This is a genomic window from Vibrio sp. HENC-03 (assembly GCF_000305755.2).
Taxonomy (GTDB): domain Bacteria; phylum Pseudomonadota; class Gammaproteobacteria; order Enterobacterales; family Vibrionaceae; genus Vibrio; species Vibrio owensii.
In genome coordinates, this window is sequence record NZ_JH976124.1 from 684,630 (window position 1) to 799,972 (window position 115,343).

A 115,343-nucleotide genomic window follows, 5' to 3' on the forward strand; every position below is an offset into this window, starting at 1 on the left:
TCGATCCACAAATTTCAATTGCCGTGCAATGCGACGAAACCAACTGCGATATTTTAGTTTCCGACAATGGACCAGGTATGTCAGAACAAGCGTTAGCAAGAATATTTGACCCATTTTTCACTACAAAACCGGAAGGACTCGGATTAGGTTTGACCATTTCTAAACGGATTTTGGAGAGCTACCAGGGCTCACTCAGTGCTTACAATCATAGCGCTAACCATTCCATGGATACGCACTCTCAACCATCTGGCGGCATGACTTTTGTCGTCAGCGTGCCTTTAGTGTCATCTCATAACGCAGAGGAAAACTCACATGCATAGTCCTGTTTTCTTTGTTGATGACGAACCACACATCCGTGATGCCGTGACTCAAGCCTTGTTGATTGAAGGCATCGACGTGACTTGCTTTCCCAATGCAGTCGAAGCCTTGCGTGTGATTAACCCAAACTCGCCAGCACTGATCATTACTGATATTCACATGCCAGTGATGAACGGTTTGGAGTTCATGCGCACCCTGCTTGGCAAAAATAAGCACTTCCAATTTATCGTCTTAACCGGCCATGGCGATGTGAAGACGGCAGTTGAGGCGATGAAGAGTGGTGCGTATGACTTTCTTGAAAAGCCATTTTCGACAGAGCAACTACTCAAATCCCTCAATAACGCAGGTGACAAGCTGACCTTGCTGCAAGAAAACGTCTGGCTGAAGAAAGAACTCGACATGCAAACCCATGTTGGACCGAAAATGATTGGTCACAGCCAAGCCATGGTCGATATTCGCCGAGCTTTAATCAGCGCCCCGCTCCACCAGCCGCTGATTTTTGTTGGTGAAGATGGCACAGGGCGAAGGCTAGCTGCTCAGTTCGCTCACGACATTCATGCCACACCAGAAAGTGAGCTGATTGTCGCGTCCGGTGAAGACTTATATGAACTCTCTCTCGATGCCTTGGACAAAGCCATACATCATCTTACAGACGGCAAAAGCCAATGTAGTTTGTACTTACACAGCGCAGAGCACATCTCGACGAAGCAATGGCAATGCTTGTTTCAGCATGCCAAATTACAACGTGTGTTTGGCGCGGCCAATCGCGTCGATAAAGGGATAGAAGAACGGGTGATGCTGATTCGCATGCCAAGTTTGAATGAACGCAGAGAAGATATCGGTCCTTTATACAAACACTTTGTGCGCCACTCCGCCAGCCGTTACCAACTGCAACCACCACAGATAAGCCTTGATGAGGTGAGAATGGTCACAGAACTCGATTGGCCAGAGAATATAAAACAGCTACGACAGTTTGCGGAATTGAGAGCATTAAAACCCGATGCGTTTCGTATGGAAGATTGGAACAATGAGAAAAGTATTGAAATCCAAAGTATGACTCAACGCACAGAACACTTTGAATATTGCTTGTTGTTTGACGCCTTGCAACGACATAGAGGCAGACTCAAAGAGGTTCAACTAGAATTACAAGTGTCGCGCAAAACCTTGTACGACAAACTAAAAAAACATCAGTTGGACAAAACAAAGTTCAAGGCACAGTAAATAAGGGGCACTTACCCCTTTCACACATTTTTATTCGCCGAGCATGCTGACATGGTTGGCTAATAATAATAAGATCAAAAAGATAAACCGTCTTTATAAACAAGGAATGTGATGAGCCGAGACAACTACAACAAACTTAGCAACGATGAGTTGGACTTTGTCGATGACAAGACCGCCGCATTGCTCCTAAACACGCCAAGTAGCGCCCGCTTAATGCTATGGGTCATGGTGCTGTTTTTTGTTGCAGCCATTGGTTGGGCGTCTTGGGCGCAAATCGACAAAGTCACCGTCGGCCAAGGCAAAGTCATTCCATCTTCTCAAATCCAAGTGGTACAAAACCTTGAAGGTGGCTTGGTCAAAGAGATCTTAGTTAAAGAAGGTCAACAAGTTGAAAAAGGTCAGCAACTATTGCTGATTGATGACACCCGCTTTCGTTCTGACTTCCGTGAACGTGAACAACAAGTAGCGAACTTAACCGCTTCTGTATTGCAACTATCCGCCTCGATCAGCAGTGTGGAAGTTAACCGCGAGTTTGATAACAGCAACTGGGAACAAAACGTGGTGCTGGATTACGGCAAACTGACTTTCCCACCAACTCTAGAAGAAAACCAACCTCGCCTAACCCAACGTCAAAAAGCGGAATACCGTGAAGACTTGGACAATTTGCGTAGCCAAATTTCGGTTATCGACCAACAGGTAAAACAGAAACAACAAGATTTGGTGGAAATCCAAGCGCGTGTGAGCAACCTGCGCCAGAGCTACCGTTATGCGAAAAAAGAGCTGGATATCACCAAACCGCTCGCAGATGAAGGTGTGGTACCTCGTATCGAACTGCTGAAACTTCAACGCCAAGTTAACGATACCCGCCGTGAAATGACTTCTAGCGAACTGAAGATTCCTGTGCTCAAATCCGCCATTCGCGAATCCATGCTTAACCGCATTGATGTTGCGTTGAAATTCCGCTCTGAGCAGCAAGAGAAACTGAATAGTACTCAAGACCAACTGTCTTCTTTAGTCGAGTCGGCGGTTGGCCTAGAAGACCGTGTAAATCGTACTGTTGTCGTATCTCCGGTAACAGGCACCATCAAAACATTGAACGTCAACACGGTAGGTGGCGTTATCCAACCCGGTATGGACATTGTCGAAATCGTTCCGACCGAAGACACCTTATTAGTTGAAGCGAAGATCGCACCGAAGGACATCGCCTTCTTGCGCCCAGATCTTCACGCTATCGTGAAATTTACCGCGTACGACTTTACTAAGTACGGCGGACTTGAAGGGGAATTGGAACACATCAGTGCCGATACTACGCAAGATGAAGAAGGCAACAGCTTCTACATTGTTCGCGTGCGCACCGATAAAACCAATTTTGGACAAGATGCAGACTTGCCAATCATCCCGGGTATGACGGCATCAGTCGATATCATCACAGGGAAGCGAACCGTTTTGGAATACTTACTCAAGCCAATTTTGAGTGCCAAAACCAACGCACTGAAGGAGTAAGTGTCAGCAAGGTATGCCCGATGTGTCGTTTAGCGTTGATAAGTGGTTAAATAGAAAGCACTTATTTCTCACTGACGAGCCCGTTGGAAGAGTACACTTGTGATGTGAGTCGAATATGCCACCCAGATTGAAGCGTAAAGTTACATTATTAATCAGCATCGGTTGTCTTTCGTTCCAAATCGGCGCGTTAAACAGCAAAGAACAACGATGGGTCGATACGGTCACTTCAGTCTATGGTGAGCGCGCTGGGATGCGCGTGAAAACTTGGCGAGACAACATCGATTTTTTCAAAACATTGGAGACTCATGAGAAGCTTGCAGGCGTTAACGACTTTTTCAACCAACTTTACTTCGTTGACGATATAGACCTGTGGGGTAAAAAAGACTACTGGGCGACACCACTCGAGTTCTTGGGCAGTAATGCCGGCGACTGTGAAGACTTTACCATCGCCAAATACTTTTCCTTACTTGAGCTCGGTATACCGGATTCAAAGATGCGTTTGATCTACGTTAAAGCCATCGAACTGAATCAGTTTCACATGGTACTCGCCTACTACCCAACCCCAAGTTCGGAGCCTCTCATCCTCGACAACCTCAACCCAGAGATTGTTCGAGCCTCCAGACGTAGCGACTTGCTACCGATATACAGTTTTAACGGTTCAAACCTATGGCTTATGAAGTCTTCTGCTGGCGTTGGAGAGCTAGCAGGAAAAGCCTCACGTTTGAGCCTTTGGAATGACTTACGCTCGCGCGAACGTAAGTTGCAGTTAAAAAAACCTAAAATTAACTATGACGAGTGAAAAACATGACCCTATATAAGAAGCTTGTAGTGGGAATGGTTACGGTCTTTATACTCTTGATGGCATCAGTATTCGTAATCCAGTTCAACACTACTCGAGACAGCTTAGAGCAGCAGCAACGTTCAGAGGTCAACAACACCATTAATACCGTTGGTTTGGCGCTAGCACCTTACCTGAAAGACAAAGATAAGGTGGCGGTCGAATCTGTGATTAATGCGTTGTTCGATGGCAGTACTTATTCTGTCGTACGTCTCACCGCGTTAGATTCGGATTACCAAATCGTACGCTCGTACCCAGTCAAGCCAAGTAGCGTTCCGCAATGGTTTATCGACTTGAACTTGTTCAAGGCAATTCACGACAAACGTGTAGTAACCAGTGGTTGGATGCAGCTTGCAGAGGTGGAAATCATCAGCCACCCAGGCGCAGCCTACGAGCAACTGTGGCAAGGCTTTATTCGCCTGCTATCGGCATTTGGCGTTATCTTCCTAGCGGGTCTAGTGGCGATTTCTTACATCCTACGTCGCTCACTCAAACCTTTAGCGGCCATCGTGAAGAAAATGCACGAGATTGCTAACAACCAGTTTGGTGACCCACTGGCCCGTCCTAAAACGAAAGACTTGATTGCGGTTGTTGACGGCATTAACTCGATGTCGGCACAAATCGAACTGTCATTTAAAGAACAGGCAAAAGAGGCGCAGCGTCTGCGTGCTCAAGCTTACCTAGATCCAATCTCCAAACTGGGTAACCGCTCGTTCTACATCAACCAAGTTGACCAATGGCTAGCAGAACAAACGCAAGGGGGTATCGCGCTACTCCATGCTGAATACATTGGTGACATCTACGAGACAAAAGACTACCAACGCGCTGATGCCCACGTGAAAGAGTTGTCTCAACGTTTGAAAAACACCATCGACGTTCCGGGAGCAACCATTGCTCGTCTATCAAGCGACGAATTTGGTCTTCTATTCCCGCACATGGATGAAAGCGAACTGCGCATTCTGGCTGACAGCATCGTCAACTGTGTGAATGGCCTTAACACCGACCCAACCGGCCTTGCTAAGCCAAAAGCATCACTGGGTGTGGCACACAGTAAAGATCAGAAAACGCGTACTGAAGTCCTATCAATGGTGGATAACGCGCTATCGAAAGCGAAAGCGCAACCAGATAAAGCGTACGGCTTCGTGGGTGGTGAAAACACTTCTAACCTTATGGGTAAACAGCAATGGAAAGCGCTGGTTGAAGAAGCGATTCACAGCGATTGGATTAAATTCCGCTTCCAGTCTGCGAAAAACACCTGGGGTAAAGTGTTCCACAACGAGGTGTTCTCAAGCATCGAAAAAGATGGCGAGACCTACCGTGCGAACCAATACCTGTTTGCTCTTGAGCAGCTAGACGCAACTAATATCTTCGACCAATACGTTATTGAATCGATGATCAAGATGCTAGAAAGCGGCGAGCTAAAAGAGCCAGTGGCAATCAACATTGCGCAAAGCAGCTTGTCTCAACCATCGTTCATTCGCTGGACCACCAGCATGCTAGAGAAGCACTCGAAAGTTGCCCCTATGCTGCACTTCGAGCTTCCTGAAGCGTGTTTCATTGACCATCCGCACCACACAGCGCTGTTGTGTAACGCGATTCGTCAAGCAGGTGCGGAATTCGGTGTTGATAACTACGGTCGTAACTTCCAGTCACTTGAGTACATTCAGGAATTCCGCCCGAATTACGTGAAGTTGGATTACCTATTTACGCACAACTTGCACGATGAGAAACAGAAATTCACTCTGACCTCAATCTCTCGTACCGCTCACAACTTGGGTATTACGACGATTGCATCGCGTGTTGAAACACAGATTCAGTTGGATTTCCTCACCGAGCACTTTGTTGAAGTCTTCCAAGGCTTCATCGTCGACAAGGAATAAGAAAAGGTATACCAAGGATGAAAGACCCTTTACTGAACTCGCTCATTTACGTTAGCCGATACTACGGGCTAGCCAACTCACCGGAAGCGCTGATCAACGGCCTTCCGCTCTCTGATGGCAAGCTTACCCCGTTTCTGCTACCAAGAGCGGCGGAAAGGGCCGGATTGGTTGCCAAGGAAAACCGTGCAGAGTTAGACCAGATCTCGAGTCTGATTCTGCCGGCTATCTTACTTCTAAAAGGTGGCGATTCTTGCGTTCTCAACAGCATTAACGTTGAGAAAAAAGAAGCAGAAATCACCACCCTAGAAAGCGGAATGGTGCCTATCTCCATTCCTTTAGAAGACCTACTTGAGCAGTACACTGGTCGCTATTTTTTAGTTAAAAAGCAATTCCGTTATGACGAGCGCTCTCCCGAAGTGCTCAAAACCAAAGAAGGTCACTGGTTTTGGTCAACCTTGTGGCAATCGAAACGCATCTATCGCGATGTGCTTATCGCTTCTATCCTCATCAATATCTTCGCTATTGCTGCACCAATGTTCACTCGCTTGGTGTACGACAAAGTAGTCCCTAACCTCGCGTTTGAAACCCTGTGGGTGCTAGCAAGCGGTATCTTTGTAGTGTTCTTGTTTGATTTCTTGCTCAAATCACTGCGTAACTACTTTATCGATGTTGCGGGTAAGAAATCCGACATCCTGATTTCTTCAAAGCTGTTCAGCAAAGTCATGGGCATCCGAATGGAGTCCAAACCACCTTCAGTGGGTGCGTTTGCTCGCCACTTGCAAGAGTTCGAATCGATTCGTGAGTTCTTCACTTCTGCAACCGTGAGTGCGCTGATCGACTTACCTTTCGCGATTTTGTTCCTAGTTATTATCTGGCTGATGGCGGGCGATCTGGTTTACGTGCCAATGATTGGTGTGGTGATTCTGATGATTCACTCGGCGCTGATTCAAGGTCCACTACGCCGCTCGATTGAAGAAGGTTCTCGCCTTGCTTCACAAAAGTACGCCAACTTGATTGAAAGCCTTTCCGGCCTAGAAACCGTGAAAATGCTAAGTGCACAAAGCCAATTCCAATACCGTTGGGAAGAGGCAGTGGCACACATGGCAAACTGGAACATCAAGAGCCGTCGTATCACCGACAGCATTCAAAATGCAGCGGGCTTTGTTCAGCAAAGTAGCAACGTCGGCATGATCATTCTGGGTGTGTATCTCATCTCAAATGGTGATTTGACGATGGGTGGCTTGATTGCAGCAACTATGTTGAGTGGCCGCGCGATCGGCCCTATGGTTCAGCTTTCATTGTTGTCGACACGCTATAACCAAGCTAAGTCTTCAATGACCATCATTAACCAAGTGATGGAAATGCCAGACGAGCAAGAAGAAGGAAAACGCTACATTCACCGTCCTATCGTACAAGGTAAGATTGAGATTGACCGTGTGACCTTCCATTACCCAGATGCGCCAGTGGCATCGATTCGTGATTTAAGCCTAACCATTAATCCAGGTGAAAAAGTCGCAATCATCGGTCGTATTGGTTCGGGTAAAACCACGTTAGAACGCCTGATAATGGGCCTGTACAAGCCGACAGAGGGTCACGTGCGTATTGATGACACTGACATCGAACAGCTTCACCACGTGGATGTACGACGCAATATCGGCTGTGTACCGCAAGATTCGAATCTGTTCTTCGGTTCTATTCGCGACAATATTACCCTAGGTCGTCCACTCACCGATGATCGCGATGTCTTAGACGCCGCCAACCGTGCAGGTGTCACCGCCTTTACTCAATCGGATCCTGCGGGTCTAGAGCGCCAAGTGGGCGAAGGTGGCGGCATGTTGTCTGGTGGTCAACGTCAAGCTGTGACGATTGCACGAGCGTTCTTGGGTCGCCCTCCAGTGCTCTTAATGGATGAGCCAACCAGCGCAATGGATAACCGTTCAGAGATGCACATCAAGCATCAATTAGCGCAGTTAAAGCCAAGTGAAACGCTGATTTTGATTACGCACAAAACCTCAATGCTCGACATCGTTGATCGTGTGATTGTGATGGAAAAAGGCAGCGTGATTGCTGATGGTCCGAAATCGCAAGTGCTGAATGACTTGAAACAAGGTAAAGTTCGCGCCGTGAGCTAAAACCGCACAAACAGAAAATCAAAGCCCCGTTGAACCCAGTGTTTCGCGGGGCTTATTTATTGATGGTCAGTAATCCAAAGTAGCCAAACTCTTCGAGGAATATCCAAAGCAACACAAAGCCAACAATAACCACTAATCCCATGATTGCCCTTTCATCTTCTTCCATCGCATCCCTACCATTTTCCATAACGCTCGTAAGTTACGTTTCTAGATTAGCAGCAGCCAACGCACCAGATATCAGAGTTCATCCCTTCTCAATTCGGAACTGAGATATCGGTCAAAATTTGTTCAACACGAATATTACTCTGTATCTAAAATAGTTAATTACTTGCGAGCCAAAATCGGCTATAACACGCGCCTTCTTAATATTCTCGAGTTGAAGAAATGAATCATTGGATGCATTTAGAGCAAATCAGTCAGTATTTCACGGCTGGCTCTATCGGTTATAAAGTGTTGATGGGCATCATCATTCTGATCGCTTATCGCTTGCTAAAGAAAATCGCCAACCGTGCGATCCTAAATTTGGCAGAAGCTAAAGGCGTAAACAAAGCGCGCTTGAGCTTTATTCAGCGCTGCTTCAACGTCGCGTTCTTGTTTTTGTTTGCTTCGCTTTTCGCCATCGTAACCGGCATTGGTTATGGCGATGTGTCACTCTTCCTATCGTCTATCTTTGCGGTACTGGGTGTGGCTTTCATCGCACAGTGGTCGATTCTAAGTAACATCACGGCAAGCTTTCTGATCTTTTTTGTCTTCCCGTACCGCGTCGGTGACCGAATTAAAGTCGTGGATAAAGACGAAGACATCAGCGGTGAGATTCAGGAAATCCGAATGTTCCATGTGCTGATCAAGCACGACAACGGCAACCTAATCACTTACCCAAACAACTTGATGCTACAAAAAGCAGTCTTAAAACTGGCAAAAGAAAAAGCCAAGCTTGAGGAGCCCAAAACCACCTCACGCATTTATACCCGCAGAAAGAAATAACCCACGAAAAAGCCGATGTATCTACATCGGCTTTTTGTTTAGATAAATTAGCCAGTTTAATCGGATACACATAGCCGGAATGGAAAGTAGTTACAGAGATCTCTATCACTTTCTATCTTCGTTTCCAGCTTGATTTTACGTTTACCGAGATAGAGGTAAAAAATAGGTCTTCTTTCGATTAGATGGCCTTCTAAGATAGAATCATCATCAAGTATTCTCGTCTCGACTTCAATTTGCTGGTATGCCTTGAGCGTTGTTTTTAGATCGTTGCATTTATCAACTGACATGCCAGCATTATATCGTTGAGGTCTGTCCTTTCTTGCATCGAGGATTTCGATATATGAGCCAGAGCGGGTGTTGTATTCACAAGTGACGCGACCAATTTCAAATGATTCTGTCAAATACTCAACGCGCTCAGGCGGCACATAGCCATACCACAATGTAAACAGAACAAAGATGACAAAAGATACGTGCCAACGATCAAATTTTATTATTTGTTTTCCCAAATCTCTTTCCTTACCCCCTCTGCTGCAGACCTGACCACAATCACATCCGTCATGTATTCCGCATACTGAAAACTTTATGTTCAAATCGGGTGAGCCAAACAAACCACTACCGAACTCACCAACATGAGTCACATCAAGATCTAAGCTATTGATGTGGATGAACATAAAAATCATCTCCCGCATTTATACCTGCAGAAGGAAATAATCCACTCAAAAGCCGATGTATCTACACCGGCTTTTTGTTATCACTTGGTGGTAACAAATAGCCCAAAGTTAATAGCGAAAAACAGTGAAGAGACAAAACGTATAAACTGAAGGTCACCACTGTATTCTTTCATGATAAAAAAATGACACATCGCCGAAACCAAAAGCGCTACTTTAACCAAAGGAAACGTCTTCTTTACAAACCTTAAATACATGCAGAAAATAGAGATGGCGCAAGCAAAGAAAAAATCGTCATAAGTTATTTATCCTTCAGCGATAAGTGATGTCGAATCTAAGACACCTTCATAATCACGGGTATACATCAGCTATTTTTATTCCGCTTTCACCCTCTGATAAAGGGTCAAAAATATTGGTATGTTAATTACGAAAAAGTAACCGACGACAGCTCCCCTTGCTGCAGGGAACGTTAACCAAACACCGAAACACAGCACCACAGAGACCACGAAAGCCATTATGATTATTACTTTAATTTTGACCAGAATCGAATTAGGGAACAAAGGTAATAAGTAAACTAGTGCAAAAGGAATGAAAGCATAAAGATTGGTATTACCGTCGCTAATTGAAAGCTCGGTGTGCAGCATAACTACCAACATCAATAGTAGAAACAGTGATACGACCCTCGATAAAACGATCATCTACTCATCCTTTTTAAGATATTCCTTTAACGCTTTTATACACGACATACCAACGCTACATCGTTGAACTCTATCCTTTATGCTACGAGAGCTAGCACCAATACTTCAGCAATAAAAACATCACTTACATGTGTTCTTCTTTTTCAAGGAGATATACTCATCTATATACCCAACCCCACCATTCTCTATAGACTTTTCCAAATATTTCATAGCTTTACATTCATTACTTTCTTCTAAGTACACCTGGCTCATTATATATAGAGGAAAAGCTGGGGCAGCATTTTTGTACTCCAGTATTTTTTCCAATAACCTAATAACTTCACCGTGATCATAATTTTCATCATTATAATATAGAAAGTAGGCATAATTTGCTGAAGTTATTGGGTCGTTATATTCATCTCCTTTTTTATACCAATGCGTTAAACTATCTTCAGAAAAAAACTTCTCCTCTGAGAAATGTGCCACAAGCTGTCTTATGGCGTATTTATTACCGCAATCCCCAGCAACCTTCAAGTTTAACAAGGCCTTATCGAGTTTTTGTTCAAAAACGACACCTCGATAATAAAACATTCCTTTAATATAGTGATAACTACACTCGTCTTTATACTTTATTTTTTCAAGGTTATCGTATACATCATAGCTTGTAGTATTGAGGACTTCACTAAAAATATCCAGATAAAGATCATTACTATATGAAAGTCTACTAAATAGAATAATAAAAATCCAAAAAAACTTTCTATTTATGCTCAAAATTAAACTCCCTGTTATTACATTCTGATTTACAGTAATTAATTACATCATCTAGCTTAGATATGTTGTTTATAGCCTCATAGATTCCGTTACTTTCAACTACGAATTTTGTGATCACTCTAATTCTACTATTATTCGTAACTTCAGATGTGAAGATTAACACTTCAGCCGATTCACTTAAACCAGGAATATCAATAACTGCTTCAGAACCAATTTTGCCAGGGTTATGGTAACCAACCAAAGTACAAACAACCATGTAGCCCGAATTACATTGCCTCACTCCACTATATTGCGTAAGTTGTGGTGCCTCATACGTTGCACCAACTCTTTCTTGCAATTACTTGTGAACTTGCTGTTCTTGGCAAACCACGAATATCCTTTTAATTCCCTAAACCATCACAACTAAATCCTTTAATAGGATCATTCAATATCCTAAAAACTGCAGCGCTTGCCGCACCATTTTAGAATTCTCCTCTAATCAAAACGGACTTGAATGTTCTCCCGGTTACCGCCCCGACAGCAAACCGTTTAATAACAAGGTGCCCTGCGATTAAGTTAGCGATCGCGGTTACTTCAAAAACAACTACATTGCTCTTAAATCAATCAGCAAACATTTAGTTCACTCATTTCAAGCCACCTTCTTGACCTCAACCAAGCTTGAGGTTTTAGCCTTATTCGCACGATTCAAAATCAACAATGAAAAAGGAACCATTGTGTCCAAAATTGCGATTATTTATTTCTCTAAAACCGACGTTACTGGTCAGCTTGCTCGCGCGATTGCCGCTGGCGTTGAACAACAAGGCATTGAGCAACAAGGTGGATTTGAAATTCTCTTTCACCGTATTGAAGGCAGTGAGATTATTGAGGGACGTTTTGTGAACCCTAGCCTAATAGATGAACTTGCTGAGTGCGATGCGATTATCCTTGGCTCACCGACCTATATGGGTGGCGTAGCAGCGCAGTTTAAAGCATTTGCAGATGCAAGCAGTGAATCTTGGTATTACCAAAAATGGGCAGGAAAAATCGCGGCTGGCTTTACCAGTGGTGGGGCAATGAATGGCGATCAGTCAATAACGTTGCAGTACCTACAAACGCTAGCTAGTCAGCATGGTATGATGTGGGTCGGATTGGATAAGATCAGCAATTTTGGCGAGCAGAATCTGAATCGTTATGGCGTGCAAGGTGGCATTGTTGCTCAAGGCGGTGAAGACGGCCAGTTGCATGCCTCAGATGTTGCAACAGCGGAGTATCTTGGCAAACGAATCGCCATTCTCGTGAATAAGCTCTCCACTCGCTAGCAATAAAAAGAAGCCCCGTAAGATACATCTTCGGGGCTTCATATTTATCGCTTGTTTTGAGCGCTACTTCTTGATGTAGAGGTCTTTCGAGTAGATACGACCTTCTACGTTGTTCTTGGCAAAACCGCCAACCGTAGGACGAACCAAACGCGCTTGCATGTAGTAGTAAATCGGTGCGATTGGCATATCTGCCGCCAACAATTGCTCGGCTTGGTCATAGAAACCTTGGCGCGCTTTCTCATCCGTTGCGGCCAATGCACTGTTCATCGCCTTGTCGTAGGCTTCACTGCTGTAACGCGCAAAGTTACCTGATGAACCAGAGCGCAGTAGACTCAAGAAGGTGGATGCTTCGTTGTAATCTCCGCACCACGAGGCGCGCATCACATCGAAATCACCTTGCTTACGAGCTACGAGATAAGACTTCCACTCTTGGTTTTCTAATTCGACTTTCGCGCCCAAGTTGTTCTTCAACATAGAAGCAATCGCCACCGCAATCGCTTTGTTCGATTCACTGGTGTTGTACAGCAATTTGAAATCAAGCGGTTTACCATCACCGTATCCCGCTTCTTTCAGCAGCTCACGCGCCTTTTCATCACGCTGTTTCTGCGTCCATGTGCTGTATTCAGGCTGAGTCGCATCAAAACCGGCGGTATATTGGTGTGCGAACGTATAAGCAGGCAGATTACCTACTTGCGTGACACCATTCGTGATCACATCACGCATCATCGAATAAGACACGGCTTTTCGAACTCGTTCATCATCGAACGGAGGACGCGTGGTGTTAAACGCGTAGTAGTAAGTACAAAGTAGCGGAACCGCGGTATACGCTTGCTCGTAGTCCTTCTTCAACTTTTGCGCCATGTGGGTTGGTACATCTGAGGTGATGTCCACTTCGCCCACCGCATAGCGATTGATCGATGCGTTTTGGTTCTCAAACGGAATGTATGTCACTTCAGTGAGATGAGTATCCGCGCTATCCCAATAGTTTGGGCTCTTTTTCAGTTCAATGCGCTCATTCACCACCCATTTATCCAGAACAAATGCACCGTTACCAACAAACTGCTGTGGGTCACTCCACGGCTTTTCGCTGTTCTCAACCGTTGCTTTGTGTACAGGCATCATCGAGGTGTGGCCTGTCATTGCGACAAAGTACGGCACTTTGCTATCAAGTTCGAAGCGCAGAGTATGTTTATCGACGGCGGTGATACCAAGAGCATCCAGTGGCTTTTTACCTTCTGCTACGTCAGCGATGTTTTTGATCTTAGTAAGTTTGAGATACCAAACATTGGGAGAAGCAGTTTTCGGATCCACTGCACGACGCAGTGAATAAACAAAATCATCCGCTGTCACAGGATCGCCGTTCGACCATTTTGCGTCTTTACGCAACTGGAACACAAAGGTTTGGTTGTCTTCGGTTTGCCAAGATTCCGCAACACCAGGAACGATATTGCCATCGCGGTCTTGAATGACTAATCCCTCAAACAAATCACGAATCACGTGCATCTCTGGCAAACCTTCGGCTTTTGCAGGGTCTAGCGTCGCCGCTTCTGCATCGTTTGCTCGTACTAAATGTTGTTCCGGTGCGAGTTGCACACCATCAGGTAAAGAATCAGCTAGAGCTGAAGCGGATAAAAATGGGGTCAATAAAGAGGAAACCAGCAACGCTGTTGAATGCTTTTTAAAATCCATATCGTTTTTCGTTCTCCTAACACGTCTTTTGAAGCAAGTACCACAATTCATCATACAAGCATTGACGAACTTTAAGTGTTCAGTTTATATCCGAGTAATCTCAAGATGCTAAGTTCAACGGCTGTAACATGAGTTATATATAGCTTGAGTGATGAATAGATACTACTCGAACAACCAGGAGAATACGGTGAGTCTAATTCCAAGAACGGAAAGAGCGGCATTTTTAATTGCGCCAACATCATATGGAAAATCGGTACTGGGCGCGCCGTTGTTGTACTTCCCGGCACAAGTAGAAAGTAACTCGCGAGGCCTTATTCTCGCGGGGACACACGGCGACGAGACAGCCTCAATCGCCGGATTGTCGTGCGCGTTAAGAAGCTTGCCAGTGGAGTGTCTGAAACACGATGTGATTTTATCGATGAACCCAGATGCAAACCAACTGGGTACGCGAGCCAACGCCAATCAAGTCGATCTAAACCGTGCGTTTCCTACGCAGAATTGGACAGAGCACGGCACAGTCTATCGTTGGAGCTCGCATACACCAGTTCGAGACGTGAAAGTAAAAACAGGCGACAAAGAACAGCTAGAGCCAGAAGTTGACGCACTAATTAGTTTGATTGAACTGCGCAGGCCAAAATTTGTGGTCTCGTTTCATGAGCCATTAGCGTTTGTCGACGACCCTGCTCATTCTGATTTGGCCAAATGGCTCGGCAAGCAATTCAATCTACCTATCGTTGAAGATGTTGATTACGAAACGCCGGGGTCTTTCGGTACTTGGTGCAATGAACGCCAACTACCTTGTATTACGGTAGAATTGCCACCGATCTCGGCGGATCTCACGATCGAAAAGCATCTCGATGCGTTTATTGCTTTGTTGCAGCACGATCCAGATCTTTAATTTCTAGCTATACGAAGCGATCAAGTAAGGATCTGCTTGATATCGGTACTGATATCACTGATCAACTGACGCGCGCTTTCGTCTCTTTGTTGCACCAAAATAATAAACAGCAGATCCGTAATCACGTTTTGTGCCGTACGCGAAGCAATGGAAGAACTACGATGCTCTGTTTCATTGGCGATGGTATCAAACGTGATATCGGCAATGTCTCTCAAGCGGCTTCTCCCCGGAGCAGACAAAGCAATCACCTTTGCTCCCTGCTCTTTCGCCGCTTCCGCAGCCACCAGAATCTCTTTGCGTTCTCCTGAAAAAGAAATCGCGATCTGCACATCTTGTGAAGAGAGCGTACGCGCAACCGCAATTTGTACGTGACTGTCTTGCTCTGATAGCGCGGTAATCCCAAGCTTAAGCAGTTTAAAGCTCAAATCTTTTGCCGTAAGTGCAGAGCCGCCAATGCCCACCACTTGCACACGGCGCGCTTCACTCAACCACTTCACCGCTTGATGACACGCCTCATAAGAGAGCGCATTGGTCGTTTGGAACATAGCGTCGGTTTTCGCTTTAACCAGTTTTTGCGAAATCACCGCAATCGGGTCATCCGCCAGAATGTCACTGTGTAGCGGGGTGGATTGCATCGCTTGCTTACGGCCAATCTCTTCGTTCAACGCCAACTTGAACTCGCTATAGCCTTTATAGCCAATTCTCTGAGTGAATTTGACGATGCTCGATTGGCTCACTTGCACTTGCGCAGCAAGTTCTTGACTGGTCAATTGGGCGGCTTTTTCTGCATTTTCGACAATCCAATCGCCAACCAAACGACCACTTTGAGAGAGTTGAGTACGTCTTGCGACGATTTTATTGATAACGGACACGACAAAATTCCAAAAACTTTAAATAAATTATTCCAAAACAGAAATAATCACACTTTTGTTTAACTGCCTGATTAACTTAACAACCCTTGTTTCTACGTAGGTTATCTCATCAGTATTCTCGGTCATTATTCCAAATTTTTACTGAACAAAGAATAACCTCAAGTGTGATTTTTATCACCAAACCTGAATATTTTATTCCATAGAATCGCCCTCAGATTGAACATTTACGAAGAGTACAAAACATGAAAATTGATTTAAGCCGATTGGTGACAGAAAGCCGCAATCCAGCGAGCGCAGAGATCGATACGCTTTCTACCATCGAGATGCTGCAAGTCATTAACCAAGAGGATCAGAAAGTCGCTTTAGCGGTGCAAGCCGTATTGCCACAAATCGCGCAAACCGTCGATGCCATTACTGCAGCGTTCGCCAATGGTGGCCGTTTGATTTACATGGGCGCAGGTACATCTGGCCGCCTTGGTATTCTTGATGCGAGTGAATGTCCTCCAACTTATGGCACACACCCAGATATGGTTATCGGTTTAATTGCTGGTGGTCATCAAGCGATTTTGAAAGCGGTAGAAAACGCAGAAGACAACGCTCAAATGGGCCAAGACGATTTAAAAGCTCTGAATCTGACTCAGCATGATGTTGTGGTTGGCATCGCTGCCAGTGGCCGTACGCCTTATGTTTTAGGTGGTTTGGAGTACGCAAAATCTGTCGGAGCAACAACGGCATCAATCGCATGTAACCCAGAATGCGCAATGGCAGAAGCGGCGGACATCGCCATTCTTCCGGTAGTGGGCGCAGAAGTCGTCACCGGCTCTTCACGCATGAAAGCGGGCACAGCACAAAAACTGGTGCTGAACATGCTGACTTCTGGCGCAATGATTCGCAGCGGCAAAGTGTTTGGCAATTTAATGGTGGATGTAGAAGCCACCAACGCCAAACTGATTCAGCGTCAAACTAACATTGTGATTGAAGCAACAGGCGCAACAAAAGAACAAGCAGAAAAAGCCCTTGAAGCGTGTGAGCGTCACTGTAAGACCGCAATTTTAATGATTCTGGCTGATTTGGATGCTGAGCAAGCCAAATCTCGCCTCGCCGAGCACAACGGTTTTATTCGTGCAGCACTAAATAATAACTAAATAGCCCTAGTCCTGAAGGATAGTCCCTATGGCCAAAATTACCTCTAACACAGTATCGCAATTGCTCGCCGCAGTGGGTGGCAGTAACAACGTAAGTAAGTGCGGTAACTGTATGACGCGTTTGCGTTTATCTCTCGCGAATAACAGCTTGGCGGACCAATCCGTCATTAAACAAATTCCCGGCGTAATGGGGGTGGTAGAAAGCGACGAGCAATTCCAGATCATTCTTGGTCCCGGTAAAGCTCAGCAAGCTGCCGATATGATGAATAAGTTGATCGACAGCTTAATCTCTGGTGACAACGAAGAGCCTGACGCACCACAACAGGATCTTTCTGCTGTCGCTGCAGAGCAGAAAAAACAGATGAAGAGCAAGCAAACCAGTGCGGTTCAGCGTTTTCTGAGTAAGTTTGCCACCATTTTTACACCGCTGATTCCCGGCTTTATCGCTGCGGGTTTGCTGCTTGGTTTTGCCACATTATTGGAACAAATCTTCGTGCTCGACCAAACGCCAAGCCAGTTTATGTTGGATTTGATTGCCTACATGAAGGTCTTTGGCAAAGGCCTGTTCGCTTTCTTAAGCATTCTAATTGGCTACAACGCTCAACAAGCTTTTGGTGGCTCAGGTGTCAATGGCGCCATACTCGCTTCGCTATTTGTGTTGGGTTACAACCCCGATGCAACGTCAGGCATTTATTCAGGAATGAATGAGTTCTTCGGTTTTGCGATTGATCCGCGCGGTAACATTATTGGCGTGTTGATGGCCGCGATCATTGGTGCTCAGGTCGAGAAAAAAGTGCGTCAGTATATGCCTGACGATCTGGATATGATCTTAACCTCAGTTGTCACGCTTTTGATCATGGGTGCAGTAACGTTTTTGATCATCATGCCAATCGGTGGTGAGCTATTCAAAGGCATGTCTTGGTTGTTTCTAAACTTGAATGACAACCCATTAGGCGCAGCGATTTTGGCAGGTTTGTTCTTAATTTCCGTGGTATTTGGTATCCACCAAGGGTTTGTGCCGGTGTACTTTGCCCTAATGGAAGCACAAGGTTTTAACTCGCTGTTTCCTATCTTAGCCATGGCTGGTGGCGGTCAAGTGGGTGCTTCGATGGCGCTGTACTTCAAAGCTAAGAAAGACGCCCTGCTACGCACACAAGTAAAAGGTGCCATCATTCCAGGTCTACTTGGCATCGGTGAGCCACTGATTTACGGCGTGACGCTACCACGCGTTAAACCGTTCGTAACCGCTTGTATTGGTGGCGCAGCAGGTGGCTTCTTTATCGGTTTGGTCTCTTACCTTGGCCTGCCTGTCGGTCTAAACACCGTCTTCGGCCCATCTGGTATCGTTGCAATTCCGCTGATGACCTCAGCTAGCGGCATCTTTGCCGGCATGATGGTGTTCATTGGTGGCCTACTTATCTCTTACATTGTTGGCTTCCTAGCTACCTACTTCTTTGGCTGCAAAGACGTTGATTTAAGCTAAATCATTCTAACCCCTATAGGAATGGACTAGCTCGCGTCCTTGAGCTTTCAAGGGCGCACCCTCTCTCTACTTCTCACGACATTGATTTTATTCCGTTATTCGGAAGGGGCTTTGTCGTGCTTAAAAACAATAGAAACGAAAAGGTCGTTCACATGAAAAAGCACATTTTAACTCTACTTCTCCCTACTCTAATGGCATCGAACGCAGCGATGGCCGCTCAACTTTACCAAGCAGAAGACGGGTCGGTTTTGAACATTTACTCTCGTCTTGGCTTTAACGTCACTAATAAAAATGATGAACACGGTGATGCCAATGGTGAGTTTGATGGCCGTATTGGTTTAAATGGCTCACAAACCATCAACGAACACGCCTCTGTCATTGGCCAAGCGCAATACCAAGTAGGTGCAGCCGAATACGCCAACCAAGTGAACGACAAGCCTTCTCTCACAGCACGTTACGTTTGGGCTGGTATTGATGCACAAGATTACGGTCGAATCACAGGTGGTCGTGTTGCGTCAGGATTAATCATGTTCACCGACATTGGTGATGTGTTCGCGTCATCAGACGTATCTATGGCACGCCAAGCAAATAAAGTGGATAAAACCGCGACACAAGTTTTCCGTCAAGACGGTACGCTGCAATACCAAAACCGCATTGGTAACTTCGACGCATCGGTGGCTTACATTATTGGTAACAGCACCTCTGAACTCGACTACGGCTACAACGCAGCATTACGTTACACCCTAGAAATGGGCGATTTAGGCACACTAGCTCCTGTAGTTGCAATGCAAAAGAGCAAGGGCGATGCGCGTGAAAATAACGATACCGATTACACCTTCTGGGGTGCAGGTACGCGTTACTACTTGGGTGATTTGATGTTAGGTGCGCTTTACTCAGAAGATGAGCTAGAAGGTTACTTCTCTGAAACCAGTACCGATAAAGTCATGGAGCTGACCGCAGTTTACAGTGTAAATGACAAATGGGCGCTACGTGCAGGTTACCGCTCTCTAGAAAACAGTGACGGCGACGAGCTTGAGCTTAAAGACACAACAGTTGAAGTGCAGTACAAACTGACCCCTCGCTCTTCTATCTACACCAGTTATGTTGACCGTAATGGCTCACGCGGTTACGACAACGCACAAGAAGTCTCGTTTGGTGGTGCACATGCAGATGAAAGCTACTACCACTTCGGGCTACGTTACGAGCTGTAAATGTCCATACACTCGTTTTAGTTAGCTAAGATTTCCTCCTCGATATTTTTCCTGCCTTTAAAATATCGAGGAGTGAAATCTTCCTTCTTTTCAGTTACTAGCCACTCTATGAGTTTCCTAATAGGCATTGCTGTCAATTATCATTACATGCATGTTTACTTTTTCATCATGAAGCAAAGTACTCTCTCATCAATTAATTATCACTGAATCAATATGAGAGCCTTATGCCTGTAAAATTTTGCTCACACTGCAACAAACCTACTGAACACAAACGCGTGATGAAACGCATCAACACTCAACCTGAAAACACCAACGGCAAAACAGCCCGTTTAATGGTGTTGGTATCACGCTGTTTTACCGGTAACCACTATCACGAGTTAACACCTCAATTCTACTGCCGTACTTGTAATCAACACTTTCAAGGCACTGCAGAGATTAAAGACCTGCACGCTCAAGACAACCTGTCAGTTTAAAATGATTACAGCTTAAAATGATTGCTGTTTGAAATGCTCAATAAACGCCTGCGTTCGCTTTGGTAAATGCTCTCGTTTTGGGTACAGAATATAGAGCGGTAGGATCGCATCCGTTTGCCATCCAGGGAGTAACGGCACGAGTTGCGATCGCTCTTCACCGTTGAGTTTCTCCAATGCGAATTCATCCAACATTGCAACGCCGCATCCCGCAAGAGTGGCTTCAAGCATGGATTGAACCAAATTAAAGCTGAGTACACTTTGCAAAACCACTGAAACTTTTTGTTTGGTTTCCATATGATGAAAGTGCCACGTATCGAGGTTTAACTCTTCATTGCGATACACAATATGGTCAAGCTGATAAAGCTCTTCCGGCGTTGTTATGCTTGGTTTGTTAGACAAGTACGCTTTGTGCGCGAACGGTTTACAGTGTAAAGAGCGCAGATGGTGGCCAATATAGCCCTCGGGTGGATTGTTTGTGAAGAAAAACGCCACATCAAAGCCAGACTCAATAAGATCCAAAGGCGTTTCTGAGAAGATCACTTCGAACGTCACTTCAGGATATAGCTGGCGAAACTCGATCAATGCTCGGTTCAATAACGCCGCACCAAATGATGCCGACGCCGCGATGCGCAAATGCCCAGCGACTCGGTTACTTTCCATCACTTGTTCATTAATCTGTTCTGCCCCTTCCATCAAGCCCTTTACTTGCTGATAAAAGCGCAGCCCATCGTAAGTTAGATTAAATTGCCTTGTTGTACGTTGAATCAACTGTGCTGACAGAATCTCTTCTAACTGCCTCAATTGACGGCTCGCGTGCGCGTTTGAGCAACTCAGTTTTTTCGCCGCACCGGCAATACTCTTCTCTTCACATAGAGCGATGTACATCGGCACGTAGCTTAGCCACTTTATTTCCATATGGTAATTATGAATCTCTAAAAACAATCTACTGGAAATAATAGAAAGGCTCTACACTGCTTACAACTTAAAATTGGAACGGAGAATCACGAATGAACGCATTCGATACTTGGTTAAAAGGGCAAGTGATCAAAGACCATGTCACTAACCCGAATATTGAGGTAGGAGATTACAGTTATTACTCGGGGTTTTATCACGGTAAAACATTTGAAGATCAATCAGTTCGTTATTTGATAGGCGACAGCGTTACCCAACAAGAGTGGCAAGATGGCGCTTATGGCGAAGTGGACAAGCTGATCATTGGCAAATTCTGTTCCATCGCTTCTGGCGCGACCTTTATGATGGCTGGCAATCAAGGCCATCGGGTAGATTGGATTTCTACCTTTCCATTTTCTCCTGAAGAGTTTGGAGCAGATGTACAAAGCGGCTTTGAACGCGCAGGTGATACTGTTGTGGGTAATGATGTGTGGATTGGCAGCGAAGCGATGATCATGCCGGGCATGAAAATTGGAGATGGTGCCGTGATTGGTGCACGCTCAGTCATCACAAAAGATGTTCCGCCCTACTCGATTGTTGTTGGTCACAATCATATTGTTCGCCAGCGCTTTGACGACGAATGTGTCGCTATGTTGTCAGAAATCAAATGGTGGGATTGGCCCATTAACCATATTAAACAAGCAATGAAGATCATGTGCAGCGGTGATGTACGTGCGCTTGGTGCTTACTACCAAGAACACATTGCCTGATGTTTAAAAACAAAAGCCCGTGTACCTCTCAATACACGGGCTTTTTCATTCTTCCAATTAAAGAGTTAAATCGCGACGACGTCTTCTTCCTCTAAATTTGCCGCCACTTTGATTTCGTATTGGTTAAAGCTAAACATACAACCGCCATGGGTGCGTTTGGTTGTCACCTGTTCGTCTCCAAATTGCACTGTAACGCGCGTAAATACGCGATCTTTGGCTTCAACGATATTCTCTTCTAACGAGACTTCAAACTCTTGCTCAGTGTGTTCTAGCTTCTGTTTAACTTCTTCAAGGCGAGTATTGTTTTGCGCTTTCATTACTTCGATTTGAGCTTGTTCTTCATCAGTACGCTCTGCTTTAGGACGCTTCTTAAATTCAAGTTCCTTACGAATCACATCCATCGTGCCTTCTTGGGCCGATCTGTATTCTTCTTTTAAGCTGGCAATGCGCTCTTTGTACAAGGCGTAATTAGCAAAAGCCTCGACTTTCGTGGCGGTATCGCCTTCTACACCAAGTTGCGAACAAAGCACCTTACTTCCGACTTTGGCATCACCACCGCTTAAAGTGCCGTTTTTACCGCTGGCATCAAGTACCGTCAGGTTGCGTCCACACTCAATGTCGTTATTCATGCTGTGTACAGCGAGCTCTATATCCTCGCCAGACTGTAATTCACAATACTGGGCGTAACTAGCACGAATCGATGTTTTGGTTCGAACATGGCAACTTTTCGGCTGACCATCACTGACTGTGTGGCCAATTATGCCCTTCGCCACTTGGATATCACCCTCAGCTTGTACGTCCGCAGATTCAATAAAGCCACCAACGGTAATAGAGCCTGTCGCTTTGACAATCATGCCAGATTCAATGTTGCCGCCAATGATGACATTGCCTTTAAACTTAACGTGTCCGGTATTTACGCCCACACTATTCAGACACAGCGCATTATCAACTTCGATGGTTTTGTCTTTGATGAGAGGTGTCCCAGATACAGAAGCGAGCAGAAGGTTAGGATCGGCTTTGCTAATTTCCGTTCCTTTACCCGGTTTAATCGGACTGTCTTTGCCTGCTTGAGGAGGAATTACGCGACCTTGCACAGTAAAACCTGGAATACCCTTAGTAGCGGGCGTTCGACGCATGACCTCGTCGCCAATATCAACGGCAATGGTTTCACCCAAGTTGCGTAAATCAATCTTGTCGCTGGTCGATTGGCCTTCTTTTGGTTTTAGGATACGCTTGGTGATGTCTTTGACGAGGGGCGTAAAGATGGCGTCTTTACCTTTGACGGGTTGTTTGCCAATGGCGACAGGTTGAGTGAAGGTTTCTCCGGGTTTGAGTTGATTGCTGACGACCATAACTTTTTTAAGCGCCAACTTATTGATGCCTTTCGACACTCTCGCATGAGCCAGTGCTTGAACGATTTCAGGGCCACGCAAACCTCGGCCCCCATAAGCACCTACTATGTTCATGCTAGCGAGCATGTCGTTGTTCGACAGTTCAACTTCTACCTGAGCATTCTTAATCTGTGCGACGACGATGCCTTCGTATGCTTCAGCTTTACGCTCACGAGCACAGTTAATGAATCGAACCACTTCAGCGTCATCAACAAACGCCTGACTGGCATTCATTGCTTGAAGCTGTTCAGGCAACTCCTTTTGATTTAGCTCACCTCCGAGTTCAATATCTCCCGGTAGGCGGGCAAAAATCCTCGTTTTGTCTTCCGACCATTCAAGGCATATCTTCCACATAACCAATCCATCTGCTACCCATCACCCAATTCAGTCTAACCAAAATCATTTTCTGAACAAACCTCTCAATTCTCAGAATCAGGCTCACATCACTAAAGGAAGCCCCGCGACTTATGAGCTAGAGATAAGCTCACTCAGAATTTCTAAATCCGATTTAGATTCATTTTTTGCGTTGCGCTCTCCCTACTTCACCAAAGCATCACGACCTGTATTTGAATAGATGGTGAAGCCTCCCTAATGGGTAATCTGACTTTAAGGGAAGTTTATTATTTAGCTCATTTTATATATGACTAATAAGACAAGACTTCCGTTTACAGTGTAAATTGAGATTGCCCTTACATCTCAACCATTAGCCTTAGCAAAAGACCAAATAAAAAAGGGGAGGATTTACAGTGTAAACCCTCCCCTCCAGTTAACCACTTTTACAGTGTAAATTGCTTGCTCTGTTTACACTGTAAATTTAGCTATCAAAACTTGTAGCTCTTTTCTTATCTGCGCTTCAACTTGTTTACGTCCCGGCAAGCCATATTGCTTAGCGCACTCACTCCAGTCTTTGTTTAAGAATAATTTACTGATCATCAAGTCAGACACGTCAGCCAAACCAGATTGCAGTAACCATTGCTGAATCCAAACAGAGACAGATTCAAAGTTGTTCCCACCTTGAGCGTAACACTCGATTAACGTGCGCTTCGTTAAATGGGACTGGCAAGTAGATACCGAGGCTTGCAATAGCGCGCGAAGCAAACTTGGCTCTAACTTAGGATAAGTAGACGCCGCACTTAATGGCAACAGCTCTTCGAATAGCGAGTTGGCTTCGTTTATCCAAGCTTGTTGTGAGCCACACTGACGAACCATCAACAACGAGTAACACCCACTTGCCGCATCTCGCATACTTCCAAGACGAATGGATTCAAAACCAGATTGCTTCCAAAACGTAATCAGTTCTTCTGTTGCACCAAAGCTAGTGGACAAATAAGAGATATGAGGCGGCGTAGTTTGTTCCAACTGCTTCAACATTTGTTGGCCAATACCCTGCCCTTGCAAATCTGGATGCACCGCAATTCGCATGACTCGTAAAGTAGAAAGCGTCCCCACATCAGCGTAACCAAGTTGATTGATAATAGTCACTGGCGTCAGGTGCCCTTTCGGACGACGTTTCCCAAGCTGAATATCTTTAACGAGATTCGAATCGAGATTACCCTCCTCTACCGTTAACATCACCCCGACGATTTCATTGTTATTCTGAGCTATGTAGATCTGGCAATGTTCATCTTGCAAAAGATGCAGCAAATCATTCGGTGAGGTTTGATAGTGCGCATTCACGAGCAACGCAAAGCACGTTTTCAATACGGAAGGATTAGAAATCAACGCTGACTTACGGAGGTTGATTAATGAAATATCGCCAAGCTCAGTAGGCTGACTCGGAGTGAGTTCTGCATCCAGTAAAAATGCTTGGTAGAGCCACGCTTCTAAATTATCGTTTGTCGCCCATCGAATAGGTTGTTGAAGATGACAAAGTTTCATTCCTGGTCTTTGCTTTTGTAGCCAATCGACAAACTTAAGCGTAAAGCCACGGCCACAACCTTCATAACCATGAATGGTGGTTGAAAACACGAGACGATGATATTGCTCAGTAATCTGCTTAAGCATAGGAACCGGAATCGCGGCGGCTTCATCAACCAATAACAAGTCACACTCAGGTAAAGTAGAGAGTAATTCATCCGGTGCGATGAACTGAATGTAGCCCCACCCCGCTTCTAATCGGTCTTTCCTAACGCGCTCTGCGGTCGATAGCATTCTCTGCGCGTGCTGATAAACAGGTTCAACCGCTTTGATGCTTGGCGCTGTGACGAGAATTCGTAATGGCTTTTGCTCTAGAAGTTGCGCACATGCAATACCTAACGCACTGGTTTTTCCTCGACCACGATCGGCGGTTAATACTAAAGGACGTTTGCGATGCCCAGTCACCACTTTTTCGATAAAAGACACAGCTTCAGCTTGCTCACTATACTGTTGCGCTTTTTCCGCTTGGATGAAATCTGGTAATTGAGGTAATTGTGAATTCTCCTCAATAACACTGAGTTGTTGCCACTGCGTTTGCAGCCACAGTCCCGCTTCATCCGCGTGTTGCGTTTTGTCGGCAACCACAATCAATAGCCCACCGCCGACGAGCGCACCAAGAGCCGAGGTAAAACTGTTGGCATCAAACTCTTTTCTCGCGTCAAACAGCAGAACGTCACACTCACGGCCGAGCAACATATTGCCTTGTTTTGCATTTACGCAGTGGGTATTTTCTAGTAGCCAATCCCCTACGCAGAACCACGTCTGATTTTGCTGCTTTTGATGGAAGTCGGCAATCAAGGCGTTTTGCCAATCGGCATCACCGTAAATCACCACGCCATTGCGTTGAAAGGCTTTGAAAGATTGGAGTTGAAGCTGAGAAAGGAATTCAGATTGTGCGAGCATTACGTGTATCCAAGCATTGAACTAACGCCATGTTATCACATCTGGATTCATGGATACTTCGTCAAATTGCAGACATAAAAAAACCGCCCGGAGGCGGTTTCAAACAAGAAGAGGTTTACTTCATTTTGCTCTCAACGAAAGCCAGAATTTCTTCCATCAAGCTGTCGTCTACTTTCTTCAAGTTAAGAGCAAGGTTGTTACCTTTACGGCTGTAGCTTGCGCGACCTTTAACTAAATAAACTTTTTCTGCTTTCTTAGCCGGCTTAGCAGGCGCTAATTCTGCAATCCAGCTTTCGATGCTCTCTGTCACTTCTTTAGTAAGACGAGCCACACCTTGAGCTGTACTGCGCTGCCACAAATAACCTTCCGACGTACGACACTTATCCAACAAGTTTTGTTGTTGTTCGCCGTTCAATGTCGAGAACTGCTTATGCAGCTTAACAATTGTTGGACGACCTAAATCACCAACATTCGGGTAAGCTTGCAAAAGTTCAAGCGGAAGTGCCGCAGCTTTTAACGCGCCGCTCACCAATGCTTCACTGCACTGGAACATTTTTGCTAGTGCTTTTTGGTCTTCAGCTTCGCCACTTTCAAGTTTCGCCTGCATCTCTTTACCTTTTTCGTATAGAGACAGTGGCTTGTGCGCGTTTGCAACATCAGAAAGGAATTTCGCGTGGTCTGTGTTGATGCCGTCACCAACGTAAACCAAGAAATCCTGTCCTGCTAAGATACAAGACATACGACGGCGGCTACCGTCTAATACTTCAATCTTGCCATCTTCAGTGCGACGACCAACCGCTGGATACTGTTGACCACGCTCTTTCAACGTCACCAACACATCCGATAAAGCGTGTTCGTTTAGGAAAGATTGCTCACGAGCGTTCTCTGCAAATACGCTAGTGTCTGTCGCCACTTTATCCGCAGGAATGCGCACCAATTCAAACTGAACGGTGTTCTCGCCAGCTACAGCAAGTTCGATAGTTTGTGCTTTGTCTTTTGCCGCCGTTTGCGCTTCTTGAGGTGTCGCAACACGACGCTTATTGGTTTTACCAAATAATTTCGCGTTTAATTCAGACGTTTTCAATGCCATTTATTCATTACCCCTGATTCAATGACGGCCAGTTAGAGTGCAGTACGCGCTCTAGTTCTAGTGCACTCTTATGTACCGCATCTTGTGCAGTAGCGAGTGTTTTCTTACCACCTTCGAAGTCGCCTACGGTCAAATCAAACACTGTGCTGTAGGTGTCAGCACACGTTTCGAATGCACGACTACGAGGAATAGTGGCCATCATAACTTGGTCACCTAGAAGATAGTTCATTTCAGTTAGAACAGAAACTTGCTTCTTGTTGTCGTCTTCAAACATGGTTGGCATCAAACGAACAAACTCAAGACCGTTCCAATCTTCTGGGAACATCTCGTAAACCGTTGGAAGGTGTTGGAAGAAGTTTACTGTTGAAGCCCAGTCAAGACGCTTCGCTGCACAAGGAATCAATAGCGCGTTTGATGCGTACATCGCGTTCCATACTAGCGGATCAACGTGTGGGCCGGTATCAATCATAATCACGTCGAAGTCATTCGCAATCTTGTCAATCAACTGCTCTTTCAACAGACGAACGATATCTAGCGATGGGTCTTCAGAGAGTGTTTGCCACGCTTCTGCGTTGAACATTGCGTCTTCTGGGAAAGCAGAAATCGATTTCAAGTTCGGGTATTGCGTTGGCAACAGCACGTTCTTGTGTAGAAACTCACGATCGATTTCAACGCCATCTGGCACGTTACCAAGCATGATATCAACTGCTGAATAGATGTTGTCATGCTCTGCCACACTGATTTGTGGGTTCAAGAACAGACGCAGAGAGCCTTGAGGGTCAAGGTCAATCAAACAAATGCGGTAGCGTTTATCTAGGTTTAGCGCCAGACATGCCGCTAAGTGAACCGCTGTCATCGATTTACCCGTACCACCCTTTTGGTTTTGTACGTTGATGATCCACGGTTTGTTTTCAGAATTCTTTTTACGTTCATGGAATTTAGGCACTTCTGCCGCATCCATTAGCATGTGCGCTTCTTCAAGCGTGATTGAATAATGGTTGGCATTATTCTTTGTAAATTGATGACCTTCCGCTTCCATCTTACCGATAGCATCGTCCAGCTTACGGCGAGTCAAACCTGAGCGGGTTTCCATCATTGCCTTAGACATTGGTGGGAAGTAGTTGTCACTACGCTCTTCCAAAACAATCTCAATACGGTCAGCTTGAACTTGTTGCGTCAGTTCTGCTAATTCCTGGAGATTTTCAATCGTTGTTTCTCTTTTCATGCCAAATTCCGTTGGAAGGATATCTGCATTTAATTGTACAGCACTGCAATCCAAAAACAACAAAAAGGTGAACGTGCATTTTGAATAACCATCACATAAAAAACACTCACAAACGCCTGTTTTATGATTTCACCTTAAAAACATCACAAAATTTAATCAAATCTATGCCAATAAAGCGCTTCAAACTTTGAAAGAATGAAAATGTCACAGTGTCACGTATTTACAATGTAAATCTATAGTTTTTCCGGAACGATTATAGAAAGACGCTAAATTACGGATAGTGTGAGATGAATCTAGTGTTTGACGATGAATGAGCGTTTTTAATTAAAAACACGAGAAGCGACTACCTTGATCATGCATCCAGTATGTTTATTCATGTAAAACAGCGATGTTGAACGGAAGAATGATCAAGGAAGCATCATGATCATTCTTCCGTCGAGAGCAGCAAATACGAAAGCATGATCAAGGAAATTATGTGTCCCAGTACATTGCACATCGATTTTTCAATGCGATCAATTTATCGGAAAAATGATCAAGTGAATTTCAGCCTCGGAAGCATGCTTTTTCACGGCCAATTTACGGATGAATGCAGATAGACTGGGGGATAGAGGCCAAATCAAAGATAACAACGTGGAACGATGAAAATAAACCGAAAACAAAATGTAGAACGCGATATCATGATCATGCTTCCGTTTGTTTCGGGAGAATGCAGAGAAACAAGGCGTGCGATGTAAAATTGGACAAGGTTTCAGCATTTGCGCAAATAGTATTCACAAGCAGCGACAGAACGATGAAAAACGACGCTCTTGATCATTGTTCCAAAGGTAAAACCCCACTGCTTTACCGCAAACGAAGACAAAGTTTTCCAAGGCGTACCTTTATTTCTGTGGATAAGTTGTACAAACATCATGATCATCGTTTCACGACCTTTTTGATCATCTTTTCAGAAACTTAATGATCATGCTTACGGCGCTTTGTGATCATGCTTTCTGACTTTTGTTGATCATCGTTTCGGAATGTTCATGATCATAGTTCCGAATTGCCGCTTTAAAATATCCATTTAAAACATAAACTTACGCCGTCAAAAATCTCCAGATCATTAGATCATATAATCAATTAAGATCAGATTAATCAAAAAGATCAGTTATTTAAAAAACAAAGATTTTTTCTTTATTTATGATCTGTTTTTCTTTATTCTTCGGAACCATAGCAAAACTACGGCTAGTGTGATCTGGATCTAAAATGACGGCTGATGAAAAAATTCTGATTAAAGCGCCAAGAAGCCATAAGGATGGGCACCTTTTTGAGGTACACGAATCTTCTGCAGATTGGGTAGAGCAATACCAACATTTCAAAGGGGTTACCAAGAGCATCTTAGAGTTGCTTAATCTGATCTCCTTACGAGGATTCAGCAGCAAAGACGGTTTGGTCTCCACAACAGAAATTGTGGCAGCAACCGACGGTCAACTAACCAGAGCCGCATTACAACAACGCTTACGTGCAGCCGTTAACATTGGTTTGTTTACTCAAACACCAGTGCGCTTTGAAGAAGGCCTTGCTGGTAAAACCATGTTGCACAAGTTCGTTAACCCTAACCAGCTAATCTCAGCCTTAGGAGCCACCAGCTTAGTCACAGAAAAAGTTCGTCAAAGCGAAAAGCAGAAGCGTTCTAAGGCCTTGGCACAAACCCAAGTGAACAAGCGCCTGTTGAATGAACATGGTCTGAATACCCCACCGATGATGAAGGATGAAGCGGATCAATTTGTCGTTTCACCAACTAACTGGGCAGGGATCATCGACCAAGCTTTAGCGCCACCACGCACTCGTAAGAGCTACCAGAAATCCATGGTGTCGATCTCTGGCACCAAAGCTGTGATTGAAACACGATCGTCGAAAAACATCATGACAGTGGACGATCTGATGACGCTGTTTGCTCTGTTTACACTGACCGTGCAATACCATGATCATCACAAAGATCAGTACCACATGGATGCGGCGCATGTGCCGAATAAAACCCCGTTGTACATCACGGATATCCTGTCATTGCGTGGCAAGAAGGACAGCGGCCCGGCACGCGATTCAATCCGTGACAGTATTGATCGAATCGAATTTACCGATTTCCAATTGCACGAGCTAACAGGTCGTTGGCTAAGTGAAAACATGCCAGAAGGCTTCAAGAGTGATCGTTTCCGTTTCATTGCGAGAACCATTACCGCATCGGAAGAAGCGCCAACAGAAGGCGCTGACGGCGAGATTCGCATTAAGCCGAACTTGTACATCCTAGTCTGGGAACCTTCGTTCTACGAAGAACTGCTGACGCGTGATTATTTCTTCTTGTTCCCGCCAGAGATTCTGAAACAACACACCTTGGTGTTCCAGCTGTATTCGTTCTTCCGTAGCCGCATGGTGCGCAAACACACCGATTGCATGTTGCTGAGTGAGTTGAACCAAAAACTGGCACGCAACATCGAATGGCGTCGTTTCTCAATGGATCTGATCCGTGAGTTGAAGCGCTTGTCTGACGGCAAAGGGACGGAAGATCTTTTTGTTGTGAACTTATGGGGCTATCACTTAACGATCGAGACTATGATCGAAAATGGCAAAGTGATGGACTACCAAGTCGACATCAAGTGCGATGTGGAAGAGGTATTGCGCTACTCTCGCGCTCGTACGACCAACGCAGGAAAGCGCAACATGGCGCCTACGCTGCCAAACCCACTTCGTAATGAGATGGTTACGAGGCAGCAGCTAGACGAGCTCTCAGGCATCATAGACGGCGAATTTGAGCCGATTCAACGCAAAGCACCGTCTCCACGTGGCAATTTGGGCCGTCGAGTGAAACAGAAAAAGCACCTAGTCGAGATCAACGCGGACGAGATAACCATTACTCTATCCAAATATACCTCTCCAGAGGCCCTAGAACGCAGTATAACGGCTTTATCGGCAATGACAGGGCATTCCTATGCCTCAATCAAAGAAGAGTGTTCTGAGTTCATTGACAAGCTTGATTACCTGCGAGTAGGGGACGCCCCTCTGCCATACGAGACATTGAGCAAGACTGTGGAGCTGTTTAACGGCCAAAATGACGTGAAACATTTGACCATCGAGCGCTTGATCGCTGGGTTGGCTGTTCGTCGAAAAGTGTGTCGTCAGATTTTTGAAGGTCACATGGATGAGATGGTATTCAGAGCACTTGATGAAATGGCGATTTAATATGAATCACGTGGATGCTTTTCGAGTGATAAGCATGACGAATTGATTCAGAATGTAACAATGAATTGCACTGATGGAAATCAGACCTAACTCTTACAAATCACTGACATTGCGGTTCCGAGGGCAGACTAAGATTTATCCCGAATAGACAACCTTTTGTCCTTTCTGATGATTAATAGATTGGCTCATATTGTTACATTCATTCTGAATAGACTTCGCGAGTTTCTCCTCAAGAAACTCGCTTTTTTTTATCTAAAATTCCTGTCCTGTGCATCTGCTTAAACTGACAAGTCCTAGTTTGTTACCTTGATCATCTTTCCGAATCAATGACGTAACCCTTGATCATGCTTCCTAGTTTCATTCCAATTCAATGATCGCATCAACGCAACGTGTGACTCGATCAAGCTGCTCGCTTGCTGTTGCCATTCAGTTTGATCGTGTTGCTGATTACAAAACTCTAACGCCAGAACGGTCAAATGTTGTAAGCGTTTGAGACACCAATCCTTGATAAGAATATCGGTCATTGGTTGGCAAGCCGATTGTTCGAGCTTTGCACCGGTGTATTGCAGGATTTGAAAGGCTTTTTGATGGTCTTGATGCCTAGCGTGTTGAAAGACTCTTAAACAGCCATCTAGCCAACAAGCGATCGCTTTACTCTGTTCGTCCGTCAGTTCTGGACCAAACACAGCAACAGGCGCTTGGTATAAGATCGCTTCTAAGCTTTCTACTTGATCATGCTTCCGATTGTCGTACCAATCTGATAGTTGATCTTGCCAGGTCATCAAATCCATTAGGCTGCCTCAGTCCATTGTTTTACAAAGTGATTTGGTCCGATTTGATCATAGTCTTCGACCACAACGCTGCTGCGACTGCGGATCTCATCGGCATCTATTGAATAGTTTGGTTCACTTTCCACCAAGTTACCAAATGGCAGATCAGGATCCGGCACCGCAGAGATCAATAACTTAGTGTATGGGTGTTGTGGATTCTTTAAGATCGCTTGGGTATCTCCCCATTCGACGATCTGCCCTTTGTACATCACAGCCGTTTCTTCGGCGATGTAATGCGCGGTTGCAAGGTCGTGAGTGATGTATAGGAACCCGATCCCCAGTTCTTGCTTCATACGTTGCATCAGATTGAGTACGCCTAAACGAATCGATACATCCAGCATCGACGTTGGTTCATCAGCAAGGATAAGTTGTGAGCCTACCGCTAGAGCGCGCGCTAGATTAACGCGTTGACGCTGGCCACCACTGAGTTCGTGAGGGAACTTGTTCAGCGTTTCCTCTGGCAACTCTACCAAATCCAACAGCTCTAGCAGTTTGGCTGGGATTTCTTTGTCACTTTTCACTTGCTTATGAATCTTCAGGGGGCGAGTTAAGTGATGGCGAATAGTATGGGTTGGGTTTAAAGAGCCAAACGGGTCTTGGAACACCATTTGAACCTTACTGCGGTAATCCTGAATCTCACCACGAGCAGTGATGTCGTTGATGTTTTTGCCATTGAAAAGGATCTCACCATCGCTGGCTGGATAGACCTTGGTAATTAATCGCGCGCAGGTGCTCTTGCCGCAACCTGATTCGCCCACCAGCGCGAGGGTTTTGCCTGCATAAAGATCAAAGCTCACGCCCTGAAGCGCACGGAAGGTTTCTTCTTTGGCGAAGCCACCACCGACTTTGAATTCCTTGATCACGTTTTTCATTTGGATGATCGGTTCAGTCATGCTGGTGCTCCTTCCGTTTGTGGCTGTTTATGTACATCGTGAATATTCGGGAACGAAGCCCAAAGCTTTTGGGTGTATTCGTGTTGAGGATGATTGCGGATTTCGTATGAGCTATTCACTTCAACAATCTTGCCGTGGCGCATGATGGCAATGCGGTCGCACAATTGGCTCATGAGCGCTAAATCGTGGGTAATAAAGAGCACTGAGAAACCAAACTCGTCACGTAACTGATAGATTTGCTGCAAGATTTCACGTTGAACCACCACATCGAGCGCCGTGGTTGGCTCGTCCATGATGATCAATTTGGGATTGAGGGATAGGGCAATCGCAATCACCAAACGCTGACGCATGCCTCCGGAGAACTGGTGTGGGTATTCTCCCAGACGATTTCTCGGTATGTTGACCAAGTCGAGAAGCTTCTCTGCACGGTCTTTGGCTTGCTCGTTGGTTAATCCTTTGTGGTGGCGTAATACGTCGGCAAATTGCTCCTGAACGGTGAGAACAGGATTCAGCGAGTTCATGGCACTTTGGAATACCATTGCGATCTCGCTCCAGCGTAGCGTGTTTAGCTCATTATCAGGCAGACGAAGGATGTCTTTGCCTTCAAACAGAATTTGCCCTCCAGAGATAAAAGCAGGTGGCTTGTGCAGACGGTTGATAGAGAAAGCAATGGTACTTTTACCACAGCCTGATTCACCTGCCAGACCAAATATTTCGCCTTTACCAATATCAAAACTCACCGATTTCACAGCATTGAAGTCGCCGTTGTCGGTGATGTAATCCACACATAACTCTCTGATCTGAATGACAGGATCAGAGTGATATGCCTGATTCAGGTTTAGTTCACTCATCATTACACCTTACCAATACAAAAGATAATTATTATCATTATCAGGTGTGTAAGGTTTGCGAAAGGCAAAACCGTCTAATCAGTGAAGTGACTCGAAAGTTGAGTGTAATAAAAAGAATTTTTTCCGTTATGGAAGTGTGAATTTACGAGGGAAAAATGAGAGCTGGATCAGCTCACTTTTCGTAGGGGGAATTCTTCAAATTTAATCGCTAAAAACGCGCTTTGCAAAAACTAAATGATGAATCTATTAACGAGTTAGTGAAAGGTCGAAAGGGGTCACATTTCCCCACAGTTTTTCTTACCTCTGCATTGGGGGTTTGCTATAGATTACCCATCGAAAACATGGTGTGTTCGGAGGAAATATGTCCATTAATTCTATCGACCATGAAGAGATGAGCAACATCGCTCACAAATGGGAACTCCCTGAAGAAGAAACCGTTGTGAGACCTGAGAAAACCGTGAAATCTGCCGAAGCAAGACGTCGTATTGAAGCTCTTCGTGAAATCCGTGAAAGCGGCTTGAGCATCGAAGAAGCAAGGGAACTTGGCTTAATTCACTAATTCTCGCACTGCGGAATTAAACCATGGGGTGGTCATAAGACTGCCCTTTTCATTTTTATGATTTACAACCAGTTATTTGACTTTCTCTCCCTGCGTTACTAAAGCTTATATCAATAGCAATATGCTTTTTGTTGACTATTGAACAGCAACGTCAGGAGTACGATTATGGTTGATCAGATCCTTTTCTATGAACCCGATGAATCCCACGGTTTCCTCTCCAACTTTTGCCAAGCGCAGATAAAAGTCTCCACCCAATCTTGGCCCACCAGCGAACACTATTACCAAGCGCAAAAATTCAGCGACCGCGAACTACAAGATAAAATCCTCACCGCCAAAAGCCCCGACGAAGCCTTTGCTTTAAGCCGCAAATATCAACATCTCGTCCGTGAAGATTGGGACGACGACAAACTCTCCGTAATGGCGTTTATCGTCCGTGAGAAGTTTCTGCAAAACCCTCAGCTTGCCCAACAGCTGATGGAAACGGGGAATGCCTGCTTGACCGAACATTCGCATAAAGATGCCTTTTGGGGCGATGGTGGTGACGGCTCGGGTGAAAACCATTTAGGGGAGATTTTGATGAATGTACGTGCTGAGCTGAAACACGTCGAGCCTTATAACTTGGTGCGCTTTGTCGATAAAGCCAAGCTGCCAACCCAATGGGGCACGTTTATCATGCATGGTTTTATCGAGAACGCGACGGGAAAAGAGCATCTGGCTTTGGTGTATGGTGACCCTGCAAACAGTAAAGCGCCGCTGATTCGTCTGCATTCAGAATGTTTAACCGGTGATGCCTTGTTTAGTACTCGCTGTGATTGTGGTTTCCAGCTTAACCGTGCATTGCAAAATATTGTCGAAGAAGGTTGTGGCGTGCTGCTCTATTTGCGCCAAGAGGGGAGGGGAATTGGCTTAATCAATAAGATTCGTGCCTATCACTTACAAGATGAAGGCGCAGACACGGTCGAAGCCAATGAGCGCCTAGGCTTTGCTGCTGATATGCGTGATTACGCATTTTGTAAGGGGATGCTCGACCACTTGAATATTGATCAAGTACGTTTGATGACCAACAACCCACGCAAGCTTGCAGCGCTGAAGAAGGTGAACATCAACGTGATTGAGCGGGTGCCACTCCAAGAGGGCAATAACCCAAATAACCAACACTACTTACAGACCAAAGCCAATAAGCTTGGCCACATGTTCGACCCTAAATTTGTCGAACAAGACTAATCGCTCGAACAAGATTATTCACAGAGAAGAGATAAAAATGAAACCGCCAGCTTATCCAAGCTGGCGGTTTTTTTCATGATTGGTTAGGTATGAACGGTTAGATGTATTTTTTGATGATGTTGTCGATTTGCCCCGAACTTTTGAGCTCTGCTAGGCGCTTATTGATGAAGCTTTGCACTTTCGGATTCATCTCCGGAGAGAAAGCCAGATAGATGGAGTAATCTGGAATGACAGAGCTGAAAGATTGGATCTGGAAGTCTCCCATTGGCAGCTCTAAACGTTTGATGTTGTACACCACACGCGATTCCATCTCGACAAAGGCGGTATCACCAGGAGTGCGTTGCAGAACGCGGTAAGCGGCGTCGTAGTCTTTCACGCGCATTTCATTGACGGTGCCGTTTTCAAAGAAGGGACTTAAGTTCGGATAATCAAAGCCAAGCAACAGCACGATAGAGCGACCTTGCATGTGCTGCATATCGCTAAATTTGAATGGCGCTTTACTGCTCGATACCAGTACGTGCTTTACAGTGTAAATAGGTTGTTCAGAGAGGTTTTCTGATTGTACCTTGCCCCAATTCGGGCTGCCATAAGTGACCCAATTCTCCTCACCGCCCGCTTCCAGTACTGAAATCATGCGCTTAAATGGGTAAGTGTGGTATTTCACCTCATAATCGGATTCGGCAAAGATAGCACTGACGATGTCAGTTACAATTCCGGAATGTTGTTCACCTTGTTGTTCTATTTGGAATGGTCGAGCTTGCTCAGAGATAACGTAGTAGTTCACTTCGCTCGCCATGGTGTGTGCGCTTAAGGCCATAAAACTAAAGCCTAATGTACGTAAGAGTCCTTTCATCCTAACCTCGATTATTGTCGTGACGTGACTATATTTATAGTAGCGCATGTTTAAGGGAGCGATTTCATATGGAGACAAAAGAGCGAACTCAACGTCGGTTTAGTATCGGCAACCAGCTGATGCTGGCGATTTTTGCGTTGAGTTTAATCTTTACCGTGATCATTTCTTCCGTCAGTTTGTACCGTGACTTCAACGATGATCTCGCTCGCTTGGATAAAGAACTGGAACAGGTGAAAACCAGCTACCTTTCTAGTTTTTCTGCCAGTCTGTGGGTTGAAGATAGAGAATTGCTGCACACCCAAGCAGAAGGGGCGATGCGCCTGCCCTCAGTGGACTACCTAAGAATCGCGACACCGGATGAAGTGATCTTCGAATTAGGCTCGGCCTTGACGGAAGATCGGATCGAGCGTCAATGGCCTTTGCAGTACGACATGGGCACAAAAACTTTTGATCTTGCCGAAGTAACGGTGCAATCGGATCTCAGCCCGATCTATCAAGGATTATGGCAAACCTTCTTTTTTCTTGTGATCGCTGAAGCGATCAAGATCTTCTTACTCATCATCGGCGTTCTCTGGGTGACGTTTCGTTTGATGGTCAAGCCACTTCAATTGCTCTCAGGTGCGGTGAGTGATTTTAGCGGCGGTCATGTACCGAGCAAAGTGCAGCTTCCCAAGCGTTGGTTTTTCGATGAAGTGGGTTTATTAGAACGCAAATACAACCGAAGTGTTGAGCGTGTCAGTGAGCACCAATTAGAAATCGAAGAAGCACGTGATAAAGCCGAAGTGGCAAACCGTAAGAAGAGCGAATTTCTTGCCACGATGAGTCATGAGATTCGTACGCCGATGAATGGGATTATCGGCATTGCTTCCTTACTCGGTGATACCAAGCTAGATGAACAGCAAAAAGACTTTGTTTCCATTATCAACAGCTCTTCCAACTCACTGATGGTCATCATCGATGACATTCTCGATTTTTCTAAAATTGAAGCGGGCAAGATTGAGCTTGAGACGGCCACTTATAATCTGCTCGATCTGCTGCATGAAGTTGGTAGACTGCACACCGTTAAAGCTCAGCAAAAAGGCTTACAGTTGGTTTGCGATATCGACGCTCAACTCCCTTCAGAAGTGGAAGGTGATGTGGGTAGGCTCAAACAAGTGCTGAGTAATCTACTCAGCAATGCAGTCAAGTTCACCGAGCGTGGCCATGTTAAGTTGATGGTGTCACAAGTGAGCCGAGAAGGTGACGTCGCCAGCGTACATTTCCGTGTGGTCGATTCGGGTATTGGTATCGCGAAAGAAAACCAGCAAGCGGTGTTTGAGAAGTTTCAGCAAGCCGATGGCAGCACCACGCGTAAATACGGCGGCACTGGTTTGGGCTTAGCGATTTGCAGCAGCTTGATCGAAGTGATGGGCGGCGAGATCCGCCTGACCAGTGAGCCGGGGCTGGGTAGTTGTTTTGAGTTTACTATTCCACTCAATATCGTCAGTGATACACCAATTGCGCCAAGTACACCGAATGTGCTTGATTTTCGTAACGGTGAAGACAGCGCGCCAAAAAGCCTTAAACCAACCAAAGACGAGGGCAAACCTTGGATTCTGGTGGTAGAAGACACCGCGGTAAACCAAAAAGTCGTGCGCATTATGCTGGAAAAACTCGGCATGCAGGTGAATGTGGCAGAACACGGTGAAGAAGCGCTCCAACAGTGCCAAGAGCATCAATTCGATTTGATATTGATGGACTGTCAAATGCCAGTGATGGATGGATTCATTGCCACTGAAAACATTCGCAAGATGGGCGAGTGGGGCCTGCAAGTGCCGATCATTGCTTTGAGCGCCAATGTGATTAAAGAAGATCAACAGCGTTGTTTTGATGTTGGCATGAATGAGTTTGTTGCCAAACCGGTTACCAAGGAGCGTTTGCAGCAAATTTTTGAGCAATATCTTCCTGATTCATTGCAAACCCGATCGAATCCCAAGGAAGCAACTTGAAATTGATCAAGGAAAGTGCGTTTCACTTCTTAAAAGTCAAATCTGTGTGCTATAGTGCGCGGCTAGTATTTATTAAAGTACCTTGAGGCTGTGAATGTCGTTCAATCTATCCCTGTTGCCGCCTGACGAGAAAAACAAAATCGAACTTGATAAGCAAGCATCGTTTTTGGTTTGGAAGCTTAAAGAAGCGAAATCTGGTCCTGAAGCGATAGAAGAAGAGTTGTCTAAGATTAACGACGCTGATGAGAAAGTGTTTTTTCAACAGGCAATCGATAAGTACAAACGAGTAATGGGTGTCGCATAAAGCGAGCGTGGCTCTGGTGTAAACCGTAGCGGCGAATGAGGTTTCCTCCCCATTCCTTTGCAAGGTGAAAGGTAAAATCTTCACTCTTTGCTAAAATCCTTCGCATTAAATTTGAATTTAGAGAGACATCCCGATGGGAAGAAGTTTTGAAGTGCGCAAAGCCTCAATGGCGAAAACTGCAGGCGCAAAAATTAAAGTTTATTCCAAATACGGTAAAGAAATTTACATGTGCGCGAAAAACGGTGGTGGTGATCCAGACATGAACTTGTCTCTGAAGCACCTGATCGCAAAAGCGAAAAAAGACCAAGTTCCTGCACACGTTATCGATAAAGCGATCGACAAAGCGAACGGCGGCGGTGGTGAAGACTACACTCCAGCACGTTACGAAGGCTTTGGCCCTGGTGGCACAAGCGTGATCGTAGACTGTCTAACAGACAACGGTAACCGTACATTCCAAGACGTTCGCCAATGCTTTGTTAAAGTAGGTGCGAAAATTGGTGTTGAAGGTTCTGTTTCTCACATGTTCGATCACCAAGCGGTATTCCAGTTCAAAGGCGAAGATGATGAAATCATCCTAGAAACGCTAATGATGGAAGACGTAGACGTTACTGACGTTGAGCTAGAAGACGGTGTTATCACTGTATTCGCACCTCACACTGAGTTCTTCAAAACAAAAACTGCGCTTAACGCTGCATTCCCAGATCTAACGATCGATGTTGAAGAAATCACATTCGTACCGCAAACGAACACGCCAGTAACAGGCGAAGACGCAGAGAAATTCCAGAAGTTCCTAGACCTTCTAGATGACTGTGACGACGTTCAACAGGTATACCACAACGGCGAACTATAATTCGGTTCTCCAGTTGTAAAAAAGGCTTCCCGAGGGAAGCCTTTTTTGATCGTGTTGTTTGTCTTTTTTATTGTGACTAGCGTTTAGGTGTTTCGGTACTTGGAATAACACAGCGACATGATCACACCAAAACAGATGCCTTGAGTCAGCATCGCCGTACCACCGTAGCTAAAAAACGGCAGTGGGCTACCCATTACTGGCAACAAGCCACTTACCATGCCGGTGTTGATGAAGGCGTAAAGGAAGAAGCTCATCGCCAATGCACCACTCACCAGACGACTGAAGAAGTGCTCAGATTGGCACGCTAGTAGCATCACACGCGCCGTAATAAACAAGTACAGCGCCAACAACACCACACAACCAATAAAGCCCCATTCTTCTGCGTAGGTCGAGAAGATAAAGTCAGTATGGCTTTCAGGGATAAAGCCTAGTGTACCTTGAGTGGCATTCATCCAACCTTTGCCTTTCATGCCGCCAGAACCAATCGCAATCAACGATTGGATGATTTGGTAGCCCGAACCCAGTGGATCCGATTCAGGGTGCAAGAACTGCGTTACACGACTCTTTTGATACGCTTCCATCACAAAGAACCAGAGTATTGGTGCCAGCGTTAGAATGCTCACCAAAAAGCCGCCAATTATCTTCCAGCTCATGCCTGCAAAGAACAGCACAAACAACGCGTAAATCACAGTGAAGATAGCGCCGTCTAGGTCAGGTTGTAAGGCAATTAGGCCCGCAGGAATAAAGGTGATCAGCAAACAGAAAGCAATCTTGCGTATGTCTGGTCGCCCACCTTCTAGATGAAGCATCCACGCAATCATAATGGGAATGGAGAGCTTGATCAGCTCAGAAGGTTGAAAGCGGAAGAAGCCGATATCGAGCCAACGCTGCGAGCCATTGGTACTATCGCCAAATAAGGCCACGGCTGCCAAGAGAGAAACCGCAACCAGATACAAATAAGGCGCTGAACGTTGATAACTGGACGCAGGAATCGACGACATGACCAAAATACACACCAGCGTCAAACCGCATCGAGCGAGGTGTTTAAAGAGCATAGCTTCATTGAATCCACTGGCACTCCAGAGAGTGAGCGAACTCAATAGCATGATCGGAATGATCGCCATCAAAAGTGGCAAATCAATCCTAGGGAAGAAACGCTTGTTCATCTTCTACAACCTAAAAACGCCCCAACGCGGGGCGAAAACAACCAGAACTCTGCGAGCTCAAACTATTCCGATGCTAAGAATCCAATTTGGAAATAACAGACACCACGCAAAGGTGTGCAAGAGAGGAGTGTGCGACGCCGCCTGTTATGGGTAAGCTGACTTGGAAAGTCGTGGGATGGATAAATACACCAGGCTGAGGTTTTGCGCCACATTTTTTATAAGATTGAAATGGAAATTGGTACAGACTGCGCAATGAAATGAGCAAAATAGGAAAGGGAATCGCCTTAAGTATTGGGTACTTAAGGCGATGGCACGATTAGGCTCGGGCTTTTTCTGGTTTGTGCGTGAAATGGTACAACGCCCACAGCACAAACAAAGTCACGGTAAGCTCCCAAGCTCGGAGGAAGGTGCTTTCCAAGCCCAGTTCATTGCTGGTCATGTACAGCTGAATCGGCAGCATGGTCGCCAATAACGCGTCGGCATGGACGTCTTTGGCTGGGCCTTTCGCTTTTGCCATTGATGCGGTGATCATAAAGGCAAGCAGACCTAATACGATGGTGTAGTAACCGAATGTGGATTGATGTCCTGCCATCAACAGGGTGAACACTACGGCTAATGCACAGCCGCCCACTTGAGTTTGAAAACGGCGGTCAACCACGTCGATAAAGCTTTTGTGTGTGGTTTGCGTTGCTGCGGCAATCACAGGCACCAAACAAAACGTTGCTGAAATGATGTCGACAATCATCAAGAACGCCACACCAAGACCAATCAATGCGAGTGAAATCGCTCGGTTCTCGAACGTAACAGGCTCTTCTTCAAATGCTGTTGGTTTGCCGCCACGTTCAACAGGGAACAGAGTCACCATGGTTTTTGCAACGACCATGGTAATCAGCATTGATAGCAGGATTTCATGAATGCGCATTGGCATGTCCATGGTGGTGTGCTGAGCAAACACCACAATCAGAATCCAGTTGAAGGTTGGCATTAGCATCTGACCTTTCTTCGGCGGTGTGGTAGCTCTACGGCGCATAAAGTCGAAGAAGAACAAGCTAATGGTCCACACCACAAACGGATGTTGTGAAAACACTTCAGTTACCACCAATGCTGTACTTGCTGCTAATAACGTAGGTAGCAAGGTGCGAAGCAGACCAAGCCAAGAGTAGTCTTTGTTCTTGGTCATGATGATGGTTGGGTACAGCGCTAGATAAACCGGAGAATCAAGATTCAGCAGTTTGCCCAGCACCATACAAATTGTCACAGTAAGGGCGACACGCAGTGCTTCATTGCGCTCAGAGCGATTTTGAAACAGGCTTTCGAAGGTCCACATGGTTCACCCCCTAGTAGATGTAGCGGAACATCGCCACCAAGTGAATCCAAGCCGAGCCAATGAAGTCCATAACAGGATTGCCGCTTTCAACGATCACACTCGCTCGTGAACCAGAAATCATCGAAGGATCCAACTCGTTAACCGTAATGCGAGTACGCACTTTCTGTTGCTCACGGATCCAACGAGTATCATTGGTCACACTAGAAAGCTGCCCATTAGCATTGTTGGTATCGTAAATCGCACGCTCTTGGCTGCTGACTTCACCAGTAAATACTTTGCCCGGTAGCGCATCGAAGGACACCAACACTTTGCGACCATTGGTTAGCTTATCAATGCCTTTTTCGTTGAAGTCTGCACTGATCCACGCATGGGCTTCGTCCACCAGCATCAAAGACGCTGTGCCTTGAGTAATGTAGCTGCCTGATTGCAGTTGCAAGTTAGTCACTACGCCTTCGGTTTGCGCCACGATTTGGGTATGGCTTAAATCCAGCTCCGCACTGGCAAGTTTTGCTTCTGCCAATTCAATAGCCGCCGTACGGTCTTGAGTTGAAAGCTCTGCCTCAATGCGTTTCACTTCCGCGTTCGCCGCTTCAACCGCGCTGCTGGCGACTTGTGTATTGGTGATCGCGTCATCAAGCTCTTGCTCGGTTGCCAACCCTTTATTGCGTAGTTTCTGGTTACGCGTCAGTTTTTGCTTCGCGTTGTGGTATTCGAACTCGCGTTGGCTTTGGGTTTGTTTCGCTGCTGCCAATTGTTGCCATTTCGCGGAATCTGATTCACGTGCTTGGCGCAGTTCGGCTTTGGCTTGTGCCACTTTCAATTGGTAGCTGCTGGCATCGATAGCAAACAGTGGCTGACCTTTTTCAACCAATTCACCGTTATTCACCATCACATCCGTAATCACACCAGATACCTCCGGCGCAATGGTTGCGACATTACGATGCAGTGTCGCTTGGGTGGTGAAAGGGGAAACATTGTCTGAGGTGACTAAAAAAGCGGAGAACAAAGCAGCCGCTGAAAAAACAGTGTATATCGCGTATTTATAAAAATTTTCTTTCACGTCTGTACCTAGTATTCATTCGTTATTAAGCGCCGCGTTCACGGCATATTCGGGTCTCTTTTCTACGTGGGCTAGGTTATACTCATCTAAAATTGGAAAAAATAACCAATGGAAGAAGTATGAATTCCATATTTGGAAACGTTGATGATCTGTACCTGTTTTGCTCAGTGGTTGAGCAAGGCTCTTTGCTCGCGGCAGCGAAAAAGCTCGAACTGCCGGTCTCTACCATGTCTCGTCGTTTATCGGCGCTGGAAGCGCGTCTAGGGCTGAGATTACTGGAGAAGAAAGGCCGTGAGTTGGTGGCAACCGAGACAGGCTTACAGGCGTTTGACCAGCTCAGCAGTGCGATGGCGCAGATTGAATCCGGCATCTTGCAGCTCAACCAGCAAAGCCAACAAGTCGAAGGACGAATTCGATTGGTGATGCCAAGCCGCTTCTACAATGACTTGGTCGATAAGGTGGTTGAGGACTACATCAAAACCTACCCAAAAGTGACCATTGACCTGCTGCTTAGCCAAGTGAATTCGATTCCAGAGACCGATCGCGATCTGGTGGTGACATTCGAATTGGATGGGTTAGATGACATGATCGCTCGCCCGTTGTTTAAAGCGGAGCATGCTTTTTTTGTTAGCCCAGAATACTTAGAACAAGCGGGTGGCAGCATTGAAAGCTTAGAGGACTTAGCCAAGCAAGATTGGGTCGCCAGTACGCACACCACACAAGTGCCTATTTACCAACAAGACAAGCTGGTGGACATGCTCAACTGCAAGCCGCGCTTGGTGGTCAATGACATAACTGCAGTGATCAAAGCGGTGGAAAACGGCTTGGGGATCGCCTCGATTCCCATTCGTCATGTGAAGCCTGAGCTGAATCTGGTGCAAGTCGCGCAATCCTACAGCCGTGGGGATCGTCAAGCCTATTTGGTTTATCGTCAGCGCAACTACCAGCCTAAGGCTCTCAGCTTAATGATTGAGGCGATATTGCAGGCTGCCGAAACGCAAAACCATTCATCCTCTCTCAATACCATTCACTCCGCGTAACTGCCATTGGTCGCATGCAAGAGCAGCGTGCGATCTTCTCCCTTAATCTGAAACCATCAAATCACGTTCAACTAAGGACAGTACATGATGGTTTCTCAATCTCGCTCAATCAAAGCTCTTAAACTGGCAAGTACTTTTATCGCCGCATTTACACTCAGCAGCAATCTGGCGCTGGCTAATCCAAGCGAGCGCACACTCAGTCAATTCAACCAAGCAGCGCAGGGCGACTCTGGCTTAGTTGATACCGTTTACGGCGAATTATCCAAACAACTCGAAGAGCAAGGCGCAACGCCAGTGACCTTGGTTTACTTAGGCAGTGCTGAGACGTTGCAAGGTCGTGAGGCGTTTATGCCTTGGAACAAGATGAAGTTCACCGAGCGCGGTCTTGCCACTATCCAAAAAGGTTTGGATTTAATGGCGAATCAGCCAGTTCCACTGCAAGAGCAACAACGCTTGCAAGGCTTGCCGGAATACCAATTAGCCACCGCCATGGCAGCTACTACGTTTACCTCTCTGCCAGACATGTTCAATCACTTTGAGCGCGGCTACGAGCTGTACCTTTCATTGCTCGATGAACCGAGTTTTAGTCAGCAACCTTTTGCCGCAACGTCTTGGATTTACCGTTATGCCATTGAAGCAGCGCTGCGCGCTGAAGACGTTCAACAAGCCAAAACATGGTTAGCGCAAATGGAGCAGTTGGGTGACAGCAATTTAGAAACGCAAACCGCGAAAGCGCTGCTAGCGAAATATTAGGGAGGCGTCATGATCGTTTTTAATCAACTTAGCCGCAATTACGCCCTTGGCAGCCAAACCGTGCGTGCATTGCGAGACGTGTCTGGTGAAGTATTTGCCGGCGAAATGGTGGCATTGTGTGGACCGTCTGGTTCAGGCAAAAGCACCCTACTTAACGTGCTTGGCATGCTGGATACTCAATACCAAGGTCAGGTGACATTTGCAGGCAGCCCATACCCAACCGGACAAATGCAGGCTGCGAAAATGCGCCGTGAAAAGCTTGGTTTTGTGTTCCAAAAATTCAATCTTGTGCCTGTGATGACAGCGTTAGAGAACGTGGCGTATCCGCTGCATCTCAACGGGTTTTCAAAAGCAGAGCAAACCGAGCTCGCCACACAAATGCTAGAACACGTTGGTTTGGGCGAGTTTATTCATCACATGCCCGATAACCTATCAGGCGGTCAGCAACAGCGCGTGGCAATTGCGCGCGCCTTAGTGCACAAACCGGCGCTGGTGATTGCTGATGAGCCAACCGCAAGCCTTGATAGCCAAACTGCCAACAAGGTCATCGACATTATGAAAGGGCTCGGACACGAGCTAGGCACCACTTTTATCGTCGCCACTCACGATCCTCGCATGGCATCCCGTTGTGATCGAACCATTGAGTTGGTGGATGGCAAAATTACCCAAACGCACGCAAGTGTGGAGGAGGTTTCATGGGCAAGCTAATTCCTATTTCGGTTCGCCTTGCTTGGTTGAACCTGCAACGCAATCGCCGTCGCAGTTTGTTGTCGATGTTGATCATTGCCATTGCCGTGTTTGCGTTAACCAGTGCGGGCGGTTTTGGTCTGTATACCTACGACAGTTTGAAAGAATCGACAGCACGTGACACGGGGCATCTGACGTTAACCACACCGGGTTACTTCGCCAAAGAAGAAGAGATGCCGCTGAGTAATGGGTTAACTCATGCGGACGACATCACCAAGCAATTGATTGGCTTGAATGAAGTGCGAGGCGTGCAGCCACGAGTTGAGTTCAGCGGTTTGATTTCCAACGGCAACAAGTCATCGATCTTTATCGGCATTGGTGTTAACGAGCGCGAATTCGATATGAAAGGACCGTTTTTGGATGTGCGCGAAGGGCAAACGCTATCCAACATTCACGCATCGCGTTATGACCCAGCAGAGCCAGAAGTGATGCTTGGCGTTGATTTGGCGAACAACTTAAGCGTGCACGTTGGCGATTGGATTACCTTGCTGGCGACAACTACCGATGGCGCATTGAATGCGTATGACTTCAAAGTACGTGGCATCTACTCAACCGGCGTGCCTGAGCTTGATAAACGCCAGCTTTACGTACACATCAACAGCGCGCAATCGCTGCTCGGTTCAGACAAAGTCAGCGCGTTATCTGTCTTCCTGTTCGATACCAGTTTAACGAGCCAAGTCGAGCAACAAGTGGTTTCGGTTCTGATTAAGCAAAAGCAGAACTTTGGCGATCAAGATATTGAGATTACGCCTTGGCAAGAACGCGCGTTCTTCTATCTCAAAGTGAAAGATTTGTACGACCGCATCTTCGGCATCATGGGCGCAGTAATGGCGTTGGTGGTCTTTGTCGCCCTGTTCAACACCATGACCATGTCGGTCACCGAGCGTACACGTGAAATCGGCACCTTGTCAGCACTTGGTAGCTACCCTCGCGAAATCATTGCTGGGTTCTTGCGCGAAGCAGGCTTACTTGCGGTGATTGGCAGCTTAATCGGCGCTTTGTTCACTGCACTAGTCACCATTTTACTGATGGTCGTGGATGTGCAAATGCCGCCACCGCCAGGACGCACAGAAGGTTACCCATTGACGATTTACTTCTCTTGGGAGCTGGTGGCTGTCGCAGGATTCGCAGTATTGATGATTTGTTTGATTGCGGCGTTTTTCTCGGCGCGCAAAGGGGTGAACAAGCCAATTACGGAGGCACTGATTTATGTTTAATTTCAAATCACTATTACCAATTGCATTGCTGACGGCAAGCGGCGTTGCAAGCATGAATGCCAGTGCGAATGAAACAGCGCTAGATGCACAGCAAGTCGCGCAATTGATTGAAAAAGCTGACAGCTACCGCTTGCAAGATGATTCCTCCAAAGTGGTGTCATTGGTGCGCTTATATCAAGACCAAGAACTAGATAAAACCCGCCTTTACCACGTGTACACGCGCCCAAATCGTGAATCGCTGGTGGTGTTCAAATCGGCAGTCGAAGCCGGGCAAAAGATGTTGATGATGGGCGACAACTATTGGCTACAAATGCCAAAGAGCCGCCGTCCGATTCGCATTACGCCAATGCAGAAGCTGCTTGGTGAAGCGTCTATCGGCGACATCTCAACCCTGACGTGGAGTCAAGATTATCAAGGTGAATGGAAAGCGACAGAAACCGTTTCGGTGAACGGAGAAAGTGTTGCGGCTTATCACCTTGCCTTAACCGCGAAAACCAAAGGGGCAAGCTATCAGAAGATCGATTTGTGGTTGTCTGAGCAAGATGCGTTTCCAATTAAAGCTGATCTCTACTTGCGCTCTGGCAAACTCGCCAAGCAAGCGCAATACGGACGTGCAACTGACAACGGTGAAGACTACGTCAGTGAGATGACCTTGCTTGATAGCATTCAGCCGAGCAAAAAGACCGTTATCGAGTACCAAGAAATCGTGCCTTGGCAGCTGGATAACAAGTTCTACAACCCAAGTTATTTGCCAAAAGCCAACACGACTCAGCTTTAGTCTGAGCTTCGTAAATAGAACCATAAAAACGAGCAAGGAAGTCACATGAAACCGCACCAGCCTAACCTTAACAAAAGCACCAGTTTGTTGATTGCTGTGTCGTTGTGTGTGGGCGCAGCAGCCCCAGTTTTTGCCAATGATGAGCTGAGTTTTGAGTGGGATTGGGCTGTAAGCTACGAAACTGCCAAGCAGCGTGATAGCGCATTTATGCAGGCGCAGGGCAGTTCTCGTGATTCACTTAATGCACTGTTGGATGTACAGGTGAATTATCACAACTTCAGTGGCTTGTTTGCTCTGTACAGCCAAGGGTTGTACCTCAATCAACAAGGAAAGAGTGATTGGTGGAGTGAAGCTGATAACCAATTGCTGATTCGAGAGCTGGCTTGGCTAGAGGAGTGGCAAGTCGGTGATACCACTCTTGATGTGAGCTTAGGTAAGTTGCGCGTGGATTGGGGCGTGGGTTATGGCTACCGACCTTTGGATCTGTTTAAGCCTTATCGACAAAATCCTGTTGGCATAGTCGCAGAAGAGGGTGCGGGTGTGTTTTCACTCTCACGCTACGATATGGCAGGCGAGTGGACGGTGATTGCAACGGATTCAAGCTGGGGGCAACAAGACCAGAGTGCTCTTGATCAAGCCGCAGAGCAGCAAGGTGTTGGTATTCGTCGTTATGCGCTGGTGGGTGACACCGAGTATCAACTTATTGGTTATTACGATGATGTGCGCCGAGGTTTACTCGGAGCCAGTGCCATTGCCGTGTGGGATGAATCCATCGCTATGCACGGTTCCATGCTGTGGCAAAAGCAAAGTGTCGGCTATCAGTTTCAGCAGGATGATCTTTACCAACCCGTTTCGGTTGAGGAGCAGGGCAGCGCATTCCAAGCCTTAATTGGGTTGAATTGGGCAAACCAAGCCGGACACAACGTGATTGCTGAATATTGGTATGACAGCCGAGCATGGTCGAAAAGCGAATGGCAACAAGCAATAGAACGTGGCGAACTACTCTCTCAAACCCTTAATCCCCAAACGTCTCTACTTGCAACAAGCTACGCTCAAGGGTTTCAGCATGCCAATATCGTTCAGCATAACGTAATGTTGCACTGGAGTTGGGATGTAGAAGCATGGGCTGCATGGAACGGCAAAGCGGATATGGGCTGGCTAAGTGATGTAACTCCTACGTTGGATGTGATGTTGTCGCCGCAAGATGGCGGTGTGATTGTCACGCAGTGGCTTAACTACCAATGGATTGATACTGGCGACCAAAGTGTAGAAGTGGAAGTTGCCGCACGCTTTTTAACCGGAGACGACCAATCTGCTTACGCACAAATCAATGATAAGCATATGATTGTATTTAACATCAAAGGGAAATTCTAAATGTGTTCAGCAAAATCAGTGGTGAAAAGTGGATGGCCGCGTAGCTTATTAGTGACCACGGCATTTTGTCTCTTTATCGCAGCAATGACGCTCTCGGTTTGGGGCGGTCCATTTTACATTCATGTGGCGGTTAGCTTTGGATTTGGCTATTCAGCTATTTTTTTCTCATGGCTTGTCGACCGCCTGTTTCCTACCATTCCTCGTTTGGTGGAAGTGGCTATCTCGCTGACAGCATGCCTATTGTTTGGTGTGGTGAACGCCCAGCTTTGGCTTGGGGAATACTTCGGTATCTCAAGTATGCTGTCGGTTGGTCTAATGGGATTGTTATTCAGTGCCATGTGCTTTTTCTATTTCTACTCACGCGAACAACATGCGATCGCTCAGCGAGAGTTGGAAGCCATCAAACGCGAGAAAGCAGAGCAAGATCGTGCGCTGTTGCTGAGTCAGCTTAAGCAGATGCAAAGCCAGATTGAACCGCATTTCCTATTCAATACCTTGGCGAATATCAGTGCACTCATGTCGCAAGATGTCGATAAAGCCAAGCTGATGCTAGAACAGTTAACCGCGCTGCTGCGTGCAACGCTCAAAAGCTCACGTGAAGAGCACACCACCATAGACAATGAAACGGCGTTACTTGAGGCTTACTTAGGCATCCAACAAACTCGTTTAGGTGAGCGACTCAGTTACAAGATTGAGGTGGAAGAGGGATTAGGCAGAACCGAGCTACCGCCGATGATGCTTCAACCCTTAATCGAAAACGCCATCATCCATGGTATTGAGCCGAAGCGAGAAGGCGGTGAAGTCCGTTTGCTGGTTAAGCGCAAACAACAGAACTTGCTGATTGAAGTCAGAGACACAGGTGTTGGCTTAAATCACGTTAGTGGGCACATGGGCTCTGGCGTCGGTTTAAGTAATCTCAAGCAGCGAGTTGAAGCTTTATTCGCAGGGCAAGGAGAGGTTTCTATCAGTGAGTCTGCTCAGGGTGGCGTATGTGTTCGCCTGAGCTGGCCAATGGAATCGTAATCAAGGAAGAAAGGAATGAATACAGGGTTTACTGCCATTATTGCTGATGATGAACCGCTATTGAGGCGTCATCTTGATAAAAGCCTAGCTGAAGTGTGGCCAGAACTAGAGGTGATAGCCAAAGTCGCCGATGGTGAACAAGCGTTGCAAGCCATTGAGCAAAACCAACCTGACATTGCGTTTCTTGATATTCGTATGCCAGTTTTGGATGGCATGACATTGGCGCAAAAACTCAATCAACTCGCCAATCCACCTTTGATTGTGTTTGTCACAGCGTACGATGATTACGCCATCAAAGCTTTTGAGCAAAATGCCGCCGATTATTTGCTCAAGCCTATCTCGGATGAGCGCCTCCTGACGACGTGTGAAAGAGTGAAAGCACGCCTTGCTAAGCGAGAGCAAGAAAGCAGTAATGTGCAGATGAGCAGCTTGTTAGAACAGTTGCAGCAATTATCTGCGCCACAAACGCCGCAATATCTTCAGTGGATCAAAGCGACGCAAGGGGAAGACATTCATCTGATCGCCACGTCTGATGTGTTGTATTTCAAAGCGGAAGAAAAATACGTTTCTGTGTATGCTCAACAAGGACAAGGCAAAGTGCAGGAGTATTTGATTCGTACATCGTTGAAAGAGTTGATAGGGCAGCTTAACCCAGAACAGTTCTGGCAAGTGCACCGTTCAAGCGTGGTACAAGTGTGCAAAATTAACAAAGTAAACAAAGACTTTGCAGGCAGAATGTTTGTTCACGTTGGAGAAAACAAGCTCGCTGTGAGTCGTGCATCTCAAAGTTTGTTCAAAGGAATGTAATCGCTAGAACTGCTCACTCTTTACACTGTAAACTCGCTGCTTTTTTTCAGCAATAAAAACAAAAAGCGCCTAAGTCATCAGACGTTAGGCGCTTTTGTCGTTTTATAGCGATGACCTCTCCGAAGAGGCGAATGGGCTTATTCGCTGACTGTCACTTTCTCAATAATGATTGGATCGCATGGCACATCATCGTGACCAAGCTTAGAGGTCGTTTTCACTTGCGCGATGCGGTTTACGACATCCATACCCGCAGTCACTTTACCAAACACGGCGTAGCCCCAGCCTAGGTTGGTAGTTGCGGTGTGCTCTAGGAAATCATTGTCTTCCAAGTTAATGAAGAACTGTGCCGTTGCAGAGTGCGGAGCATCGGTACGCGCCATTGCGATAGTGCCAACAAGATTCTTTAGACCACGGTTTGCTTCGTTCGCAATCGGGGCGCGTGTTGGCTTTTCTGCCATGTCTTCGGTATGACCGCCACCTTGGATCATAAAGCCGTCGATAACGCGGTGGAAAATGGTGCCGTTGTAGAAGCCATCTTCACAGTATTTTTTGAAGTTCTTTGAGCTAACTGGCGCTCGTTCTAGGTTCAGTTCAATCTCGATGTCACCGAAATTGGTGGTCATGATAATCATCTGGTTTTGCCCTTGTAGGTGCTAAGTTGGCGGCATTATAGCTAAGTCGTATGAGGATAGCAGAAATAAAAACAGCGACGTTTTGGCGTCGCTGTTTGCATAGTAAATGGGCGAGGAAAGCGTTAAACCGTAAAGCGACCGACCAAGTCGTACAGCTCGTTAGCTTTGTGGTTTAGGTTGCCACTACCTGCGCGGTTCTGATTCGCAAGGTGCGCCGATTGGCTGCTTTGTTGAGAGATCACCTCAATACGTTGTGAAATCTCTTGCCCAACTTGGCTTTGCTCTTCGGTTGCCGTTGCGATCAAGGTGTTCATGTCCATGATGTTAGCAATTGCGGCTTGGATTTCTTGCAGTGCGGCAGAGGCAGCTCGTGCTTCCTCAACCGTTGCTTCACCACGCGCTTGGCTTGAACCCATGGCTTTCACTGCCGCATCCGAGCCAGACTTCAACTGCTCAATCATTTGGTGAATTTCGCCTGTGCTGTCTTGAGTGCGACTCGCCAGTTTACGGACCTCATCGGCAACGACTGCGAAGCCTCGACCTTGTTCGCCTGCACGGGCTGCTTCAATGGCTGCGTTCAGTGCCAATAGGTTGGTTTGTTCGGCGATGTCTTGAATCACTTCTAGCGAAGAAGAGATGTTTTGTACATCGCTCTCTAAACGAGAAATCACTGTGCTGGCTTCCGATACTTCTAGAGCGAGCGCTTCGACAGAGTTTGCTGCCGAATCAACAATGTGTTTCGCTTGCTGTGAATTTTCATCAGCGTCTTTGGCGGATTGCGCCGCTTGGTTAGCGTTGCTGGAAATCTCGTGCGCCGTTGCTGTCATCTCGGTCATTGCCGCAGCGACCTGTTCGGTCTCTTCACGTTGACCTGAAGCCAATTCGTCCACTTGCGACGCTCGCTGTGACATGTCGTTGGTCTCTGAAACCACTTCTTGCCCAACATGGCTAACACTCTTGATGATGCCTTGCAGGCTTTCAACGAAGATATTGAAGTTACGGCTCAGCTGGGTGAATTCAGGTACGCTTGATTCTTCCATCCGCGCGGTTAAGTCTGCATCGCCTTGCGCGAAAGAGTGGATTGAGGCATCAAACTGCTCAATAGGCTTCATGATGCTGCGGTTAACAAACACAGCGAAGACCGCGACGATAGCAGCAATCGAAACACAGAACAGAGCAATTGCCGTCAGTGTGGTGTTGAGAGCCTGATGCGCGGCTTCTTCCATGTTTGCCACAATCGCGTCGATATCGTCAGTGTAGAAGCCCGTACCCAACATCAAATCCCATTCAGGAATAAAGACTGAGTAGCTCAGTTTCGGTAGTGCTTCGCTCTGACCGAGTTTCGGGAAGTAATAAGTCGTGAACTCACCAGTTTTGGAATTTTTGATCAAATCCTGAATCAGGTAATTGCCTTTCTTGTCCTGCAAGTTATAGAAGTTCTCTCCGATGCCTTTGGTGTTTTTACCCACCACGACACGTACGCCTTTTGAATCGTAGCCAAAGATGTAGCCGGATTGACCGAACTCCAGCTGTTTCAAGATAGGCAGGGCTTCTTCAAGCGAGGCATTTTGAGCGAGCAGTGGCTCGACGGCGGAGCGCGCCATTTGGACGTAGTTTTTGAGCTCGGCTTTTTTCATCTCCATCATTTGACTTCGAGTCTGCTCAATCTCGTGTTCGTTGTAGGCTGTGGTTTGTAGATAGGTGAACCACATCATGCCTATTGCCATGGTTAGAATTGGAATTATTGAAAGGATATATAGTCGTTTTCTGATCGTCAGATTCATAGAGACGTCCTTCTCTCGGCGCAGCGTTACAAGTGACAAGCCGAATAAGCTTGCCTGATAAAATTATTAATACTTATTGTTGTAATGCTTAGAGATTAACCGAGTTAATCAATCAGAAGTACTGGAAGTTTATAAATTTAGACTAAGGTCGTAGCATTTTTAAGCAGGATCACAATTAACGTGAACACGAACCGTTATTGCAGCGAGAAGTGCCCGTTAACCAGTAGGAGACGCGGTAACGGTTTTTGGCAAATTTGAGGTAAAGCCAGTCCGCAACAGGTTTGATAATGCGCCAACGCAATGGTGCATACAACCAACCGCGACCGACCAGTTGCCATGCACGATGAGTCACGTCCAACCCAAGTAGAAGTTCTCCCTTTTCGTTGAGGGCGTGCAAAATGGTGTTGGCTTGCTCCGGATCGATCTGCGGATAAGCGGCAAACGCCTCGCTGTAGATATCGACGGTTTTAATCTGCTGCTTGGCATCGCGTTGTTTTAGCGCCTTCATCTCTTTGGCGCACAAGGGACAAGTGCCATCGTAAAATACGGTCAGTTTGGTCATGATTGAGCTCATTATTGGTGGTTCTTATCCCTTTTACGCGATTATTTTTCTTTTAGTTCATTGTCTTGCAAGTAATGCAGCCAATTATCACGGATGTTGCCGTAATTGAATTGGCAGAACTCTTTGCGATCGCGTAAGTAATCTTTTTCTACTTCATCTAACAAGGCTTTGTATTGCTCTGGAGCGCTGCCGTAGACCAGACAAAGGGTAGAGAAGTAACGCTGTAGATCGAAACTGTGCTCGTCAATGTACTCGCCAAAATCGTAGTAGTCCGGTCTGTCGTCGGATTCGAATGCGAACATGTCTGCAGCACTGATCGCCACATCGGCACCGTCATCGACGTAATCAATCAACAAAATGGTCGCGAAGTTGTCGACCGCATCTTCCTCTTTACCCAGTACCGGAATGTTTTGATCGGCAATGTAAGCGTGTCCGGCTTCGTGCAATAGCGTGTGCAGCAAAGTATCGAGCGCGCCCGTTTTCGGTGATTTACCGTAACGTTCTTGGTATTTGTTGTTGGTGAAGTAGTTGAATGATTCCAGATAGAAGGTATAGGGAATATGGATGGTGTGGGTTTCTGGATCATAAAGCGGACCGTCTTCGCCACCGTAGGTCAGTGTGAGTGGGTTATCAAACGGGAAGTAATCATCAGAAAGCTGGACAAAGATGTCGTTCACTTCACTGCTTTCAATCACTTGCGCAGCAAAGCGATCGTCGGCAGTTTCCGCAGGGCGGTATTCGATTTTAATGTTTTCGCTCGCAGACGCTGTGGCAGCAAACAGCAGCAGAGAGGCAAAGGCAGGGTGACTTTTCATTTTCGGAATCTTGTTATTTGTTTGGTTTGCTTGAAAATTATACATGCTTTTTATAGTGTGCGCGCTGGAGGACACATTCATGAATAATCCATTACTACTGCAACCCCGCATCCAATAGGCGTCGTTGACTGAGAACGCAGCAACAACGCCACGAGAAATCGTTCCGTGGCATACATTTACTCTATTGAGGTAATTGCCATGAAAAAACATTGGTCTAAATTTCAGTGCCTGCACCAAGTGGTGCAAAACCAAAACATCCACATCAAAGGCACCCACAGTTATTACAGCGATTGTTGGGATAACGGCTTTGAAGATTCAGTCGTGCGTTATCTGCATGGCGATGAAGTCAGTAAAGCGTGGCAGCCGAGGTGGGAAGTCGATCAGCTCTATATCGGTGATTACGTTTGTATCGCGGCTGAAGCGGTGATTTTGATGGGCGGCAACCACAATCACAGGACGGACTGGTTCTGTCTGTATCCGTTCCTTGATGACATCGAACAATCTTACCAAGGCAAAGGCAATACCGTGATTGGTGATGCGGCTTGGATTGGCATGCGCGCGATGATCATGCCTGGCGTCACCATTGGGGAAGGCGCAGTGATTGCTGCAAACAGCGTCGTGACTAAAGATGTCCCACCTTACACCGTGGTGGCAGGATCTCCGGCAAAGCCCGTTAAGCTTCGCTTCGAGCAAGACATCATTGATAAGTTGCTCGCCCTGCAAATCTACACGTGGGATGAAGCCAAGTTCGAGGCGCTTCGCGCTTTCATCTGCAGTAATGATATTGAACAGTTGATCATTGCAGAGGCAAACTATGAAAGTGGCGAATAGCACTGAAATGAGGAAAATTTTCAGCGATATGTTATAATCTCGCTCCGTTGTAACGAGAACACTTGTTGCAAGCTTGAGAATTTCCCGGGATTCGGCTCGTTCCAAACACCATGAGTCAGAGTTTTTGAACTACGATGGGATACAAGCAAACCCAGATGTTAGAGCGCCACCTCGGCGCTCTATTCGTTATGACGGGAAGGAACTTTGCTCGATAGTGATGATCACTTTCTGTTTAAGTAAGGGAGCCCGATAGCGGTTCAGAAAGTGTCACTCGGACAATACTCACAACATTATATCCATCTCCTGCAAGCAGTCATTTCTGGTTGTCTACGAAGAGGATAAGAAGGAGCTTAACAGGCTCCTTTTACATTTTAGGGCTTGCGAATAGCGCGTAAATCAGAACATCGCTTAACGACCGTCCCTTAAACTAGCCTAAGGCGCATTTAACACAACCTTTTGAGTATTTTCGAAAAAATATAGCGAGAAAATTTGCTATTGAGCGAAGGTTAAACTAACACTCAATCATTACGGAGGATGAAGAGAACAATAATAAGAGGCGATATGAATCATTTAATATCTGTAGGTGCACTGGAGTCCTTTTTGGTTGCGATCAGTGTGCTTTTCCTGGGGCATTTTATTAATGCTAAGCTACCGATCTTAAAGAAATTCAACATACCTGAGCCGATTGTGGGAGGCTTAATCGTCGCCTGCATCATTACTGCTCTTCATTTTAACGGTATCGATCTGGAATTCGATTTACCGTTGCAGAACACATTTATGCTGATGTTCTTTGCTACTGTTGGTTTGGCAGCAAACTACACTCAGTTGATGAAAGGGGGCGCGAAGGTATTCATCTTCTTAGCAGTCGCGTCGTTCTACATCATCATACAAAACGGTGTCGGTGTCTCATTAGCGGCGGCATTAGGGTTAGATCCACTGATGGGGCTTATCGCGGGTTCGATTACTCTGTCAGGTGGTCACGGCACGGGGGCGGCGTGGTCACAAACTTTCCAAGACGTTTACGGTTTGAATAACGTATTGGAAATCGCGATGGCGTCAGCAACATTCGGTTTGATCATTGGTGGTATCATCGGTAGTCCGGTTGCTCAGCGATTGATCGAAAAGAACAAGATCGAATCTGAGTATGGTCCTGGTGGCCGAGATGCCAAAACCCACGAAAAATTCCCAGAATTGGTGACGTACAACGAATACGAAGAAGACAAAGTAACCGCGAAAAAAGTGGTTGAGAAACTGTTCTTCCTATTGATCTGTGTAACAGGTGCTAAGTACGTAGAGCAATGGGTGAGCACTTACGAGATTAAATGGCTGATGATTCCAGACTTCGTTTATGCGTTGTTCATTGGTGTGATCATCACTAACTTCTTGGAAGTGACTAAAGTTCGTAAGTTAGATACAGAAACGGTCGATATGCTAGGTACGGTATCACTGTCTCTATTCTTAGCAATGGCATTGATGAGCCTAAAACTGTGGAACATTTTCGACCTAGCAATCCCATTCTTGGTGATTCTGGGCGTGCAGTCGGTGATTCTGGCTATCTTCACCTATTACGTAACGTTCAAGGTGATGGGTAGCAACTATGATGCTGCGGTTATCTCTGGTGGTCACTGTGGTTTTGGCTTGGGTGCAACCCCAACGGCGGTAATGAACATGGGTTCAATCGTTAACCGCTTTGGTCCGTCACCACAAGCGTTCATGGTTGTGCCGATTGTTGGTGCCTTCTTCATCGACATCGTTAACTTGATCATTCTACAAGGTTACATCTCGTTCCTTGGCTAGATAGATTAAGACGCCAAATAAAACAAAAGGTCACAGTATTGCTGTGACCTTTTTTGTATCTGGCGTTTGCCAACGACGAGTTGCGTTTGTCTAAACGCACGCTTTCATTTTCAAGCGGTTCTTATTGTCGCGATTAGCAAGCACTTGCTGGTGGTCATCAATTGTCCCCAGTGCTTTCGCCATGCGATCGTAAAGCACAACGTTCACCGTCGCGGCTAGGTTCATACAACCGTGAGTCGGGACGTACACCACGTGGTGCGCTTTATCGACCATCTCTTGCGGCAGTGAGCCGTCCTCCGGTCCAAACACATAAATCGCGTTCTCTGGGTGAGTGAAGTGCGGCAGTGCTGTTGCGCCGACCACTAACTCAACACAAACAATTTCCACATCGTCGGCAACATTAGCCGTAAGGTCTTCCATCTCCACTAATTGAATGCGTTCTTGTGAGTTTTGGGTGTCGGTCTGGAACTTTACTGCGCGGCTGTAGCGTGTGCCGTTGTAACGAACTTGCGCAGCGTCGTAGCAGCCTGCGGCTCGTAATACAGCGCCAACGTTGGTTGGACTCTTTGGGTTGTACAGTCCAATAATGGCTGTTGGCTTGGTGGTCATGGTTGGTGTTCTGCTTTTCAAAAATTCTAGATAACAGCGCTGGGCGCATTAAGCGAGGGATTATGAACTTAACCACGCAGAAGCGCTATCGCTATAGGCCGATTATTTTTGAGTTGAAGCAAACAGAGTGAAGATTGATGGTGTTGAAAATGAAAAAAGCGAGGACAGTACCTCGCTTTTTGTGTGGTTTCGCTTGTGCTTGTTAGTTCACGGTGCGGCTGAACTTGATGCTAGCCGTCCAAGCAAGCACACCAATGAAAGCGTAGACCCCAACGTTCATCAAACCTGCATCTGGAATCGCGCTGAACGGGTTTGGCGCAAGAATCGCGTGCAGTGGTAGATAGAAAATTGCTGAGAAGAAATCATCCAGACCATAGAAGTTGAACATCGCAATCGGCATCCAGCGCAGTGCGTAAATACCAATCAAGATGACCAACAAGGGGGAGTTCACTTTCTGTGAGATTGCCATTGCGGTTAGTGCGAGCGGCAATAACAACACCCCAGCTACCACCATTCGAAGCAAGAATTCAATCCAGTTCAGCAGCACGAAGCCCAGTGATGCTTGTCGATACAATAACGCCAGCTGGTGGTCGGTTGAAACATTCAACATCCACAGCATAAAGTCCGCAGCGAAAACCAATACCGAACACACCAATGGAATCACCAATAAACCAAACGTCAGCTTCACCAGATGGGTTTTTACGTCACTGACAGGCATACTGCGCCAAAACATGATACTGCCCTCTGAGCGCTCTTTACGCAGCGTTCTAGGGAAGTATTGAGTGCCAAGCAGGATAGACAATAAACCAATGCCACCTGTGATCAGCATGTTGACGTCATCGCCGAGTTCTTTGTGGATGTCACTGACATCACCACCAAGGCTCATTTGGAAGAACATATTGTGTTGCAGTGTCGAGCTGCTCATTAAGCTGACGAACAGCAGCACGCCACAGGCAAACATAAACAACGGCACGCGTGTAACCAATGGGTTTTCTAGCCATTCTTTACGCAACATCGCGACAATCGATTTCATTATGCTGCCTCCTTCTGCAATGCCAAGAACAGATCCGCAAGCTTGACGCCATACACATCACCTAGCCCTGCAACTTGTTCTGCGTATTGGGAAAGCAGCAACCATTTAGTCGTGCCTAGGCCTTTTTGCGATGACAGTGGTTTCAGCGCTTCGATTTGTGCGCGATGCTCATCACTGGCATCAAGAATGAAATAATCTTCGCTGATGTTGTCCATTGAGGTTTGCAGAACAGGTCGACCGTGTTTAAGGATCAGCACGTCCGTCAGTAGGTGTTCGATTTCCGATACTTCATGGCTCGCTATGATCAGTACACGCTCGCCATCGTGGAACCATTCCAGCAAATGACGGTAGAAGGTATCGCGATAAACCAAATCTAAGCCAAGCGTCGGCTCGTCCAGAATTAGAATCTGCGTATTGGTCGCGATGACGACAGCTAAGTGCAATTGCACCTTCATGCCTTTCGATAGGGATTTGATGCGTGCACGCGGCTTGATGTCGGTTTGACGAAGCATGGCATCGGCTTTGCTGCGATTGAAACCTGGGTGTACGCCCTCGGTGTAATCGAGCAGCTGAGCAACGGTCATCCAGTTTGGCAGAACGTTCACATCCGAGATGTAAGACAAGCTCTGCATGATTTTGTCGCGTTGCATGATTGGCTCAAAGCCGTTGATGCGAATGGTGCCCTGATATTCGTGTGCACCGAGTAGGGCGTTAATGAGAGTCGATTTACCTGCACCGTTATGACCTAGCAAGCCAAGCACTTGACCCGCTTGTAGATCAAAGCTCACGTCATGCAGCGCTTCACCCTGCTGACGATATTGCTTGGAGACGTGTTTTACACTGACTAATGCGCTCATTGGTCACCTTCAATATGTGTTTGGATTTGTTGGATAAATTCATCAAGAGACATATCCAGACGTTGTAATGTGTCGGCGATCTGCGGAATTTGTTGTTCAAGGAAACGGGCTTTTTCATCAGCAAGAAGCTGTTTTTTTGCACCTTGGGCGACAAACATGCCTTGCCCACGTTTCTTCTCAATCAATCCTTCATCAACCAATAACTGATAGCCCTTCATGACCGTCAGGTGGTTGATCTTCATATCCGCAGAGACACTGCGTACTGAAGGCAAAGCTTCGCCCTCTTGCCAGATGCCTTGCAATATTTGCTGGGTGATCTGGTCAGCCAACTGACGGAAAATCGGTTGGCGATCATGCCAATGCGTCATGATTGGTTTCCTTGGCTGAGTTGGTGTTATATATATGTATAACACCTTGGCGGTGGGATAGAAAGCGCCAATCTTCTTGCGCTGTTTTCTCAATCACTTTTGTTGATGAAAATTCGCCAAAGTTTGCACCAGAGTTTCACGCAAAACTTGCACGCAATCGCATACGTTTTTGCCCTTAAAAACTGGCAAAAAATTGTTCACTTCTCATAAGTTGAGAAGGGCAATAAAAACCAGAAAATTGTGCTACAAAACTTGGTGAAAAAGTGTGTTTTTTCATTGAGTGAGAATTGGGTGAATATCCGAGCTATTGCTTTCTTATTTAATGAGAATTTAGTGGGTTTGAACCCTAGAAAACCACACGTTCAGTAGGCACTCTGACCTGCCTAAATACCGCTCAACCTGCGAGTTGTTACTCAAAGGATGAGAAAAAGGAGGCAAAGAGGTTTTATGAATCAGGTCATTTCTGTCGGTCCACAAGAGTCGTTTCTCGTCGCTATTTGTGTGTTGTTCTTGGGACAATTCGTTAACGCTAAATTACCGATCTTAAAGAAATTCAATATTCCCGAGCCAATCGTGGGTGGTTTGATTGTCGCATGTGCGATCACCGCGATGCATTTCAATGGCGTGGATTTAGTTTTTGATTTACCGCTGCAAAACACTTTCATGTTGATGTTCTTCGCTACCGTTGGCTTGGCTGCGAATTACACCCAGTTGATTAAAGGCGGCGCTAAGGTGTTTATCTTCTTAGCTGTAGCATCGGTGTACATTCTTATCCAAAACGCGGTTGGTGTCTCTCTGGCAACGGCGCTTGGCTTAGACCCGCTAATGGGCTTGATTGCAGGTTCGATTACGCTGTCTGGCGGTCACGGTACGGGCGCAGCATGGTCACAAACCTTCCAAGACATGTACGGCTTGCACAACGTTTTAGAAGTGGCAATGGCATCCGCCACCTTTGGTTTGGTGATTGGTGGCATCATCGGCAGTCCTGTGGCGCAGCGTTTAATAGATAAGCACAACCTTGAATCTGAATATGGACGCACCAACCAAACTCACGAACGTTTCCCTGAATTGGTGACCTACAACGAGCACGAAGAAGACCGAGTGACCGCGAAGAAAGTGGTCGAAAGCTTGTCGATCATCCTGCTGTGTGTCACTGGTGCTGGCTACTTAGAAGGTTGGGTGAGCAGCTTTGGCATCAAATGGTTGATGATTCCAGATTTCGTTTACGCGCTGTTTATCGGTGTGGTGATCACCAACATCATGGAAGTGACCAAAGTTCGCAAAGTGGATGTTGAAACGGTCGATATTCTCGGTACGGTTTCGCTGTCTCTGTTCCTAGCGATGGCGCTAATGAGTCTAAAACTATGGAACATCTTCGACTTAGCAATCCCGTTCCTCATCATCCTAGCGGTGCAATCGGTGATTCTGGCGGTCTTCGCTTACTACGTAACGTTCCGTGTGATGGGCAGCAACTACGATGCAGCGGTTATCGCAAGTGGTCACTGTGGCTTTGGTCTGGGTGCAACCCCAACGGCAGTAATGAACATGGGCTCTATCGTTAACCGCTTTGGTCCATCACCACAAGCCTTTATGGTGGTGCCTATCGTTGGCGCGTTCTTTATCGATATCGTCAACCTAGTGATTCTGCAAGGCTGTATTTCTTTTATTAAGTAATCAGTCTCGCTCCACAAAACAAAAGCCAGTCCCGAGAGACTAATGCCGATCGGTTTAGAGACTTGAATGATCTTGGGATCATATGATAATCCCCACTAACAACGTTAGTGGGGATTTTTTATGTTTGCTCAAGAGTTGGTTTTGGCTCATGAAACGATAGAGGATGGTAAAAACTACGAGTCTGTAGTTAATGCCATTCAACTTGAATGGATAGAGCAAGCTTTGCTTGATACATCTAAAGCAAGTATTAGGAGACGACGTCTACCAGCGCAACAAGCGGTTTGGCTTGTTATTTGGATGGGACTGCAACGGAATAAATCAATTAAGGAAGTGTGTAGTTCTCTTGACTTAGCTCTTCAACCCGAACCTCAGAATACATGGTCTCGTGTTGCACCTAGTGTGCTAACTGACTCTAGGCGACGTTTAGATGAGGCACCTCTTGCCGCTTTGTTTAAAACCTCTGTGGCGGCTTGGGAAAGCGACGCACTAGTAAAAGATAAGGTGCTAGGGCTAAGCATCATGGCCGTGGATGGTACAACTTTTCGTTGTCAAGATTCAGAAGACAATGCGCAAGCATTTGGATTCATTTCTCAAAAACATAAACCTTACCCTCAACTTCGCTTGGTCGGCCTAATGGCGACCGAGACTCGCTTTATGGTGGGGGCTGCATTCGATGCTTGTCAGGTTGGCGAGGCAACGTTAGCTCGCAGATTATTAGCAGACGTGCCAGCCAACTCGCTAACATTGTTTGATCGTTGCTACTTTTCCGCCGACCTGTTGATATCGTGGAATGCAGCAGCCTCCAATAGTCACTGGCTAACCCCCGTAAAACGGAAATTAAGATATGAAGTCGTAGAGCACTTTGCTGAAAACGACATGCTTATTTCTATGCCTATCTCACCACAAGCTCAGCGTAATAACCCTAATTTACCGACTCATTGGCAGGCACGCCTCATCCTCTATAAAGACCCAAAAGGTGAAATTGAAGGCTTTATAACTTCCCTTGTTGACCCTGAGAAATACTCATTAGAAGATTTATTAGCTGTCTATTGGCAACGCTGGGAAATAGAAGAAGGTTACGGTGAGATAAAGCAAACTCAGCTACAAAGCGAGGTTACCTTGAGAAGTCGTTTTGCTGTTGGTGTTAGACAAGAGCTTTGGGGAATACTGCTAGCGTACAATTTGGTGCGCTTAGAGATGATTCATATTGCTCAAGACGCCGATGTAAGCCCAACTAGAGTTAGCTTTACAGCGGCAATAAACTTAATAGATACCCAGTTACGTTGGTTGGCACTTAGTCCTGATGGAACTCTACCGAGCAAACTCAAGCAAATGAGGGAGAGCATAAGTCACTTCATTTTACCGGATAAAAGAAAGGACCGAACGTATCCACGTTCAGTCCTTTTTGTCCCTACAAAATATCCATTTAGATATAAGCATTAATGCTTATCCGAACGGCATTAGTCCCGAGAGACTGGCTTTTGTTTATTTAAATTATGAAAGCCAAGTAAAATTTAGGCATTGTTAGTACAAGTAGTTTCAATTCGCTATATGCGCCCTCTTTTCAGGCTCTAGAATCTCGATAGTAAGTTACTTCTTACTTTACTTGATAGTTGAAGTAGTGTGGAGATTACTATCTACACAAGAGACTTACATTAAATCTCTTAATTCTGGCTTTTCCCGTCGTTAATCCATCTAGCACGACGGGCTTTTTTACATGCATAAAATCGTTTTGAAGGTTTTAGTTAATTAACCTAGCTCTCACACAGGTATTCACTAGGCATTAGCTGGTATTTTTATTTCTATTTGCATACCAAAGTTCTTAATTATTAAAATTTTATTTTTTATTATTGAAGGTTTTTCTAATAAAAACAAATAGAAAAAATTTTAAATGCATCCTGTTTTATATTTTGATTTTTCTTGTGGTAAAGGAATTTAATTGTATCAAAATCTAATTAGGCATACTTATGCTTAATTAGATTTAAAGTGTTAAAAATAATGTTTTCCATATGTTTATTATAACTCAGCTCTAAGGACTATAGAGCATTTATCAAAAAACAAAATGTTATGGGAATTATATGAAAACATTAACTCTTTCTGCCCTTATGGCTACAGCGTTATTTACGGCAACTAGCGCGTCTGCAAACACAGGAACAATCAAGTTTTCAGGAACAATTACATCGTCCACATGTGATATACAGGTTGAAGTCGACGGCGTGGTTTCACCAACTGGTGTTGCTGAACTTGGCAACTTTAAAGTTACCGACGCAACGGCAATTGGTACTTTTGGCACCCCCGTTGCGATCAGTCTAGTGCCAGACCTCGCAACTTGCGATACTCCTCCTGGCGGTGTTAATGCTCAGTTATCAGTAGTATCAGCTCGTGTTGATAGTGCTAACACAGATGTAATCACTAGCGCAGACACGGATACAACAAATGTTGGGGTCCAATTTGTTTTAGCTAGTGATACTTCTGTGGTAAACGCAGGGAATGTAAACCTAACCAGCGGTTCAACTGATCTTGATGGTACTACCGCAGCCGTTAACTTTGTTGCTCAACCATATGCTGTAGCAGATACAATCGCATCTGGCCTTATTGGTGGCACAGCGTCTTACACTATTTCTTACTTATAGTTGAGCTTGTAGATTTTTCAATTTATGACGATGGCTTTCATTTTTAACTTAAGAAAAGAAAAGGTTATTTCTGGAGTTTCGGCTTCATTATCCTTGTTTTCTTTCAGTGTGCTTTCTTCTGATGAATTTAACTTTAATACTGACTTTGTCTATGGCAAGTATGATAGAGGTTCTTTAGAAAAGGCTCTTTATGAAGGAAAGAATGAAAGCATCGTCTATTTCGTTAAAGTCAATGGAAAGTACATAGGAAATTTTCATTTTACACGAGAAAAAGAACGCCTAAAAATTAAAAATGATTTAATTAAAGAACTTTCTACTGTTATAAGTGATAGATTATTGCGTGAAATCAAAACCCAAATGAGTTTGGATTTGGGGGCTGAACGGTATGAAGTCCAAGAAAATACAGCATCGTCAGAGTTATATATTTGGTTTAAAGATGTTGATTTAAAAAGGAGTAACCGAGAAAGTACTCTTCCTCTTAGTGACTCAATCGACTCATTAGTCGCATCGTATTCGCTATCTGCGAACTATTATGATGGCCAAAGATATGAAGAAGGTGAAGCTTCATTCCCTTTTACAAGCAATATCAAGTTAGGAGTAAAAGACTGGGGACTAAATATAGACTTGTCGAGTTCAGATCTCAGTCAAGATGGTATTTCTTTTGATAATCTTTACCTCACACGGCTGTTAGAAAATATCAAGAGTGAGGCTGTTATTGGTCAAGCTTACTCTCAAAGTTTGTATGACGAAGGTTTTCGCTTTGGCGGTGTACAGTTAAGTAGTGTTAGTTCCTTATTTGCCTATCATAAGCAAAACTACACTCCAGCAATCAAAGGTTATGCGAAAACTAATGCTGTCGTCGAGGTGTATCAGGATGATCGATTGCTCTTTACTAAAGCTGTAGCAGCTGGTGAGTTTACTATCGATGAGGTTAAAGGTGCATCCAATCAACTTATGAGGGTGGTAGTGAATGAAGCTGACGGTACGTCAAATACCTTTTTTTATGAAAATACCGTTATTCGAGGTTTGCTGACTCCAGGAGCCTATGCATACCAAGTTAACTTGGGCCGATACAGATACTCTGATAATAATTATGGCGACGGCTTTGCCTCGTTTGAATATTCATACGGATTTGACAAAGCAACACAAACCGCTAGCGCTATTATCTCAGATGATTACATGTCCAGCACACTTGGTGTAGCGGTTCCGTTGCAAGAGCTTGGTGCGTTGAATTTCTCTTATTCGAGAGCACTTTTTAATCTTGATGAAGAGAAGCTTGACGGGGATAGTTACAGTATAAACTATTCAAAAAACGTAGATGACTTATTCAATGTTCAGATAGCAGGTTTTCGTTATTCTGATGAAAACTACTTAACTTTCAATGACGCGATGGCATTAAAGCCTGGAGATAGAGAAGCCTACTACAACGTAAAAAACCGTTACACGGCGATGTTTAGCGGGCAAGAACCTATTCTCGGCAATAACGTTTCTTTGAACTTTATGCTTGATAAGTATTGGGGGCAACAAGATGACCAAGAAACCTTCGTGCTTAGTTATGGTGGTAACTTACACGGTGTTAATTACTATTTATCAACATCTCGCTCTTATTCATCAGAATACGGAAAAGATACCAGTATTAGTATGAACTTAGATATGCCGTTAGGTACATCTGGAACAAGTGCTTACGCAAGACTCGTTAGCGATAATGTTGGTAGTACCAATGAAGTAGGTATCAACGGCTATACAGCTGATAGTTCATGGAGTGCTTCTGTCGCGGGTGACAAAAGAATATCTGGTAGCTATTACAAGCGAACAGAAGTAGCCAATATACAGGCCAACTTTACAAAAGGTGAGGAATACTGGAACGGCTCTGGCTCTGTTAGTGGGACTATCGTAGCCGCTGATAACCAAATCATTGCAACAAATAACCAATCGACGACCTTCGCTTTGGCTGAGATTGATGACATTAAAGAGGCACGAATTAATGGCGTTAGTACTCGTGAGAGTGGCAGAGCACTTATACCTTTGAATAATGAATTCTCTGAGGAAGAAATTCATGTGGACTTAGCTTCATTGTCAAATGGAGTATCAATAGCAAAACCTAACCTTACGGTAAGGCCAAAACGAGATTCTGTGGTGAAGCTCTCTTTTGATTCTTCGAAGGTTTTGTATTTAAGAGCTGTTTTGTTAGATGCCAACTCACAAGCCTTAAAATTTGGAGCAAGTGTTAAAACACAAGGGGGACAGTCTCTGCACGTAGGAACTTACGGTGATGTCTTGCTTCCTTTTTCAATTAGTTCCAATGAATCATTTAGTCAGTTAACTCTTTCACAACCTGATTTTAATTGCTCTTGGATATTGGATAGTGAAAATTCAAAAACGAAAAAAAGTGGGTCTTTAATAGATTTTGGAGTGTTAAAATGCGAACAGTAATTAGATGCCAATTAGTTTTAGTTGTATTGAGTCTTACCTGCTTTTTTTTGCCAGAAGCTCATGCGGCATTTAGTTTAAACAAAACTAGAGTGGTTGTAAGTGCAGGATCATCGAGTGCTATAGAAGTTACTAACCATTCTCCACTCAAGTATGGGATGCAGTCATGGGTTGAAGAGTTCGATACTTCTGCCACTACATTAGCTGTGACGCCTGGGTTGCTAGCTATTGATGGAGATAGCAAGGCAACGTTGCGAATTCTTTCATTTGATAAAAAGAGTGCCTCAGAACAACTTTTCTATTTAAATGTACAGGAGATTCCTCCAGCCAATACTAATTCAGATACGAGTACGCTGTCTCTAGCTGTTAGAACAAGAATCAAGCTTTTTGTTAGACCTGAAAGCTTATTTGAAGGACGTCCTGATGCAGAAGAGAACATACAAGTATTAAAAACAAGTAAGGGCACTCTATTTCGTAACCCAACAGATTATTATTTTGCGATCAGTAAGGTGCAAGTGGGTAACCAGGATATTCCTTCACCACAACTCGGTGTTTTTGCGCCTCATTCGGAGGTAATAATTGAGGACTTCCCACTAGCAACTGAAATCGTATTAAGTGCCATTGATGATTATGGAGCGAATAATAGCTATAAACTAGTGGTAGAGGAGTAATAAATGTTACTAAAACAGTGTATTTACTTAACATTACTTGCTCCTAGCTTATCATATGCATTTGAATACGAGGATAAAGTATGTTACCCCGGCTATGGTTCTGCTTATCCACAAACATTTTCAATAACCAAAACACTAGCGACTGAAGATAATGTTGCCGGGGCGATAGTGGTACCGCGAACCTCGACAACAGGCTCTGGTCGAGTTCCTTATGATTGCTATTGCGACAACCCGACAGCGCAAGTATCTCATTGGTGGTCTTCTCAAAATATATATCCATATACAACTGAAGGTGATGGGCATTGGCAACAAATAACACCAAATTTAGAAGCAAATATAGAGATGTATGTATGGAACTCAGGAGGGGATAATTATCACTCAGTTCCCTTTATTGGCATTAGTAATAATGTCCAAGAATCTTGTGATAGAACAGGAACTGCGTCTACAGGCAATACAGGAAAGGTGACGATTAGAATGGCTAAACCTTACGTTGGAGATATTTCCTTCAATGGTTTAGTGGCTAAGATTTGGCATTATCGCAAAGCTAATTACGTTGATTACTCTGATCCAGTGATGGTTTCTATAAGCCTTAACTTGAATATTACTGTTCCTGGTGGGTGTACCTTGTTACCAACAAGCACGATGACTGTTGAACTTGGGCGAACGAATCAAAGTGAATTTTCAGGTGTACCATACCCCGCCGCACCAACCTCATATTCGCCGTCAACGTTCGATCTCAAATTTGATTGTGAAGCCCCCTATGGAGAACTAGATGTGACATTACTTGGTGAGGCTGATAGCCAAGGTCAAGGCTACAAGACAAGTCATGATGGTATCTCTGTAATAGTAGCGGATACGGGCAATACTATACTCCCTCCGAATACTGTTGTTGGAGGTGTAACTGTCGATGAAGGGCTTACGAGTTCGTCTCTTAAACTACGAGCTTGGCCCACATATTCTGGGAGTAGTAGTGCTCCTGAACCTGGAAAATTTGAAGCCATAGCAACAATACAATTAAACTATAAATAAAGTAGAGCCAGAGAAGTTACTCTGGCTTTTCAGCCTATACCTCTTATTTTTATATTTGCCTTTATCCTTCCCTAATATAATTTGCCTTTATATGCTCAACTAGGTTTTTTTGGTTATATAAATAGGCATTGTTAAACTTTAGTTTTTTACTTTGCTAACATAAATTTTTTAAATGGAATTAAATTATGAACACTGTTTTTTTATGTTTTGTACCATGTCTGCTTACGTGTGTACTAATAAGTAAATAGCTAGATATATGGAGTTATAAATTATGTTTGGTGAACTGTTAAAGGAATTTCGTATAGTTAACGGTTATACTCAAAAGGACTTGGCAATAAAGTTAGCTAATAAAAGTGCTGAATTTCAGCAGGTCGACTTTGTTACAATTAGTCGATGGGAGAGAGGGATTACATCACCAAACAATGCAAAAGCATTAAGAGTATTGCGCTGCTTAATTATGGACGTGCAACCATTTTTAAAGTCTTTGTATGACTATAGATCATCGACTGCTTTGGATAATTTCATGGTTGAACGCTTCGGAGCAAAGGAGTTACTTTCTACTCTCGCAGCGTTTAATATTGAATTGCCGAGTAATAAAAAAGAGTTTGGTTTCGGGAAGGTAATAAAGGAAGTTAATGACCCTATTTTAAAGAGAATACGAGAATATCACACACTTTTTAATCAAGAACGGTTGGATCTTTTTAATGTTGACCTCTATTTGTATCAAGAGGAACATAAGCTTCATGGGTATAGGTTTTATTATGAGTCTAAGCCGGAAAATATTATAGCCCATAGTATTTCCTTTTTTATAGACACTGAAGAACTAGAGGAGGAAGTTAGAGATAATGGGTGTGATATTGATATTAGAATTGCTAGTAAGTATAAAAGCTCTGGTCGATATTCTATGTACTTGGCCAGCGGTACAATTACGAGTGAAGATTTATTTAAGTATCATTGGATTCAGCAAATAAAATTTTTATCAACTCATAGTAACATAGATAAATTTTATACATCTGTAATGTCTGAAACTGTTGTTCCCTTTCTATTGAGTATTGGATTTGAAGTTGTTGCGACTAAAAATCCAGTCAAAGTCGGTGGAATAAAAATAGGCAGAAGACGTTATGAACGATGTTTGATGAAGATAGATACGAGTGTGTTACTGACCAGCAAGGAAGCATTGAGCTTAATTGCTGATTATCTTTAAGTGATTAGGCTGTTAGGCTTAGAGAATAATAAAGGCATCAACTAACAGTAAGATCCAAATTCTTATCTATAATGTTATCAGAGTCGGAACATAGGTAGATAAGGATGTTTGGAGAGATTCTCAAAGAGGTTCGTGAAAGGAATAACTTAACGCAAAAGGACTTGGCACTTAAGCTTGCCAATGCGAACGAGGAGTTTCGCCAACTTGACTTGGTGACCATCAGTCGCTGGGAGAGAGGCACAACGTCACCCAATAATGCCAAAGCGATCAGGGTACTACGTTCTTTGAATGAAGACCTGAGCTTGTTCCTTAAATATTTAGCACAGTCACAATCAGTGTCTTCGCGCTCTTTAGATGAATTTGTGTATGAACGTTTTCACTCAAACATCCTTCAGTCAACGCTGGCTGCTTTTAACTTGAATATACCTCAAGAAGACGAAGTGATAGAGCATGATAAGGTTTTTCTTCAAGTCAATGATGCAATGCTTACCAAGATTCGTGATTACCACAGCCGGTTTAACCAAGACCGATTAGCATTGTTCAGTTTGGATTTATATCTTTATCAAGAAGAAAACAAGCTTCATGGCTATCGGTTTTATTATGCTTCTGAGCCAGAAAATATTTTAGGCTACAGTATGGCTTTTTTCTTTAATCAAGAGGTGTTGGAAAACCAAATCAGAGATAACGGTTGTGATATCGATATGAGGAACTCTACAAGTTACAAGAAAAGTGAACCAATGAGTCTCTTATGGGCAAGTGGTATTGTGACCAGCAGTGCGCTGTTTAGGTACAACTGGACACAGCAGATCAAGTTTTTAGCAAGACATAGCAACATTACCCACCTTTATGCCAATGTGATTATAGAATCTATGGTGCCTTTTTTGACGGATATAGGCTTTGAGATAGTTTCAGCGAAGAACCAGGTAGAAAAAGGTGGGATTAAGATAGGCCGTCGACGTTATGAGCGCTGTCTTATGAAAATCGACACGAGTGTGTTACTGACAAGCAAAGAAGCACTCAGTTTGGTGCAAAGATCGTTCTAACTGACCGTGAATCGGTATATTAGCTTCTAAGATTAAAAGTCGTAGATTTTAGACGCCTTTGAAGAACTAGGCATCAACAATTTAGATTACTGGAATTAGCCATGTCCTTTAAATTTATCAATGACTAATATTCGGTTTGTTGAGGACGTTACTGATGCGAAATCGTCGGACATTTATCATCAGTAATTTCCTTTTCTCCTTATAAGACTCTAGCTAATTGCCCGTCGCATCCATCATCGCGACGGGCTTTTTTTATTCCTGCCAAACGGACGTTGCGATGGAATTACAAGAACGCTTTGTATGGCAGTTCTGGTTCGTTTTTGAAGATGTCGCTAAAGCCACGGAAGTGCTGGTAGTGCATGCGACCTTTATCGGTAGGGAAGGTGTATTTGCCTCCCACTTGCCAGAAGAACGGTGCGAACTTGTATTGCAGACGGTCTTTCTTCATGTTCCACAATACTTCGATTTCGCGTGGGTCGTTTTGGAAGTTCGCCCAAATATCGTGGTGGAATGGCATAACGACATCACAATTCAATGATTCTGCTGCGCGTAGGATGTCAGAAGACGTCATCTTGTCAGTCACGCCGCGTGGGTTCTCACCGAATGACAACAGTGCCACGTCAATTTGGTATTCGTTGCCGTGCGCTGCGTAGTAGTTCGAGTAGTGCGAGTCACCAGAGTGGTAAACCGAGCCGCCTGAAGTTTCAATCAAGTAGTTCACCGCGCGTTTGTCCATGCCGTCGAGGATTTCTTTATCGTAAGATGAAGTGCCCTTTGGCAGTGTGACAAGTGCAGTACGGTCGAATGAATCCAGTACGCGGATCTTCATGTCGCCGACTTCAAGTACATCGCCCACTTTCGCGACTACACAACGTTCTTCTGGCACGCCCCAGCCCATCCATAAATCAACACACGCTTGTGGACCGATGAACTTCACGTGGTCACCACAGTTTTGCAGTACCGCTGCCGCGACGTTAACGTCGATATGGTCAGCATGGTCATGGGATGCCATCACAGCGTCGATCTCTTTGATAGCAAACGGGTCAAGCGGGAAGATAGCAGTACGTAGGTTTGGTTGCAGCGCTTCGACTCCGCCCATACGCATCATTTGGTGCTGGTTCTTCATGAAGGCGTTCTTTTGCGTCTTTTTGCCCGTACCACACCAGAAGTCGATAGAGATGTTGGTGTTGCCCTCACTCTTCAACCAGATACCTGTACAACCTAGCCACCACATCGAGAATGTATTTGGTTCTACCACCGTATTTTCGATCTCTTCGTTTAACCAGGTACCCCACTCAGGGAATGTATTTAGGATCCAAGATTCACGAGTGATTTCATTTACTTTACTCATAGCAACACCTTTTTGTTTCACAATTTTTATTAAATTTGGGATGTAGGGAGCCGAGCGCCTTAATTTGTGGTTAAGGCACTGAGCTGAATTATTTTTATTTATTTGAGAAAGAGGCTAGGGCGCGTTAGACCAGAATGACCTGTGTCCCTTTTGCTTCTATCGCTTTGATGACCTCTGGGTTGGCGTTTTTGCCAGTGATCAGAATGTCGATTTTCTCGGTAGGACAGAACAACATGCCCGTTCTGTGACCCACTTTGGAGCTGTCTACCACGACGACGAGCTTGTCGATTTGCTCAAGCATTTGCTGCTCAGCCACCGCGGTTAACATGTCGGCTTTGTAGAGTCCGGCTTCGGTTAACCCTTTACCCGAGGTGAACATCCAATTGCCTGCGTAACTGCCAAGCGAGTTGGGTGCCGGATTTAAGAACAGTTTTTGTGAACGGTTGTATTGACCGCCAATGATGATCACATCGTCATGATCTTCATTGATCAGGTAGCTTGCCAATGGGAAGTAGTTGGTGACGATCTGCACGTCTTGCCCACACAACTTCTGCCCAAGTAGGAAAGCGGTCGAACCGCAGTTAATGACCACGCTGTCGCCAGGCTGACACAGCTCAGCGGCTTGCATCGCAATCAAGGACTTTTCTTCGTAATGCTCAGTGCTGTTAATGTTCAGCGGTGACCATTTTTTCTTTTCTGCTTCGACGCGTTCTGCGCCGTTGCGTACTTTGCGTAGTTTTCCTAGTTCATCCAGCTTAGAGATATCACGGCGAGCCGTCGCTGGAGAGACGTTAAAGCTCTCAATAATGTGTGAGACGTTAATCGTCTGATTTTCTTCTAATAAAGACAGAATGCCATTGTGTCTTTGTACTTCATTCATACCCATCACCCTATTTGATTCAAATTCACCGAAATGTGTATCTAGTGATTATTTGGTGATTACTTGTGATTTGTTTTGATTCTATTAATCACGCTCTTGATTGTCAAATTCAAGACTGATGAAAATCTGAACTTCATCACAAGAATTCATAAGCTGTTGTATTTATTGATAATTTAATTTTTGTGTGTGATCCGCTTACCATTTGTAGGGTTTTTTGGAGGGCAAAATTGATAAATATCAAAATAATCACAAATGAGCATTGCGTGATTACTTTTGATTGTTAGAGTTTATTTCGTGAGCAAAAATTGAGTAGATTCTACGACATCAGATGGAATCACTCTGACCTACATACGATTACAAATAAAAAACACTCTAGGGGTAAAGATATGGAGTTCTTGTACGACATCTTCTATATTTTTTACAGCCAAGTTATGACCAAAGCCCCACTACTACTGGGTTTGGTAACATGCATTGGCTATTGGTTGCTGAGAAGAGACGCCACCACCATCATTAAAGGTTCCATCAAAACGATCGTGGGTTTCATGCTGGTTCAAGTGGGTGCGGGCACCCTAGTTGCTGGCTTCAAACCTGTGATTTCCAAACTTTCTGAATACCACGGGCTAACCGGCTCGGTCATTGACCCTTACACCTCCATGATGTCTACCATGGAAGCGATGGGCGACAACTACTCTTGGGTAGGTTACGCCGTTCTATTGGCATTAGGTATTAACATCCTCTTGGTACTGTTCCGCCGCTACACGGGTATCCGCACCATCATGCTGACTGGTCACATCATGTTCCAGCAAGCGGGTCTGATCGCCGTGTTCTACTTTGTGCTTGGCGCAAGCATGTGGGAAACCATCATTTACTCTGCGGTGTTAATGGCGTTGTACTGGGGTATCTCCTCCAACATCATGTTCAAGCCAACTGAAGAAGTCACCGGCGGGGCGGGTTTCTCTATTGGTCACCAACAACAGGTCGCGTCTTGGATTGCAACAAAAGTAGCGCCAAAACTGGGTGATAAGAACGACAGCGTTGACCACCTAGAACTGCCTAAATGGTTACACATCTTCCACGATAGCATCGCAGCAACGGCGATCGTGATGACGGTGTTCTTCGGCATCATTCTGCTTTCATTCGGTCTTGATAACCTTCAAGAAATGGCGGGCACCACACACTGGACTATCTATATCCTAGAAACGGGTCTGAAATTCGCTGTAGCGATTCAGGTGATTGTTGCGGGTGTGCGTATGTTCGTTGCTGAGCTGTCTGAAGCGTTCAAAGGCATCTCTGAGCGCGTGATTCCAAATGCGGTATTGGCGATTGACTGTGCGGCTATCTACGCATTCTCTCCTAACGCAATGGTATTTGGTTTCATGTGGGGTGCGCTTGGTCAGTTCGCTGCAGTACTGGCGATGTTGGCATTTGATGCGCCAATCATGATTATCCCTGGCTTCATTCCAATGTTCTTCTCTAACGCGACCATCGGCGTATTTGCTAACCACTTCGGTGGCTGGAAAGCGGTGATGAAGATCTGTTTCGTGATGGGCATCATCGAGGTACTAGGTTCTGCTTGGGCTATCCACCTATTTAGCCAACACGGCACAGAATTCAACGGCTGGATGGGCATGGCGGACTGGGCGCTTGTATTCCCACCAATCATGCAAGGTCTGTCTGCATCGAAAATGTTCTTCTTCGTTCTTGTTGGTCTGTCTCTGGTTTACATGTTCTTCGCTTCTCGCAAGCTACGTGCTGAAGAAGACGCGCAAGGCACAGTAGAAATCAGTGAAGAGCCAGAAGTGATTGAAGCCGTAGAGCAAGCAATCAAAGCGAGCGACGGTCTGCGCCCAGTAAGCATCCTAGCAGTATGTGGTAACGGTCAAGGCTCATCGATGATGATGAAAATGAAGATCGGCAAATACCTAGAGAAGAAAGGCATTCCTCACGTGATGGACTCATGCGCAGTGTCGGACTACAAGTCGAAGCTCGCGAGCACGGACATCATCGTATCGTCGAAGCACCTGTCTGCAGAGATGGAACCAGGTGAAGGCAAGTTTGTACTCGGGGTGCAAAACATGCTTAACCCTAACTCCTTCGGGGACGAGCTACTCGACATCATCAATAAAAACTTTGTACCAGCAAAATAAAACAGCATGACCAAATATCTCTCAATGAAGAGATAAGAAACCAATAACAAACAGCGGATAACAACAGTGGTGCCGGGCTTCGAAAAGCCAAAGTCACGGCACCCAAACTGGAGATAGAACAATGGGATTAAAACAATCACTGATCGACAACAACTCAATCAAACTGCAAGCAAAAGCGTCGAACTGGCGTGAAGCCATCAAGATTGGTACGGACATGTTGATTGCCTCTGGTGCGATTCAGCCTTCTTACCACGATGCCATCATCAGCAGCGTGGAAGAGTTGGGTCCTTACATCTGCATCGCGCCTAACTTGGCACTGCCACACGCACGACCAGAAAACGGTGTGATTCGTACTGCTTTCGCACTGGTTACGCTAGAAGAGCCAATCTACTTTGAAGGCGAAGACGAGCCAGTTGATGTGTTAATCACGCTAGCGGGCAGTTCTTCAGACGAGCACATGGAAGGTCTGATGGAAGTGACCCAAGTGTTGGATGATGAAGACAGTGAAACGGGCGTGGATTTAGATAAGCTTCGCCGTTGCCGCAGCAAAACCGATGTATTCAACGTGATTGATGAAGCTCTGGCTGTTACTGCCTAAGGAGAAATCATGTACAGCGAACTGAAACAACGTGTGCTCGAAGCCAACCTCAAACTGCCGAAATACGGTTTGGTGACCTTCACCTGGGGCAACGTGTCTGAGATTGACCGCGAGCGCGGCGTGATTGCGATTAAACCGTCGGGGGTGGAATACGATGGCATGCGCGCTGAGCACATTGTGGTGGTCGATTTAGACGGCAATGTGGTGGAAGGCAGCATGAATCCATCCAGCGATACCGCGACCCACATTGAGATCTACAAAGCGTTCCCACAAGTGGGCGGCGTGGTGCACACCCACTCACGCAGCGCAACGATTTGGGCACAAGCAGGGATTGATATTCCTGCGCTGGGTACGACTCATGCCGACTACTTCTATGGCGACATTCCGTGTACTCGTAAGCTTTCACAACGCGAAATTGCCGAAGAGTACGAGAAGAACACTGGCTTAGTGATAGTGGAAGAGTTTCGTCAACGCCGCATCGACCCAATGGCAGTACCAAGCGTGATTGTGGCAGGGCATGCGCCTTTCTCTTGGGGAACCAACGCCGATGATGCTGTGCACAACGCGGTGGTATTGGAAGAGATTTCTGCAATGGCATTAGCAACGCGTTCACTCAACAGCGGCATCAAGATCCAGCCTGAGCTTTCAGACAAACACTACCTGCGTAAGCACGGTGAAAACGCCTACTACGGGCAGAGGTAACGACATGTACAAAGTGCTTGCTTTAGATTTAGACGGAACTGTACTCACCGATGACCACAGCATTCACCCAGAGGTGAAAAAAGCGATTCAAGAAGCGCAGCAGAAGTGTCACGTGGTGATTGTCACCGGACGCCATCACACCGCGGCACGCCCGTATTACGATGAGTTGGGTCTTACCACGCCTATCATCTGCTGCAACGGCACTTATGTTTATGACTACCACAATGACCGAGTGCTCAAGCATAACTCCATCGATAAGGAAGATGCGCTGACGTTCATCGCCTTGGCGAAGGAGTTTCAGGTCAAGATGGTGATGTACGTAACCGATGCCATGACGTACTCAAACTACAACCCAATTCACTACATGGAAGCATTGGAAAAGTGGGCGAAAACCGCACCAGAGCATCTTCAACCGAAGATCTACAAAATCGACTCGTTCAGCGAAGAAGTGCGCAATACCGAGTTCGTGTGGAAGTTCGTGGTGGAAGGCTTACCAAGCTCGGTAGAACGCTTAATTGAAAACCCATGGGTGAAAGAGAAATTTAACGGCGAACGCTCGTGGTCGAATCGCATCGACTTCGCAGCAAAAGGCAACAACAAAGGTTTAAGACTGGCGGAATACGTTTCTGAGCTGGGTTATCACCCGAATCATGTCATTGCCGTGGGCGATAACCACAATGATATTTCCATGCTCCGATACGCCGGATTAGGCGTTGCCATGAATAACGCAGACGAGACGGTACGCTCAAGCGCCCGTTTGGTGTGCGAAACCGATAACAATAACGACGGCTTAGCTCGTCTGATACGTGAAAAAATTCAAGGATAAGCATCATGACCAAACCAATGATTCAAATCGCTCTAGACCAAACTAACCTAACTGACGCCGTGGCGGTTGCAAGCAATGTACACAGCTACGTCGATGTGATTGAAGTGGGCACCATTCTCGCGTTTGCAGAGGGGATGAATGCTGTCTCCACGCTACGCAAGAACCACCCAGACCACATTCTAGTGTGCGACATGAAAACCACTGACGGCGGCGCGATTTTGTCTCGCATGGCGTTTGAAGCGGGCGCTGACTGGATTACGGTTTCAGCCGCAGCGCACATTGCGACCATAGAAGCGTGTAAGAAAGTCGCGGATGAATTTAGTGGCGAAATTCAAATCGAAATCTACGGCAACTGGACAATGGAAGATGCGCAAGCGTGGGTGGACCTTGGTATCACTCAAGCGATTTATCACCGTTCTCGCGATGCAGAGTTGGCAGGGATTGGCTGGACAGACGCTGACATCAGCAAGATGCGCCAACTCTCTGAGTTAGGTATCGAGCTCTCTATCACAGGTGGCATCGTGCCAGAAGACATCTACCTGTTTGAAGGCATCAAAGCGAAAACCTTTATCGCAGGTCGCGCATTGGCTGGCGACAAAGGGCAAGAAACCGCAGAAGCATTGAAAGCGCAAATCGACCGTTACTGGAACTAGGGGGCGACATGTATCAGAACCTACAACGTCATCGTGTTGGCTTGTATGAGAAAGCGTTGCCGAACGAGTTGAGTTGGGAAGAAAAACTCAGCGTGACCAAAGAGTTGGGCTTCGACTTTCTTGAGATCTCGGTGGATGAATCAGACGAGCGCCGCAGCCGCTTAGATTGGGACGACGAGACGATCTACGCCCTGCGTCACCAGTGCGAACGTTATGGCATGCCATTGCAGTCGATGTGTTTGAGCGCGCACCGCAAGTTCCCGTTTGGCTCGGCTGATCCGAAGATACGCGAGCAAGCCGTGCTGCACATGGAAAAGGCGATCGCATTGGCGTACAAACTTGGCGTCCGTACCATTCAATTAGCTGGCTACGATGTGTATTACGAGCCAGCAAACCGTGCTACCCACTTGCGTTTTATTGAAGGTATGAAGGAAGCGGCGAAACTGGCAGAGCGCGCAGGTGTGATGCTTGCTGTCGAAATCATGGACACCGACTACCTTAACTCATTGAGTAAGTTTGAGGTGCTCAATCGCGAAGTAAATTCGCCGTATTTCACCGCTTATCCAGACGTTGGCAATATCTCTGGTTGGAACTATGACGTGTGTACTGAGCTGAAATTGAGCAAGCCACACATTACCCAAATCCACCTTAAAGACACGTATCGCGTGACGCCAGAGTACAAAGGTCAGTTCCGCGATCTGGTGATTGGCGATGGCGAAGTGAACTTCGATGCCATCTTCCGCACACTCAAAGAGACAGACTGCGTAGTGCCGCTGGTGATTGAAATGTGGGCGCACGATGAACATTGGCGTGCGCACATTCAAACGGCCCAACAGCGCTTAAATCAAGCGTGTGATCATGCGGAATTACCTAGGTTGTTTGCCGCATAATTCTTTCTGGGTCGTATAGACACTTACATGCTCCGGTGCTCGTTATTGGGCACCGTTTTCCCATCGTGGGAACGTGCAGTTTTTAACCCTCGTGAAAACTGCACTCTTTCGTTTCATTGGTTGACTTACCATCAGGGTTGGCGCAAAGTTGCGCTTTGTCGTTATGAAACCCCGTTAATCTGAATGAAATTACTCCATCTGCAACTTTTCTGGTACGAAAAACATCACACCCTATTGGAGATGGAAGACCTGCCAATTCTCACTCCAGCGCAAGAGCAAGAACTGCGTGAGTGGGCGAAAACACGCCGCAAAATCCTCAGCTACGAAGTGCATCAACAGCCTTGGGTAAAAGTGAACGTCGACGGCTTCTCGTCGATTTTAGAGCTCAAACCAAATGGCACGCTGGTGGAAAAAGACTTGTTCAGTGAGCGTGGTTTACAGGGCTTATGGAAGGTCAGCGACGGCTTCTTGTTTATCAAAGTCATCAGCGGTGAATTCATCGTCGAATACCAAATTGTTGGTCACACCGAAAACAATGTGCACAGTGGTATCGAGTACATCAACGGCAAAATCAGTACCTACAGCAAGTTTGCCAAACTCGCGAATAATTAAGCCGATTCAATTCGATGTAGAGAAAGGAGCCAAAGTGCTCCTTTTTTGTTGCGAATAGAAAATCCCAACTATTCTTACTTCAAGCAATGAAATCAATGCGTTAATATCCAAGTCATTACCTTATTTCAAACAGTAGCAGGAGGCATGAATCGTGTCTGAAAAAATATCGACGTCGGCGCTGGCAAAAATGCGTCAGATAGAAGCCAAGCTGCTGTTTGCTGATCTGAAACGCGCTGGCTACATCGTTCGCCAAGACGAGAAATGGATTTTGACCGAAGAGGGTGCCAAGTTTGGTGGTGAGTATGTCGATCATCCCAAATTTGGGCAGTTCATTGTTTGGCCGACTAACTTGCACATCGAGCTTGCTGCGACGTCTGGCAAAACCTACAGTGCAACCCAGTTGGGTGAGAAGTTAAAGCTCAATGCCAAGCGCATGAACCAGCTGTTAAGTGAATTAGGTTGGATAAGCAAATCCGAAGAGGGTTGGAGCTTAACCGAAGCCGGAATCCGCGCTGGTGGGCAGCAGAGAACCGATAAAGAGTCGCAGAATACCTTTGTGGTGTGGCACGACGTAGTGCTGCGTAACAAACGACTCAAGCAGTCTGTGATTGAGTTTTTAGGACAAGATGCCGAGTCCCATTCCACAGATAAGTCGTTTTCTAGTTTTCGCCAGAAGTTTGAAGCCAAGCACCGCACTTTAGACGGGCATTATGTTCGTTCTAAAGGAGAACTGCTTATCGATAACTGGCTGTATTTGGCTGGTGTGGTGCACGCTTATGAGCGCCAACTGCCGATCGACCAAGACGTGACAAGCGATTTCTATCTACCGGGGGGCAAAGTCTATCTGCAGTTTTGGGGCAGCGACACCGGTGAGATGTTAGAAGCGGAGCGAGAGAAGATTCGTGCGGTTTACGAGCAGCATAACTTCAACCTCATTGAGGTCGAACCGAGTGAGTTAGATAAACTCGATGAGGTATTGCCAAAACGTCTGCGCCAGTTTGGTATTCAAGCTTATTAAACGCCTCGCTAGCGGTTGTTTAGATTCCTACACCTTCAAACCTGCCAGTCTCTAAAAACGAAAAAACCCGTGATGACTCACGGGTTTTGTGTATTCAGCGTTTATCTTTGGTTGTTACCCGAGGGATTAGAAACCTTTGATGTTTTCCGCTTCTAGCTCAGAGAAGTACTTAACTGTCTTCACTTTAAGCTCTTGTTGTGAAGGCTCATCACAAACGATCACTGCTTTAGGGTGTAGTTGAAGTGCAGAAACCGTCCATAGGTGGTTTACGCTGCCTTCTACTGCTGCTTGTAGAGCAAGTGCTTTGTTGTGACCAGTTACTAGGATCATCACTTCTTCAGCGTCTAGCAGCGTACCAACACCGATAGTTAGTGCGTATTTAGGAACTTGGTTGATGTCGCCATCGAAGAAACGAGAGTTCGCGATACGAGTGTCTTCAGTTAGTGTCTTGATGCGAGTGCGAGAAGACAGAGAAGATGCTGGCTCGTTGAATGCGATGTGACCGTCGTTACCTACGCCGCCCATGAATAGGTTGATCTTGCCGTAAGACTTGATTTTGTCTTCGTAGCGTTGGCATTCCGCTTCGTGATCTTCCGCGTTACCGTTAAGAAGGTTGATGTTCGCTTCTTGGATGTTCACGTGGTTGAAGAAGTTGTTGTACATGAATGAACGGTATGATTCTGGGTGATCCGCAGGGATACCGATGTACTCGTCCATGTTGAAAGTCACAACGTGTTCGAAGCTCACTTCACCAGCTTGGTAAAGTTCGATCAGTGCTTTGTAAGTTGCTAGAGGAGTGCCACCAGTAGGTAGACCCAGAACGAACGGACGCTCAGCAGTTGGTTTGAAGTCGTTGATGCGCTTAGCGATGTGTGCTGCTGCCCACTTGCCTACTTGTGCTGCTTGAGCTAACGGGATAAGTCTCATTTTGTGCCCCTAGTTATTGGAATTTAAGATGTCCTGAAACATTAATTCGCATTATAAAATAAGTAATGACGATCTGCTATTGTTTTAGGTCAAAATTTTGCTTTTTCTTTAACCAATGTTGCTTTTCTCAACAGTTTTCACGTTTGCTTGTTGCGATTACCCTCTTATATAGAGGGCGTTAGACTAGTTGATTAGCGTTTAAAATTTATGACTGAAAAAAAGTTTTTTGGCTGAATGAGCGAGCCAAATTGAACCGAGTTGCGTAGGAGAAAGAGAAGAAAAATGCCGAAGTTATGATCTCACGCAATCTATGGTGTGGCACGGCGTTTCTTCCTTAACCATACTTAAAGTGTGTTTATTGCTGAGGGAATCGCAATGAAAAACGACTTAGACGCAACCAAAGTGCTGCAAGCATACGAATGTGTGATGAACAACGGCACGCCTACTGAGTTTGGCAAGATGTATGAAGGGGTAGAAGCCTTTTCTGATTACGACGGCTATAACGTGTTTCTGAGAGGCAATGGCGTGGAGCTCAAAGTGGGTTTCCACAACACCTATCAGTTGGAGTATGACCAAGAGCATCTTAAAGACAGCTTCTTGAAGAAGGTCGCCATGCTGGCGAAGTGATTGTTCGCCGTACAATAGGTTTACTAAAAAATGAAAAAGCCCTTTGGTGAAACACCTCTGGGCTTTTGGAAAAGAAAAATTTTTGCAACTCCACAGAATGAAACATTCTGAGGATTAACCAAGCATTAAGGCTTGGCAGAGTCGGTTAATCGTCTTCTGCTAGGCTCTCTTCTGCGTAGTCATCTGTCGCCTCTGGTTTGTTACGACCATTTAGCGTGTGGAAGCGTTTGCGACCACGAGCTAACTGTGTGTATTTTAACCAAGTGCGCTCGATCTTAGTTTTCGCTTTGCCTGGGTTTTCCAGAACTTTTACGAAGTGTTTCTCTTCGCTGTTCTCAGGTGTCAACTCGCCTGACTCTAGGCCAAGCATAGTATCCCCATAAATTGTTAGGATTTCCTCTTCCGAAAGAGTAAAATCGCCAGACTTTGCAAAGCCGCGTGGGAATTTTACGTTGTCGTAAAAACGTTTTTTGCCATGACGAAATTCAGTGTCAGACATATCAACAGCCTCTGTAACCGTTATTGATGAATGTGATGAATTACGGCGAAAATTAGGCGCAAAGCTAACAAAAGAAAAACAAAACTTTTTTGTCGTCAAAATTTTAATTAGTTGTTAATCTGGTTTTATATTGACCAGGAGATGGTTTATGGATGTAAAGGTCTTTCGAACATTTTTAGAGCTGGCAAAGGTTCGTCACTTCGGACGAGCTGCTGAGAACTTGTACATTACTCAAGCCGCAGTGAGCGCACGCATCAAACAACTCGAAAGTTATTTCGATACGCAGTTGTTTATTCGTGATCGAAATAACATAAAGTTGACCTCCGCAGGTGAGCGTTTAATAGGCTATGCAGAGGTGATGGTCACCACTTTGCAGCAAGCCAAACTCGAATTATCCCTCGAAGATGGCAAAGCGTTACAGCTCACCATGGGTGGTACGCCGAACATTTGGGATGCTTACCTGCAAAACTGTTTGAGTGTCGTGACGGACTCGTTTGGTGGTTACGGTTTTATGGCGGAAGTCATGGGACGTGAGATGCTAAGCCGCAGCCTATTGGAACGTACACTCGATATGGCTTTCGCCTTCGATCAAATCAAAGCGGATGAGCTTAACTGCAAAAAAGTTGCTGACGTGGTGTTGGTGCTGGTGTCTACCGAACAAGATTCTCTTGATACGGTGTTTAACAAGAAATACGTTTACGTAGATTGGGGTACGCGCTTCGCTTCAGAACACGCGGAACGTCACCCGAAAATCCCAGCGCCTTACCTTCGCACTTCTACCGCTCGTATCGCGTTAGACTTCGTTTTAGAGAAAGGTGGCAGCGCATACCTACCAGCGTCTCTGGTAGAGCCGTTTATTGCAAGCGGGCAGCTCCACAAGGTGTCTGGCGTAGAAGATTGGTACCGTCCTATCTATTTGAGCTATCGCAAAGCCAGCACGTCTGTAGAAGCGATTAAACAGGTTGAAGAAATCGTAAAAGAGATTGACCCGTTAACGGCGTACAGCTTGCAGCAAATTGCGGACATTCCAGCAGACGAGTAATTTCTGCTTTTGCGATCCAGAGCAAACTTAAACGAAAACCCCTTGGTGTGATGCCAAGGGGTTTTTTATATGAGGTTGCATAAATCTTTAAGTATTTATAAAGCCAAGCAATGGCTGAACCGAGAGTTATGGCAGATCGAACACCAATGCGGTTGTTGGTTTGTCCGAATCATTGCGGAACACGATGGTGTCCTGCTGTTCTACTTTCGCTCCATCACCACCGGTCAATGTGGTGTTGTCAACTTTGAGCTCACCTTCCACTTGATGAACATACACGTTGCGGCCTGATTCGATAGCAAAGCTTAACTCGGAGTTAGCGTCGAGAATCAACTGATGCAGTATGGCATCTTGCTTGATGTGCAGCGTACCGTTCTCACCGGTTGGTGTCGCAATGGTGGTTAAGCCTTTTTCCTGACCAAAGTCTTTTTGTTGGTAACCTGGTTTATTGCCAAACGTGTTTGGTTGAATCCAGATTTGCAGAAAGCGCAGTGTTTCACTGTCTGAGGCATTGTATTCACTGTGATAAATCCCTTTGCCAGCCGACATCAGTTGGAATTCACCAGCAGGCAAGGTTTTTACGTTGCCTTCACTGTCTTTGTGAGCGATAACGCCTTGCAAAACATAGCTGATGATCTCCATGTCGCGGTGACCATGTGTATCAAACCCTGCATTAGGCTCTACAACGTCATCGTTAATCACGCGTAGCTCTGAAAAGCCCATGTGTTGCGGATCGTAGTAGCTGCCGAAAGAGAAACTGTGCTTACTGTCGAGCCAACCAAAATTCGCGCGACCACGGTCATTTGCATGTCTTACGGTAATCATAATCATCTTCTCCTAGTGATCGTCTTAAGCTAGTTTCTGACGAAGTGCTTCATCCAATGCGGCTTTGCCTGCGCCAGAGAAAGCGAGAGAAACGCTTGCTGCCAGTAGTGCTAAACCAAACTCGTAACCGTTGTTCGACATAAACAAGCCGTTTTCAAAGTGAACTGAGAAAATAGCGATCACCATGGTGAATGCTAAAGCCACGGCTACAGGGCGAGTAAGCAGACCAAGCAAGATGAACAAGCCGCCAAAAAACTCTGCACTACCTGCTAAAAATGCCATCAGCATGCCAGGGCCTAAACCAATCGATGCCATCCATTGACCTGTACCTTCAAGACCATAACCGCCAAACCAGCCAAAAAGTTTTTGTGCGCCGTGCGCCATAAAGATGATGCCGACTGGAATGCGAAGTGCGAGTGCGCTGTAACCCGCGTTTGAAGTGGTGAGTTTCTGTAGTAGTGCTTTCATGACTTTGTCCTTTCTCGAATTTTTCTGATGAGGAGTGGTGACTCCTTTGCTGTTGAAATCAGTGTAGGTAGGAGCAGAGAAAGAAAAAATTAGGGCAATTTGATGTTCTCGTTCGATAAATTCGATGGAACGTTTTTAACTGTATAAATACAGAGACTTAGATTGTTTTTAAGAGCTATTTATTGGCTGTTGCTGTGGTGGTTTTGATTATGAAAATCGCAAAATTTCGAATAACTTTCCGAGCGTGTTTTGTATTTTGAAACAAGAATTCCGCAAATGCAGAGCAAAAAAAAGAGCACAGTAACCAGTGCTCTTTTGCTTTTACGATTAACAAGGGAGAAAGGAGTTTTTATAGATTCATTAAGCTTTCAAGCGAGTCTTCCACACTATGGTAGTGATAAGTGCGAATATTCACACCATCAGTCGCATTGATTTGAATTTCTGAAATCTCGTTATCAGAGTCGCGTTCGATAATCCCTATCGAGTGCTCGACTGATTTACTGGTAATAACCTTGTGATTTCTAAGTACAATCACGCACGTATGTAAGTCCATGCCAATTCCCTTTAGCCGACGTTGTTGTGTTGTTCTGATCTAACTTTAGTGCACAAATTTACTAATGCCAAAATTTCTCAATATTGAGTTCCGAAAATGGCTAATTTACAGTAACTCCTCGTTCTACAATGAAGCTATACCGATCGAGTGGCGAGCAAGTTACCCACTCGTTAAACACCCACTGTGTAAGCAAGGACAGCACTATGCTCATCCATCCACACACATCGTTGACCTTCGAACAATGCCAAAAAGCACGCATGGCACGTGACAGCCGTTTTGATGGGCGCTTTTACATTGCGGTGAAAACCACAGGGATCTTTTGTCGCCCGATCTGCCCAGCTAATTTGCCCAAAGAGGAAAACGTCGAGTATTTCACTGACAAGACGCAAGCCTTGAAGGCGGGTTACCGTCCGTGCTTGCGTTGTCGCCCAGACAGTGCGCCAGGATCATGGGCTTGGAAAGGGGTTGAAACCACATTTCAACGTGCGATCAACATGATCGATCAAGGTGTGTTGCATCATCAGTCTCTCGCGGATCTCTCTGAGCGTCTCGGGATCTCGGATCGTTACTTGCGCATGCTGTTCGAACAATATTTGGGGATGTCACCAAAGCAGTATGCACAGTATCAGCAGTTGATGTTTGCCAAGCAGCTTCTGCATTCGAGTTCGATGTCAGTCACAGAAGTTGGCTTTGCTGCAGGTTTTAACAGCACTCGACGCTTCAATGATGCGTTTCAAAAGATCCTTCAGTTAACGCCTTCTCAAGTACGCAGAAAAGAGTTTGATGGCGTGGGGACGAATCGAATCGTGCTCCCTTATCGCGGTGCTTTGAACTGGCAACATATGCTCGATTTTTATCGTCTGCGTGCGATTGAAGGAGTGGAGCTAGTCACACAAGACGCTTACCAACGCAATGTTCTACTCGATGATTGCCATGCACGATTTAAGGTCACTCAAGGGGAGGGTTACCTTGAGATGGAGTTCGACATTGAGGACGTCACTAAATTGCAGAATTTGGTGTCTGGTGTGCGTCGTATGTTCGACCTTGATGCGGATATTTGCACGGTGGAGCAGCACCTTAAATACATCGCGCCGGGATTGGTGAAAACCCAAGGGATTCGTATTCCGGGCGTCTGGAGTGCGTGGGAGGCCGGTGTACGTGCTGTGCTAGGGCAGCAAGTGTCGGTCAAAGCGGCTATCGGGCAACTTAACTTATTGGTAGAAACGCTCAGTAGCGATCAGCAAGCGCGTCACTTTCCGACGCCAGAAGCCATTGCGAATGCTGATGTTAGTTTCTTGCGTATGCCGCAAAGCCGTAAAGACACACTCGTGCGATTTGCTCAGTACATGCAGCAAAACCCAGAAGCCGATCCACAGCAATGGCTTGAATTAAAAGGCATTGGTCCGTGGACGGTGAGCTATGCGCAATTGCGTGGCCAATCTCAGCCTGATTGTTTTTTAGATAAAGACTTGGTGGTGAAGAAAGCCATGCCAAACTATCCGTCATTGAATGCTCATACCGCGTCGCCTTGGGGCAGTTACGCGACTTTTCACTTATGGAATCAATCATGAAATCACTTTATACGGTAATGCCAAGTCCGTTAGGCGATGTGACCATTCAAGCTAACGATCAAGGTTTGCTAGGAATTTGGTTTGAAACGTGTACCACCAAACCGGACGATTTGGGTGAGCGTGATGATCAACATGAAGTGCTCAGCCAGACTGTTACTCAATTGGAAGAATATTTTGCTGGGCTGCGTAACGAATTCGATTTGCCCCTTGCAGCGACAGGCACCGACTTCCAAACTCAAGTGTGGCATGCACTAACGACCATTCCTTATGGTGAAACATGGAGTTACCAAGATCTGGCGAACGCCATCGGCAATCCGAAAGCGGTACGCGCGGTGGGGTTGGCGAATGGTAAAAACCCAATCTCGATTGTAGTGCCTTGCCATCGTGTCATCGGCAAAAGTGGCAAGCTTACAGGCTATGCGGGCGGGGTAGAGCGCAAACAGCGATTATTGGCTTTGGAGAAGGGCACACCACTTTAAGTGAGGCCATTCTCAGAATCCGGCAAGGTTTACCTTATTTGCTTCGATTTTGTGTAGGGTTGTTGAGCTAATGAGCAATCCAGAACAATGAAAAAGGATAAAAAGGATATGTCTTTCAAAACGGATTTTGATGCATTCATAAACCAAAGTTGGCAGCAGCATGAAGCGCAGCCACAACAAACATACACTCAATTAGAACAAGCGCTTAGCGAGGTAGAAGACACTAGCCATGTTGAGCGCATCTTACCCTTGATGCTGCACACTTCCATCGGTCATCTGCGCGACCCGAAGCAGTTTCTCACCAGTTTAGATAAGCTCGAAAATGTCGTTGCGAATCAGTGTTTAGCAAGTCAAAGAGCCAAAGCTGTCACGCAGTACTTTGTTGACCAAAACACAAACCATATCGCTGATTTGGAGGATGTCGATCAGCGTCGCGTGTTTGCTCAAATTGCCAACGAGCTGTCAGCAATGAATGAACTAGAGCAAGCGAGCACGTGGTTAGCAAAAGCAGCCAACGGTATAGAATCAGACCAAGCTGCCGAGCCTTTAGCGCGTTCAATTGCTATTACCGGTAACAACCTTGCCTGCCAATATGAAGAGCTTGAAACACGCTCTGACGTGCAAGTAAAACACATGCTAGAGGCCGCGACACTGGCGCTTGAATACTGGAAAGTTGCTGGTGGTTGGATGCAAGAAGAGCGCGCAGAATATCGCTTAGCCATGAGTTTGCTTAAAGCTGGTAACCCACAGCAAGCGAAAGTGCACGCTGAACGCTGTGAGGCAATCTGTCGACAAAATGGTGAAGACGCTTTTGAGCTTTTCTACGCTCACGATTTGTTGATGTTGGTGCACTATCACTTAAGCCAAGCGAGCAAGCAAAAACTGACGGCAGATGACCAGAAATACTGTGAGAATTCGCCATTGGTGTAATGTTTTCATTAGCGAGTTAGAACAAACAAAAAGCCCCGAGTTAATTAATGGCTCGGGGCTTTGTTTTTTCATCGTGACTCAGTGCCATCACACAGCTTGTGGCTTTGGCTGATAACGCCCAGGTTTGTGGTTCATGGCCAAGATTAAGTTGGTCGCCACAGCGCCCAGTACAGAAAGGGCAATCAAGTAAACATCGACGATAAATAGCGACATCACAACGATGGTGCAGTCGAGCGCCATTTGTACTTTACCTGCACGAATGCCAAAGCGTTCCTGAAGGTAAAGCGCCAAGATGTTAAAGCCACCTAAACTCATCTTGTGACGGAAAATCACCAGCATCCCCATACCAATCAAACCACCACCGAGCAGTGCGGCATAAACGGATTCAATGCGAGAAATTTCAATCACATGGTGCAGGTGGTCTACCGCAAAGGAAACGATCGAAACCGCAATAAAAGTGTTGATGGTAAAACGCCAACCCATGCGCATCACAGACAAAATGTAGAAAGGTAGGTTAAGTACGAAGAACACCTGACCAAAACTGAAGTCACTGATCTTAGTGAGGAAGATTGCTAAACCCGCTGTTCCGCCAGTGAGCAATCCCACTTTGTTGAAGAAGATAACCCCAAGTGACACTAACGCACTACCGAGCGTCAGAGCCAAGAGGTTCTCTCTAAGGCTATGATCTTTATCCATAAAAGTATTTTCCTTGGTTTGAAAACCGTTTTAACTGCGAGCGCGCAACTAAAACGGACGCGGTTAGCAAAACGCCAACCAAATAATGATAAATCGCTGAATAAAATGTCGTGAAAAGTGATTGATGTCGAGTTTTTGACCTAGATTGCGCGGATGTTAACTGTTTAACAGACTTTACACATTAAGCTAGGCAGACACGGAAGGAACGAGGAAATGTCATGATTAAACAAGTAGGTAGTACGATAATTCAGCCTTTGCATAAGCTTTCTTGTCACTGCGGGAAAGTGCAAATTGAGCTGTCATTACCAAATGGAATCGAGAAGCCTCGACGCTGTGACTGTTCCATGTGCCGACGCCGTGGCGCGATTGTGGCATCGGTGCCTTTGAATGGGATTCGCATCATCCAAGGTGAGGATGCACTCAAGCTGTACCAGTTTAATACCAATACGGCTAAGCACTTCTTCTGTGGTGAATGCGGCATCTATACCCACCATCAGCGCCGTTCTAACCCGAGCGAATATGGCTATAACGTTGGCTGCTTAGAAGGCGTAAATCCGTATGAATTGGGAGAGATAGAGGTGATGGATGGCGTAAACCACCCATCAGACCGATAAAGGTACGTAGCATGGATTGAGGCAGTTTAAGTAAACAAGCTGCCATTCATCCAAAGATGCGCGGCAATACTCGCTGCATAACCCAGCGCAATCACCGGTGCCCATTTAAGGTGTCCAAAGAAGGTGTATTGTCCCCTCGCTGCCCCCATGAGTGCCACACCCGCGGCAGAACCAATCGATAGTAAGCTACCACCAACCCCCGCGGTGAGTGTCACCAATAACCAGTTACCCATCGACATACTTGGGTCCATGGTGAGCACAGCGAACATCACCGGAATGTTATCGACGATGGCGGAAAGTATCCCCACCATGACGTTCGCCCAAATTGGGTTCCACTCGGTGTACATCACGTTAGAAACCAGTTCGAGATAGCCAAGTAAACTCAAGCCGCCAACACACATAACCACGCCGTAGAAGAACAGTAAGGTGTCCCACTCGGCGCGAGACACACGGTGGAAAACATCAAATGGCACGACAGAGCCTAAGCGTTTTAATGCGTAGTCGTCGCCATTGGCAATCGCGCGAGCGGCTTTTTTTGCGAGAGAGTGTCGAAGGGTTCTGCGCAAGAAATAGCCGAAAAATTGCAGATAGGCGAGACCCATCATCATGCCAATTACAGGTGGGAAGTGCAGCAAGGCGTGGAAAGACACCGCAGTGGCAATAGTCAGGATAAACAAACCGACGATGCGTCTTGCGCCACGCTTAAGTTCGATGTGTTCATGAACCGTATCTGGCTTGGTGTTTGGCACAAACAACGACATGATGAACGCCGGAATAATATAGTTGATCAGTGAAGGCACAAATAGCGGCATAAACTCAGCAAAACTGACGTGTCCTGCCTGCCAAACCATCAGAGTCGTAATATCGCCAAACGGACTAAATGCACCGCCCGCGTTGGCCGCTATGACGATGTTGATACAAGCTAGGTTTACAAACCTTGGGTTATCGCCCGAGACTTTCATCACCACTGCACACATCAATAGCGCCGTGGTTAAGTTGTCGGCGATTGGAGAAATTACGAAGGCTAAGCCACCTGTGAGCCAAAATAGCTTCTTGAAATCAAAGCCTTTACCGACCATCCACGCCTGCAAGGCATCGAATAATCTGCGCTCTTCCATCGCATTGATGTAAGTCATCGCCACCAGTAGGAACAATAAAAGTTCGGCGTATTCCAGAAGGTTGTGTTCCAGTGCGGCTTTAGCGACGTCAGCTTGGTTGTGCTGGGTAAAGGTGTAACCAATCAAAATCCAGATTAATCCCGCGGCGAGCAGCACAGGCTTGGATTTTCGCATGTGCAGGTATTCTTCCAACATCACCAGAATGTAGGCAATGGTGAAGAAGATCAGCGCGGCGTAACCGACGGTGGAATTGATGAGATTAAGTTCACTGGTCGCAGCTGCAAGTGCGGAGCTAGAAAATATCAAACAGCAAAACGCGACAATTGGATAGATTGGCATAGACATTTCTCCTTGTCTGACTGGAGAAATTTTAGCCACATATTAATAGGTTAAGTGTGAGTAAGCTCGAATTAACGGTAGGAGTTTTGAATTGATGTAGCTTGCGCCGCTACTTTCTGAGTGACGCAATGCTCGCTGCGCCAAATAGGATTACTGCAGCGTATAAACCATAAGTTAGCCAATGGCTAATTTCTAAAAAAGGAACGAGTCCTTGACCTGCCCACATACCGCCTCCGTTTAATGAGCATTTTGTTGATGTCGAATGAATCTAATGGAAATGAACAATGTTTTTTGTGAGAGAAAGCAAATTACGTGGTATTAGGAATGATAATTTTGATGAGTGAGAGTGAGCTCTCATTTTTGAGAGGCTTGCTGTAACCCCAAAGTGTTAGAGCAAGCCATACATAGTGCTGAATGGATTTAGCGCAGCAATAGTTTTTTCAGTGGCGTGGCTTCAATGCCCTTCACAAGCAGCAGGGTAACCACAATGGTTGCTGGGTAAATGAAAGCGTCTTTCGCCAAGTTTTCTAACCCCAACATGCCTGCGATGTTCATCATCATGATGATCACCAAAAGGTGGCTGACGTAGATACCTAAAATACTCGGAGACCACTTAAACACCCACGGCATATTGCCGAAGTTTGGATGGGCAAGAAGCCACATGAATACGCCTAACGACCAGATCACAGTGCCGAACAAGAAGTCGTGCGAATTAAAGGCGATCTCGTAGTTCATCAAGTAATAGGCTTCGGCAAAGTGCAGCGCCATACCAATCAAAATCAAGCGAATAGTGTTATTGCGAGACCATTGCCACTGTTGTTGTCGCGCTAAGTAACCAAGCACCACTAACAAGGTACTGAAGAACGGACCATTACGAGTGAAGAAGGGGGCTGGTAGCTCTGTAAGCGTGATGTAGCTGCCTGCGAACACTCCGTAGACGTATAGCAATACGGCCGTTGGTAGCAGCAACTGAGCCATACCAATACGAACCAGAAACGCAATGATGGCCACAGCAATGATCAGGGCTGGGATAAACCACAAGTGCACCAAACCACCTTCCAACAGTGAGTTGATTGGGTTGGACATTAGGTAGCCCCAATAACCTTGTCGTTCGGCGAGATAACCCGCTTCTGCAACCACTGGCCAACGAAAAGGTACTAAGAGACAAATCGCGCTCCAAACCAACCATATTTTAAGCAAAGGCTTGGTGTAGTTTTTGAGTGTCTCCACGGGATTCGTGCTGAGCTTTGGTTGGATTAGATAGCCGGAGATGAGGAAAAACAGTGGCACGGCAAAACGAGCCAATTGGTTGAGCATGTACCCGACCCAAGGCACCTCATCCCATTGCCAATAGGTGAGAGCCATCTGACAGTGAAGCCCTACGATCGCAAACATCGCGATGATGCGGGCAAATTCTAAACTGGCAATTTTCTTTGTGGTTGCCATAAGTGCTTACCTAAAAAAGTGAAAAATCGCTGCGAAATTAGCAGGTAACAGCTCAGTTCTCGCGGTAAAAAATCAACTCATGTGCAATTGAAGGTAACCAGTTTTCGAAATTAAGACCCATCTCAAATTTCGAAAATTCATATTCATAAGATTACTCAATGTATTGCGATCGAGAGTGTGCAGATGGCTATAGGATGGTTAGACCAGTAAATTGGTGATTTGCAAAAAAGTACGACCGTGCTAAAACTGTATTTATGAAAAAAGGAAAAGTAACCAAAGAGCTGATACTGCAGCGTGCATTCCAACTAGCAAGTGAAAACGGGTTGGAGAGCCTCACTATTGGTGAGCTTGCAAAGCAGTGTGGTATGTCGAAAAGCGGCCTATTTGCTCACTTCAATTCCAAGCTGAACTTACAGCTGTCGGTATTGGAGTTTGCCAACCAAGTGTTTGCTGAGCGCGTAATTGCGCCCGCGCGTGAGTTGGGTGATAGCAACATTGAGCGTAAAGTTCGTGGGTTGTTGGATGCTTGGATGACGTGGAACCACTCCTTTCAAGGCAGTTGCATGTTCCTCGATGCTTGGAACGACACCGCAGAAGAAGGTTGTGCGTTGCAAGCAGCATTGCGCAAATCGATTGATACTTGGTTGAATTACCTAGAAATTCAAATCAAGAAAGGCAAAGAAAACCAAGAGTTTGTGGCGGACTTAGATACGCGACAAGCGACCTTTGATCTATACGGGCAGTACTTAAGTGCACACGTATTTTACTCGATCAAAGGGGAAGAAGAGAGCCAGAGACTGTTCTGGCAAGGCATCGATAACTTGTTTATTCGATGGAAGCGCTAGCCCCGCGGTAACGGGCATAGTAAGAGATTCATAACAAAGGGCGACGGAGAGCGCTCTTTCTTATCAGCTTAAAAAGCACGACCGTTCTATTTTGTGCAAAGCTGATAGCTAAGGAAACGATCATGAGTGAGAAAATTTACTTTAATACTTCGCAGAAATTCAGTGTAAAGCGCAGTTTAATCAACATCAGCACGCGTTTGCACCACACGCTAGCACCGTCACACGCAAAAAAGACTGCGCGTAAATTGCTGCTTACCCCTGCGCGTACGCAGCCAAAAAATGCCGAACCACAAGGGCTTATCAAAAGTGAAATCCAAGGTCATGCGGGGGCAATTAAAACCTATCAGCTTGGTAGCGGCCCAGTATGGGTGTTGACTCACGGTTGGTCGGGGACAGCAAGCCAGTTCTACCCGTTGATGGAACACATTGCCGCATCGGGTTACACCGCACTAGCATATGATCATCCTGCGCATGGTGAGAGTGATGGTCAGTACGGACACATCCCTGCGTTTGTTCGTGGCCTAGAGGATGTATTGGATTCGGTGGAAGACGTGGCCGGTTTGGTTGGACACAGTATGGGAACGGCGTCGGCGTTAGAGTGTCGCCACAGCAAATTAGAAAACAAGCCTTTGTTATTGATTGCGCCAGTATTGAATTACGTTGAAAACCTGTTTGGCAGCATTGCACGTTCGGGTTACTCAATGAAGCTATTCAAAGCGGTGGTTTCGGAAGTGGAAGATCAGTTTAACTACCCATTGCAGTCGATTGACCCAGAGAGACGCTTAGCGGAACGTGAAGCGAAAACCATCATTGTTCACGATGAGCAAGACAAGTTTACTAAGCACAGCGTATCCGCGCAGGCGGCAAGTGAGATTGAGCGAGTGGAGTTGGTGACGACCCAAGGGCAAGGCCATGGACGCGTGATGAAGTGTGATGAAGTATTCGAGAGCTTCGATCGTTTAATTGAAGCAAGCTGATTATTAAAAAGCATTCTCTAGATTCTGATGAAACAACAAAGGACAGCCGAAGCTGTCCTTTTCTTTTCTACTATATTGAAAGCGAGTGATGTTAAATCACGACGCTTTTAGCAGCGCTTAGTTACAGTTAGCTGGACCAACTTCTTTCCAAACACCCCATTCGCCAGATTGGCTAGGATCTTGGCCTTGAGTCCACCATTTCGCTTCCCAAGTCTTACCAGCGTGTGTCACTTGGTCACCGCCAGTGTAAACCGCTGCTGCATCCCAAGCGTTAGTACATGTACCGCCGCCAGTAGTGTGCTTCGCAACAACAACGGTTGCTGTCGCTGTAGATGCTGCTTGACCGTCGCTTACGCTTACAGTGAAGCTTAGGCTAGTGTCTTGTGGGTACTCTGCTGCTGTGAACGTGACTTTTGCACCGTTAACCGTTGCGTTTAGACCTTGAGGTAGCGTCCAATCGAACGTTAGCGTGTCGTTGTCAGCATCGCTAGAAGCTGAAGCGTCAATCACAACTACGTCACCTGCGTTTGCTGTTGCTGGTGCAGAAACCTGTGCAACTGGCGCAGTGTTTGGTGGATCAATCACGCCTGCTGGCTTAACCGTTACTACAACAAGATCAGAAGCGGTTGCACCTTCGTTATCAGTGACAGTTAGCTTAAACGTTAGCTGCTCTTCAACGGTCACTTCTGCTACATCGAAGCTTGCTGTCGCTGCGTTCGCGCCAGATAGAGCCACTGCAGTACCTGATACTTGTTCCCAAGCGTAGCTTGCGATTGTGCCATCAGAGTCTGCTGAGTTGCTGCCATCAAGTACAACACTTGCAGGACCTGTTACTGCTTGGTCCGCACCTGCTGCTGCCGTTGGTTTACGATTTGGTTGAGGAACGACGCTGCCTGCCATACCTTCGTGCATTGCATTCAGGATGTCACCGTTATCTGCGTCAATTTCCCAAGAGAATAGACCAGCTAGACCTAGAGACTTCGCGTAGCTACCTTTTGCCAATACAGAGCGGTGGTCATCAAATGTGATCAGCTCACCAGTCGAACGGTTCCACACCCAAGGTGCTTCTGCTTGAGCATCGTAGCCATATTCAAAGCCGTTGATACCCGTATTGTTCGCACCTAGCATGAATGACTTAATGCCTTTGTAGTCAATGACGCCATCTTCCCAAACACCTTGAGCTGTGCTGCCTTTCAGTTTACCTGTTGCAGTACCTGTCATTGGGTCATTTGGATCGGTTAGCGTATCCGGTGTTACGCCTTCCCAACCACGGCCGTACATTGCTGTACCTAGAACCAGTTTGTTCGCAGGAACGCCTTGCGCTAGTAGTAGTTGGATGCCGTTGTCAGCGGTGTAAGCTGGGCCTTTGTACGGTTCGCCGTTTTCATCAACGCCGCTGCCGTCACACTGACCAGGACGCATAAATGAGCCACAGTAAAGTGCTGTTTGGTGACCAGGAACGTTGTTCCAACCGCCGTAGAAGTCGTAAGTCATCGCGAAGATGTAGTCCATGTACTGAACTGCGTCTGCGTAATCAACGTCTTCAATTTTGTCGTAACCTACACCGATTGCTGAAGTTAGCTCGTAAGTACGGCCAGTTTCTGCTTCTAGCTCATCAAGCATTGCACGCAGTTCACGCATCAATGCGATGTATGCTGGGCCATCGTTTACTGGGTCGCCCTTGTCAGCTGCAGCGCCGCCACCACCTGGGAATTCCCAGTCGATGTCCACACCATCGTAGAACTTCCACGTTTTCAGGAATTTCTTAACTGACGCGACAAACGTGTCACGGTTAGCTTTGTCAACGAAATCGAAGAATGGGTCAGACAGTGTCCAACCACCGATAGATGGGATGATTTTTAGATCAGGGTTACGTTGTTTCAACGCCATTAGCATTGCGTAGTTACCCTTGATCGGCGTGCTGTACTCATGGCCTGCTTGCGCGAAGCTCTTTTGGTACGCTGCCCATGGGTCATGGATAACCACTTCGTAGTCGTTCACGCCGCGACACGCTGTTTGCAGTGCGTTGAAGCTGTTACCGCCAACCGATTTCACCGATTCGTTTGGACCACAAATTGGAATGAAGCCGTAAAGGATGTGCGTTAGGTTATCGACTGGCATGTTGTCGACAGTGTAATCACGGCCGTAGATGCCCCATTCAACAAAGTACGTACCCATCACGACACTTGGGTCTGTGTTGTAGGTTTTGTTGTTCGGGTCAACATTCATGGTTAGAGGTGGTAAGTGAGAACCATCGGTATCTGCGATAGTAATCTCTACAGGAGCGCTCTTAGTACAGCCTGTTGCATCACACGCTTCGATTTCCATTTGGTACAAACCACCTTGGCCGTACTCAAACGACGCTGTGGTTTGGCTACCAGTGATAGGGCCAGTTGCAACCTGAACACCATCAAAATAGATGTTGTAAGTGTCGCCAGATGTGCCGCTCCACTGGTTGAATTTCACGTTGATCTTGGCTAGTTCATGGTACTTAACCATGTCGTTGTAGCCAGATGTGGTTTCCATTGCCAACTCAATTTTAGAAAATTGCAGGTTGTTGGAACCGTACATATCGATACTTGGTGCGGTAGGAGCCGCGTTTGCGGCGCCAGATAATGCTAGGGCAACCCCAGCTGCACATAGGTTAAATCGAATCATAACTTCTCTCTCAATCCTTGAATTCATGTTCATTGACGAACATAAGCTGCTCCTGCGACAGAAAAGACAACCAATTCACACACTGTGCAAAAGCATCCCTTTGAGCATTTCAGAGGCTTATTTTTTTTCAAAAAAAAATAAATCAAGTTTCGACCGTGTTACCTAAATCTCACTACAAGAAACATACTTTTGCAGTGAAAATTCAATATCGAGCCAAGATTTTATAAATATTTTGCATGTGTTTAATTAATCGCTTACTCAGTTCGTATACGTTATTTTGCGAGTGAAATTAAATTTTTATTATGCAATAGAGCAGGTTACGAGAAAAAGTGCTTGTTTCGTATACAGAAGATGTTTTGTTGGGAAAAGGGATTTGTAGATGAGAGCTAATTGATAGACCAAAAGCTATTTGCGGCTGAAATGTTCACTCAGAGCGGCGCGGCGTTTCGATGCCGCTCCTGTTTCTGAACCCTGAACAGTGTGTTCATAGCCTTTGAGAATAAAACGTTGATCGGGCAAGCGTGGTTCGATGCGGCGAATTTGTGGAGAGAGGTGGGAGCCGGACAGCTGGTACTCTGTCATTCCCAATCCTGTGTTGAGGGTGACCACTTTGCCGTCAAACTCGAATTGCGTTGCGATGAGGCGATGGTTACGAAAAACTCCGTCGGGTGTAAAAGAAAGCTGCTCGGTTTGATATGGTGGCGCACCAATCTCAATCCATTCCCCATAGACTTTATCCGGATCAATGTAATCCAAATAAGAAGCATAAAGCTGATAGCTAATCACACCAACCAATGCGCAGCCGAACAGAGCAAAGCCCCCTTTGATGATTTTGAACTGATGACGAGCCCAAAATGAGGGTTGCGGTTCTGGCTTCTGATTGCGTTTACGGCGCGGTTTGGTGGTCATGATCCCTGCTTACTTTCCTTTTTTATTATGGTGAGAAGCTTGAGCCGCAAAAACAAACAATCTTGCCTTTGAAACGGTGAAATTATGATCTAATGTCCACTTTTACATTCCGAAACACAGTTATTGAGAATTTAGCCTTTGACGAAAGGTCAATGTAGAGACTTGAGTCGTAAACCGAAACAGGGTAAAAAAGAGCTGATTTTTGATAAGGAAACCAATAATGAGTATTAAGGAAAACAGTTATTTTGCTGGTGGCGTAAAGTCACTGGGTTTTAACCAACAAGGACAGGACGTAAGTGTTGGTGTGATGTTGCCAGGTGAGTATACGTTTGGCACTCAAGCGCCAGAGCGCATGAGCGTTGTCAAAGGTGCATTGATTGTAAAGAAAGCTGGCGACGTTGATTGGGTCACATACAACAGCGGTGAGTTCTTTGAGGTAGAAGGCAACTCATCATTTGAGCTGCAAGTAAAAGACGCAACGGCGTACTTGTGTGAGTACCTATAAGCGACAAACAGAATTGAAATGAAAGCCACCTTCGGGTGGCTTTTTTCATGCATCTTGTTCAGATGAAAAGGTTTTTTGGCAACAAACTGATAACTTTGTATATACTTAAGATAGGTGCACCTATCAACAAGGAGGAAGTGATGGCAGTACAACCTAAACATTCTGATCTCCCTCCTCGCTATGAGGCGACAGAATTTACAACAGAACAGAGACACCGCTTTACGAGAGTGGCCAATGCGGCGCAAAAGCGCCGTGCTTTCTATAAACGTGCGATCGAAAACAGCTTGGTCGGTAAAATAAAAGAGCGAGCGCTCAAGCCTGTTATTCCACCAAAAGAAGACAAACCGAGTAAAACGCGCCAAGTGATATGGCTGCTGACCTTTCTACTTGGCGGTTTGTGGGCGATGTATATGTTCGCTTAATGTATGTGGTCGTTGCCTTTCCTCTATTCGCAAGTACAAGCCAGTTCGCCAATACACGCCAATCGACATTTCTTACAAGCTTGCGTCACGTTGAAGGGAAGTGACGTTTTCACTGCCCATTGCTCCAACCAACGAATGCCTTTGATGGCGTAACTCTTCTGCGTGTGAGCAGTGCTCATAATACGCGTACTGGTTTTTGCCTGTGTGCTTTGCTGCGTACATGGCTTTATCGGCGCAGCGTGTTAGTTCAGATAGGTCATTGGCATCTTGATGGTAAATCGCGACCCCAATACTCATGGTCAGCTCGTTGATGTTGTCTTCCGAGTGGTAGCCTTTTTGGAACAAGTTGACGATGCGATCCATGATTCGGTCTAAATCTTTCTTGCAGCGCACATCGTAAAGCATCAACACAAACTCATCCCCAGCAAATCGCGCAATAGAGTAGTCGTGCTTATCCGTCTTTCTGTCTTTATTACGAATGTTGTTTTTCAGGCGTGTCGCAAAGTGCTTTAACACTCGGTCGCCGACATCGTGTCCGTAGTTGTCGTTAATGTGCTTGAAGTTATCTATATCGAGGAAAACCAAAGCAGTGACGGTATTGCTTTGAGTTTGATCTAATTCTTCCAGTTTCGCGCGCGCCCAGGTTTCAAAGCTCCAACGGTTGGCAAGGCCCGTTAATTGGTCGAGATAGGCGAGTTCTTCAATCCCTTCGCGATAAAGGGTCTGAATGTAGTTCACTACTTTTGAGTAGTAATAAGAGAAGGTATGACAAACAAAGCAAATCGCCACAAGGGTGAACATAAAGCGGCGTTCGGTCATTTCGCTGGCGGTTGGCACACTCTCTAAAAAGGTTAAACCGAAAAAGATGATGAGAGTGTAGGTGACACTGAACAGCAAACCGACTTTGAATTCGTTAATCAAAATGATGGCAGCGATGATTGGGTAGAGCCACAACAAACGACCCGATGGCGCGTCGTTATAAAGCAGCAACAGAAGACCATCGAACATCAACACGCCGGTGAGCAACAAGTCGGCGTATTGGTGATGACCTCGAATTTTGATCAGATAACTGATGGTGAGACACGCAATAGAGCACAGCCCGATTAACAAGCTGAGTCCCCAATTCCCTTGCAGATAATGCAGGATGGACCCGTACGCTAAGAAGGCGGTGGCAATGCTAGAACAGAGAAATACGATCTTCTTTTTTCTTGTCGATCGGATATCCGCCATTTCCTCTAGGCGTGCTCCGGCCAATTTCGACATTATGCTTCCCTACTTAAGAATTACTTAGTGCCTATTCTAGGTGGTAATTTAGTGCTACATGGAATAGCAAAGCCTGTATTTGTGATATGAAGCATGTTTGTTATGTGTGTGAGTTATTGAATTCGTAAGAAATTTACGGATTGTGAAATCTTTCATAACTCTGAAATCTTTCATGGTGTCATTCAGAAATATGGGCTTTTCAACCTTAGTGAACGTGATAGCACTTAAACATTTTGGTGAAATGAAAGCGATTTCAAATCATGATTCAAAAATTAAAACTTACTATCTTATTGTTTTTAAATTTAAAAATGATGGTTAAGTTTCATGCGTTGTTTCATGTCACTTTCTAGGCCATCGTCGTGTGAAGCCATAGCGGCTTTTCAACGCTTTCATTCCTTAATATTCCTATCGAGATAACAACACATACAAATTTTAGGGATATCACATGAAAAGCTTTAAAGTTTTACCTCTCTCTCTTGCGGTGGCCGCTTCGCTTGCTTCTTTACCTTCTTTTGCTGCTGATGCCGATGTTGAGGCATTAGAAAAACGTCTCCAAGAACTGGAAACGAAACTGGAAACTGGCTACGTATACGACCAGCAACCAGCGGTGTTATCTGCAGAAACGGAAGTGCCATTAGGCATCGTATTCTCTGGTTACGCTCGTTATGGTGCGGGTTACCAGGGTAGCGATGCATTGACTGTTGGTACTGCCGGAGCACTAAACTCGAACGCAACAGGTCGTTTAGGTAACGAACAGAACGGCGGTGAATTCCAATTAGCGAAGGCATTCAAGAGCGACGGTGGTGCGATTTGGGATTTGGTGTTCATGTTAGATCATTGGGCTGACGCTTCATGGGCTGACGATGGCGGCGTAAACGTGAAGAAGATGTACGCCGGTGCAGCGAACTTGTTTGAATCTCAACCTGATTTGTATGTGTGGGCGGGTCGTGACTTCCACCAACGTCCTCAAACGGACCTAAACGACTACTTCTGGATGATGCACGATGGTCAAGGTGGCGGTTTCTACAACCTAGATCTAGGTGGCGTGAAGTTTGACTTTAGTGCGGTAGGCCAAGTGGAAGGCGATATGGTTGGCGATAACGGTCGCTACGCACTAACCAGTAAACTACATGGCATCAAGCTTGGTGAGTCTGCAGACTTAAGCCTTTACGCCAACTACGGTTTTGCGTCTGACAAGCTGAAAGACGAAGATGTCGGTGATGTTACCGCTTACCAAGTGGCTGGTGAACTATCTGCAGCGGGTCAACGTTTGATTGTTCGTTACTCAGACAATGCAAAAGACAGCGTGTTTGACTTAGCAGAAGACCAAACCGCGCTATTAGTGAGCTTTGATGGCAGCACGTCAATCACGGACAAAGCAGGCGTTCAATATTTAGCGGCGTACCAATCTTTAGAAGTGGAAGGCGATGAAAGCCGCGTTAACTACAACGCGATTGTGCGTCCAACTTATCAATGGAACGACATCCACTCAACGTGGCTAGAAGCAGGCTACAGTGTGGTGGATTATGATGACATCGACGCAACCAACAGCTCTTGGAAAATGACGTTATCGCAAAACATGGCGATCGGTCCTGAAACTTGGTCTCGCCCAATGCTGCGTTTCTACGCAACAGTGGGTAATGCAGACAACGAATACACAGGTTTTGACTCTGTGACTGGTGAGAAGATTTCATCAGACGTCGACACCTTAACCGTTGGTGCGATGTTTGAAGCGTGGTGGTAAGCCACACCTAGTTAATTACTGTCCGTGTAAAGATGGTAAACACTTAAGGCAGAAGTATCAGGTGTTTACCATCCATTCATCTCTTTGCCCTATATTTTTTGCCTCCCTCGTGGAGGCTTTTTTTGGTTAAAAGACGGCGATCTTTGTTGTCTCATGAAACAGTTTCATGGATGAAATAAAAACTGCAAGTAGCCTCATTCTTTACCAAATTACTCAATTTAGCCCCAAACTTGTTGTGAACTCTCTCACGCTAACCTCTAAGTGGATATTGAATAATGAGTTCATGAAAGCGGTTTCGAGAGGGATTGAAACCGGAGAGGTGCAGTCAGTAAAGAGGTTTCTGTGGCGACGATTAAAGATGTGTCTGAATACGCTGGCGTTTCTCAAGCGACCGTTTCTAGAGTCATTAACGGTACTTGCCGCGTTAGCCACGACAAAAAGCTTAAAGTCGAAAAAGCAATCAAAGAGCTCGGGTATCGCCCAAACTCTATTGCGCAGGCATTAGCCTCAAGTCGTACGGGCAGTATTGGCATTATCGTTCCTGAATTAGGCGGTCCATTTTATTCTGGCATTTTGCACAGTATTGAAGAGCGCTTACGTCGCATGGGCTATCACGTGATAGTGACGGCGGGTTCGAATACAGAACAGAGTCAACGCGAGTCGGTTGAGTTTCTACTTGGTCGCCGTGTTGATGCGATGATTCTGCACACACAAAGTCTTTCTGATGATTATCTGATCGACCTCGATAATAAAGGGATACCGGTAGTGTTGGTTAACCGATACATCCCTGAAATGGCTCATAGCTGTATCGAGATCGATAACGAATTTGGTGGCCGAATGGCAACCGAATACTTGTTGCGAATGGGGCATCGCAACATTGCATGTATTACCGGACCTCTGGACAGATCTGACGCACGGGGGCGTCTACAAGGTTACCGCAAGGCTCTTGAAGAAGCGGAAATCGTGTATGACGAAGCGTTGGTGTCCGAGGCCGGTTTTACAGAAGAATCTGGCATCAGTGCAATGAGAAAATTGCTTAAACGTGAAAGCGGTTTCACCGCAGTGTTTGCTTGTAATGATCACATGGCGTTTGGTGCTTATGAAGTCTTGAAGGCAGAGGGCATGCAAGTGCCAGAGCAAATCTCGCTTGTCGGGTTTGATGACATCTTGTTTGCTCGCTATCTCACGCCAGCCCTTACCACGGTTAACTTCCCTATAGAACAGATGAGCGCAGAGGCGGTACAACTTGTCATCCAAGCGCTGAACAAGAACAAACGTGATGTGAACTTCAAACTCACTCCTACCCTGGTGCCAAGAAGTTCGGTCAAGGAACTCAATTCTCTCTAGAACAATAATTAAGGACAACAACATGAAACTCAAAACTTTGACGCTTGCCATGACGGCTGCACTCGGTGTTGCTGCAACGGTAAACGCTGCCGATGAAACTAAAATCCGCTTCGATGGTTTTCCTGACTTCGATAGCAGCTTGAAAGTGCTGTTGCCAGATTTCGAGAAAGAGACAGGCATTAAGGTTGATTACCTAATGAACAACCACGGTGACCACCATACGAAGCTGACAACCAACTTGGCGACGGGCTCTGGTGCAGGTGATGTGATTGTTGTTGATGTAGAAAAGATTGGTCCATTTGTGGCCTCAGGTGGCTTAGTTAACCTATCTGAAAAATACGGTGCAGATAAATACGCGGAGAGCTTTGCACCATACGCTTGGGCACAAGGTAAAGGCGCAGACGGTGATGTGTACGGTATGCCTGTCGATCTTGGCCCTGGCGTTATGTACTACCGCACAGACATTTTCGAAAAAGCGGGCATTGATATTAACGAAGCGATCAAAGATTGGGATTCTTACATTGCGGCAGGTGAAAAACTTAAGCAGCAAAATGTTCAACTAATCGCTTCAGCTGCGGATGTGGCACAAGCGATCATCTTCACTACAGTTCCTGAAGGTGAAGGTCTGTACTTCGACAAGGATGGCAACCCAGTTGTGACTTCTGAGCGCTTTGTGCACGCGTTCGAAGTGGCAAAAGAGATCCGTGACAAAGGCTTGGATGGTCGTATTTTGGCATGGTCAAACGAATGGTACGAAGGCTTCCGTAACGGCACATTCGCGACTCAGCTTTCTGGTGCTTGGCTACTTGGCCACCTAAACAACTGGATTGCGCCAGAAACAGCAGGCAGCTGGGGCGTGTCTAACCTTCCTGATGGTATCTACGGAAGCTGGGGTGGCTCATTCCTATCGATTCCAACCCAATCTAAACACCAAGATGAAGCGTGGAAGCTGATCGAATACATGACAACTAAGCGTGATATTCAGCTTAAACACTTCGAAACCATTGCAGCATTCCCTGCTAACACCACGACTTACGACGACCCAATGTTCGAAGAGAAAATCGAATTCCTAGGTGGTCAGCAAGCACGCCTATTGTTTGCTGAAGTGGCGCAGAACATCAAACCAGTGGCACCAGCGAAAGGCGATCACGTTGCTCGTTCTATCATCCTAGAGAATGCACTGATGGAAGTGCTGGATGAAGGTAAAGACATTAAGACTGCGCTTAAAGAAGCAGAGCGCATGATCAAGCGTCGTACGCGTAATCTGTAATTTTTGCCAATACTTAAGGCAGGAAGGGGGCATGTCCCCCTTCTGGGTAAGAGGTCGTTACTATGAATCATGCAGCGAGCAAGGTTATGGAAACTCCAGAAAGTAAGAGCATTTTTTCTCGTCTGAATTTGAAAGCGCTTACACCGTATGGATTCCTGTTGCCGTTTTTGATCATCTTTTCAGTGTTCGGAATTTTTCCGTTACTGTTTTCTATTTTTCTTTCTTTTCATGAGTGGAACCCCGTCGAGGGTTTGGGCGCTATGGACTATGTGGGGTTCGAAAACTACCACATTGCACTGACAGACCCGTGGTTGTGGCGCTCACTGAAAAACACGCTTTGGCTAGCGATCACATCAGGTGTGGCTCAGCACTTAGTTGCTTTACCTGTGGCGTACATCTTGGTGTCACTGGGTGACCGTTTCCGTCATTGGCTGACATCGGCTTACTTCCTACCGTTCATCACATCTACGGTGGCAGCATCGCTTATCTTCTTCAATATGTACTCGCCAAACTCGGGCATCATCAACCAAAGCTTAATGGCATTGGCAGACAGCACCTTGTTTGGTTGGGCATTCTCTTGGGTGAACGACTTCCAGCCAATCCGCTGGTTAGATGACGCGACCATGGTTAAGCCTTCCATCGCCATCATGGTGTTCTGGAAGTACACCGGTTTCAACATCGTGCTTTACACCACTGGCTTGATGACGATTCCGAAAGACATCCTAGAAGCGGCTCGTATGGACGGCGCAAACGCATGGCGTCGATTCTGGAGCATTTCACTACCAATGATTCGTCCATTCATCTTCTTTGCGGTCACCATGACCATCATCGGTAACTTGCAGTTGTTCGAAGAACCATTTGTTCTGACGCGCGGTACTGGTGGTACGGGTCAGTCTGGTTTAACCATCTCTATGTACCTCTACAAAGTGGGTTGGGAATGGTTAGAGATGGGCACAGCGTCAGCGATTTCATGGCTGCTGTTTACCTTGATTGCAGGCTGTACAGCAATTCAATTCTTCTTCTTCGGTAAGAAAGGTCTAGGGGAGCAATAAGATGAGTACTAACACTTTACCTGCGGCGCAGCGTTGGCGTCCTAGCGATCGCAGCATCGAGATCTTCACCAAAGTATTGATGGTGATGCTCGGCTCCGTACTGATTGTTTCTGCCATCATGACGGTATTCCCTTTCATTTGGTCGGCGTTACTTTCAACCCGTGACCGTACCGAAATTTTTGGCACAGGCATCAGCTTTGCCATTGGTGATAGCTTAGCGGTCAACTACGCCAAGCTACTGGAAATAATGCCGTTCTGGCAGGCGATGTTTAACTCCATCTACATCGCGTTCCTAGGCACCACGATTTCATTACTGTTTTGCAGCATGGGTGGTTACGCGTTTGCGGTGTACAAGTTCAAAGGCAAAAACGTGCTGTTTGGTATGTTGGTTGGCTCGATGATGATTCCGCCAGTATTGAGCTTGATCCCTTACTTTATGATCGTGAAGTTCCTTGGTTTGCTCGATAACCACTTAGCGGTTTGGCTACCATTCACCACCACGCCATTTGGTATTTTCTTGATGCGTCAGCACGTGGTGGCGTCGATTCCTAAAGAGTTGTTAGAAGCAGCGAAGCTAGATGGCGCAGGTGAATTCCGTACTTACTGGAGCGTGGTGTTGCCACTGATGAAACCAGCGCTCGCGACGCTTGCTATCGTGCAGTTCGTCTTCTTCTGGAACATGTTCATGCAACCATTAGTGGTACTGACGACGCCAGAGAACTACGTGATTACTCAGGCACTACGAAGCGTGCAGGGCATTCCAAATACGCCATGGGGCGCGGTGATGCTAGGTACTACTATCTCTATTCTCCCGTTAGTAATTACTTACTTATTTGCTTCGAAACAGATGATTAGCGGTCTGACATCAGGCGCTGTTAAAGGTTAAGAGAAATTTAAGGCATAAAAATATAATGAATAAATTCCAATTACCCCAAGATTCTAAAATGCGCCGCCCAGAGTTTCTATTTGGTGTCGCGACGTCTTCTTACCAAATTGAAGGAGGTGCACAACTTGGCGGACGCACACCATCGATTTGGGATACGTTCTGCAACAAACCTGGCGCCGTCGATAATGCTGATAACGGTGATGTGGCGTGTGATCACTTTCATTTATGGAAACAAGACATTGAGATGATTCAAGGTCTTGGCGTGGATGCCTACCGTCTGTCGATGGCATGGCCTCGCATCCTGCCAGAAGATGGCAAGGTGAATGAAGAAGGGCTGAAGTTCTACGAGCAAATCATCGATGAATGTCATGCTCGCGGTTTGAAAGTGTTTGTCACCCTTTACCACTGGGACTTGCCTCAATACCTTGAAGATAAAGGTGGCTGGCTGAACCGTGAAACGGCTTACAAGTTTGCAGAGTATGCGGATGTAGTTAGTGCTTACTTCGGTGACAAGATTGATTCTTACGCAACTCTGAACGAACCTTTCTGTTCTGCTTACCTAGGTTACCGTTGGGGTGAGCATGCGCCAGGTATTAAAGGTGAGCGAGAAGGCTTCGTGTCAGCACACCATCTGATGTTAGGCCATGGCTTGGCGATTCCACACATGCGTAAGAACGCACCAAATGCAATGCATGGCTGTGTGTTCAATGCGACGCCAGCATACCCATACACAGAGACTGATGCAGAAGCGGCAGAGTACAGCGATGCAGAAGGTTACCATTGGTTTATGGACCCAGTGTTGAAAGGGACATACCCAGAAACTGTACTTAAGCGTCAAGCGCACAACATGCCGATGATTCTAGAGGGTGACCTCGATATCATCCGTACTGACCTAGACTTCATTGGCATCAACTTCTACACCCGCTGCGTGGTGCGATTTGATGCAAACGGCATGCTAGAGAGCATTCCTCAACCAGAAGCAGAGCATACGTTTATTGGTTGGGAAATCTACCCACAAGCGCTAACTGATCTATTGCTGCGTCTAAAAGTGCGTTACTCAAATCTACCGCCACTGTACATCACTGAAAACGGCGCGGCGGGTGATGATCACCATGTTGCTGGTCAAGTGAATGATGAACAACGCGTGCGCTACTTCCAATCGCATTTAGAAGCGCTGGATGAAGCGATCAAAGCAGGCGTAAGTGTGAATGGTTACTTCGCTTGGAGCCTAATGGATAACTTCGAGTGGGCGTATGGCTACAAACAACGTTTTGGCATCGTACACGTTGACTACCAAACTCAAGAGCGCACCTTAAAGCAGAGTGCGATTGCGTACCGAAACATGCTGCTAGAGCGAGCTGAGGAGAACAAATAATGGCTAAAGTAGAATTCAAAAACATCCAAAAATCTTACGATGATGTGGAAGTCGTCAAGCACTTCGACTTTACCGTGCAAGATGGCGAATTCGTGGTTTTCCTTGGTCCATCGGGTTGTGGTAAATCGACCACACTGCGTATGTTGGCAGGTTTAGAGAGCATCACAGCCGGTGAGATTTACGTTGGTGATAAGCTGATGAATAAAATCGACGCCAAAGACCGTGACCTTGCGATGGTGTTCCAAAGCTACGCGCTTTACCCACACATGACGGTTTACGAGAACATCGCCTTTGCGCTCAAGCTAAAGGGCATGCCGAAAGATCAAATCGACGTTGAAGTGCGCAAAGCGGCGAAAATGCTGGAGCTGGATGCGCTGTTGGATCGTAAGCCGAAAGAGCTGTCTGGTGGCCAGCGTCAACGTGTGGCGATGGGACGTGCGATGGTGCGTACGCCAAAAGTATTCTTGTTTGATGAACCATTGTCTAACCTTGATGCCAAGCTGCGTGGTGTGATGCGTGAAGAGATCAAACACCTTCACCGCGAACTGAAAACGACGACGATTTACGTAACCCACGACCAGATTGAAGCGATGACATTGGCGGATCGTATCGTGATTCTGAAAGACGGTTATGTGGCTCAGGTTGGCACGCCGACAGAAGTGTTCCAACGCCCTGCAAACAAGTTTGTGGCACAGTTCATTGGTAACCCATCAATGAACATGCTGGATGCGAAGCTAGTGGGTGAAGAAGGCAACTGGGAAGTCGAACTGGGTGATGTTCGTATTCCTCTGCCAGAGCGTTTTAAAGCCCATGCATCTAAGAACTTAGCGCTGCACTTTGGTGTTCGTCCTACGGACATTCATTTGCGTTCAGAGCAAGTGGATCACGACCGCGTACTGCCGTTCCCGGTGAAAATCAAAGACAAAGAGCTATTGGGTGCGAGTATTCTGTTGAAGACGGAAATCGCTGGTCAGCCTCTAATGGTGGAAACGCAAGCGGCTGAAGTGGATGTGGATACGCTGACTCTATACTTGGATTTGGATGCAATTCACCTATTTGATGCGTTGAGTGAAAACTCTCTAGCAACATTCTAATCTGACATATGAAAGCCAGTGCGCTTAAGGCGTGCTGGCTAATTACCAAGCTCTCATTTCTTATCGTTAAGCGTTGCCGTACTCCTTTCGGTTAAATATATTTCTATCATTAGCTTGCATGTTGGTAACTATGAAAAAGAAAAAACGCGCTCCATCCATTTACGATGTCGCCAAACTCGCCGGGGTTTCACCGAGTACGGTCTCTCGTTTTCTCAATCGCACCACCTTTATTTCTAAAGAGAAAACCATAGCGATAGAAGACGCGATCAAAGCGCTCGATTACAAACCGAACTACCAGATGAATCAGGGCAGTAATACGCGCTCTATGACGATTGGTGTGTTAGTTCAAAACCCTGAAAGCCCTTTCACTAGTCGTATCTTTAACGATATGGAGCGATTCCTTGGGCCAAAAGGGTATTCGCTCGTGATTGCTTCGGGGTATTGGCAACACAGTATGCAGTTACAAGCGTTGGATTATCTGGCAAAGAGTAATGTTGATGGTGTGATTGTGGTCGCTGGCAGCTTAACCGAGCATGAATTAGTGGAGTATTCGCGAAAAATTCCGGTCGTTGCGGTTGGTTATAGCTACACCAGTGAAAAGCTGCATTCAGTTAACATCGATAACGTTCTAGGTGGCCATATGGCAACGCTGCATTTGTTGCAACAAGGTCATGTGAACATTGCTCATATCAAAGGGTTACTCAACCAACCAGACGCGGTTGCGCGTTTTGTCGGTTATAAGAAGGCACTCACTGAAGCGGGGATCAAAGTGCGGAATAACCTAATTAAGCAGGGCGATTTCAGTAGCGAAGTCGGCTATGAACGCACCGTTGAATTGATTGAATCTAAAGTGCATTTCTCGGCGTTGTTTGCCGCCAATGATCAGACCGCTTATGGGGCGATTAAAGCGCTGCACGACCATGGTTTTAAAGTGCCGGAAGACGTCTCTGTGATTGGTTTTGACGATCTGCCTACGTCGAAGTATTTCACGCCGGGACTGACCACACTGCGTCAGCCTGTTGAAGAAATTGGGGTAGCCTGTGCCGAGTCGATTCTTGGCTTATTGACTGGCGAGCAGTGCAATACTCGACTTCCACCGATTGATCTGATTGTACGTGATTCAACGGTATCGAAATTCCGTCCTCAATAAGCCAATACCCAAGTAGCCAATACTCAAAAGCTAGGGTTACTTGGGTATCACTGCTCTAAGCGGGTAACAAGTCCGATTGATAGTAAGCCAGTTCACTGGGCAGAATAGGGTTGGTCAAATGAAACACACGGCGCTGGTGGAGCTTCATTGCACGCACATTTGTGCCGTAGGTTTGTTCAAATAACTCATCCAGTTCACCATTGTTCAGGCTGCGTTCCAGTCCCAACTTGAGCTCTGTAAATAATTCGGCTTTTTCTGGATGGCAGTAAAACACCAGTGGGAAAGGGTAATAGAGCATAATGGTTGGTTCCACGACCAAATCGGGAACAAGGTACGCGTATTGTGTCACGATCGCTTCGGCTTCATTTGCACCTAATGCCATGTAATCACATTCGCCACTCTGTACGGCTAATAAGCGCTCTTCTAAGCTGCCATGCTCTTCGACTTGATATTGATTAACGCGAAACAGATCGGCATCCGCCCAGGTTGCAGGAATACCAATACTCATTTGTTTTAGCTTCGCTTCACTCAATCCTTGAAACTCTGCCAGTCGGTCTCTACGGACAATCAAAACTCGGCAGCCTAATAACCCTTTACATAAAGGCTGTGGAAGCATCAGATAACTGCCTTGAGCAAATTTCTTATTGCCAGCGACGGTGACGAGCAGATCAGTTCCGTGAGAGAAGACTTGTCCTTCATCTTTTGCATCTGGATATTCTGTTAAGTCATTGTTTAATAATAATTCATGTTGAGAGTTTTGGAGCGCAAGTTGCAAGGCCTCCCATTCATATTGCTGACGAATCGTTGATTTATTGCCATTCCAAAATTGCACCATGGTGCTCTCCTTTAAGTGGATCTCATTAGATTATGATTTCATTGCTTATTTAATATTGAAAGCGCTTTCTTTTGTTTCGTGGAATTTTGTGTACGAGCGCACGAAGACTGAATCAATGAGTGAGCTTTATTAGGAGTGGCTATTGTCAAAAATGATCGTGACATCGCGCATGATCAAACTTGCATGAGCTCACAAAATACAAGGTTTTGGAGTTGATTTTAACCTATTGAAATTAATAGACTAAATATTAAAGTGAGATCTAGTGCTGTTTTAAGTTATTGAATATATTGCTTTTGTTTGATTGTGATCAGAGCTTTGTTTTTGCTCACTTTTATTGAAGAACCTAAGCATTTTTACGAGTATCTATCGCATAAAGAAAGCGCTTTCTTTGTGTCGGTTTCGAGCCTGTCAGCGTCGTCAGCGATGATGAACTGATGAAAACATTCAACGAAGTTCGCTTCATTTTTTTGAAATCAAAAGAAAGCGCTTTCTTTTCGTATCCAACATTATAAAAGGACAATGTGATGCATAAGAAAACTCTGCTCGCTACATTTGCTGCCAGCATGATGCTTGCTACTACTGCTCAAGCGGACACCATCAAACAAGGTGGTACGCTGACGGTGCCAATCATCAATACCGGGTTTGTTGAAAACTTTAACCCTTACACGACGAAGGACACCTTACACGGCATTATGTTCGAGCCACTGTTTGTGTTGAACAACATGACGGGGGAAACGCATTACCGTTTGGCTGAGTCGGTTGAATATTCTGATGACCTAAAAACCATTACGCTAAAATTACGTGACGGCTTGGAATGGTCTGATGGTGCACCACTTACTGCAGAAGACGTGGTGTTCAGCTTTGAGTTGACAAAGAAAGCGCCGGCATTTGATGTAAAAGCTATTTGGCCAACGGGTAACCTAACGAGCATTGCAGCGACAGATAAACAAACGGTGGTATTCAACCTAGCAGAACCAGATTCAACTTTCCTTTGGAGCATCGGCGCTTACCACATTGTCCCTAAACACACTTGGTCGAAAGTAACAGATTACACAACGTTCACTAACCCTAATCCTGTGGGCAGCGGCCCGATGACGACGGTGAAGTACGTAAAACCTCAGCAGATGGAACTGTGCCGTAACCCGCACTACTACCTAGAAAACCGTCCTTACCTAGACTGTGTAAACTTCCGTTCTTACAACGATAACTCACAGATCCAGCCGGCTCTGATCAAAGGTGAGATCGACTGGGGTTCAAACTTTATTGCAGATGTTGAGTCCACGTTTGTTGGCCAAGATAAAGAAAACAACCACTTCTGGTACCCAGCGAACGATGCGATTCACTTGTACGTGAACACCAAGAAAGCCCCGTTTGATGATCTGCGTGTACGCCAAGCCTTGTCTATGGCGCTAGACCGTGAAGCCATTGTTGATATTGCGGCTTACGGTTACCCAACGGTGAACTATAACGTTGGTGGTATTGCTGAGCTTTACAAAAACCACATTGATGAAGATGTGAACAAAAAGTTCGGTCACTTAACGCAATACGATGCGAAGAAAGCGCAGAGCTTACTTGATGAAGCAGGTATTGTTGACCGCAATGGCGACGGCTTCCGTGATAATGCTGATGGTTCTACCGTTGAGTTTGATATCGAAGTGGTTAACGGCTGGACGGACTGGATTCAGGTCGTGCAAATGGTGACAGAATACTTCGCGGATGTGGGCATCAAAGCCAACGTGAAAACTGTTGACTGGGCCGTATACGACAAGAACCTGAAAGACAGTGCGTTCACCATGTCAATCAACTGGTCAATGGTGTCGGATAACCCAATCCTTGCATTCCAAGAGTACTACCACACATCACGCGTTGGTAAAGGCTTCCACGCAGGTCACGGTGTGCATGCTCCTGAAATCGATAAGCTGATCGACAGCTTCGGTAAAATTGGTGATGCAGAGAAACAAGAAGCAATCATCTCTGAACTTCAAGAGTTCACGGCAGAGAACATGCCATTTATCCCGCTGTTCTCAAACCCAACTTGGTTCCAATACAGCACGAAAAATATCGTTGGTTGGCCAAGTGAAAAAGACCCTTACATCCAACCGGTTTGGTATGACGGCGGCAAGCGCGTGATCATCCTGAACAACCTACACCTGAAATAACTAGCAGTTTCAATTTGTAGGTAGGTTTTTTAATTAACATCGGAGCCGCAACCGTAATTGCAAAAGTAAGTGCGTGTTGTGGCTCGTAAGTTAAAGGTTTGATATGTCGTTTCTAGCTCGCCGATTTGGCTTTTATTTTACTGCCTTTCTGATTGCGATCTCTTTCAACTTCATGTTGCCACGCCTTATGCCTGGTGACCCTGTTGATGCCTTGTTTGCTGCGGCGCAAGGTCGAATGGATCCTGCTCAGATGGATGCTGTACGTGAGATGTACGGCTTTGTTGATGGCAACATCTTTGTTCAATACATCGCTTACATGAAAAGTGTTTTCACGCTTGATCTTGGTCCATCGGTTTTGATGTTCCCAGTCAGCGTATCTGAAGTGATTGCGATGGCACTGCCATGGACCATGTTCCTAGCGCTAGGTTCTCTGATTGTGGCGCTGATTATTGGTGTGAGTATTGGTACTTATGCCTCTTACCGTCGTGAAGGACTGTTTGGCCAAATCGTGCCGCCAGTACTGGCCTTCATCAGTAACTTCCCTTACATCGTTACTGCTTTATTGCTGTTCTATTTCTTCGGTTTGAAGATGGAATTGCTGCCGTTGGCTTACACCTATGACCCGTCGTTGGAGCCTGGCTTTAACTGGGAATTCATCAGCAGTGTAGCGAAACACGCAATATTGCCAATGGGCTCAATGGTCGTAGTCGGTATCTCGACATGGGTGTTCAATATGCGTAACGCGATGATCAACGTGCTGGGTGAAGACTACGTCACCATGGCAGAAGCGAAAGGCTTAAGCAGCTACAAAGTAATGAGCCGCTACGCAGGTCGTAATGCGATTTTGCCTGTTGCAACAGCGATTGCGATGGCGATTGGTTTTTCATTTGCTGGCTCAATCATGACTGAGGTGGTGTTCAACTACCAAGGTTTGGGCAACATTCTGCTGAAGGGCATCGTGGCACGCGATTACCCACTTATCCAAGCCATCTTACTTATCTTAGTGACGGCGGTTCTGACTGCCAACTTCATTGCTGATCTGCTGTACGTGTGGCTTGACCCACGAATTTCGAACTAAGGTGCATCATGGAAAAACTAATCAATACCCCAACGCCTTCTGAGCACGATGAACTGATGACTCGTGAGTCGAAATTCTCTTGGAAGCGAATCAAAAAAAGCTTCGGCAAAGTGTACGCTTTTTTCTATGGCAACCCGCCTGCCATTATCGGTGGTTTGCTGCTGTCGATTGTTCTAGCCGGTGCGATTTTCGCTCCTGTGCTAGCAACGCATGATCCTGACCGTCGTGTTGCAAGACCACACGTTGCGCCAAATGCAGAGCACGTACTAGGTACTACTCGTAGTGGCCGTGATGTCTACAGCCAAGTGTTGCACGGCGCGAGAAAGTCACTCACGGTTGCGATTTCAGCTGGTGTGATTGCAATGAGCCTAGCCGTCATTATCGGTGTCTCTGCGGGCTACTTCGGCGGCAAAATCGATGAGCGTCTTAACTTCCTAACTAACGTTTTCTTGGTGTTCCCTCAGCTCCCGTTGCTGATTGTGCTCGCCGCTTTCTTAGGGCAGGTGGGGTCCCTCGTCATCACCATATTGCTCGGGATAACCTCTTGGCCTTGGGGAGCGCGGGTGATTCGTTCGCAAACCATGGCGATTCGAAATAAAGAATTCATTATCTCGGCAGAAGTAATGGGCGAATCAAAAATCCGCATCATCCTAGTCGAAATCCTACCGAACCTTGTCTCGATTGTATTTGGTGGCTTCTTAGGCACAGTGATTTACGCAATGGGCTCAGAGGCGGGTCTTGGCATCCTAGGTTTGGGTGACGCAACAGAAGTGAGCTGGGGCTCGATGTTGTACTGGGCACAAACGTCCTCGTCTCTATACACAGGTGCTTGGTGGGAGATGTTAGTTCCAGCCATGGCATTGGCAATCACTGGTGGTGCACTGGCACT

106 protein-coding genes (2 of these 106 cut by a window edge) are annotated in these 115,343 nt (G+C 45.9%); 67 read left to right on the plus strand and 39 right to left on the minus strand.

The window, feature by feature from the left end:
• The 6 genes from VCHENC03_RS09425 to VCHENC03_RS09400 all read left to right on the plus strand — a co-directional run.
• Nucleotides 1–320: the final stretch of a sensor histidine kinase gene (locus VCHENC03_RS09425; RefSeq protein WP_009706673.1), read on the plus strand. Its footprint begins 1,579 nt before the window's first position; only the last 320 of its 1,899 coding nucleotides appear in the window; the start codon falls outside the window, past its left edge; it ends in the stop codon at nt 318–320.
• Nucleotides 313–1,539 carry a sigma-54-dependent transcriptional regulator gene (locus VCHENC03_RS09420; protein ID WP_009706674.1) on the plus strand — a complete coding sequence of 409 codons (1,227 nt, stop codon included), beginning with the start codon at nt 313–315 and terminating at the stop codon, nt 1,537–1,539. Before VCHENC03_RS09425 ends, VCHENC03_RS09420 begins: the two co-directional genes overlap by 8 nt.
• 111 nt (nt 1,540–1,650) lie before the next feature.
• Nucleotides 1,651–3,042, plus strand: coding sequence for an HlyD family type I secretion periplasmic adaptor subunit (locus VCHENC03_RS09415; RefSeq protein ID WP_009706675.1), 1,392 nt, complete (start codon nt 1,651–1,653; stop codon nt 3,040–3,042).
• A 115-nt stretch (nt 3,043–3,157) separates the two neighbouring features.
• Nucleotides 3,158–3,841 carry a transglutaminase-like cysteine peptidase gene (locus tag VCHENC03_RS09410; protein ID WP_020197833.1) on the plus strand — a complete coding sequence of 228 codons (684 nt, stop codon included), beginning with the start codon at nt 3,158–3,160 and terminating at the stop codon, nt 3,839–3,841.
• 5 nt (nt 3,842–3,846) lie between these two features.
• Complete coding sequence (locus tag VCHENC03_RS09405) at nt 3,847–5,760, plus strand: bifunctional diguanylate cyclase/phosphodiesterase (protein ID WP_032802817.1); 1,914 nt, start codon at nt 3,847–3,849, stop codon at nt 5,758–5,760.
• A gap of 17 nt (nt 5,761–5,777) precedes the next feature.
• Nucleotides 5,778–7,892, plus strand: coding sequence for a type I secretion system permease/ATPase (locus VCHENC03_RS09400; protein ID WP_005435817.1), 2,115 nt, complete (start codon nt 5,778–5,780; stop codon nt 7,890–7,892).
• Nucleotides 7,893–7,944: 52 nt separating this feature from the next.
• Here the strand turns inward: VCHENC03_RS09400 and VCHENC03_RS28130 are convergent, their stop codons facing one another.
• Nucleotides 7,945–8,079, minus strand: a complete 135-nt coding sequence (locus VCHENC03_RS28130; RefSeq protein ID WP_009706678.1) for a hypothetical protein — start codon at nt 8,077–8,079, stop codon at nt 7,945–7,947.
• Nucleotides 8,080–8,288: 209 nt separating this feature from the next.
• On the opposite strand from VCHENC03_RS28130, the gene VCHENC03_RS09390 reads away from it, so the two are divergent.
• A complete protein-coding gene (locus tag VCHENC03_RS09390; RefSeq protein ID WP_009706679.1) occupies nt 8,289–8,876 on the plus strand; it encodes a mechanosensitive ion channel family protein in 588 nt (195 codons plus the stop codon).
• 56 nt (nt 8,877–8,932) lie between these two features.
• On the opposite strand, the gene VCHENC03_RS0126000 is transcribed toward VCHENC03_RS09390, so the two are convergent.
• Together VCHENC03_RS0126000 and VCHENC03_RS09385 are read right to left on the minus strand one after the other, a co-directional pair.
• Entirely contained in the window at nt 8,933–9,547 is a 615-nt protein-coding gene (locus VCHENC03_RS0126000) for a hypothetical protein (protein ID WP_157621161.1), read from the minus strand.
• Between the two features lie 815 nt (nt 9,548–10,362).
• Complete coding sequence (locus tag VCHENC03_RS09385) at nt 10,363–10,992, minus strand: hypothetical protein (RefSeq protein ID WP_009706681.1); 630 nt, start codon at nt 10,990–10,992, stop codon at nt 10,363–10,365.
• Between the two features lie 713 nt (nt 10,993–11,705).
• On the opposite strand from VCHENC03_RS09385, the gene VCHENC03_RS09380 reads away from it, so the two are divergent.
• On the plus strand, nt 11,706–12,290 hold the full coding sequence (locus VCHENC03_RS09380) for a flavodoxin family protein (protein ID WP_009706682.1): 585 nt from the start codon (nt 11,706–11,708) through the stop codon (nt 12,288–12,290).
• Nucleotides 12,291–12,353: 63 nt separating this feature from the next.
• Here VCHENC03_RS09380 and VCHENC03_RS09375 read toward each other — a convergent pair whose 3' ends face one another.
• Nucleotides 12,354–13,979, minus strand: a complete 1,626-nt coding sequence (locus VCHENC03_RS09375) for an ABC transporter substrate-binding protein (protein ID WP_009706683.1) — start codon at nt 13,977–13,979, stop codon at nt 12,354–12,356.
• Between the two features lie 187 nt (nt 13,980–14,166).
• Here VCHENC03_RS09375 and mpaA point away from each other — a divergent pair, with 187 nt between their 5' ends.
• The gene (gene mpaA / locus VCHENC03_RS0126015) at nt 14,167–14,877 is read left to right on the plus strand and encodes a murein tripeptide amidase MpaA (protein ID WP_083481846.1); all 711 of its coding nucleotides are present in this window, start codon (nt 14,167–14,169) and stop codon (nt 14,875–14,877) included.
• A 20-nt stretch (nt 14,878–14,897) separates the two neighbouring features.
• On the opposite strand, the gene VCHENC03_RS09370 is transcribed toward mpaA, so the two are convergent.
• A complete protein-coding gene (locus VCHENC03_RS09370) occupies nt 14,898–15,749 on the minus strand; it encodes an SIS domain-containing protein (protein WP_005428937.1) in 852 nt (283 codons plus the stop codon).
• A 242-nt stretch (nt 15,750–15,991) separates the two neighbouring features.
• On the opposite strand from VCHENC03_RS09370, the gene murQ reads away from it, so the two are divergent.
• The 4 genes from murQ to VCHENC03_RS09350 all read left to right on the plus strand — a co-directional run bounded on the left by murQ (nt 15,992) and on the right by VCHENC03_RS09350 (nt 20,061).
• Nucleotides 15,992–16,894: an N-acetylmuramic acid 6-phosphate etherase gene (gene murQ / locus VCHENC03_RS09365; protein WP_009706685.1), complete on the plus strand. Its 903-nt coding sequence runs from the start codon at nt 15,992–15,994 to the stop codon at nt 16,892–16,894.
• Between the two features lie 28 nt (nt 16,895–16,922).
• Nucleotides 16,923–18,377, plus strand: a complete 1,455-nt coding sequence (murP, locus tag VCHENC03_RS09360; RefSeq protein ID WP_009706686.1) for a PTS N-acetylmuramic acid transporter subunit IIBC — start codon at nt 16,923–16,925, stop codon at nt 18,375–18,377.
• Nucleotides 18,378–18,529: 152 nt separating this feature from the next.
• Nucleotides 18,530–19,588 (plus strand): porin, encoded by a 1,059-nt coding sequence (locus VCHENC03_RS09355; protein WP_009706687.1) that lies wholly within the window; start codon nt 18,530–18,532, stop codon nt 19,586–19,588.
• Nucleotides 19,589–19,812: 224 nt separating this feature from the next.
• Nucleotides 19,813–20,061: a hypothetical protein gene (locus tag VCHENC03_RS09350; protein WP_009706688.1), complete on the plus strand. Its 249-nt coding sequence runs from the start codon at nt 19,813–19,815 to the stop codon at nt 20,059–20,061.
• Nucleotides 20,062–20,073: 12 nt separating this feature from the next.
• Here VCHENC03_RS09350 and VCHENC03_RS09345 read toward each other — a convergent pair whose 3' ends face one another.
• On the minus strand, nt 20,074–20,976 hold the full coding sequence (locus VCHENC03_RS09345) for a LysR family transcriptional regulator (protein WP_009706689.1): 903 nt from the start codon (nt 20,974–20,976) through the stop codon (nt 20,074–20,076).
• Nucleotides 20,977–21,068: 92 nt separating this feature from the next.
• On the opposite strand from VCHENC03_RS09345, the gene VCHENC03_RS09340 reads away from it, so the two are divergent.
• Nucleotides 21,069–21,722 (plus strand): CatB-related O-acetyltransferase, encoded by a 654-nt coding sequence (locus VCHENC03_RS09340; protein WP_009706690.1) that lies wholly within the window; start codon nt 21,069–21,071, stop codon nt 21,720–21,722.
• A 65-nt stretch (nt 21,723–21,787) separates the two neighbouring features.
• On the opposite strand, the gene VCHENC03_RS09335 is transcribed toward VCHENC03_RS09340, so the two are convergent.
• The 4 genes from VCHENC03_RS09335 to VCHENC03_RS09320 all read right to left on the minus strand — a co-directional run bounded on the left by VCHENC03_RS09335 (nt 21,788) and on the right by VCHENC03_RS09320 (nt 28,248).
• Entirely contained in the window at nt 21,788–23,467 is a 1,680-nt protein-coding gene (locus VCHENC03_RS09335) for a DUF342 domain-containing protein (protein WP_009706691.1), read from the minus strand.
• 447 nt (nt 23,468–23,914) lie between these two features.
• Nucleotides 23,915–25,933, minus strand: a complete 2,019-nt coding sequence (locus VCHENC03_RS09330; RefSeq protein ID WP_009706692.1) for a tRNA(Met) cytidine acetyltransferase TmcA — start codon at nt 25,931–25,933, stop codon at nt 23,915–23,917.
• 115 nt (nt 25,934–26,048) lie between these two features.
• On the minus strand, nt 26,049–27,023 hold the full coding sequence (locus VCHENC03_RS09325) for a ParB/RepB/Spo0J family partition protein (protein WP_009706693.1): 975 nt from the start codon (nt 27,021–27,023) through the stop codon (nt 26,049–26,051).
• 7 nt (nt 27,024–27,030) lie between these two features.
• Nucleotides 27,031–28,248, minus strand: a complete 1,218-nt coding sequence (locus tag VCHENC03_RS09320) for an AAA family ATPase (RefSeq protein WP_005428912.1) — start codon at nt 28,246–28,248, stop codon at nt 27,031–27,033.
• A 1,242-nt stretch (nt 28,249–29,490) separates the two neighbouring features.
• Between VCHENC03_RS09320 and VCHENC03_RS09315 the strand changes: the two genes are divergently transcribed.
• Nucleotides 29,491–31,461, plus strand: a complete 1,971-nt coding sequence (locus tag VCHENC03_RS09315) for a replication initiator protein RctB domain-containing protein (RefSeq protein ID WP_005435856.1) — start codon at nt 29,491–29,493, stop codon at nt 31,459–31,461.
• A 323-nt stretch (nt 31,462–31,784) separates the two neighbouring features.
• Here the strand turns inward: VCHENC03_RS09315 and VCHENC03_RS09310 are convergent, their stop codons facing one another.
• Genes VCHENC03_RS09310 through VCHENC03_RS09300 form a run of 3 tightly spaced genes read right to left on the minus strand, consistent with a single transcriptional unit; the run spans nt 31,785 to nt 34,035 of the window.
• On the minus strand, nt 31,785–32,252 hold the full coding sequence (locus tag VCHENC03_RS09310; RefSeq protein WP_009706694.1) for a hypothetical protein: 468 nt from the start codon (nt 32,250–32,252) through the stop codon (nt 31,785–31,787).
• Nucleotides 32,252–33,184 carry an ATP-binding cassette domain-containing protein gene (locus VCHENC03_RS09305; protein WP_009706695.1) on the minus strand — a complete coding sequence of 311 codons (933 nt, stop codon included), beginning with the start codon at nt 33,182–33,184 and terminating at the stop codon, nt 32,252–32,254. Before VCHENC03_RS09305 ends, VCHENC03_RS09310 begins: the two co-directional genes overlap by 1 nt.
• Nucleotides 33,181–34,035, minus strand: coding sequence for an ABC transporter ATP-binding protein (locus VCHENC03_RS09300; protein WP_009706696.1), 855 nt, complete (start codon nt 34,033–34,035; stop codon nt 33,181–33,183). Before VCHENC03_RS09300 ends, VCHENC03_RS09305 begins: the two co-directional genes overlap by 4 nt.
• 361 nt (nt 34,036–34,396) lie before the next feature.
• Between VCHENC03_RS09300 and VCHENC03_RS09295 the strand changes: the two genes are divergently transcribed.
• Together VCHENC03_RS09295 and ribA are read left to right on the plus strand one after the other, a co-directional pair.
• Nucleotides 34,397–34,594 carry a PA3496 family putative envelope integrity protein gene (locus VCHENC03_RS09295; protein ID WP_009706697.1) on the plus strand — a complete coding sequence of 66 codons (198 nt, stop codon included), beginning with the start codon at nt 34,397–34,399 and terminating at the stop codon, nt 34,592–34,594.
• 165 nt (nt 34,595–34,759) lie between these two features.
• Nucleotides 34,760–35,818, plus strand: a complete 1,059-nt coding sequence (gene ribA / locus VCHENC03_RS26975; RefSeq protein WP_083481847.1) for a GTP cyclohydrolase II — start codon at nt 34,760–34,762, stop codon at nt 35,816–35,818.
• 97 nt (nt 35,819–35,915) lie between these two features.
• On the opposite strand, the gene VCHENC03_RS09285 is transcribed toward ribA, so the two are convergent.
• The gene (locus tag VCHENC03_RS09285; RefSeq protein ID WP_032802822.1) at nt 35,916–36,671 is read right to left on the minus strand and encodes a substrate-binding periplasmic protein; all 756 of its coding nucleotides are present in this window, start codon (nt 36,669–36,671) and stop codon (nt 35,916–35,918) included.
• Nucleotides 36,672–36,739: 68 nt separating this feature from the next.
• Between VCHENC03_RS09285 and VCHENC03_RS09280 the strand changes: the two genes are divergently transcribed.
• The 3 genes from VCHENC03_RS09280 (at nt 36,740) to VCHENC03_RS09270 (ending at nt 39,813) form a co-directional block, all read left to right on the plus strand.
• The gene (locus tag VCHENC03_RS09280) at nt 36,740–38,659 is read left to right on the plus strand and encodes an ATP-binding protein (protein WP_009706700.1); all 1,920 of its coding nucleotides are present in this window, start codon (nt 36,740–36,742) and stop codon (nt 38,657–38,659) included.
• Between the two features lie 94 nt (nt 38,660–38,753).
• Nucleotides 38,754–38,963, plus strand: a complete 210-nt coding sequence (locus VCHENC03_RS09275; RefSeq protein WP_005435877.1) for a DUF3283 family protein — start codon at nt 38,754–38,756, stop codon at nt 38,961–38,963.
• 133 nt (nt 38,964–39,096) lie between these two features.
• Nucleotides 39,097–39,813: a YebC/PmpR family DNA-binding transcriptional regulator gene (locus tag VCHENC03_RS09270; protein WP_005435878.1), complete on the plus strand. Its 717-nt coding sequence runs from the start codon at nt 39,097–39,099 to the stop codon at nt 39,811–39,813.
• An 83-nt stretch (nt 39,814–39,896) separates the two neighbouring features.
• Here VCHENC03_RS09270 and rodA read toward each other — a convergent pair whose 3' ends face one another.
• The 3 genes from rodA to VCHENC03_RS09255 form a co-directional block, all read right to left on the minus strand.
• Complete coding sequence (gene rodA, locus VCHENC03_RS09265; protein WP_009706701.1) at nt 39,897–40,979, minus strand: rod shape-determining protein RodA; 1,083 nt, start codon at nt 40,977–40,979, stop codon at nt 39,897–39,899.
• A gap of 316 nt (nt 40,980–41,295) precedes the next feature.
• Entirely contained in the window at nt 41,296–42,306 is a 1,011-nt protein-coding gene (locus tag VCHENC03_RS09260; protein WP_009706702.1) for a DUF2955 domain-containing protein, read from the minus strand.
• Between the two features lie 10 nt (nt 42,307–42,316).
• Nucleotides 42,317–43,366: an HlyD family secretion protein gene (locus VCHENC03_RS09255; protein ID WP_032802826.1), complete on the minus strand. Its 1,050-nt coding sequence runs from the start codon at nt 43,364–43,366 to the stop codon at nt 42,317–42,319.
• A gap of 119 nt (nt 43,367–43,485) precedes the next feature.
• On the opposite strand from VCHENC03_RS09255, the gene VCHENC03_RS09250 reads away from it, so the two are divergent.
• The 8 genes from VCHENC03_RS09250 to VCHENC03_RS09215 all read left to right on the plus strand — a co-directional run bounded on the left by VCHENC03_RS09250 (nt 43,486) and on the right by VCHENC03_RS09215 (nt 51,105).
• Nucleotides 43,486–44,406, plus strand: a complete 921-nt coding sequence (locus VCHENC03_RS09250; protein WP_009706704.1) for a LysR family transcriptional regulator — start codon at nt 43,486–43,488, stop codon at nt 44,404–44,406.
• An 84-nt stretch (nt 44,407–44,490) separates the two neighbouring features.
• Entirely contained in the window at nt 44,491–45,159 is a 669-nt protein-coding gene (locus VCHENC03_RS09245; RefSeq protein WP_009706705.1) for a hypothetical protein, read from the plus strand.
• Between the two features lie 9 nt (nt 45,160–45,168).
• Nucleotides 45,169–45,867, plus strand: coding sequence for an ABC transporter ATP-binding protein (locus tag VCHENC03_RS09240; RefSeq protein ID WP_009706706.1), 699 nt, complete (start codon nt 45,169–45,171; stop codon nt 45,865–45,867).
• Nucleotides 45,855–47,123 (plus strand): ABC transporter permease, encoded by a 1,269-nt coding sequence (locus VCHENC03_RS09235; protein WP_009706707.1) that lies wholly within the window; start codon nt 45,855–45,857, stop codon nt 47,121–47,123. The genes VCHENC03_RS09240 and VCHENC03_RS09235 overlap by 13 nt, the downstream gene beginning before the upstream one ends.
• Nucleotides 47,116–47,901: an outer membrane lipoprotein-sorting protein gene (locus VCHENC03_RS09230; RefSeq protein WP_009706708.1), complete on the plus strand. Its 786-nt coding sequence runs from the start codon at nt 47,116–47,118 to the stop codon at nt 47,899–47,901. Before VCHENC03_RS09235 ends, VCHENC03_RS09230 begins: the two co-directional genes overlap by 8 nt.
• Before the next feature lie 45 nt (nt 47,902–47,946).
• The gene (locus VCHENC03_RS09225; protein WP_009706709.1) at nt 47,947–49,275 is read left to right on the plus strand and encodes a hypothetical protein; all 1,329 of its coding nucleotides are present in this window, start codon (nt 47,947–47,949) and stop codon (nt 49,273–49,275) included.
• Nucleotides 49,276–50,298, plus strand: a complete 1,023-nt coding sequence (locus tag VCHENC03_RS09220; RefSeq protein ID WP_009706710.1) for a sensor histidine kinase — start codon at nt 49,276–49,278, stop codon at nt 50,296–50,298. It begins immediately after the preceding gene.
• A gap of 15 nt (nt 50,299–50,313) precedes the next feature.
• Nucleotides 50,314–51,105 (plus strand): LytR/AlgR family response regulator transcription factor, encoded by a 792-nt coding sequence (locus tag VCHENC03_RS09215; protein WP_009706711.1) that lies wholly within the window; start codon nt 50,314–50,316, stop codon nt 51,103–51,105.
• Between the two features lie 137 nt (nt 51,106–51,242).
• Here VCHENC03_RS09215 and VCHENC03_RS09210 read toward each other — a convergent pair whose 3' ends face one another.
• From VCHENC03_RS09210 to VCHENC03_RS09195, 4 genes are all read right to left on the minus strand, one after another.
• Complete coding sequence (locus VCHENC03_RS09210; RefSeq protein ID WP_009706712.1) at nt 51,243–51,737, minus strand: peptidylprolyl isomerase; 495 nt, start codon at nt 51,735–51,737, stop codon at nt 51,243–51,245.
• A gap of 122 nt (nt 51,738–51,859) precedes the next feature.
• Complete coding sequence (locus VCHENC03_RS09205) at nt 51,860–53,521, minus strand: methyl-accepting chemotaxis protein (protein ID WP_032802828.1); 1,662 nt, start codon at nt 53,519–53,521, stop codon at nt 51,860–51,862.
• Nucleotides 53,522–53,696: 175 nt separating this feature from the next.
• Nucleotides 53,697–54,083: a thiol-disulfide oxidoreductase DCC family protein gene (locus VCHENC03_RS09200; protein ID WP_009706714.1), complete on the minus strand. Its 387-nt coding sequence runs from the start codon at nt 54,081–54,083 to the stop codon at nt 53,697–53,699.
• A gap of 41 nt (nt 54,084–54,124) precedes the next feature.
• Complete coding sequence (locus tag VCHENC03_RS09195) at nt 54,125–54,898, minus strand: DUF4344 domain-containing metallopeptidase (RefSeq protein WP_009706715.1); 774 nt, start codon at nt 54,896–54,898, stop codon at nt 54,125–54,127.
• Between the two features lie 198 nt (nt 54,899–55,096).
• Between VCHENC03_RS09195 and VCHENC03_RS09190 the strand changes: the two genes are divergently transcribed.
• Nucleotides 55,097–55,729 carry a CatB-related O-acetyltransferase gene (locus VCHENC03_RS09190; RefSeq protein ID WP_009706716.1) on the plus strand — a complete coding sequence of 211 codons (633 nt, stop codon included), beginning with the start codon at nt 55,097–55,099 and terminating at the stop codon, nt 55,727–55,729.
• A gap of 561 nt (nt 55,730–56,290) precedes the next feature.
• Nucleotides 56,291–57,526, plus strand: coding sequence for a sodium/glutamate symporter (gene gltS / locus VCHENC03_RS09185; protein ID WP_005443440.1), 1,236 nt, complete (start codon nt 56,291–56,293; stop codon nt 57,524–57,526).
• 90 nt (nt 57,527–57,616) lie between these two features.
• On the opposite strand, the gene VCHENC03_RS09180 is transcribed toward gltS (VCHENC03_RS09185), so the two are convergent.
• The 4 genes from VCHENC03_RS09180 to VCHENC03_RS09165 all read right to left on the minus strand — a co-directional run bounded on the left by VCHENC03_RS09180 (nt 57,617) and on the right by VCHENC03_RS09165 (nt 60,393).
• Nucleotides 57,617–58,135, minus strand: a complete 519-nt coding sequence (locus tag VCHENC03_RS09180) for an RNA methyltransferase (RefSeq protein WP_009706718.1) — start codon at nt 58,133–58,135, stop codon at nt 57,617–57,619.
• Nucleotides 58,136–58,337: 202 nt separating this feature from the next.
• Nucleotides 58,338–59,168, minus strand: a complete 831-nt coding sequence (locus VCHENC03_RS09175) for a membrane protein (protein WP_009706719.1) — start codon at nt 59,166–59,168, stop codon at nt 58,338–58,340.
• Nucleotides 59,168–60,025 (minus strand): ABC transporter ATP-binding protein, encoded by an 858-nt coding sequence (locus VCHENC03_RS09170; protein WP_009706720.1) that lies wholly within the window; start codon nt 60,023–60,025, stop codon nt 59,168–59,170. Before VCHENC03_RS09170 ends, VCHENC03_RS09175 begins: the two co-directional genes overlap by 1 nt.
• Nucleotides 60,022–60,393 carry a GntR family transcriptional regulator gene (locus tag VCHENC03_RS09165; protein WP_009706721.1) on the minus strand — a complete coding sequence of 124 codons (372 nt, stop codon included), beginning with the start codon at nt 60,391–60,393 and terminating at the stop codon, nt 60,022–60,024. The genes VCHENC03_RS09170 and VCHENC03_RS09165 overlap by 4 nt, the downstream gene beginning before the upstream one ends.
• Before the next feature lie 447 nt (nt 60,394–60,840).
• Between VCHENC03_RS09165 and gltS (VCHENC03_RS09160) the strand changes: the two genes are divergently transcribed.
• The 8 genes from gltS (VCHENC03_RS09160) (at nt 60,841) to VCHENC03_RS26405 (ending at nt 71,077) form a co-directional block, all read left to right on the plus strand.
• Nucleotides 60,841–62,067, plus strand: a complete 1,227-nt coding sequence (gene gltS, locus VCHENC03_RS09160) for a sodium/glutamate symporter (protein WP_005448891.1) — start codon at nt 60,841–60,843, stop codon at nt 62,065–62,067.
• Nucleotides 62,068–62,187: 120 nt separating this feature from the next.
• The gene (locus VCHENC03_RS09155; protein ID WP_009706722.1) at nt 62,188–63,510 is read left to right on the plus strand and encodes an IS4 family transposase; all 1,323 of its coding nucleotides are present in this window, start codon (nt 62,188–62,190) and stop codon (nt 63,508–63,510) included.
• 635 nt (nt 63,511–64,145) lie between these two features.
• Entirely contained in the window at nt 64,146–64,700 is a 555-nt protein-coding gene (locus VCHENC03_RS0126035) for a fimbrial protein (RefSeq protein ID WP_032802829.1), read from the plus strand.
• 24 nt (nt 64,701–64,724) lie between these two features.
• Nucleotides 64,725–67,133, plus strand: coding sequence for a fimbria/pilus outer membrane usher protein (locus VCHENC03_RS09150; RefSeq protein ID WP_009706724.1), 2,409 nt, complete (start codon nt 64,725–64,727; stop codon nt 67,131–67,133).
• Nucleotides 67,121–67,801, plus strand: a complete 681-nt coding sequence (locus VCHENC03_RS09145) for a fimbria/pilus periplasmic chaperone (RefSeq protein ID WP_009706725.1) — start codon at nt 67,121–67,123, stop codon at nt 67,799–67,801. Before VCHENC03_RS09150 ends, VCHENC03_RS09145 begins: the two co-directional genes overlap by 13 nt.
• Before the next feature lie 3 nt (nt 67,802–67,804).
• Entirely contained in the window at nt 67,805–68,830 is a 1,026-nt protein-coding gene (locus tag VCHENC03_RS09140) for a fimbrial protein (protein WP_009706726.1), read from the plus strand.
• Nucleotides 68,831–69,101: 271 nt separating this feature from the next.
• Entirely contained in the window at nt 69,102–70,034 is a 933-nt protein-coding gene (locus tag VCHENC03_RS09135) for a helix-turn-helix domain-containing protein (RefSeq protein WP_009706727.1), read from the plus strand.
• A gap of 104 nt (nt 70,035–70,138) precedes the next feature.
• Nucleotides 70,139–71,077 carry a helix-turn-helix domain-containing protein gene (locus tag VCHENC03_RS26405; protein WP_009706728.1) on the plus strand — a complete coding sequence of 313 codons (939 nt, stop codon included), beginning with the start codon at nt 70,139–70,141 and terminating at the stop codon, nt 71,075–71,077.
• A gap of 283 nt (nt 71,078–71,360) precedes the next feature.
• Here the strand turns inward: VCHENC03_RS26405 and ulaG are convergent, their stop codons facing one another.
• Together ulaG and ulaR are read right to left on the minus strand one after the other, a co-directional pair.
• Nucleotides 71,361–72,428 carry an L-ascorbate 6-phosphate lactonase gene (gene ulaG, locus VCHENC03_RS09130; RefSeq protein WP_009706729.1) on the minus strand — a complete coding sequence of 356 codons (1,068 nt, stop codon included), beginning with the start codon at nt 72,426–72,428 and terminating at the stop codon, nt 71,361–71,363.
• 124 nt (nt 72,429–72,552) lie between these two features.
• Nucleotides 72,553–73,308 carry an HTH-type transcriptional regulator UlaR gene (ulaR, locus tag VCHENC03_RS09125; RefSeq protein ID WP_005448893.1) on the minus strand — a complete coding sequence of 252 codons (756 nt, stop codon included), beginning with the start codon at nt 73,306–73,308 and terminating at the stop codon, nt 72,553–72,555.
• Nucleotides 73,309–73,694: 386 nt separating this feature from the next.
• Between ulaR and VCHENC03_RS09120 the strand changes: the two genes are divergently transcribed.
• The 8 genes from VCHENC03_RS09120 (at nt 73,695) to VCHENC03_RS09085 (ending at nt 80,754) form a co-directional block, all read left to right on the plus strand.
• Nucleotides 73,695–75,455 (plus strand): PTS ascorbate-specific subunit IIBC, encoded by a 1,761-nt coding sequence (locus VCHENC03_RS09120; protein ID WP_005434683.1) that lies wholly within the window; start codon nt 73,695–73,697, stop codon nt 75,453–75,455.
• 121 nt (nt 75,456–75,576) lie between these two features.
• Nucleotides 75,577–76,053: a PTS sugar transporter subunit IIA gene (locus tag VCHENC03_RS09115; RefSeq protein WP_009702554.1), complete on the plus strand. Its 477-nt coding sequence runs from the start codon at nt 75,577–75,579 to the stop codon at nt 76,051–76,053.
• Between the two features lie 9 nt (nt 76,054–76,062).
• Entirely contained in the window at nt 76,063–76,755 is a 693-nt protein-coding gene (locus tag VCHENC03_RS09110; RefSeq protein WP_005448895.1) for an L-ribulose-5-phosphate 4-epimerase, read from the plus strand.
• Nucleotides 76,756–76,759: 4 nt separating this feature from the next.
• Entirely contained in the window at nt 76,760–77,581 is an 822-nt protein-coding gene (locus VCHENC03_RS09105; RefSeq protein WP_009706730.1) for a Cof-type HAD-IIB family hydrolase, read from the plus strand.
• A 5-nt stretch (nt 77,582–77,586) separates the two neighbouring features.
• Complete coding sequence (locus tag VCHENC03_RS09100; protein ID WP_005434690.1) at nt 77,587–78,234, plus strand: 3-keto-L-gulonate-6-phosphate decarboxylase UlaD; 648 nt, start codon at nt 77,587–77,589, stop codon at nt 78,232–78,234.
• Between the two features lie 8 nt (nt 78,235–78,242).
• Nucleotides 78,243–79,124, plus strand: coding sequence for an L-ribulose-5-phosphate 3-epimerase (locus tag VCHENC03_RS09095; protein WP_005448899.1), 882 nt, complete (start codon nt 78,243–78,245; stop codon nt 79,122–79,124).
• Between the two features lie 183 nt (nt 79,125–79,307).
• A complete protein-coding gene (locus tag VCHENC03_RS09090) occupies nt 79,308–79,736 on the plus strand; it encodes a hypothetical protein (RefSeq protein WP_005434695.1) in 429 nt (142 codons plus the stop codon).
• Between the two features lie 151 nt (nt 79,737–79,887).
• Complete coding sequence (locus tag VCHENC03_RS09085) at nt 79,888–80,754, plus strand: phage antirepressor KilAC domain protein (RefSeq protein WP_009706731.1); 867 nt, start codon at nt 79,888–79,890, stop codon at nt 80,752–80,754.
• 126 nt (nt 80,755–80,880) lie between these two features.
• Here the strand turns inward: VCHENC03_RS09085 and nagB are convergent, their stop codons facing one another.
• On the minus strand, nt 80,881–81,681 hold the full coding sequence (gene nagB, locus VCHENC03_RS09080; RefSeq protein WP_005448902.1) for a glucosamine-6-phosphate deaminase: 801 nt from the start codon (nt 81,679–81,681) through the stop codon (nt 80,881–80,883).
• Nucleotides 81,682–82,056: 375 nt separating this feature from the next.
• Between nagB and VCHENC03_RS09075 the strand changes: the two genes are divergently transcribed.
• A complete protein-coding gene (locus tag VCHENC03_RS09075; RefSeq protein ID WP_009706732.1) occupies nt 82,057–82,308 on the plus strand; it encodes a DUF3081 domain-containing protein in 252 nt (83 codons plus the stop codon).
• Between the two features lie 145 nt (nt 82,309–82,453).
• Here VCHENC03_RS09075 and VCHENC03_RS09070 read toward each other — a convergent pair whose 3' ends face one another.
• On the minus strand, nt 82,454–82,807 hold the full coding sequence (locus VCHENC03_RS09070; RefSeq protein ID WP_009696586.1) for a DUF413 domain-containing protein: 354 nt from the start codon (nt 82,805–82,807) through the stop codon (nt 82,454–82,456).
• Nucleotides 82,808–82,955: 148 nt separating this feature from the next.
• Here VCHENC03_RS09070 and VCHENC03_RS09065 point away from each other — a divergent pair, with 148 nt between their 5' ends.
• Entirely contained in the window at nt 82,956–83,849 is an 894-nt protein-coding gene (locus VCHENC03_RS09065) for a LysR family transcriptional regulator (protein ID WP_009696587.1), read from the plus strand.
• 126 nt (nt 83,850–83,975) lie between these two features.
• Here VCHENC03_RS09065 and VCHENC03_RS09060 read toward each other — a convergent pair whose 3' ends face one another.
• The 3 genes from VCHENC03_RS09060 to VCHENC03_RS09050 form a co-directional block, all read right to left on the minus strand.
• Nucleotides 83,976–84,671 (minus strand): pirin family protein, encoded by a 696-nt coding sequence (locus VCHENC03_RS09060; protein WP_009706733.1) that lies wholly within the window; start codon nt 84,669–84,671, stop codon nt 83,976–83,978.
• A gap of 24 nt (nt 84,672–84,695) precedes the next feature.
• Complete coding sequence (locus VCHENC03_RS09055; RefSeq protein WP_009706734.1) at nt 84,696–85,139, minus strand: DoxX family protein; 444 nt, start codon at nt 85,137–85,139, stop codon at nt 84,696–84,698.
• Nucleotides 85,140–85,488: 349 nt separating this feature from the next.
• Nucleotides 85,489–85,692, minus strand: a complete 204-nt coding sequence (locus VCHENC03_RS09050; protein ID WP_009706735.1) for a hypothetical protein — start codon at nt 85,690–85,692, stop codon at nt 85,489–85,491.
• Between the two features lie 203 nt (nt 85,693–85,895).
• On the opposite strand from VCHENC03_RS09050, the gene VCHENC03_RS09045 reads away from it, so the two are divergent.
• From VCHENC03_RS09045 to VCHENC03_RS09035, 3 genes are all read left to right on the plus strand, one after another.
• Complete coding sequence (locus tag VCHENC03_RS09045) at nt 85,896–87,263, plus strand: DNA-3-methyladenine glycosylase 2 family protein (RefSeq protein ID WP_009706736.1); 1,368 nt, start codon at nt 85,896–85,898, stop codon at nt 87,261–87,263.
• On the plus strand, nt 87,260–87,742 hold the full coding sequence (locus tag VCHENC03_RS09040) for a methylated-DNA--[protein]-cysteine S-methyltransferase (RefSeq protein WP_009706737.1): 483 nt from the start codon (nt 87,260–87,262) through the stop codon (nt 87,740–87,742). The genes VCHENC03_RS09045 and VCHENC03_RS09040 overlap by 4 nt, the downstream gene beginning before the upstream one ends.
• A 108-nt stretch (nt 87,743–87,850) precedes the next feature.
• A complete protein-coding gene (locus tag VCHENC03_RS09035) occupies nt 87,851–88,672 on the plus strand; it encodes a hypothetical protein (protein WP_009706738.1) in 822 nt (273 codons plus the stop codon).
• A gap of 87 nt (nt 88,673–88,759) precedes the next feature.
• Here the strand turns inward: VCHENC03_RS09035 and VCHENC03_RS09030 are convergent, their stop codons facing one another.
• A complete protein-coding gene (locus tag VCHENC03_RS09030; RefSeq protein WP_009706739.1) occupies nt 88,760–89,368 on the minus strand; it encodes a YitT family protein in 609 nt (202 codons plus the stop codon).
• A 218-nt stretch (nt 89,369–89,586) separates the two neighbouring features.
• Between VCHENC03_RS09030 and VCHENC03_RS0126045 the strand changes: the two genes are divergently transcribed.
• Entirely contained in the window at nt 89,587–89,982 is a 396-nt protein-coding gene (locus VCHENC03_RS0126045; RefSeq protein WP_032802831.1) for a GFA family protein, read from the plus strand.
• 26 nt (nt 89,983–90,008) lie between these two features.
• Here VCHENC03_RS0126045 and nhaD read toward each other — a convergent pair whose 3' ends face one another.
• The gene (gene nhaD, locus VCHENC03_RS09025) at nt 90,009–91,439 is read right to left on the minus strand and encodes a sodium:proton antiporter NhaD (protein WP_005434712.1); all 1,431 of its coding nucleotides are present in this window, start codon (nt 91,437–91,439) and stop codon (nt 90,009–90,011) included.
• Nucleotides 91,440–91,859: 420 nt separating this feature from the next.
• On the minus strand, nt 91,860–92,885 hold the full coding sequence (locus VCHENC03_RS09015; RefSeq protein WP_009706742.1) for an acyltransferase: 1,026 nt from the start codon (nt 92,883–92,885) through the stop codon (nt 91,860–91,862).
• 254 nt (nt 92,886–93,139) lie between these two features.
• On the opposite strand from VCHENC03_RS09015, the gene VCHENC03_RS09010 reads away from it, so the two are divergent.
• On the plus strand, nt 93,140–93,730 hold the full coding sequence (locus tag VCHENC03_RS09010) for a TetR/AcrR family transcriptional regulator (RefSeq protein WP_009706743.1): 591 nt from the start codon (nt 93,140–93,142) through the stop codon (nt 93,728–93,730).
• A 122-nt stretch (nt 93,731–93,852) separates the two neighbouring features.
• On the plus strand, nt 93,853–94,707 hold the full coding sequence (locus tag VCHENC03_RS09005; protein WP_009706744.1) for an alpha/beta fold hydrolase: 855 nt from the start codon (nt 93,853–93,855) through the stop codon (nt 94,705–94,707).
• A 117-nt stretch (nt 94,708–94,824) separates the two neighbouring features.
• Here VCHENC03_RS09005 and VCHENC03_RS09000 read toward each other — a convergent pair whose 3' ends face one another.
• Nucleotides 94,825–97,365 (minus strand): glycosyl hydrolase family 18 protein, encoded by a 2,541-nt coding sequence (locus VCHENC03_RS09000; RefSeq protein WP_009706745.1) that lies wholly within the window; start codon nt 97,363–97,365, stop codon nt 94,825–94,827.
• Between the two features lie 405 nt (nt 97,366–97,770).
• Entirely contained in the window at nt 97,771–98,274 is a 504-nt protein-coding gene (locus tag VCHENC03_RS08995; RefSeq protein ID WP_009706746.1) for a DUF2850 domain-containing protein, read from the minus strand.
• A gap of 220 nt (nt 98,275–98,494) precedes the next feature.
• Here VCHENC03_RS08995 and ppnP point away from each other — a divergent pair, with 220 nt between their 5' ends.
• Both ppnP and VCHENC03_RS08985 read left to right on the plus strand, forming a co-directional pair.
• On the plus strand, nt 98,495–98,779 hold the full coding sequence (gene ppnP, locus VCHENC03_RS08990) for a pyrimidine/purine nucleoside phosphorylase (RefSeq protein WP_005434752.1): 285 nt from the start codon (nt 98,495–98,497) through the stop codon (nt 98,777–98,779).
• Nucleotides 98,780–98,919: 140 nt separating this feature from the next.
• Nucleotides 98,920–99,201, plus strand: a complete 282-nt coding sequence (locus VCHENC03_RS08985; protein WP_009706747.1) for a hypothetical protein — start codon at nt 98,920–98,922, stop codon at nt 99,199–99,201.
• 72 nt (nt 99,202–99,273) lie between these two features.
• Here VCHENC03_RS08985 and VCHENC03_RS0126050 read toward each other — a convergent pair whose 3' ends face one another.
• Nucleotides 99,274–100,464, minus strand: coding sequence for a GGDEF domain-containing protein (locus VCHENC03_RS0126050; protein ID WP_032802833.1), 1,191 nt, complete (start codon nt 100,462–100,464; stop codon nt 99,274–99,276).
• Nucleotides 100,465–100,909: 445 nt separating this feature from the next.
• Here VCHENC03_RS0126050 and VCHENC03_RS08980 point away from each other — a divergent pair, with 445 nt between their 5' ends.
• The 8 genes from VCHENC03_RS08980 (at nt 100,910) to VCHENC03_RS08945 (ending at nt 110,382) form a co-directional block, all read left to right on the plus strand.
• Nucleotides 100,910–102,208 carry a carbohydrate porin gene (locus VCHENC03_RS08980; RefSeq protein WP_009706750.1) on the plus strand — a complete coding sequence of 433 codons (1,299 nt, stop codon included), beginning with the start codon at nt 100,910–100,912 and terminating at the stop codon, nt 102,206–102,208.
• Between the two features lie 342 nt (nt 102,209–102,550).
• Nucleotides 102,551–103,555, plus strand: coding sequence for a LacI family DNA-binding transcriptional regulator (locus tag VCHENC03_RS08975; RefSeq protein ID WP_009706751.1), 1,005 nt, complete (start codon nt 102,551–102,553; stop codon nt 103,553–103,555).
• Nucleotides 103,556–103,577: 22 nt separating this feature from the next.
• Nucleotides 103,578–104,825, plus strand: a complete 1,248-nt coding sequence (locus tag VCHENC03_RS08970; protein WP_009706752.1) for an ABC transporter substrate-binding protein — start codon at nt 103,578–103,580, stop codon at nt 104,823–104,825.
• 62 nt (nt 104,826–104,887) lie between these two features.
• Nucleotides 104,888–105,877 carry a carbohydrate ABC transporter permease gene (locus tag VCHENC03_RS08965; protein ID WP_009706753.1) on the plus strand — a complete coding sequence of 330 codons (990 nt, stop codon included), beginning with the start codon at nt 104,888–104,890 and terminating at the stop codon, nt 105,875–105,877.
• 1 nt (nt 105,878) lies between these two features.
• The gene (locus VCHENC03_RS08960) at nt 105,879–106,763 is read left to right on the plus strand and encodes a carbohydrate ABC transporter permease (protein WP_009706754.1); all 885 of its coding nucleotides are present in this window, start codon (nt 105,879–105,881) and stop codon (nt 106,761–106,763) included.
• A 25-nt stretch (nt 106,764–106,788) separates the two neighbouring features.
• Nucleotides 106,789–108,138 carry a GH1 family beta-glucosidase gene (locus tag VCHENC03_RS08955; RefSeq protein ID WP_009706755.1) on the plus strand — a complete coding sequence of 450 codons (1,350 nt, stop codon included), beginning with the start codon at nt 106,789–106,791 and terminating at the stop codon, nt 108,136–108,138.
• Nucleotides 108,138–109,232, plus strand: a complete 1,095-nt coding sequence (locus tag VCHENC03_RS08950; RefSeq protein WP_009706756.1) for an ABC transporter ATP-binding protein — start codon at nt 108,138–108,140, stop codon at nt 109,230–109,232. The genes VCHENC03_RS08955 and VCHENC03_RS08950 overlap by 1 nt, the downstream gene beginning before the upstream one ends.
• 130 nt (nt 109,233–109,362) lie before the next feature.
• The gene (locus VCHENC03_RS08945; RefSeq protein WP_009706757.1) at nt 109,363–110,382 is read left to right on the plus strand and encodes a LacI family DNA-binding transcriptional regulator; all 1,020 of its coding nucleotides are present in this window, start codon (nt 109,363–109,365) and stop codon (nt 110,380–110,382) included.
• A 55-nt stretch (nt 110,383–110,437) separates the two neighbouring features.
• On the opposite strand, the gene VCHENC03_RS08940 is transcribed toward VCHENC03_RS08945, so the two are convergent.
• On the minus strand, nt 110,438–111,217 hold the full coding sequence (locus VCHENC03_RS08940) for a transporter substrate-binding domain-containing protein (RefSeq protein ID WP_009706758.1): 780 nt from the start codon (nt 111,215–111,217) through the stop codon (nt 110,438–110,440).
• A gap of 524 nt (nt 111,218–111,741) precedes the next feature.
• Between VCHENC03_RS08940 and VCHENC03_RS08935 the strand changes: the two genes are divergently transcribed.
• The 3 genes from VCHENC03_RS08935 to VCHENC03_RS08925 all read left to right on the plus strand — a co-directional run.
• On the plus strand, nt 111,742–113,376 hold the full coding sequence (locus VCHENC03_RS08935; protein ID WP_009706760.1) for an ABC transporter substrate-binding protein: 1,635 nt from the start codon (nt 111,742–111,744) through the stop codon (nt 113,374–113,376).
• A 103-nt stretch (nt 113,377–113,479) separates the two neighbouring features.
• Nucleotides 113,480–114,454 (plus strand): ABC transporter permease, encoded by a 975-nt coding sequence (locus VCHENC03_RS08930; protein ID WP_005428401.1) that lies wholly within the window; start codon nt 113,480–113,482, stop codon nt 114,452–114,454.
• Between the two features lie 8 nt (nt 114,455–114,462).
• Nucleotides 114,463–115,343: the 5' portion of an ABC transporter permease gene (locus VCHENC03_RS08925; RefSeq protein ID WP_009706761.1), read on the plus strand. The gene runs 112 nt beyond the window's last position; 881 of the gene's 993 nt are visible here — the first part of the coding sequence; the start codon lies at nt 114,463–114,465; its stop codon lies off the right edge, out of view.

Excerpts from the sequence above, each read along its gene's own strand:
- VCHENC03_RS09420 (WP_009706674.1), top strand. The coding sequence starts at position 313 with ATGCATAGTCCTGTTTTCTTTGTTGATGACGAACCACACATCCGTGAT.
- VCHENC03_RS09415 (WP_009706675.1), top strand. The coding sequence starts at position 1,651 with ATGAGCCGAGACAACTACAACAAACTTAGCAACGATGAGTTGGACTTT.
- VCHENC03_RS09410 (WP_020197833.1), top strand. The coding sequence starts at position 3,158 with ATGCCACCCAGATTGAAGCGTAAAGTTACATTATTAATCAGCATCGGT.
- VCHENC03_RS09405 (WP_032802817.1), top strand. The coding sequence starts at position 3,847 with ATGACCCTATATAAGAAGCTTGTAGTGGGAATGGTTACGGTCTTTATA.
- VCHENC03_RS09400 (WP_005435817.1), top strand. The coding sequence starts at position 5,778 with ATGAAAGACCCTTTACTGAACTCGCTCATTTACGTTAGCCGATACTAC.
- VCHENC03_RS28130 (WP_009706678.1), bottom strand. The coding sequence starts at position 8,079 with ATGGAAAATGGTAGGGATGCGATGGAAGAAGATGAAAGGGCAATCATG.
- VCHENC03_RS09390 (WP_009706679.1), top strand. The coding sequence starts at position 8,289 with ATGCATTTAGAGCAAATCAGTCAGTATTTCACGGCTGGCTCTATCGGT.
- VCHENC03_RS0126000 (WP_157621161.1), bottom strand. The coding sequence starts at position 9,547 with ATGTTCATCCACATCAATAGCTTAGATCTTGATGTGACTCATGTTGGT.
- VCHENC03_RS09375 (WP_009706683.1), bottom strand. The coding sequence starts at position 13,979 with ATGGATTTTAAAAAGCATTCAACAGCGTTGCTGGTTTCCTCTTTATTG.
- murQ (WP_009706685.1), top strand. The coding sequence starts at position 15,992 with ATGAAAATTGATTTAAGCCGATTGGTGACAGAAAGCCGCAATCCAGCG.
- murP (WP_009706686.1), top strand. The coding sequence starts at position 16,923 with ATGGCCAAAATTACCTCTAACACAGTATCGCAATTGCTCGCCGCAGTG.
- VCHENC03_RS09355 (WP_009706687.1), top strand. The coding sequence starts at position 18,530 with ATGAAAAAGCACATTTTAACTCTACTTCTCCCTACTCTAATGGCATCG.
- VCHENC03_RS09350 (WP_009706688.1), top strand. The coding sequence starts at position 19,813 with ATGCCTGTAAAATTTTGCTCACACTGCAACAAACCTACTGAACACAAA.
- VCHENC03_RS09345 (WP_009706689.1), bottom strand. The coding sequence starts at position 20,976 with ATGGAAATAAAGTGGCTAAGCTACGTGCCGATGTACATCGCTCTATGT.
- VCHENC03_RS09340 (WP_009706690.1), top strand. The coding sequence starts at position 21,069 with ATGAACGCATTCGATACTTGGTTAAAAGGGCAAGTGATCAAAGACCAT.
- VCHENC03_RS09335 (WP_009706691.1), bottom strand. The coding sequence starts at position 23,467 with ATGTGGAAGATATGCCTTGAATGGTCGGAAGACAAAACGAGGATTTTT.
- VCHENC03_RS09330 (WP_009706692.1), bottom strand. The coding sequence starts at position 25,933 with ATGCTCGCACAATCTGAATTCCTTTCTCAGCTTCAACTCCAATCTTTC.
- VCHENC03_RS09325 (WP_009706693.1), bottom strand. The coding sequence starts at position 27,023 with ATGGCATTGAAAACGTCTGAATTAAACGCGAAATTATTTGGTAAAACC.
- VCHENC03_RS09320 (WP_005428912.1), bottom strand. The coding sequence starts at position 28,248 with ATGAAAAGAGAAACAACGATTGAAAATCTCCAGGAATTAGCAGAACTG.
- VCHENC03_RS09315 (WP_005435856.1), top strand. The coding sequence starts at position 29,491 with ATGACGGCTGATGAAAAAATTCTGATTAAAGCGCCAAGAAGCCATAAG.
- VCHENC03_RS09310 (WP_009706694.1), bottom strand. The coding sequence starts at position 32,252 with ATGGATTTGATGACCTGGCAAGATCAACTATCAGATTGGTACGACAAT.
- VCHENC03_RS09305 (WP_009706695.1), bottom strand. The coding sequence starts at position 33,184 with ATGACTGAACCGATCATCCAAATGAAAAACGTGATCAAGGAATTCAAA.
- VCHENC03_RS09300 (WP_009706696.1), bottom strand. The coding sequence starts at position 34,035 with ATGAGTGAACTAAACCTGAATCAGGCATATCACTCTGATCCTGTCATT.
- VCHENC03_RS09295 (WP_009706697.1), top strand. The coding sequence starts at position 34,397 with ATGTCCATTAATTCTATCGACCATGAAGAGATGAGCAACATCGCTCAC.
- ribA (WP_083481847.1), top strand. The coding sequence starts at position 34,760 with ATGGTTGATCAGATCCTTTTCTATGAACCCGATGAATCCCACGGTTTC.
- VCHENC03_RS09285 (WP_032802822.1), bottom strand. The coding sequence starts at position 36,671 with ATGAAAGGACTCTTACGTACATTAGGCTTTAGTTTTATGGCCTTAAGC.
- VCHENC03_RS09280 (WP_009706700.1), top strand. The coding sequence starts at position 36,740 with ATGGAGACAAAAGAGCGAACTCAACGTCGGTTTAGTATCGGCAACCAG.
- VCHENC03_RS09275 (WP_005435877.1), top strand. The coding sequence starts at position 38,754 with ATGTCGTTCAATCTATCCCTGTTGCCGCCTGACGAGAAAAACAAAATC.
- VCHENC03_RS09270 (WP_005435878.1), top strand. The coding sequence starts at position 39,097 with ATGGGAAGAAGTTTTGAAGTGCGCAAAGCCTCAATGGCGAAAACTGCA.
- rodA (WP_009706701.1), bottom strand. The coding sequence starts at position 40,979 with ATGAACAAGCGTTTCTTCCCTAGGATTGATTTGCCACTTTTGATGGCG.
- VCHENC03_RS09260 (WP_009706702.1), bottom strand. The coding sequence starts at position 42,306 with ATGTGGACCTTCGAAAGCCTGTTTCAAAATCGCTCTGAGCGCAATGAA.
- VCHENC03_RS09250 (WP_009706704.1), top strand. The coding sequence starts at position 43,486 with ATGAATTCCATATTTGGAAACGTTGATGATCTGTACCTGTTTTGCTCA.
- VCHENC03_RS09245 (WP_009706705.1), top strand. The coding sequence starts at position 44,491 with ATGATGGTTTCTCAATCTCGCTCAATCAAAGCTCTTAAACTGGCAAGT.
- VCHENC03_RS09240 (WP_009706706.1), top strand. The coding sequence starts at position 45,169 with ATGATCGTTTTTAATCAACTTAGCCGCAATTACGCCCTTGGCAGCCAA.
- VCHENC03_RS09235 (WP_009706707.1), top strand. The coding sequence starts at position 45,855 with ATGGGCAAGCTAATTCCTATTTCGGTTCGCCTTGCTTGGTTGAACCTG.
- VCHENC03_RS09230 (WP_009706708.1), top strand. The coding sequence starts at position 47,116 with ATGTTTAATTTCAAATCACTATTACCAATTGCATTGCTGACGGCAAGC.
- VCHENC03_RS09225 (WP_009706709.1), top strand. The coding sequence starts at position 47,947 with ATGAAACCGCACCAGCCTAACCTTAACAAAAGCACCAGTTTGTTGATT.
- VCHENC03_RS09220 (WP_009706710.1), top strand. The coding sequence starts at position 49,276 with ATGTGTTCAGCAAAATCAGTGGTGAAAAGTGGATGGCCGCGTAGCTTA.
- VCHENC03_RS09215 (WP_009706711.1), top strand. The coding sequence starts at position 50,314 with ATGAATACAGGGTTTACTGCCATTATTGCTGATGATGAACCGCTATTG.
- VCHENC03_RS09210 (WP_009706712.1), bottom strand. The coding sequence starts at position 51,737 with ATGATTATCATGACCACCAATTTCGGTGACATCGAGATTGAACTGAAC.
- VCHENC03_RS09205 (WP_032802828.1), bottom strand. The coding sequence starts at position 53,521 with ATGAATCTGACGATCAGAAAACGACTATATATCCTTTCAATAATTCCA.
- VCHENC03_RS09200 (WP_009706714.1), bottom strand. The coding sequence starts at position 54,083 with ATGACCAAACTGACCGTATTTTACGATGGCACTTGTCCCTTGTGCGCC.
- VCHENC03_RS09195 (WP_009706715.1), bottom strand. The coding sequence starts at position 54,898 with ATGAAAAGTCACCCTGCCTTTGCCTCTCTGCTGCTGTTTGCTGCCACA.
- VCHENC03_RS09190 (WP_009706716.1), top strand. The coding sequence starts at position 55,097 with ATGAAAAAACATTGGTCTAAATTTCAGTGCCTGCACCAAGTGGTGCAA.
- gltS (WP_005443440.1), top strand. The coding sequence starts at position 56,291 with ATGAATCATTTAATATCTGTAGGTGCACTGGAGTCCTTTTTGGTTGCG.
- VCHENC03_RS09180 (WP_009706718.1), bottom strand. The coding sequence starts at position 58,135 with ATGACCACCAAGCCAACAGCCATTATTGGACTGTACAACCCAAAGAGT.
- VCHENC03_RS09175 (WP_009706719.1), bottom strand. The coding sequence starts at position 59,168 with ATGAAATCGATTGTCGCGATGTTGCGTAAAGAATGGCTAGAAAACCCA.
- VCHENC03_RS09170 (WP_009706720.1), bottom strand. The coding sequence starts at position 60,025 with ATGAGCGCATTAGTCAGTGTAAAACACGTCTCCAAGCAATATCGTCAG.
- VCHENC03_RS09165 (WP_009706721.1), bottom strand. The coding sequence starts at position 60,393 with ATGACGCATTGGCATGATCGCCAACCGATTTTCCGTCAGTTGGCTGAC.
- gltS (WP_005448891.1), top strand. The coding sequence starts at position 60,841 with ATGAATCAGGTCATTTCTGTCGGTCCACAAGAGTCGTTTCTCGTCGCT.
- VCHENC03_RS09155 (WP_009706722.1), top strand. The coding sequence starts at position 62,188 with ATGTTTGCTCAAGAGTTGGTTTTGGCTCATGAAACGATAGAGGATGGT.
- VCHENC03_RS0126035 (WP_032802829.1), top strand. The coding sequence starts at position 64,146 with ATGAAAACATTAACTCTTTCTGCCCTTATGGCTACAGCGTTATTTACG.
- VCHENC03_RS09150 (WP_009706724.1), top strand. The coding sequence starts at position 64,725 with ATGACGATGGCTTTCATTTTTAACTTAAGAAAAGAAAAGGTTATTTCT.
- VCHENC03_RS09145 (WP_009706725.1), top strand. The coding sequence starts at position 67,121 with ATGCGAACAGTAATTAGATGCCAATTAGTTTTAGTTGTATTGAGTCTT.
- VCHENC03_RS09140 (WP_009706726.1), top strand. The coding sequence starts at position 67,805 with ATGTTACTAAAACAGTGTATTTACTTAACATTACTTGCTCCTAGCTTA.
- VCHENC03_RS09135 (WP_009706727.1), top strand. The coding sequence starts at position 69,102 with ATGTTTGGTGAACTGTTAAAGGAATTTCGTATAGTTAACGGTTATACT.
- VCHENC03_RS26405 (WP_009706728.1), top strand. The coding sequence starts at position 70,139 with ATGTTTGGAGAGATTCTCAAAGAGGTTCGTGAAAGGAATAACTTAACG.
- ulaG (WP_009706729.1), bottom strand. The coding sequence starts at position 72,428 with ATGAGTAAAGTAAATGAAATCACTCGTGAATCTTGGATCCTAAATACA.
- ulaR (WP_005448893.1), bottom strand. The coding sequence starts at position 73,308 with ATGAATGAAGTACAAAGACACAATGGCATTCTGTCTTTATTAGAAGAA.
- VCHENC03_RS09120 (WP_005434683.1), top strand. The coding sequence starts at position 73,695 with ATGGAGTTCTTGTACGACATCTTCTATATTTTTTACAGCCAAGTTATG.
- VCHENC03_RS09115 (WP_009702554.1), top strand. The coding sequence starts at position 75,577 with ATGGGATTAAAACAATCACTGATCGACAACAACTCAATCAAACTGCAA.
- VCHENC03_RS09110 (WP_005448895.1), top strand. The coding sequence starts at position 76,063 with ATGTACAGCGAACTGAAACAACGTGTGCTCGAAGCCAACCTCAAACTG.
- VCHENC03_RS09105 (WP_009706730.1), top strand. The coding sequence starts at position 76,760 with ATGTACAAAGTGCTTGCTTTAGATTTAGACGGAACTGTACTCACCGAT.
- VCHENC03_RS09100 (WP_005434690.1), top strand. The coding sequence starts at position 77,587 with ATGACCAAACCAATGATTCAAATCGCTCTAGACCAAACTAACCTAACT.
- VCHENC03_RS09095 (WP_005448899.1), top strand. The coding sequence starts at position 78,243 with ATGTATCAGAACCTACAACGTCATCGTGTTGGCTTGTATGAGAAAGCG.
- VCHENC03_RS09090 (WP_005434695.1), top strand. The coding sequence starts at position 79,308 with ATGAAATTACTCCATCTGCAACTTTTCTGGTACGAAAAACATCACACC.
- nagB (WP_005448902.1), bottom strand. The coding sequence starts at position 81,681 with ATGAGACTTATCCCGTTAGCTCAAGCAGCACAAGTAGGCAAGTGGGCA.
- VCHENC03_RS09075 (WP_009706732.1), top strand. The coding sequence starts at position 82,057 with ATGAAAAACGACTTAGACGCAACCAAAGTGCTGCAAGCATACGAATGT.
- VCHENC03_RS09070 (WP_009696586.1), bottom strand. The coding sequence starts at position 82,807 with ATGTCTGACACTGAATTTCGTCATGGCAAAAAACGTTTTTACGACAAC.
- VCHENC03_RS09065 (WP_009696587.1), top strand. The coding sequence starts at position 82,956 with ATGGATGTAAAGGTCTTTCGAACATTTTTAGAGCTGGCAAAGGTTCGT.
- VCHENC03_RS09060 (WP_009706733.1), bottom strand. The coding sequence starts at position 84,671 with ATGATTACCGTAAGACATGCAAATGACCGTGGTCGCGCGAATTTTGGT.
- VCHENC03_RS09055 (WP_009706734.1), bottom strand. The coding sequence starts at position 85,139 with ATGAAAGCACTACTACAGAAACTCACCACTTCAAACGCGGGTTACAGC.
- VCHENC03_RS09050 (WP_009706735.1), bottom strand. The coding sequence starts at position 85,692 with ATGGACTTACATACGTGCGTGATTGTACTTAGAAATCACAAGGTTATT.
- VCHENC03_RS09045 (WP_009706736.1), top strand. The coding sequence starts at position 85,896 with ATGCTCATCCATCCACACACATCGTTGACCTTCGAACAATGCCAAAAA.
- VCHENC03_RS09040 (WP_009706737.1), top strand. The coding sequence starts at position 87,260 with ATGAAATCACTTTATACGGTAATGCCAAGTCCGTTAGGCGATGTGACC.
- VCHENC03_RS09035 (WP_009706738.1), top strand. The coding sequence starts at position 87,851 with ATGTCTTTCAAAACGGATTTTGATGCATTCATAAACCAAAGTTGGCAG.
- VCHENC03_RS09030 (WP_009706739.1), bottom strand. The coding sequence starts at position 89,368 with ATGGATAAAGATCATAGCCTTAGAGAGAACCTCTTGGCTCTGACGCTC.
- VCHENC03_RS0126045 (WP_032802831.1), top strand. The coding sequence starts at position 89,587 with ATGATTAAACAAGTAGGTAGTACGATAATTCAGCCTTTGCATAAGCTT.
- nhaD (WP_005434712.1), bottom strand. The coding sequence starts at position 91,439 with ATGCCAATCTATCCAATTGTCGCGTTTTGCTGTTTGATATTTTCTAGC.
- VCHENC03_RS09015 (WP_009706742.1), bottom strand. The coding sequence starts at position 92,885 with ATGGCAACCACAAAGAAAATTGCCAGTTTAGAATTTGCCCGCATCATC.
- VCHENC03_RS09010 (WP_009706743.1), top strand. The coding sequence starts at position 93,140 with ATGAAAAAAGGAAAAGTAACCAAAGAGCTGATACTGCAGCGTGCATTC.
- VCHENC03_RS09005 (WP_009706744.1), top strand. The coding sequence starts at position 93,853 with ATGAGTGAGAAAATTTACTTTAATACTTCGCAGAAATTCAGTGTAAAG.
- VCHENC03_RS09000 (WP_009706745.1), bottom strand. The coding sequence starts at position 97,365 with ATGATTCGATTTAACCTATGTGCAGCTGGGGTTGCCCTAGCATTATCT.
- VCHENC03_RS08995 (WP_009706746.1), bottom strand. The coding sequence starts at position 98,274 with ATGACCACCAAACCGCGCCGTAAACGCAATCAGAAGCCAGAACCGCAA.
- ppnP (WP_005434752.1), top strand. The coding sequence starts at position 98,495 with ATGAGTATTAAGGAAAACAGTTATTTTGCTGGTGGCGTAAAGTCACTG.
- VCHENC03_RS08985 (WP_009706747.1), top strand. The coding sequence starts at position 98,920 with ATGGCAGTACAACCTAAACATTCTGATCTCCCTCCTCGCTATGAGGCG.
- VCHENC03_RS0126050 (WP_032802833.1), bottom strand. The coding sequence starts at position 100,464 with ATGTCGAAATTGGCCGGAGCACGCCTAGAGGAAATGGCGGATATCCGA.
- VCHENC03_RS08980 (WP_009706750.1), top strand. The coding sequence starts at position 100,910 with ATGAAAAGCTTTAAAGTTTTACCTCTCTCTCTTGCGGTGGCCGCTTCG.
- VCHENC03_RS08970 (WP_009706752.1), top strand. The coding sequence starts at position 103,578 with ATGAAACTCAAAACTTTGACGCTTGCCATGACGGCTGCACTCGGTGTT.
- VCHENC03_RS08965 (WP_009706753.1), top strand. The coding sequence starts at position 104,888 with ATGAATCATGCAGCGAGCAAGGTTATGGAAACTCCAGAAAGTAAGAGC.
- VCHENC03_RS08960 (WP_009706754.1), top strand. The coding sequence starts at position 105,879 with ATGAGTACTAACACTTTACCTGCGGCGCAGCGTTGGCGTCCTAGCGAT.
- VCHENC03_RS08955 (WP_009706755.1), top strand. The coding sequence starts at position 106,789 with ATGAATAAATTCCAATTACCCCAAGATTCTAAAATGCGCCGCCCAGAG.
- VCHENC03_RS08950 (WP_009706756.1), top strand. The coding sequence starts at position 108,138 with ATGGCTAAAGTAGAATTCAAAAACATCCAAAAATCTTACGATGATGTG.
- VCHENC03_RS08945 (WP_009706757.1), top strand. The coding sequence starts at position 109,363 with ATGAAAAAGAAAAAACGCGCTCCATCCATTTACGATGTCGCCAAACTC.
- VCHENC03_RS08940 (WP_009706758.1), bottom strand. The coding sequence starts at position 111,217 with ATGGTGCAATTTTGGAATGGCAATAAATCAACGATTCGTCAGCAATAT.
- VCHENC03_RS08935 (WP_009706760.1), top strand. The coding sequence starts at position 111,742 with ATGCATAAGAAAACTCTGCTCGCTACATTTGCTGCCAGCATGATGCTT.
- VCHENC03_RS08930 (WP_005428401.1), top strand. The coding sequence starts at position 113,480 with ATGTCGTTTCTAGCTCGCCGATTTGGCTTTTATTTTACTGCCTTTCTG.